Here is a 115,343-nt window from a genome sequence, read left to right as displayed (position 1 = left end):
GATTCATTAATTGATGTGTAAAACATACTCAAGTAATTTCTACTAAAAAGTTCAATTTTTTTCAACGAAAAATTACACATTAGTATGATTCGTCTTATTGCTTTATTTCGTTTCTTATTATCTGGCAATGAAAACTCTAGACGTTTAAATAGCAATTCATAATTTGAGTACAAAGCAAAACTATAGGAAAGTGGTAAGAAAATAATAGTCATAGTTATAGGTATACTAAAAGTTATAAGCAGTTCTATAAAATTTAGTTCTGAATAGCTTTGAATGGCACTTCTTCCTGCTAAAAATAACACTATTAATCCTATTGTACTTATTAAGAATGAGAGCAACTTTTCTGCTGGTTTGTAAGTCACATTTTGCTTACTAACGAAATATAGCAAAAATAATAAGGTACTTAAGGGAACAAGTATTAATTCTATAGATAGATTAAAAGTAAAAGTACCCACGATAAATTCTATTAAGACAGCGATTTTAAGACTATTTTTAATGGTATCAGAAAAATAATTTTTATCTTTACTGACGATTGCGTTAAAACAAAATGGTATTCCAATAAGTAAAACCCACAACAAAACATCCTTTAAATAAATCCAATCCCAAATAGATAGACCAGAAACTAAATATATCCATAAAATCGAGTAACTAAATGTAATAATTATAAAGACAAAAAGGTGTTTATTTATTATTGCGCTCAGAAGCTCATAAGTAGCCTTTCTAACATTAAGTTTATTAAAAGCTAAATAGATAATATAAATCAAAAATACTATAGTCCATATAGCTATCGATATTTCTCTAGTAGAAAATAAGTCTACATATTTCATTGATTCACCTCGATATTATAAATAACTTCATCATCAAATTGACAGTTTACAAGTGATTAATTACAGAATTACTCTATGTTTAAATATTATTAGTCCATTACTTTTTACCTTATCAACTATTCATATAAATAGATAGTATAGCATCTACTTTTTCCAGTTTTAGCATGAAATTAACTTTTCTCTTGTTATAATGGATATAGTGCTCGTGACTATATCCCGATAGGAGAGGAATACAATGTTAAACGAATCATATGCTTGGACGACTATTTACTCAGAGCTTGCGACGAAATTACTAGACTATAAGGATAATCGTACGGAATTGTTGCGTGTCTTACATACGGCCTTTGCTGACCTTAATCGCGCAAATCCTTTTATGGATAAAAGTACAGGAATTGATAAACCGTTAGATGATGTCGACCCTTTTACGGTATTAGGAACATTTAATAAAGGGATAACAGATAAAAATAGAATTACCATTCTAGCTAAAATGAAGGAAGTTTTTCGGCTGCAGTCAGAGGTTCCATCTTCATTTAATGGAGTGCCACTTTTACATAACATGGCACCATTGTTCTTTGGTAATCAGTCGGAGCGAAAACCGACAGACATTAGTAATCTATGGAGCTTTTATGAGGCTGCTATTCATTTAGCAGATCAGAAGGTTGGCGCGTCAACGGAAGATTTTGTCCGCCAGTTTGATCAGGTTACTCGCCAGCATCGCATTAAATTTAATATTACAATGGGGTTATTTTGGATACGCCCTTTTGCATATGTGAGCTTGGATCAAAAAAACCGAGAGTTCTTTAATAATCAAGCAGATATAAAGGAATTTGTTTTTTATGACTGTAACCCCTCTTATTTGCCGAATGGAGAAACGTATTTAACCATTTGTCGCCGTTTTAAATCGGCTTTTGAGCAACGATTGGGTGGGTTGACTAGCTTCCCAGAGCTATCCTATGGAGCTTGGATAGATACTCCTGTAGTGAATGAGACGGCTGCGAGTTATGAGGGACAAGATAAGACGGAGGGGCCGAATTACTGGCTTTACGCACCGGGTCGATCTTCTTTTAAATGGGAGGAGTTTTATCAAGATGGAATCATGGGGATTGGCTGGGAAGAGCTTGGTGATTTAACCGCCTATGATAGCAAAAACGAAATTAAGAAAGCGTTGCAGGCTAAATTTGATCCCGAACAAGACTATATGAATATTGGACATGGGCTTTGGCAGTTTGCTAATAAAGTGAAACCAGGAGACATTATTTTCGCCAAAAAAGGCACGAAATATATTATTGGTAGAGGGGTAGTTAGCTCGGGTTATATCTACGATGAGAAGCGAAAGGATTATAATCATACGCTGAAGGTCGATTGGACTCATGAGGGTACTTGGGAGCATCCTGATGGGAAAGCTGCAATGAAAACGTTGACGAATGTGACTGACTATACGGAGTATGTCGAAAAGTTGAATTTACTATTTGCGATTGAGGAAGAAGAGAATGGAGGAATTACTCCGCCACCTCAAGAACTTTACGGAAAAGAAGACTTTTTAGACGAGGTTTTCTTAAACGAAGCAGAGTACGATCGAGTTAAAAGGCTGTTAGAGATGAAGCAGAACCTCATTCTTCAAGGGGCTCCTGGAGTTGGTAAGACGTTTGCGGCGAAGAGGTTGGCCTACTCTATGATGGGCGTGAAGGATAAGAATCGTGTGCGAATGGTGCAATTCCATCAGAGCTACAGCTATGAGGACTTCATTATGGGGTATAAGCCATCGGAGAAGAGCTTCGAATTGCATTACGGGCCGTTTTATCATTTTTGTAAAGAGGCGGAGAAGGATAGCGACAACTCGTATTTCTTCATTATCGATGAGATAAACAGAGGGAATTTGAGCAAAATCTTTGGGGAGTTGCTCATGCTCGTTGAAAAGGATAAGAGGGGCGAGAAGATGCGTCTGTTATATGCCAATGAGCTGTTCCATGTCCCTCCGAACGTTTATATTATCGGGATGATGAATACAGCTGACCGAAGTCTAGCGATGATCGACTATGCGCTACGCAGAAGATTTGCTTTTTATGAGCTCACTCCGGCGTTTCAATCAGAGGGCTTCAAGCGCTATATGGAGGTTAAAAACGAAGAGAAGTTTGATGTGCTTGTCCAACATGTCGAAAAGTTGAATGAAGAGATCATAGAAGATGAGAGCCTTGGCAGAGGGTTTGTCGTTGGACATAGTTATTTGCATACGCTTGAGAAGGCGGATGAAAGCTTCCGTGAGGCAGTGGTGGAGTATGAACTGATTCCACTTCTTGAGGAATATTGGTTTGATGACTTGTCATTAGTAGAGAATTGGACGAAAAGACTTCGGAGTGCGGTGAGATGATTAAGCTTCAAAACATCTACTATATGATGGCGTATGCATTCCGCCTTTTAGATTCTAAAGGGCAGGCTAAAGTAGATCCTGATAAATTTGATGGAGCATTAGACTTATATGCTGCTATCTTGCACATGGAGGTCAGCAACCAAGTTAAAAAGGGCTTGGCGAAAGGGTATGTCGAGCTCACAGATACACTGCGATCTCCGCGTGGGAAAATGCACGTGAGTCAGTCCATTAAGCAAAATACGATTGTCTCAAAACAAATCGTATGTACCGTTGATGACTACATTGAGGACACAGAGGTCAATCGAATTTTAAAGGCCACGATGCGTCAGTTAGTTCGCTCTCAAGACGTGAAGAAGGATCAAGTGCGTAAGCTTAAAAAGCTTCTCTTTTATTTTGACTACGTAGGAGAATGTTCATTGAAATCGGTGAAATGGCGATCCTTACACGTCCATCGTCATTTATCATCCTATCGTCCTTTGATGCAGCTATGTGAGCTGATTGTTGATAGCCTGCTGCTATCGGAAGACGAAGGAGTTAAAACAGCTCCGCATATTGTCGATGATCAAGCCTTACATCGACTCTATGAAAAGTTTGTTCTAGCTTATTATAAGAGGCATTATCCGGATTTTCGTCCACGAGCAAGTGCCATTGGCTGGGATGTAGCGGGTGAAGATACAGCCTTTTTGCCCAGCATGCAAACGGATATTGTCTTGCACCATAAGGGGAGAAGGCTCATCATCGATACGAAGTATTACACGCGTACCATGCAGACAAACTCCCTTTATAACAGCCGGTCACTTCACTCGTCTAACATGTATCAAATGTATACGTATGTGATGAATATGGGGTGTGGAAAACCAGGTGCAGTTGAGGGTATGTTGCTTTACGCGAAGACCGACGAGGCCATTACGCCTAATCAGAGTCACGAGATCAGTGGCTACCGCATAAGTGCGAAGACATTGGATTTAGATACGGACTTTGAAGAAATTCGCTCGCAACTGGATGAGATTGCGGAGGGGTTTATGGAGAGGGTTGTCTAGTTAAGAAGGTGAGATTAGTTATACCTAACCCAATCTTCTTACTTGTGGTCAAAAAGGCTCTCCATATATGAAGAGATTAATTACTGTTCGTATATGGTAAAGAGCTCTTCACAGACTGGTTAATTTCTTCGCAGCTGAAATTTATGCATTTACTTCTAAAGTTAAAGAATATTAAGTACTGAAAAAAGCATTGAAGACTATTTTAATACAGTATTAAAGATACTAAAGGGGTGTATGCATGTTAATTTTCACTACAATTATTACTATTGTCTCTTTTTTTCTGATATTAAGTTTTTGGCATGAAGATAGAAAAGCAGCTTATGTGTTTATAATGGCAACTGTTTTTCTTTTGTTTTTAGATGTCTGTATGATTCTAATTTAAATAGCAGGCTACCAATCATCTCGTTGGAGCAATGAACTGGGAGGCTTTTATTTGATACTATATAAAACTCGGGAGTGTTAATAGTTATGTGTAAATGATAATTGCCTTCTGTAAAATTTGTTTAACTCCAGATCAATATCTAGAACAATTCATATAGTTCCAAGTCGATTTATTGGAAATTGAATGAGGTGAGGCATACTAATAACTAAATTAGTAGTATATCAATATGTGAGGTGTAAGAATGGAAATCAGTACAATACTTCAAGTGTATCTGGCTCTACCATTTTTGGTTTTAGGGTGTCTGATTGGACTATATAGATATGTGATTCGTCCAAAGATCTTCGCTGGCAAAACCGATGCAATAGTAGAGCGTTATGGAAGAATTCACTATAATCATGCAATAGTATTTATCCAATATACAGTTAATAACGATCAAGTTGAGAAGAAAATAACATGTGGAACAACATTTGTTCGAAATCCCAAGAAAAGAATCAATCAAATAAACCCATTAATGAAAATTGGGGACACGTTTCCGATTCGATATAAAGTGAACGATCCAAAAAAGATATATCTAGTAAAGCAACGGTTGCAGTTTTTACCTGTTTTAATGTATACGTCTTTTGGTTTATCTATTTTTCTCTTCTTTATAGGTCAGATACTCCCTAGTTAAATTTACATACAGCTGATTGTGGGGGGAGCAGTCAAGATAACCCCAGTAACCAGAGTGACACGGTAAACTGCATGCAGAACAATGAATGTTAGACTTTTTATAATTTCACAGAGGTTAAATAGAGATGAGGCATGGCAGCAAAATACTAAATGATTTGATGAGAAGAGAAGGATTTCTTTAAGAGAGAAATATTTGATAGTGGAGAGTTTCTTTACTTTTGGGGTGAAAGAATAAGAAATGGGTTAGAGAAGTTTAGAAAAGAAAGAGGTATAGGACAAGAGGAATTAGCTACTGCTCTAAGAGTTTCACGGCAAACGATTAGCTCTTTAGAAAACGGTAGGTACAACCCTTCCATCATTCTGGCTTTTAGACTATCTAGATACTTTGGGTTAAGTGTAGAAGATATTTTTATCTATGAGGAGGAAGAGAATGACTAAAAAGAGTTACGTTACTGTCGGTATAGGAATATGTTTGATTTTAGCTAGTGTTCTTATTGCTATCGGTGATTTTACTGTGATTAACAATATGCAAAGGCCTGACTTAGTTTCTATTGGAGTAGCCTTTTTAGGTGTGTCGATCTCAACGTTAGCTTTAATCAAAATAGCTGAAGAAAAGAGTAAGTCTGAAAAGCAAAGAATCGAGGAGGAAGATGAGAGGAATGTCATGATTAATAATATGGCAAAGTCTAAGGCATTTGATTTGATGATCATTACCTTTCCAATCTTCTTATTAACGTTAACGGTTATGGGATATATGTCCAGTGTTGCGTTCTTCAGTTTCGTTATGTTGTTTTTAGTCTATTTCTTTTACAGTACATACCGATTATTTATACTTAAAAGTAGCTTCTAAAATATAGATTGCTATGCTACTGATAAGAGCATAACTACTTCATTTAACTATTAATCTAGTTATAATTATTTCAATATCATAAAAACCTCTTCTATGATTACGAAGTAAGCGCGGATTTTTTCGATATCAGCTTAATAAGCAGTTTATAGATCGAAAACCTTTAAAAGTGAACAGTATTATCTAATAAAGGAGGCTTATTTTCATGTTAGATGGCGTTTGGATAGACAATGAATCTCCCATTCTGGAGCAAGTATCAAAAGAATTTAACTCAGCGGCATTTTTGTTTCACCCTTTTGTACAAATGCCGAATGGTTGGACAGCATCTAAAAAACAACACTCCTATCAGCACATATATCCAAATGATGAAGAAATTCTTCATCTAGGAAAGCCAGTCACGTGGAATCACATGCTTGATAAAAGCGGGCTCTCTTCCAGAAAGGAATTAGCTTTGGCCTTAATGACATCTATAGGTGCCCTAATGGGTAAGTATGCTAAGGATGATCTAGCAGAAATGCTTCGTAAGAGTATTGAAACGGACTTGTACTATCCAGGTGAGGATCGCGCAACAGTATTTATGCTTAGTAGCTTTTTAAACGTTCTAGCATTTATTGGCTCAAAGAAGGTTTATATCATCGACCAATTCCTTGGAGAGAACACGAAGGTAAATATAGAAGAGACAACTCCATTAGAGATAAGTAGTTCGCTACCATTTGCATCTATTCTCACTGACGAAAATGAACAATACGCCTTTATGAGCATGTATGATTCCTTCACAACGTTGTTCTTATCCACAGAGAAGGATATCAATCATCTCGTTCAAGCAATGAACTGGGAGGCTTTTATATGTGATAAGAATACTCACGTCGGTTGGTTTTTACGAGATGAATAACATAAAAAAGGCCCCATACGGGTCTTTTTTGCATATTACCATCTCGATAACCTTCCTCCTTCATAATACTGATGAAAGGCCATCTATTTTCTAACAATCACCAACTCCCCTCCCTTATTATGGTATATTAAAGGAAAAAGAAAACCAATTTGAGGGAGTTCTTAGATGTATAGACGATTCTTTATTTCTTACATTTTTAATATTAAATGGTATGAATAGTGTGGTAACTATCTTCTATAAAGTGAAGCTATCTCAATAGATAAGAAATGCTATTGCATTCCTGAATATTGTATTTATATTGACACTGGATTTATATCATAAAATAAATCATAGCTAGGAGATATGTATGCTTAATAAATTGGAGAAAAAGAGATTTAGATTGTATCAAACAGAAAATAGTAAATATAAGTCTTCTCTTTTTGATTTAATTGGTGGAGATCTTGAAACGAAACAAACGAAGGGATTAGCATATTTATTAAATTTATCCTCTGAGTTTTTAGAAGGGTTTATTCGTATGAACGTTATAAATAACAATATGAAGGACCGTCTTTCTGAAGCGGGGTATAAAGCATTATTAAATAGTGATTTTTTATCCATTGACGCAGAAATGGTGAGTTTAGAAAAAGAAAAAGTCAGGCGAGATATCACACTTTCATTTTTTTATAAGAGTAAAAAATGCTTTGTATTAGTCCTTGAAGCTAAAAACATCAGAGCAGGTAAGGTCTATAATCTTGAAAAGCAACTTGAAAAATATATTGATAATAAGTACTTTCCACATGACGGGAATGTACCCAAACTTGCTGTAGCATTAACAAAGTATAAGCAATCATTTAGAAGTAATAAATTTATATCGTTAACATGGGTCGAAATAATCCAAGTGCTTCATCAGACTCTCCAATTGAATTTAGAATCAACAAAATATGAAGTTTTAAAGGATTACTATAATTTTATTACGGGAGTTGATAAAGGTATGAATTATTATGAGAAAGAAGTTTTATCTGTTCCGGCTGGAAAAACTTTTGAAGAAATAACTAATTATCATATACACGCATGTCCTGATAGGAGTCCATATAACTATCGTGATCCTCTTTTCATAGCTTTTCGTCAAAAGAATGGAGGTGTTATGGATAAACTTTATAAAATTGAAGATATTTTAATATTGCCACCTAAAAATCAATCTGTCTTAAAAGATATATCGGATGGCAGTCTCTCTTATAAGCAAAGGTTATTAACTTATATTGATGAGCGAAACAAAGGCCATGGATTTAAGAAACATGATATATACAGGTTCTATATTCTCTCAGAAAGAGAACATATCTCATTGCAACATTGTCCTAAACCAGAGAAAAATAATTCTGGAGGGTGGTATTACACTCTTTCCGAAGTTCTAAGTGGTAGAAAAGTAATATATACTGATTCTAAATAGAAATTTTGCATAGTTTATAACTCCTATCTCACGAAAACTGCTTCCTTCTATTATCCAATTGATTAGAAACTGGCGCAACCAAATAATTACAGGTTTGTCTACTGTATTTTCTGTCACTCGAAAGTAGGGTATTGCTTAACATGGAGCTACCACGAGAAGAGATGGGAGGAGTAGTGATGGACAAGATGTATTTGTGTGAGGAGATTAAGGCGGTCATTCGTAATCTTGGCGGCGAGGCGCATTTGGAGGAGATCTTTGAGCATCTGGTGCGCCGTGGCAACGAGGAGCTTTTAGAGTATAAGGATCCGCCGGCGGTAGTGAGGAAGACGATTTATATGTATGCAAGTGAGTGCCAGTCCTTTGAGGGTGAGGCGGGGGATGAGCACGATGTGTTTTGTGCGGTGAAAGGGAAGAAGCGCGGCGTGTGGGGATTGAGGAAGTCGTAGGTGGTTGGTAGTAAAGATAACTAAAGGAGTTAGCAACTATTCGGAAAAACCGAATAGTTCAAACTGAAGGTAAACGTAAAGTGTCATTTTATAACTCTGAAATGATTTTTGCCTTCAGTTACCGTGGCTACAGAGCGTTTTAAATGAGTATCCGGTTAAAGGTTTTACAATAGCCCTACATAATAGTTACTTCTATAACTTGTCCGTACGCTAATTTAATACTAATTGCTACACTAATGGATAATAGTGATGTTATCCTATACTTCTTAAACGCCTAACATTACTTCTATTAAGAAAACTGAGTTGCTCTCTTTAGTTCCTAAAAAACGATGCAACGTATTGTCGCTTCGTGCTCTTAAAGCAACTAAGGAAGCGTGGGGTTTACTAAGTAGTATACCGTCAACCAAGGTGTCCTGAAACTACACGTACGTCTGTTTAGGTTTAACAATATGAAGATGGAGGTGGTACGGTGTCTTTTGCTCTACTCGCGATTATATTACTATCACTGTGGTCTCTCACAAAAACAATTGAAAAAAGCAGAGACAAGATTTTAGAGGAAGAGCGTGAACAGACGAAGCTACTTAAGGAAATTAGAGACAAGTTAAACTAAGTGAGCGTTATTTATTTTGAGTGGTATACAAGTCCTCTAAGGTAGTTTCCAAACAAGGTGCATGAATACATAAGGTGATGTTGTTAAAAAGAAGCCCTCATTCGCTAGATGTAGTTGAATGAGGGCTTTTTAGCTTTTATATTATAAGGTATAACGTTTTAAATAGACTGTTATTAAGGTGTCCCGAAGCGGCGGGAGCGGACTCCTAGAGGAGTCTTTCGCGTAGGTGAAAATCCTTTCAGACGGCCTCTGGACGGCTGAAATAGTTGAACTAGCGCCTCAGGAAAGACGCTCCCAGAGCGCAGGGACACCGAAGGTGGACGCCCTTGACCTACCTCACTTGACTTAACGCCCTTGACCTCCATTATTCTAACAAGCTACCCCCACACCTTCACAAAGTTACTCCCAGCCTTCAAAGAAGCAAGCGGACCAACAACACTCTCTCCCGCCTTCTTTTCTCCCAAATAATCCGTATCTAAAACGAGATCGCTCCCGTCAGCATTATCGAATTCAGCGTCGACGAGACGAGCGCGGCCGAGCGTGTGCGTGCCGTGGACCTCACCTGTGAGTGACGTGAAGTTCTCTGGAAGTTCGATTGATAGATAGACGCCATCCTCTTGTTCGACGATGGAAATCGCCGGATTGACGTCAGCTTCGACATGATTTTCTGTCTCGTGGTCGAAGGCTTGTGCGCCGTTGTAATAGGCGTTGCGGTTAATGTACACCGGCTGCTCGATCTCGTGGAAGCGGCGGTGGTCGCCGTCCTCCTCGTTGACGACGTCGATATACCCGTCCAGGGAGGCGGTGTAGCCGTTGAAGTGCACCGTGCCGACGTAGTCGTTTGCGATCTCCTGTGGGATGGACGCGTTGTGACCGCCGGGCTCGAGGGACTCGTCGCCGATGAAAATATTGTTGTAATAGCGATCATCGCCACCGTAGACGGGTGCGAAGCCAGAGACCTCGGTGCTATGCGGCACATGGTATGGCGTCGCGCGGTCGAGCATCTTCTTTTGGACCATGCGCCCGCGGATCAGGTTATTAATATACGCGCCACCCTGCGCATGATTGTCGAGCGCATAGTCGGCGGTGAGGATATTGTGATCGACCACGTAAGGACCGCTACTCACCTCGACAAACAGGTCGCGGCTGTTCGCGTAAAACAGGTTGCTACTCACACGCGTGCCCTGCGTTTGCCAGTCGAGCCAGGCGCCTAGCGAGCAGTCGTGAATGCGGTTGTGATGAATGTGCACGTCGATCGCGGCGTGTAGCTTGATGCCAGCAATCTCATGGCCGAAAAATTCGCGCTTGATGGCAATATTGTAAATGTGATTATTATAAATCTCGCTAAATACGCAGCCGAGATGACCGACGATCGCATTTTGCCCACAGTCATATATCGAATTATGTCGAATAATGTGCGAACCGATTTTCTCGCCGTGCCAACCAATCTGGCGTGCTTTAAATACAGATTCAAGCTGATACTGATAGCCTGGCTTATCTTTACGGATGGAGCGATCGTTATGACCAGTTGATGCTTCTTTTCCAATGCTGATGGCGCTACACTTCGCATCGTGAATGCGGTTGTGCTCAATGATCCAGCCCTTACTCCAGTGAGGACCAATTAATCCAGGTTGATCAGCGGTTGGTGGCGTCCATGGCGTTGCGGCTTGAGCCATCTCAAAGCCTCGAACGGTAATGTAGTCCACGCCGATGCGGTCAGGGTAGAAGCACGCTTGACGCACATTGATCTCGACAAGCTCCTCATTCGGGTTGGCATCGTGGAAGTTCGCGTAGATCGTCGTGTTCTCCGCGTCTACTTCTGCGTACCATACGTACGTTGTTTGCTCCGGGTTTTTGACGGCGAAAACATTACGCGTCCAATGATCCGTGACCTCAGTGCGTTCCTGTGGCTGTTGCACCTCTTCAAGTGTTTCCGCCTCATAAAAGGACATGCCGTTTAAGTAGACGTCGCCTAGATGGCGGTTCTTATTTTCAACAATCCAGTCGCCAAAAAGCTTCACATTAAATGGATTAAACTCGCCGAAGAACGTGTTCGGAAGTTTCACCTTCCACACCGTGCCGTCCGTTTGCTCCCAGCCTGTGATGTGCTCGGAGCCTTTTATGATAACGCTCTCATTTTTAGCCGCTTCATACGTAATGCGACGGTGATGACTCGTGCCCGCAAACTGCGGTTTAACCCACTCGCGGTACTCCCCTTCATGGACAATAATCGTATCTCCTGGCTGTGCAATCCCTGCTGCTTTATTAATGGACAGAAACGGCTGTTGCTCCGTTCCCTCCGCTTGATCAGATCCTGTCTTTGCTACGTGGTACTTTACCATGTATCCTTCCTCCTTCAATGATGATGGCTTTATTATAGGAGCACACTCCCTATATTTACTATCCCATCTGTCGTATACTAGTAGACAATATTCGTGATATTGGAGGAGAGGCGAATGGTATTTTTCGAGCATCATGGGATGGAAAAACAGGAGTCATTTCGTGCCTTTACAATGACCACCCAACGCTTTCCGTTACACTTTCACCGCGCGTACGAGCTTTTGTTTGTCCACGATGGGGAGCTTCAGGTAACCATTGATCAAACCGTCTATGATTTAAACAAGCACGACATGGCGTTCATTTTCCCGAATCAAGTGCACGAGCTGAAGGCGAAGGACGGCTCGAACATTTCCATCGTCCTGTTTTCTCCAGAATTAATTGGAAGATTTTTTATGGATTATAAGGGCTTTGTCCCAACAAATAATGTGATCCATCTGGGCGAGACGCCGAATGTAGAGGGGCTAACCTCGATTTATCGCCAAAAAAGCTTTTTGTATGATGTCTGTGGGCGGCTGGTGGATCATACCGATTTTCGTCCCATCGAGCACTCGACGAAGACCGAGGCCTTCCACCAAATCCTGCTCTATGTGGACGCGCATTTTGGGGAGGACTGCACGCTCAAGGCCGTCGCAAAGGACGTGCAGTACGACTACGCGTATTTGTCGAAGCTCTTTATACACATGACCAACATGAGCTTTACGGAGTATGTGAATCACTATCGCGTCTCGCAGGCGTGCTACATGCTTAAGAACAGCCAGCGATCCATCGGCGAGATTGCGATTAGCTGCGGCTACACCAACCTGCGCTCGTTTAATCGGAATTTTAAGCGAATTGTGGGGGATTCGCCAAAGGTATTTAGGGAGCTTGGCGGTGGGGGAGACGAGGGGGGAGGTAACCGCGCAAGTTGAAGGGCGGATTGCGCGAGTTAGAGGGGGAACTGCGTAAGTTGGGCGGTCAACCGCGCGAAAAAGAGGGTAGAATGCGTACGCTGGAAAAAATCGCGCAAGTTAAAGGGCGGATTGCGCGAGTTAGAGGGGGAACTGCGTGAGTTGGGCGGTCAACCGCGCGAAAAAGGGGGTAGATTGCGTACGCTGGGAAAAACCGCGCAAGTTAAAGGGCGGATTGCGCGAGTTAAAGAGGGAACTGCGTGAGTTGGGCGGTCAACCGCGCGAAAAAGAGTGTAGATTGCGTACGCTAGAAAAAACCGCGCAAGTTGAAGGGAGAATTGCGCGAGTTAGAGAGGGAACTGCGTGAGTTGAGCAGGCAACCGCGCGAAAAACAGGGTGGACTGCGTAAGTTGGAAAAAATAGCGCAAGTTAAAGGGAGAATTGCGCGAGTTAGAGAGGGAACTGCGTAAGTTGGGCGGTCAACCGCGCGAAAAACAGGGTGGACTGCGTACGCTGGAAAAAATAGCGCAAGTTGAAGGGTGGATTGCGCGAGTTAGAGGGGGAACTACGTAAGTTGGGCAATCAACCGCGCGAAAAAGAGGGTGGACTGCGTACGCCAGGAAAAACCGCGCAAGTTGAAGGGTAAATTACGCGAATTAGAAGGAGAATCGCGTAAGTTGAGGGGTCAACCGCGCAAAAAAGAGGGTAGATTGCGTACGCTGAAAAAACCGTGCGAAAAGGAGACGCAAAATGAAGAATCAAACATGGATTTTAATAGTTGCAGGTGTGTTAATCATGTTGAACGGAGTGTATCTTGCTTTAGAGATGTATCGGGGACATGTACGAGAAGAATGGTCCAATAACGAGAACCTAGCAGGGGAAGCATTTAATCGACTAAGTAGTTTGGGCAACTGGACATCGGCAATAGAAGTAGCAGTTACCGCGATCGTGTTAGTAACAGCAGTTTGGATTCTTAAAAAGCGACAGAGTCTCTTACGAGCGTTTACCTATGCAAATATAGCTGTGCTAGTTGTGTTTTTATTAATAGGATTTTTAGTAGCTTCTATTTATCCTGTAGCAGTTGGGAACGCTGTCCAGCAATTGGTCGGGCCTGGGGTTATCGTGATGGGATTGGTCGTATATCAAATTGTTTACACTGTTCGCACCGCCACGAGATAAAGGCGGTGGTGTTTTAGTAGACTAGAAGAGTACGTTTAGTTCTTACAGATAAGTGGTATTTTTTACATAAAGAAGTATTTTCATTCCGGCTATAGAGAGGATCAACTAAATAACTAAGTTAGCCCTCCAACAGGATTCGATAATATTGATCTCCTTCAGTAGTCGACGCAATTAGTAAAAGTACGTTGCCTTTTCTAGAAGTTGAATATAATTCTGTGCCTCTCTCAAGGGTGGATGCGGATAGATCGTCAAATTGACTAGGGTCATTAGTTTGTTTTTTAACTTCTGCTACTAGCTCTACTTTCTCCATATCCTGATCTTGGTATCGGTCGGTTAGGTTGGAGAAGACTTGTCCCTCATATTGAAGGATGTCAGCTGAAGGGTTGTTCTCTAAAATATCTGTAGCAGTTGGTCCATTTGAATTGTTGTTACTACATCCGGCAAGCACTGACAAGAACACGATCATTAAGAGCTTATACATGGGGTTAGCCCTCCTTTGTTTGCATCGTTTCATCACACAAGAACGTTGGACCCGATTATATCATTCTATGAACTGGAGGTGACGTGAATGGCTAGATATCTTTTTCTCTGCATAATATTCACTCTCGCCTATGCCTTTTTGGTTTGGAGAATGGACGATTTCATCGGACCACTTGTCGTGATTCTAATACTAATAGCTGTAGGAAAACTAATAGAGATTGTGACGAAAAAGGCAGCTACAATGAGCCACAAAAAAGGTGAATAATGAGGTAATGAAACGACCTCCGCACTGGATAGGAATCATGGTGCGGAGGTCGTTACTCATTTTTCTCCCCAAAAAGGTAGCGTCGTTTTACGTTAAGTGCTTCACGGCCTCCCTCTTGCTAAGGGGCTTTAATTCATGGGTGTCTACGAATTTCTGTACAGAGGAAGGGTTCGTTCGCGCATACTGTCGTAGCGCCCATCCGATAGCTTTTTGGACGAAAAATTCGTCGCTTGATGCTTGCGTCAAAATGTAGCGATAGAGTCGAGCCTCATCGGATTTGGCCTTGTAGTTGAGCTGGTAAAGGATAGCGGACCGCTGAAGCCAAATATTCTCGTCCTTGATCCAGCTATCGGCGTGCGTCTCGAGCAGCTCTGGATGGGCGGTGAACAGATGGCCCATGAGGTGAGGAGACAGGACGTCGATTGTATCCCACCACGATTTGTGCACGATCAAGCTCGTCAGCCACGGCATATCCGCAGGTCCTAGCTGCTTCTTTGCCTGGTTCAACAGGTCGAGCGCCGCATACTGATACTCTCTTTCTGGTAGCTCCCACAGCGCCAAGACGACATCTTGGAGATGCTCTCTCGGCGGTAGACCGTGCTCCTTCATGAACTCCTTCATGATTTTACGGCGCACCGGCGTGCGAATCCCAATAAACGCAAACTGATCACGCATATACTTCTGCGACCAGCTGGCAAACTCCTCCTCGGCGTGCTGCGCATACAGCGCCTGTAACTCTCGGACGTAGGTCTCTTCAAATGATGCTGTCATAGGTGCCTCCTGTGAGAAAATATAGTGGTAGTGGTTTAATAGTTCTATTATTTCATAATTAGTTGCGCTGTGGGAGGAGGGTTCAACCTATAAAGAAAAACAAGCTGACTCCTAGTTGGAATCAGCTCGTTAGGATGGTTAAAGCTTTGGTTTCAGGCTTTGCGTAAATGGTTAGTCGACAAGCGACTCTCCGGTATCCTTCCAGACCCAGTTTTCGATCATGTTGTCTAATAGGTCTTTCCATTGATCTTCATCCTCTAACCTAAATGATCCATGTATATAAAATATCTTATCATCACGCTGTCCGATGATAATTTCATTTATAAGTTCAGTTGGAGCAGGGGTTCTCTCTTCTGGTAAAACCCAATATCTAAAAGAGTGAAGGAACCAAGGATTAGTAGATCTATCAAAGTACTCCGCATTCTCGCTCTCTCTATTCAAATAATAAGAATAGTGTTGCTGAAGGGCCATTTGACTAATTTCGTCATGGTAATAAGCTATACTACCATTAATGGGTCCATAATCGTCATCACCAAACGTTTCAAATCCTACACTATCTACAGTTGACTCTTCGAAGTCGTCGTTACCTAGGATATTTAAATAACTTGGTAAATAAGTTAAAAAGGTCAGAGTGTCATAATCTACAAGTTCAAATTCAGCTAAATTACCTTCATCAGTCTCAACTTCAATAGTTGGTGGTAAGTCCCAACTATCTGTGATAAAAGATTCCTGAGCATGTTGGTTACTAGCCTCTGCGTCTCGTGTTGCCTCAGCAAGTGTTTGTTCAATACTGCCTTCATGTGCAAGACGTTCGCCCGAATCTCTCCATACCCAATTTTCTAAAATTGTTGATCGTGTTACCTCCCAAAAATCGCCCTGCGAATCAGTCATTGATCCAGTCAAGATAAAGGTGGCATCTCCTCTTTGTCCTGTTATTAGTTCAGTGATTTGTCCATAATCACTGTGAAAAAAACGATCAATAAGCCAAGAGTTATATGTTTTTGTTTCCACCTTAGTATAGTCTTCTAACTCCTCTAACAAGTAAGGTGGGACTTTTTCATAATAATAGTATATACCGGCACTAAGATAACTGGTCACGTCTTCTGGAAGATCATGAAAGAAGATCATTTCTGTGCGTTCATCTGTATTAGGATCTCTTAATATGTCCCTTCCCTCCGGAAAATACGTCACAAATGGAAGGTCTTCCTCATCATACAGCTCGAACCCTATCGGTCCATCAGCTCCCTCAACCTCAATTCGCTCCGGCAAACTCTCGATATCAACGATCTCGACGTCGTTCATTGGCTCGTCATTATTTTCGCCCGAATCGGCAGGGGGAGTGGTTGGCTGCAATCCATCACTTTGAGAGGACGTGTCGAAAAGGTCACTCCACTGGGTGGAGCTCATGAGGAGCACGCCACCAATCGCCGCAGCGGCAACAACGCCAAGGCCTGCCTGCATATAGCGACCGGCCGACCGTGGGCGCGTAGTGTGCTTTTGCCTCGACTCCTCGAGCCCTTGCCGCGCCTTCGCAAGATTTTGCTTTTTAAATTGCGGCGAGGCGGTGGCCTGTAGCTTCTCTAGCTCCTGCTTCGCGCGCTTATCGTTTGTGTCCATACTGCTCCCACCTTTCGTCTAATATCGAGACAAATTTTTTGGAGGCTCGTTTTTGCAGGGACTTAACCGCAAATACCGATTTGTCCATGATCTCCGCCGTCTCATTCAAGGAAAGATTTTGCACAAATCGTAGTAGTAGCACGTCCTGATAATCCTTTTTGAGATGCTTCAGCGCATCCAAGATCGGACTATGCTTTTGGAGAACCTCCTCCTCCGCCGAGCGCGAGGCAAACAGCCCATCGATGTGCACGTCCTCCGCTGACACGGACCTATCCTTCCTCTTCTTACGGTGAAAATCGAGTAACGTGTTGCGACAAATGGTATAGAGCCATGTCTTAAACGTCGATTTGTGGTCAAAGGAATGTAGTTTGGTTGCCATCTTGTAGAAGGAATCCTGAACGATCTCCTCCGTATCATGATGGTTTTTTGTTTGTACGTAAACGTATTGATAAATCATATCGACGTACCGATCATGTAAAATCGGCAGCGCCTCATCGTTGCCACTAAGGGCCTCTAAGACAAGCTCCTCATCCGTCATTCCATCACCTCTTCATGCTTCTAACACCTTAGACGTAAAAAAACGGTAAAAGGAGTCGGTTTTTGGGAATTTTGTTTGGGGGTCGGGGCGTGGGTTAAGGGACCGCGCAAGTTAAAGGGAGAATTGCGCGAGTTAGAAAGAGAATCGCGTAAGTTGAGGGGTCAACCGCGCGAAAAAGAGGTTGGACTGCGTACGTTGTAAAAAACCGCGCAAGTTAAAGGGAGAATTGCGCGAGTTAGAGGGTGAATCGCGTAAGTTGAGGGGTCAATCGCGCAAAAAAGAGGGTGGACTGCGTACGTTGTAAAAAACCGCGCAAGTTAAAGGGAGAATTGCGCGAGTTAGAGGGTGAATCGCGTAAGTTGAGGGGTCAATCGCGCAAAAAAGAGTGTGGACTGCGTACGTTGTAAAAAACCGCGCAAGTTAAAGGGAGAATTGCGCGAGTTAGAGGGTGAATCGCGTAAGTTGAGGGGTCAATCGCGCAAAAAAGAGTGTGGACTGCGTACGTTGTAAAAAACCGCGCAAGTTAAAGGGAGAATTGCGCGAGTTAGAAGGAGAATCGCGTAAGTTGAGGGGTCAACCGCGCGAAAATCAGCGAGGACTGCGTATGTTAGGAAAAACCGCGCAAGTTGAAGGGAGAATTGCGCGAGTTAGAAGGAGAATCGCGTAGGTTGAGGGGGCAACTGCGCGAAAAAGAGTGTGGACTGCGTACGTTGTAAAAAACCGCGCAAGTTGAAGTGCGAACTGCGCGAGTTAGAAGGAGAATCGCGTAAGTTGAGGGGGCAACCGCGCGAAAAAGAGGGTGGACTGCGTACGCTGAAAAAAACCGCGCAAGTTGAAGTGCGAACTGCGCGAGATGGAAGGTGAACTGCGTAAGTTGAGGGGTTAACCGCGCGAAAATCAAAATTTCCATCCACTTACCTAATGATCTTCTATAAAGAAGCATTTCTCATTAATTCAAACAACGTTGCTTTATCCTCTGCTAAGTAGTTGATTACAACGAGGTTAATAATGATAAAAATGATAGTACTTGGAATGATAAGTAGAGTGACAGAGGTAGTAAGCAAAATAATAGTTCCTGCTATAAAGCTCGCAGCAATTAAACTGATCAGTGCTAATGCAGCACTTAACCAAAAGAACAAAAGTGAGACTCCTGAGTAGTACTCAAGCTTATGTAAGGCAAATATTCTTGGAAATATAGCAAGTGTTAGCGCATAGAAAATGGCAATAAGTGGTGCGAAATTAACTAAATAGTCGATCAAGCTATTCATTAAACAAAACTCCTTTATTTGTATATCTGGCTATTATGACACACATTGGAAGGTTATTTAAATGGCTACAAACAAAATAACCGACCCCATAGGAGTCGGTCCAACCATATCCATCTCTATTTCATCGCTTATGCATGAACGGGCATTTGCCTTGAATGGGTTCGGCATCGTCGCCGATAAAGGATTGCTTCCACTCGTTGTGCGTTGGGTCGCCGTAGTGCCCGATGTCGGGGTGCTTCGGCAGCTGATCCCACTCCTCTACGCGCTTGCGCACCTTCTCGCGTGACATGATGCCGCCCTTTTCTGTGCCTTCTAAGCCTTCGAAAATTTTGCGAGGTTGGAATCCTAAGACCATGCAGTTACCAAGATTGCGCGTCTTTCGTTGCTTGTAGGCTGGGGCATTACCGAAGACGAAGATCGGTTCACCCTTGAACTGAAAGTCCCAAAGGTAATGCTCGGGATCACGCGGGCTGTCTTTATCCCACTCTACGTCATCTGACTCATGTAAGTACTGTAAGATCTCCCAGAACTGATCGCGGTAGTCCTCGATCGTCCCCTCTTCCTCAAAGGGCTCGACAAATAAGAATAGGCCATGTCTCTTATAGTCTGGTTGCTTAAATAGCTCGAGGAATTCCTCGACCGCTATTGGCATGTTGCTCCAATCTTTTTGACTGATGTATGCATAGCGTAGCTCGCCCTTTAATTCTCCGCTCATGCCAAAAAAGCATGGGAACGTTTTATCCGTTACTGTCTTGTGAAACGTTTGGTACTCTCTATATAACCATGAAGGTAAATCAGTACGATTGTGAAAATCTTCTTTCTTTAACAATGCTCGTTGCTTTGTAATCATGCTATACTCTCCACCTTTTTTATAAGAATGATGTAGCAATACCTCTGAATTACCCTTGCTGGATATTGCTGAAACATTATACAGATATAGGTATATCAGTTTTGGATTACACGAAAGAGGGAATAGGACTTTTATTAATTATTCACTTTGGAGGGCTTTCGATGATGAATAGAATTGAAGATAAGACACGAGTAAAGTGTGACAGTGAGTACGGTACGTTGAAAAAGGTCTTCTTATGTGAACCACAGTACATGGAAATTCAAGAGGCTATTAATGATACACAAAAACAATATATGAAGGAAAACATCAATCAATCACTTGCAATGGAGCAGCACCAAGCATTCGAAAAGGCTCTTATAGACGCTGGTGTTGAGGTGATTAAGCTGACGCCTAAAGAGGATCTCCCTGAGCAGGTGTTTACAAGAGACATTGGGTTTGTGCTTGGAGGTACGGCGTTTGTTTCGGCCATGGCAGAAAAGGTTAGGCAAGGCGAGGAGGACGTGCTGTCCCGGTGGATGGAGCAGCGAGACGTGGCGTACAAGCGGATCTCGATGGGCTCAATCGAGGGTGGCGACGTGATCATCGACGGGAAGCGAGTGTTTGTCGGCGTGAGTGATCGCACGAGGTTAGATACGATCCGAGCGCTTGCTGCGGAATTGCCGGAGGCGGAGGTTATTCCGGTGCCATTCAACCCAAACTATCTGCACTTAGACTGTACGTTTAATATTTTGTCTGAGACGGAGGCGCTCGTGTTCCCTGAGGCGTTTGAGCCGGAGGTTGTCGAGCAATTGGCGAAGATGTACAAGCTGATTGAGGTGAGTTCGGAGGAGCAGTTTACGATGGGGACGAATGTGCTCTCGATTGGTGGCGGTCGCGTGCTTAGTTTGCCGGTGAATCGGGACGTCAACTATCAGCTGAGACAGCGTGGGTATGATGTGATGGAAATTGATTTTTCGGAGATTATTAAGTCTGGTGGGTCGTTCCGTTGTTGTTCGATGCCGCTTGTTAGGGAATAGCCTGATTTAGCTCTTCGAGCTTTATGTGATGGGAAAGATGTCAGCTTTTCGTGAAGAGTAAGAGATTAGTTGCTTAAGTGCCAGCAATTCTAGGGCAGCTTTTCGAGCTAATAAGATAGTAGTAAGAGGTGTCAGGTCTCCGGACATTCTACGACATTAGTAGGGTCTGAAGCTGAGCCTCCTCGTCTGGCAGGAGTCGACTGTCGTCTCCTCCTAAACGCCTTCCTGCGGGGTCTCATCTCCAGCCTATTCCTACTAATTGTCTCCGAATGTCCTCCCGACCTGCCACCTTTTGAGCTTCTATAGGTTAAGTCGAGAGCTGGGGATTAAAGTTTGGTTAAGTTCAGTTCTGTAACGGAAAATATAGTTGCCTTCCTTACTCCATTTTAATGAGTAGGGAAGGCTTTTGTTGTTGTTTAAAAGTGATTGATAAGATTCTTGCCGCTTTTATACGCTTTGTTAAAGGGATTTGTTGCTGAAGTGCTTGCTGTGAAGGGCAAGGCTTGTTTTTTTATGGTTTTAGGGTCTTGGTGGCTGGCATTTAGGTAAATAGATCATTGGTTTTAGCTGATTTTATAATGACTGAGATAAGAATGAACGGTTTATGAGACTTTATGAACCGTGTTTGGAGAAAATGAACCGTATACGGGACTTTATGAACCGTATTTGGAAAGAATGAACGGTATGCGGAACTTTATGAACCGTAGCGGTATTCTTATATGTTAGTCCACTTCAATCTCATGCGGCTCTGCCTTCCGGTTTTTGAACGTATATACATAATCAAATCCTACCTGCTTCAGCATCTCCATTGTTTCTCCCATATACTCGCCGGTACGGACGGTGCTGTGTGAGTCGGATCCGTAGGTGATGATGATGCCGCCGAGGCTATGATAGAGCTCAAGGATGGCGCGTGCGGGCATTGGTTCGCCGAGCTTTTCGATGGTGGAGGTGTTAACTTCGAGTCCGATTCCGCGCCGGATGGCTGTTTGGAGAATGGCGGTGATGATATCGGCGTGGAGGGCGAAGTCATCCTTTGAAAAAGCCTCGTTTTGGTAACGTTTGATTAGGTCAAGGTGCGCGATGACGTCAATATCCGCTTCTGTGACCATGGTGAGCAGTCGCTCGAAATAGAGGCGGTAGGCGTCGTTTTTGCCGTGCGCCGCGAGGACTTTGCGAAGCTTGACGTCGTCTACGTTATGGACGGATCCGAGTATGTAGTCGATGTTTTTGTGACGAAATAAGTCTTCGTAGCGTTCTTTAAATAAGTTCGGTTCGCAGAGTTCGATGCCCTTCCGAATTTCAAGCTTTCCTTTATAAAGCTCCTGAACGTTGGCGATATCGGCCTCATAGGCTTCCCAATCCATATGTCCGTAGGTTGGAACGTTTGGATTGAAGGTGAAATGCTCGGTGAAGCAGATGACGTCGAGCTTTAACTCTGCAGCTTTTTCGCAGACGTTTACCATTGTTTCCCTCGAATCGAACGAGTGGTTGGTGTGGTGATGATAATCGAATCGGTGCATGGCGATCAGCTCCTTTGTGTCTTTAAACTAGTATCTCATAGAAATCGAGCTCCTGAGAAGTGGGGTGCGGAAGTTGTGCTTTACGTGAATGGCGATGTCCAGGGCTCATTCTACGATATTAAAGAGGGCAACAATAATAAAAGAAGGAGAGAAAATCTCTCCTTCCTTACAGATTACCTACTTTTCTTTAATAGACACCCAGATCTCACTCTTATTATCCTGGCTCGAGAGAATCTCAGGTCCCTCTGCTAACTCATAGGACGAGGATGGGAGCCACTCTGTGTAGATGCGCTGCCATTGCTCTTCGACAGCTGCCCATTCTCCTTCTACCTCAAAGACGACCCATAGATGTTTAGGAACTTCTAACGTGGCGTAAGATGAGACGTCGCCAACCTTTGTTGCTGCGCCGATATATTGGTCGAACGTCGCTTGGCCATCCGCGCCTTCCTGATAATTAGCGGTAGCGTGGACCACGCCGTGAGGAGCCTGAGTGGATAGCGATGCTAATTCGTTCATCGTCTCCTCGCTAATATCCGTCAACATCTTTTCGTAGCTAGGCGTAAGCTCGTCGCCATTCATCTTCACCTCATAGTTAACCCCAATGACTTGAAATGCTTCCTTCTCTACGATTCGGTAATTCATTTCTATTCCTCCTTCGATAGATAGTTGGAAGGACATTCTTGGATATGCTTTTAGGCTTTGCTCGGTCTCTCTTGCTACTGTCGGAGTGACGCCATGGTAGCTTTGAAAAGCTCTTGAGAATGCATCCGGTGATTGATATCCGTATTTTACTGCCACATCAATGACCTTTACGTGAGGATTCTTTAATTCTAGTGCGGCTACCGTTAGTCGCCTTCTGCGAATGTACTCGGAAATCGTGATCCCTGATAATAGAGAAAACATTCGCGTGAAGTGATACTCCGAAAACATCCCGATCTTGGCAACCTCTTTTAGCTCAATGTGGTTACTTAAGTTTTGTTCAATATACGCTAATGCATCGTTCATTCCTTTTAGCATATCCAATAAACACTCCCTTCTCTGATCCCATCTTATCGAATGGTTTGGGCATAAACCCGACAATTCCTGCCCGATTTAGTCGGCACGTATTATAAACCTTCATCTACTATATACCTTTGTGGTCAGAAAATGCTGGTGGATAGGTTTCAAGTCTTATAGGATTACTGGTAAAATTGTGTGATAATTGGATTTATAGATTAGCTTTACATACAAAAATGAATGGAATAGGAGCAACTTTATGTCATTTACGAATACAGAAGAATACGATAATCCAGAGCTTTATGATAAGGAAAACGATGCGTATACGCCTGAGTTTGCGCTGTTGCAAAAATGGGCGGAGCGTTGCGAGGGTCCGATTGTGGATCTTGCCTGCGGTACTGGGAGGTTGACATTGCCGCTTGCGAAGCGTGGTTACGACATTATAGGTGTCGATAGTCATGCTAGGATGCTTGATGCGGCGCGGAAGAAGGCTGAGGCGCTTGGTGTTGAGGTGGATTGGCAGGAGCAGGATGCGACGAAATTACGGCTTGGTTCGAAGAGTTCGTTCATTTACTGCGTGGGGAATTCGTTCCAGCATTTCCTCACCAATGAGGATCAGGATGGCTTGCTCTTCTCTGTACATACGCATTTAGAGGCGGGCGGCGTGTTTGTGTTTGGCACGCGATTCCCGAGCGCGGAGGAGCTGTTGCAACCGCCGGTGGAGGAGTACTGGCGCAGCTATTCGGACGGCAATTTGGAGGTCGATCTGTCGACCGTGAGCCGCTACGATGCGCTAGATCAACTTCAACATTATACGACGATAAGAAAATACAAGAACACAGATGGCCAGGTTGTCGACGAGAAAACAACCAATATACAGCTCCGCTATGTTTTCCCCAAAGAAATGGAGAGATTGCTTGAAGGCCATGGATTTGAGATCGAGGCGGTCTATGGAGATTGGCAGGAGACGCCGGCTACGGGTGAGAGTGCGGAGATGGTGTATCTGTGTCGGAGAGGAGAGAGTTGATGGTGACGAGAACGGTGGAGAAGGTGTTGCTAAGCATCGCGATTGCGTTGTTGGGATTGGTTGTGGTGCTTGGATCAGTCGGGATTATTTTAGTCAGTGTGTTTGTTCCGGAGCAACTGCCAGAAGGCGCTGAATTTTGGTATGGAGTGGCGGTGCTAGCTGTGCACGCTATTGGGATGGTCGTTGGTATATCGGCATTTAGGAGGATGCAGACTGAGCCAAAGAAAGCTGGAATATCTCTCATTGTGATGAGTGTGGTGATGATGGTTACGACATTAGGAACAACCATTATACAATCAGGCCTTATGGTCGGGGCGGGAATCTTGAGCGTGAAGAAGCGGAAGAGTGCGACTGATGTGACGAGAGGCGCTTGAAAGAATGGCACTGAAAATCAAAAGATTTTCAGTGCCATTCTTTTTACTAGGTTTTGTTTCTACTAGGATTTACTTTACCATAAAACAATTTATAAATGAATCCTGCAGCAAGTGCTGCAGCTACAACTAATATTGCAAGTCTTAATGGGTCTGATAGATCAGGAAACCCATAACTTAATATTAGTGAAACAGAGCCCAAGATAATACCTATTAATAATGCTGACTTCCATTTTTTAGACATGTATTATCACCTCTTAACTCATTCTCGATATTTTGAAGTTTACTAGTCTCTCTTTGATCAAGAGTTATGCTAATTTCCTTACCTTTAAGATATCTCATTCATTAATTATTTGCTCTACACACAAATGAAAAAGACAAATGATATTTCACCTATGAATTAGAGCTACAATTATAAGATTAATCCTAGAATAATGATTAGAAATGCATAGCTCTTTATTGCATTATAGTTAATCAATACCTGTGGGTCGCACTTCATAAACGTATTTTTGTAAAATATAATATAAAAAAGTAAATATTTTTAAGGTTAGCTTTGTGTAGTGTTGTTGGAATAAGAAATACGTGCGGTTTGTCAAAATAACAGACGATCAGAATAAAGCCCTTCACTCGCTAAATGTCGCTCCCTATCATATACTTAGATCACTTGATAATGTGAAAGCGCTCTTATATAGGGTGCGAAGGAGGGTCTACATATGAAGAAGGTTGTTGTTACTGGTGGTAGTGGATTGCTTGGTCCGGATGTGATTCGGGAGTTTTTAGATCATAACTATGAGGTAGTTAATGCGGATACAAAGCATCCTAAGGAAGCACTGTGTCGAACGGTGATCACGGATTTAACGAATTTAGGTGAGGTCTACGGCGTGCTTGCCGGCGCGGATGCGGTGGTGCACTTGGCTGCGATTCCGGTTGCTTATTCGCATGCAAACGAGGTGACGTTCCAAAATAACGTCATGTCTACCTATAACGTGTTGGAGGCAGCGGGGACGTTAGGCATTAAAAAAGCAGTGATTTCATCCAGTGAGTCGAGTTACGGCATTGTTTTCTCCCAAAAAGGTCTGACGCCAAAGTATGTGCCGGTGGATGAGGAGCATCCGCAGTTGCCGGAGGAGAGCTATGGCTTGTCGAAAATTGTCAACGAGCAGACAGCGGACATGATCAATCGCCGCACGGGCATGCAGGTAGTGTCGTTCCGCCTCGGCAATGTGATCGCGCCGCACATGTACGCGAACTTCCCCGGCTTCATTCACGAGCCGGAGGAGCGCAAGACGATCATGTGGAGCTACATCGACACGCGCGACGCGGCAACGGCCTATCGCCTGGCCGTTGAGACGGACGGGCTCGGCTCTGTCGCGGTAAATATCGGCGCCGACGACACGAGCATGGACATCGAGAGCAAGTCGCTCATGGAGCAAATTTACCCGACCGTTACTGATATGCGAGGAAACATCGACGGCTACACCGCACTCTTTAGCAACAAAAAAGCAAAGGAGCTATTGGGGTGGCAGCCGGTTTACAAGTGGAGAGAAGAAGTAGGGAAATAGGTAAGGGGAGACCGCCAGCGGAGGGAAGACTGCTGGTGGTTTTTTATATAATAATAGAATGTGCTTTTATAAGTTGGGATTAATCGTTTATTTACTGAAGGGGGTTCTCCTAGGTATGTACGCAAAATTTGCGAGTGTAGGCATCCTTGTTTTCGTATATGGGTTTACTGTCGTAGCAGTATTGCAAGCTTTGAATTTACACATGTATGTACAAGAAGAATGGCAACTATTGGCCATCTATTTCTTTTTGTTGTTTGTGATTCCTGGATTTTTTCTGAAGAACGTGAAGTTTGATCGGACTTAAACAGCCTGGCCTTCTAGTTGATTGTAAAGTGGAGTGGCAGGCTTACACGTGTTCTTTTCCTGATCCACGTACGCAATCACGAATTCACAACCTCCCAACAAAGACGCTACCCTCAAACCTGCTGCAATTTCCCTTATTTTCCTGTACAATTAGGCCAATAGTTGGGAGGCGAATGGCAGATGACGGAGCGATTGATTGTTAACAATGGAACGGAGACATTACTGAAAGAGCTGACAAATTCGCTAAACACGTGCGACAGCTTCTACTTTGGCGTAGCATTCGTAAACTTTAGCGGCGTGCAGCTGCTACTTGATGCGCTACAGAAGGCGATTGAAAAAGGGAAGCGCGGACAGATCATGACGTCTACATACTTAAACTTCACCGACCCGAAGGCTCTGCGCAGGCTACAGGAGTTTACGGACCTCGACGTGAAAGTATTTATTACCGAGCAGCAGCGCGGTTTTCATACGAAAACATACATATTTGAATACGAAGATAGCTACAAAATTATCATAGGGTCGTCCAATGTAACGCATACGGCGCTTAAATCGAACGTGGAGTGGAATGTCGAAATTATTTCTAAAAAAGAGATGCCATTTACAGACAAGGTGCTCCGTGAATACGGCTTGCTCTGGGAGGAAAGCACCCCACTCTCCGAAGCCTTTCTCCAAGACTACGAGAAGCAATATGCGGAGGTGCGTGGCGCGACCGCCACTCAGGTGCCGTTACTGCAGCGTAGTAGCGCGTACGTCACGCCAAACCGCATGCAGCGCCGCGCGATGGAGAATTTAAATCGACTTCGTGCGCTTGGAGAAACGAAGAGCCTCGTCATTGCAGCAACTGGTACGGGGAAAACCTTCATGGCGGCGTTTGATGTGTTACACGTGAAACCAAAACGACTGCTCTTCCTCGTTCACCGTGAGGATATTTTACGTAAGGCAAAGGAGACATTTGAGTTCCTTCTCGGAGGGGAGTCCCAGTCAGATCTCATCACGTTCGGCATGCTGACAGGGTCACAAAAGGATACGCACGTGGACTACCTCTTTGCTAACATTCGCTCGATGGCGAACGTGTACCGCGAGTTTCGCCCAGACGAATTTGACTATATCGTCTACGATGAGGCGCACCACGCCGCGGCGCCACAGTATCAGGAGGTCATGGCGTACTTCACTCCAGACTTTATGCTAGGTATGACGGCGACACCGGAGCGGAGCGATCAACTGTCCGTGTTTGAACTGTTTGATCACAACGTTGCGATTGAGGTGCGTCTGCACGAGGCGCTGGAGGACGGGCTCGTCGTTCCGTTTCACTACTTTGGCATCACCGACGTCGATGGCATTGACCTTAGCGACCTTAGCGCCCACGATCAACAAGAGATGGCGCGTCGCCTGCAGGTGCACACTCGCGTTGAGCACGTGCTGAACTACATGGATTTTTACGGCTATCAAGGCACGTCGCGCAAGGCGCTCGGCTTTTGCGTGACCGTCGAGCATGCGACATACATGGCCAACGAATTCACGCGCCGCGGTATCCCAAGCCTTGCGCTCACGGGCGATGATTCGGCGGATGTACGTGAGCAAGCCATTGCTCGTTTAGAAAATCCAGCCGATCCCTTAGAATGCTTATTTACCGTTGATATTTTTAACGAAGGTGTCGATATTCCAAGTGTTAATCTGGTCTTAATGTTACGACCAACAGAATCGCCAATAGTGTTTATCCAGCAGTTAGGTCGTGGTCTACGTAAGCACCCGGAAAAAGATTTTTTAACGGTACTCGATTTTATCGGTAACCATAGTCGAGCCTACCTCGTGGCGCTCGCGTTAAACGGACAACGTTACTACGATAAAGAGAGTCTCAAGGTTGCTGTAGCAACGGATTTTGCCCATATACCAGGACCCGTTCACATTCAAATGGACGAGATCTCTAAGGAGCAGATTTTACGTCAGCTTGATCAGGAATCGTTTTTTAGCATGAAGCACGTGAAAGAAACGTACGAAGAATTTAAACGTGTCCGTCATGGCAGAACGCCGTATTACCTCATGGATTACCATACGTACGATGGCGCTCCCGATCCTGTCGTGTTCATTCAAAAGAAAAAGAGTTATCTCGATTTTCTCCAGCAGATTGAGAAGGAGGATTTTTTGCAGGAGCTCGTGGCGGATAAGGTGTGGATGAAGGTGTACCGGGTGTTGTCGAGTATGCTGCCGCTAAAACGTCCGCACGAAGCGGCGATTCTCGTTGCACTGTTGGAAAAGTCAGAGGTGCGTGTTGCAGAGGCAAGGGATGCGGTGGCGCACTGGCTCACGGCGCCGCTTGAGTCGAGTGTGCAGCATGCGATGCAGACGCTGGCGCAGGCATATGCCGATTCGGGTGAGCGCACAAGGCAGCCGGCGTTAGTTACGTGGGAAGAGGGCCGCTTGAAGCGAATGCCGCTGATGGACGAGCTCGTGTCAGACGAGCGATATCGTACGTGGATGAAGGATGTGCTTGAGTACGGGCTACATCGGTTTGCGAATGAGTTTGGTTCCATGCAGGACCAGGTGCCGTTTTTGCAACGCGAGGCAGCGTATCAGATGCGCGATATGGCGCTTTTGTCCAACTTTGACAAGAGTCACTCGTCGTTCCGTGGGTCGGGCTTGATCTCGAATGGGCATGACTACTTCTTGTTCGTCGATCTGCAAAAGGACGCGGACATCGAGGAACGGCTTAACTACAAGGACTCCTTTGAGGATCCGCACACGTTTTTATGGGAGAGCCCAAATAACATGGCGCAGGCCTCCTCCCGCGGTCAAAACCTTTTGGAGCACAAAGTGAGAGGCAATCGACTTCATTTGCTAGTGAGAAAATATCGGGAGCTCGAAGGCATGGTACAACCCTTCATCTATTTAGGGCAGCTCGAGGTCGAGCATGCAGAAGGTGATAAGCCGGTTGCATTTCGAATGAAGCTCGAGCACCCGGTGTCACCTACGCTGTACAGGGAGTTAACAGAGGTCGTGGAGATTGATGGTAGGAATGAGAGTCCAGGTGTATCTGATAGTACGTCGAATTCAGAGAACGGCCGCCTTCACTAAGGACTCTACTGCTGGCACATCTGCCGGTGCCCACTGCAAGGATTCGAGCTGTCTTTTTGGCAACCACAGTAATTTGGCATGCTCGGAGGCAGTGGGTTCCCCTTTTGTGATCGTCGCATGCAGACAGTGCAGCGTGACGATCACTTTTTCGTATTCGTGCGTATTCGTATGTATGACGTCACCAGCTTGAATCAAGCAGCCAAGCTCTTCTTCGATTTCTCGCTCTAAAGCAGCCTGCAAGTCCTCTCCTTGCTCCACCTTTCCACCAGCAAACTCCCATACATTCGGCAGTGACATCTCATGACTTCGTAAAGCACAAAGCACTTCGTTTTGCTCGTTTTCAATAACAGCGGCAACAACGTTAACGTGTTTTTTCATTGGGTCGGACCTCCTTTTTGGTATTACTATACCACCTTTTCAAGTAGATTTCTTCGCCCTACTATATCTCTTCCTCTGATACGCCTCTGATATTTGATTTGTATAGTGAAAACAAAAAGAGAGAGTGACGTAGATGAAGAATAAAACATTGCCAACCCTTTGGAACAACAAGCCTTTTCTAAGAATTTTTAGCTCCTACACTGTATCCATGTTTGGTAGATGGTTCGACATGGTTGCAATCATGATTTTATTTTCGTTTGTATGGCAGTTAGATCCATTATATGTAGCGCTAATTCCAGTAGCGTATGCATTACCACATGCGCTATTAAGTCAATTTGTAGGGCAATTTGTTGATCGATTTAATAACATCACATTAATGGCATACGCGGATATATGTACGGCAATTCTAACTATATTTTTGATCTTTGCGCCTAATCACTTGGTAGCTCTGCCACTTATATTGATGAGAGCTGCGGTAACAGTGATTCACTTCCCAGCCCAACAATCGTTAATAAAACATATTGTACAAGAGCAACACATTGTAAAAGCAGTTACCTGGAACGGAACAGTCAATGAGCTTTCAAAAGTATTAGGCCCCTTTATTGGTGGTATATTAGCAGGCTATTTTTCTCCTGGACTTTGTATTTTTATTGGTGCTTGCGCCTACTTCTTCTCCGCTCTCATTATTATTCAGTTAAGGAAAAGAAGTGAATTCCAGAAGCCTGATGCAGCTAGCCACCCACATAGCAACGTGTCTTTCTGGAAGTCATGGAAAGATGGGTGGGTAGCTGTTTTACGTAACTATAAATTAAAATGGTTCTTCGGGATTTCGCTTGTAGGATTGATGGCTATTCAGATGATGGATGTTCAAGTAACGGTTTTATTAAGGAGTGTAGCGCCCGATCGTCCTGAGTTGATAGGTTGGGTGATGTCTGGCTCAGGGTTCGGAGCGCTCAGTGCAATAATTATTATCAACCAAATGAACACGGTGCGTTTTTATGGCGTTCTACTAGGAATTAGCTATGTTTTACTAGGAGCTGGGTTTATAGGCTTTGGGTGGTTATATCTTGGGGTTCCTACCTACATACCAGTCCTATTTGGTATCATTGCGGGGGGGGGAATAGGACTATTTACTATCGCTATTAGCGTTACTATACAACGAGAGACTTCGAAAGAAAATATAGGTAGAATTTCTGGTATATACAATTCAATTAGCAATACTGTCGTTGTGACTGCTCCATTAATAGGGGGCCTTATAGTGAGTGTTTGGAGTGCAAATGTAATTTATCTTAATATAGGAATGTTTTTACTTATAGGAGGTTTTTTTGCCATGCTATTCCTTATTAAGATTGAAAAACAAGACACTATATCTAATTAAAATCAACTAATACAAATTGTTGGTGCAAAAAAATATCAAAGACATTTACACCAAAGACATGTGCGTTAATGTATATGTCTTTGGTGCTTTTAGCTTTTTAAAGCGTTGCGCAAATGTTCTTCCACATGATGCTTTAGCTTAGGAAGCTTATATTCATTGCATAAAAGCTTCCATTCTTTATTAACGAATGAAACGGAGGCGGGGTCAAGTACTTCTTCGTTTAGTAAAAATAAACACATATCGACTGCTAAAAGTATATTTAAACTAAATTGAGTTTGTCTAGATATCAAAATACCACTTCTAATTAGTTCTCTACCTTTGTTTTTATCTATGTATTTTAGTTGAAAGATGCCCTCTAAAATGCGTAAAAAGCCAACTTCACGACTATAGGATCTCTCTGTTAAAAACTTGTCCATATTGTGAATAAGTGCCTTCGCTGTGTTCTTATTATTCTGACATATAGCAATGATAATACTAATTAATTGAAGAAAGGCATAAAGTCCGTGGCTAGGTGAATCAATGATATCTTTTGCTATTTCTACCCTTTGTTGAGCTGTCGTATAGTCTTTCGCATAAATAGCAAAAAAGATTGGTGTTAATAATGCTGCTTCGTTATCTATGTCATTAGAAAAAAACTGTTTTTTAGAAGCTACACGATAAAAGTGAAAACTAGCTTGGTTTTTACCATTTATCCAAACATGTAAAAATAGTAGTATAAGCACGTTCTCAGACGGATGAAGGTTGGCACTCTTGAGCAAATTGTAAAAGTCACCTTTTACAATGGAGTATGTAAAATGAGTTGATGTATGTTCGACACCAAACGCTTTTTGCTGTGAGAGTAATTTAATAGCTTCCCCTTGACCATACTGTTGATATTTCTCAATAAGCCTGGTAGTTAGTTGCTGAAACTCTTTATCGTCTAGGAGAGGAGAAATAAATGCTGAGGTATCTTCTAAAACTAACTGATATCCCAGCCCCTTAATTGTATTAATATGAACAGGATAGTGTAATGCATGAATCTTTTTTCTTACTCGATAAATATGGTCATCTACTGTCCTATCTACTGGTGATTCCATATGCCATAAAGCATCCAATAAATCGTTTCTAGTAAATGTTTTATTGGGGTTCTTGTACAAATAATAGAGTAGTTCAAATTCTTTTTTCAAAAAGGACGTTTGTACTCCATTATACGAAACAGAGTAAACATTTTTGTCGAATAAGAGATGCATATTCCATTCACCTATTTTCGTAGTTTGAAGTTAGTCTATATGACTACTAGCAGCTGTTAGTAACAAAAACATCTGTTAGGAGCGAAAAAATAAGGCGACTAGCTTATTATAAATCAGTCTATTATCTATTCAATATAACCTAGTTTAATCCATTTTTAAAATGTAAATAGAGAATCTAATAGCTGGGATTATAAATAAAATCTACTACTAATCCAGAAAATTAATTATTGTAGACCATATACAATTTGACAAAATTTACATACTACTCTACTATTAATAAAAACGACCGGTCGTTTATTTTATGAGGAGGGATCAACATGGCACCAAAACTATCTGAAAATAAGAAAGAAGAAAACAAAGAACTTCTTGCAGCAAAAGCCTTACAGGTGTTTAAAAGCTATGGATATCATGAAACGTCGATGAGCCTAATTGCAAAAGAAGCGGGGTTTAGTAAAGGTGGCATCTATGCTTACTTTGATAGTAAAGAGGATCTTTTTTTACACATGTTAAAGACGATCTTAGATCAAAAGCATGGTGTACTGGATGAATCATTTAGTGAGGCAACTTATTACGAGCAATTGCTTACACAGTGGTCTAGAATTTTCATGTCCTGGAGCGAATTAGATCGTAATCATTTAAAGCTTGTTTTTGAGTTTTGGCTACAAGCGAGTGATAATCCGCTCTATAGAGAGAAGCTCTTAGAAAATTATTATGTAAGTGAAGAGTACTTCATAAAATTATTAAATCGTGGCAAGGAAAAAGGAGAACTTAATTCGCTAGTGAATCCTGCACTTATGAGTCAATTATTTTGGTCGCTTATAGATGGGCAGGTTCATTTTTGGATTGTGAGGGATAAACAGCCGAGTAAACAAGAACTAGATGAGCTTTATGAGCAACTTCGATTGTTACTTAAAGGATTGAAGAAACCCTAATGGCACATAATGTTGCACTGTTTGCCGTGATCAAAGAAAAACGATTTCGTCATTTTTGGTTCACGCAGCTATTCATCCTAATAGCCATCCAGTTTTATTTCATTTCCCTCTCTTGGATGACGTTAGAAATTACAGGTTCAACGGTATTATTAGGAACTCTATTAACCATTACGGCTTTGCCGAGACTTATCATTATGCCCATAGGGGGAGCCTTAACAGACCTTATGAATCCTAAGTTACTCCTGAGAATTACAATAGGAATATTGCTTATAAGTAGCTTAGTCTTTACGATTCTTTTATACCAACAGGCTGTTAATGAAATAACCTTGATGATTTTTGCAGGTCTTTTTGGCATCTCTACCGCTCTCTTTCTACCTGTCTCATTTTCAATGATTCCAAAACTTGTAGATGAATCAAAACTTCAGTCGGCTAACTCCCTTTCTCAATTGAGCCTTCAAATGTCCACTACAGTTGGACCGGCCATAGCGGGAATTATTATAGCCTATTATGGATTGCCGGCTGTTTATGTAGTATTAAGTTTGTTTCTAGTTTGCTCCTATATAGTTAGCCTTTTTATAGGTACTATGGAGCAAAAGTGTAAGCAACAGACTAGATTTTCTCTCATTGATCTCTTTAAAGATATAGCAGAAGGTATAAGGATTGTGAGGAGTATCTCTCTTCTCGCCTCATTAGTGCTCATATCCGCGCTATTAAATATAAGCATTATTGGCCCACAACAAATTGGATTACCATTTATCGCAAGTTCAACCCTTGACGGAGGAGCAGAAAATCTTGGCTTCATTCTGTCCGCATTAGGTGCAGGAACACTTATAGGATCATTAGTTATTGGATTGATGAAAGAGATAAAATCAGTGGTCGTAGTCGCATTTTCAATGGCCATCTTACTGGGGATAAGCTGGTCTTTTGTTGGATTTTTATCAGAAAGCTTATTCATGATTTCTTCTATCTTGTTTATTAGTGGACTATCCATTGGAGTCTTAAATGTTCTTATTTTGACATTAATTCAAAAGAAATCGCCGTCTCATGCAGTTGGAAGAGTAATGAGTTTGCAACTCCTAGGTTCAACTGGCATCCAGCCATTGTCTTTCTTACTTGTTGGATGGCTGTTAGATATCATTAGTGTTGAGATGCTTTTTCTACTAGGTGGAGGTTTAATTGCAGGGACAGCGATAGTAAGCTTAAGTAATAAAAATATTAGAAGGGTCTAGCAATAGTTTAAATTCACCCACGACCTTCCCTCACACTTACATAAACCCCGAACATGAGTGGCATGAGCAGCATGTAGCCAATACTTATAAAGCGTATGAGCGTGATGTCCCAAATGAGTATGTTCGGTACGGAAAATGCTACGAGTATGACGCCGAGTAGGACCCAAAACTTCCAGTACTTCTTTAAATAAGTTGTTCTCATGCTATATTTTTCGTCCATATGAAGAGCCTCCTTGCGTTTTTTCTGTCGGAAAAAAGGGTTTGTGGTAATATTTAGTTTATATGGAATTTATCTAACTTACAAGGAGCGTGCATGCATGAGATACATACAGTCGGCCGAGGGGATCACGGCGCAGATGCTAGAGGGATTTTTTGATGGATGGCCAAATCCGCCATCGGAAGAAACACACATAAAGCTACTTACAAATAGCAGTCATGTCGTCCTCGCCATGGACGAATCGACGGAGCGGGTCATCGGGTTTATTACCGCAATAAGCGACGGCGTGCTATCGGCATACATTCCATTTTTGGAGGTGCTACCCGAGTATAAAAGCCAAGGCATCGGCAAAGAGCTCGTGACGCGCATGTTAAAGCAGCTTGAACACGTATACATGATCGATCTTTGCTGTGACAACGACCTCGTTCCTTATTATGAAAAGCTAGGAATGACGCGAGTAAATGGAATGGTCGTGCGGAATTATGAGAGGCAGTCGGGTGCGGGTGCAGAATAAAGGGGAGAGGCTCTGGTTTATGGAGCCTCTTTTTTATTTTCGGTGGAGCTGAAGCACATTGCGTCTCTCCATCTAATTCACTTTGTAGGTTGTAGAAGGACCTTTTCCCTGACGAGTTATTCGTCCTTCTTGAAGTAAATCACTTATTATTTTTCTAGTACTGGCTTTACTTTTATCTAAAAACGTTTCTAACTCCCGAGAAGTAAATGTCGGATGATTCTTTAACCATTCCGTTACTTGTAAGTCATCTCTTAACTCCGCATCTGGTAGCGCGTTAGGTAAAGTGACCACAAAAGCATTAGGCCCTACCTTCCACGAAGGTTTTACAGAGCTAGATTTGTAGCTTTCGAGCATGCGTTGTAAGCCAGTTCCGTAACTTTCGATCCACTTTAATCGATAGAGAACAGCCGCAAGTTTTGGATTGCGACTTTGAGAAATTCCTAGCTCAATATCCGTGACCGTCAGCCCCTTTACTAATCCACCGACTGAAACAATTTCGATGCGGTCTTGGAATAAGTGAATTAAAATACTTGAGCTGAAACTATAATCACGGTGTGTGACGGCATTTATCAACGCTTCTCTGAGTGCATAAGATGGGTAGCTTTCTTTTTCGATGCGCTTCAAACCCTCAAAGTGAGAGGTCTTCCTGTTATACAAATCCATATACGCAAATGCTGCTTCTACTTGAGTTAGAAGTGATCCGTTAAATTCTTTTCTGTCCTGAAAATCGAGTTTATCATTGCCAGCGTAACGCGCACATTTAATGGTGTGTTCACATTGATCAGAAAAAAGTAAGCCTAAATTAGTGAAATAATCATCTGTGGTTCTTAATCCTAACGTACGCTGATGTTCCGTGTTAAAAGGTATATTCAACTCCTTAAAGAAAGAAGTCGTTTGGTCGAACGTTAAATCTTGTTTCAAGCTACGAGTATTTTCAAAGCTTGTCCCGTCAGATTCTATGAGCATTTAGAGAATCACCTCCTTGTCAACACTCTCTCAAAGCATGTACTAATTATAGCAATTAATTATTGATCTATTCTTAATGTCGTATTTTACAGAATTGTATTTAGGAAAATTTTTATGTGTATTACATTTTACCAACCAGTCTCCATTCTATCGATTATTTTCAATCCCTTTTAAGTAATCGATTATAATCGATTATTCGATAAACTATTTTGTCACTTATCGATCTCCTTAAGAGCTCACATTCCTAATCTGCGAGGGTGTCTTTACAAACGTTTCCTCCGAAATATCATGTTGATTTGGGAGGGATCTGGTGGTCGTGTCGATGAGCCAGAAGATGCCTACGCCGAGGACGATCGCGCCGCTTGCTGCGATGATCGGTGTTGGGCCGAGTAGTGCGCCTGTGCTACCGCCGATGAGCGAGCCGAGTGGCATGGCGATGCCGCTGACACTCATGGATGCGGCGAAAACGCGGCCTAGGAGGTGCTTTGGGATGCCTTTTTGGATGGCGGTGTTGATGAGTATGTTGGTGACGCCGCCAGGGAACCAGGCGAGACCGTAAATGACGATCATAAGCCATGTTGTCGGGATGAATATGGATGTGGCCCACAGCGTGCCGCTTATTAAAAAGGCGATGGCATATACACGTCCGATGCCGATGTTCTCTAGTCGTAAATAAGGTGCGAGTAGGGCTCCAGCTAAGCTTCCGATTGCTTGTGCCATGAGGAGAAACCCGAAAATCTCTGCACCACCGCGTTGTTCGCTAAAAGCTGGGAGGACGACGAAGGTGGCGCCTCCGACGAAGTTAATGACAAGAACGCCGAGCAGAAGTCGGGAGAAGGTGTTACTAAATAGGATAGAGATGCCTTCTGTGAGTTCTCGTTTGTATGTAGATAGCGTGCTTTTAATAGAGGTTGCTGTCTTTGGCGTTGCTACTTGTTTAGGTAATCGGATAAAAGAAAAGAGAAGTGCGCCAAGCATAAACATGACGGAATCTAAGAGGTAGATGGATATGGCGCCAATAGTAACGATGAGGACGCCAGCAAGTGCATTGCAGGCAATCTCAATGCCTTGATATGCCACTGCAAAAAGAGAGTTTGCTTGAGAAAGGTCTTTGTTGTTAACGAGCTTTGGTAAGGCTGCGATCTGGGCAGGATACACGAGCATATTGAGCGTCGTGAGAATTGGCGAGATGATCAGTACGAGTCCGACTGTTAAATATCCAGCGTATGCGGCGAGTGGGATAAGCAGTAAAAGTGCCGCCTGAAGAAGCTGTGTGGTCAGTAAGAGTTTGCGAATTGATATTCGATCAAGGAGCGGTCCGGATAGGAACTGGATCAGACGCGGAAAGAGTGTGAGGAATCCAGCTAACCCCGTAAAAAACGTCGATCCACCAAGGTCATATACGAGCCACATCGCGGCAACGGTGTAAAGGCTATCCCCAATATTCGTCGTGATCCGTCCCAAAAACATATAGAGAAAGTTTTTATTTTTTAGGATACTCATGGCTTTTCCTTCGGTTCCGTCGAGACCACCTTCACCCCGATACTAAACTCCTGATTTGCCTCATCAATATCGGCTTTTTTCACCCATCCTTCCAGAAAATCACGGAACCCTTCTTCTAATTCTGTGCGCTGCTCAGGGGAGAGGTGTAGACGGATACTGAGTGCTGTTGACTGCTTTGCTTCAAAGGAGTCACTCAAGACGTGATCGATCGTGCCATCGTGGTCGGTATTGAACCATTTGGATGTCGATTTATAGTATTTTTCGGTGAGTCCGCGCACCTTTTTTTCTTCCACGAGTTCGAGCAGTCCGCCTTCATGGAGACGTTTGATGTGATAGTGTACGTTGCCCGGCGATTGATTGAGCTCTGTGGCAACCTGTCTAGAGGTTTTTGGCTCGTCCACGAGCACACTGACAATCTTCATTCTGAGCGCGCTACTCAAGAGCTTTGCTTGTTTTAGTGAAAAATTAGAGGGGCTGGTCATAGTGATAGGCTCCTTATTGGTTTATTAGACTAAGTTTTTAGATTAGTAATCTATAAATATAGATTATCATGTAGTGTAAATTATTTCAAGTTGGAATAACCCAAGTGTAAGGAGGCGCAAACAAAGTCCAAGGGAGTGCAAACCAAGTGCCAGCAGGCGCAAACGAAGCGGTGGGAGGGTCAAACAGGGTACGAGAACGAGCAAACAAAATTCACGTCAACCCACAAAAAAAGAAAAGCCCCGCAAGGCTTTTCTCCAAATTAAACCGTAAATTCTTTTTGCAATTCAAAACCGTGCTCTTCTTTGAACTCATCTAAGATGGCGCGGACTTCGTCTGTTGTGTTTGTCTCCATGAGGCGGTTGCGAAGCTCGCCTGCACCGCGGAAGCCGCGGACATAAATTTTAAAGAAGCGGCGCAGTGGTTTAAAGAGGCGCGGCTCTAGTTCTTTGTCATATTTATCGTGGAGGTCTAGCTGTAAACGAAGCAGGTCGAGCAGTTCTTCGCTAGTGTGCTCCTTCTTTTCTGTCTCGAATGCAAATGGGTTGTGGAAGACGCCGCGGCCGATCATGACGCCGTCGATGCCGTACTTCTCTGCAAGCTCAAGGCCCATTTGACGATCCTCAATGTCTCCGTTGATCGTGAGCAGCGTGTCAGGTGCGATCTCGTCGCGTAGCTGCTTAATCTCAGGGATAAGCTCCCAGTGAGCTGGGACGGCGCTCATCTCCTTTTTCGTACGGAGGTGAATCGACAGGTTGGCGATATCCTGCTTAAGCACGTGTGTAAGCCAGTCGCGCCACTCGTGAAGATACGTGTAGCCGAGGCGGGTTTTGACACTTACGGGTAGACCGCCAGCTTTAGCAGCTTGGATCAGCTCGGCCGCAAGCTCTGGGTTACGGATCAGTCCAGAACCTCGTCCATTTGCAGCGACGTTATGCACGGGACAGCCCATATTTAGATCAATGCCTTTAAATCCAAGCTCTGCCATGCCGATACTCATTTGGCGGAAGTAATCGGGCTTATCGCCCCAAATATGCGCAACGATCGGCTGCTCATCCTCGGTAAATGTTAAACGACCACGCACGCTCTCCTTGCCGCGTGGGTGACAATAGCTCTCTGAATTCGTGAATTCGGTGAAAAAAACGTCGGGACTCGCCGCTTCTGCGATTACGTGGCGGAACACGACATCTGTTACTGCCTCCATCGGTGCTAATACAAAAAAGGGACGGGGCAGCTCTTTCCAAAAGTTTTCCTTCATGATGAAACCATTTCCTTTCTATATAAGGGCGCTTTTGCCCAGGGTGAAAAGGGAGTCTTGCTCCCTGTAAACATCTCTAAACGACAGGTCAGCTAGAATATACTTTAATGGTAGTAGGCGAAAAGTGCAAGTGGGAGAAGCATGATATTGACAACGGAGCTCGCATTCTTTATTATTATCAATAATGATAATGATGAGGGGTGGACGAAGTTGGATAAACAAGAGCTAGACTTCCTTTTACATCCAATACGCATGCGCATTATTCAGCATCTAACTAGGCGTCCTGCGACTGTGCAGCAGTTAAAAGAGTGGATGGCGGATATTCCACAGGCTACTCTTTATCGTCATGTCAATGCATTAAAGGATAAAGCCATGATCGTTGTGACCGAAAGCCATCAAAAGCGCGGTACAACAGAAAAAACGTATGCGCTACATAAACCAGTGATGACGCAGGAAGAAGTGGAGAAACTAACTGGTGAGGAACATCTGCAGCTTCTTCTACCTTTCCTATCTAATGTCACAGGTCAGGCTAGCGAGTATTTGCTAAGTAATCCGACTGTAGCAAAGGATTATTTCGGATACAGCCAGGTTGATTTACATGTAACGAAAGACGAATTTCAGGAATTGCAGGTCAAGATGAACGACCTTCTTCAGCCACTTGTTGCAAACGAGCCTTCTGATGATAGAAAAAAAATAACGCTCGTGCAAGTCGTCTTACCTGAACCTAAAAAAAATTAAAGGACGTGTTGGAACGTGATACGTAAACGTATATATAACTCGATTTTTAAACTGAATGGACATCCAATTATCGCGAAGCCACTGAAAAAATTTGCGGAATCAAAAGTGAGTAAGCCTCTCGTGGGGTCTTTCGCCAACGTATATAAGCTAGACATGGACGAAGCAGATAGGCAGCTTGCGGACTATCAGAGTCTCCACCACCTTTTTACCAGAAGATTGAAAGAGGGAGTAAGGGAAGTTGCGGCCGCGGAGGATGCGTTCGTGAGTCCGTGCGATGGCGTGTTATCCACCGTGGATGACCTGACGATGGAGAGTACGTTTGTCGTGAAGGGCCAGACGTATACGGTTGAGGAGCTGCTTGGATCGAAGCAAGAGGCGGAGAAGTACGCTGGCGGGCAGGTGCTGATTTTTTACTTGAGCCCAGTTAACTATCACCGCGTGCACGTGTCTGTGGATGCGGACGTGCGTCGCGTGTACGCGATCGGCAGAGATGCGGCGCCGGTAAACGACCTAGGATTGACGTATTCGCTGCGCCCATTAACACGCAACTATCGATTGATCGCTGACTTTGAGGCGGGCGGCCATTCGTTTGCGCAGGTGATGGTCGGTGCGCTTAACGTGAATACAATCGAGCGAACAAATATGAATGATTCGGTTAAAAAGGGCGAGGAGTTCGGCTACTTTTCGTTCGGATCTACCGTTGTGACGTGTGTGCCGAAGGGGGCGCTTACGTTTAATGGGAAAATCGGGCCGGTCAAAATGGGAGAACAAGTGGGAACGTGGCGGTGACGCTGCGTTTTTTTTGTTGCTCGTTTTCGGTTTTTAGGCGTTGTGGTTGATTTGGTGGGTGCGGTGATGAATTTAGCGGGTGTGGTGCTAAAATGGCGGCAGATGGTGCAAAAAGTAAGGCGTTTTGTGCCAAAACGAGAAGACTTTGTGCAAAAAAGGGAGTTAAATGGATACTATAAGCTCATAATTGCGGTTTATAACACCATAATATGTAAGTATAATAGAGATTAGTTAATCAAAACGCACTAGACTGGTACGCAAGATCACCACGCCAAACGTGATTGAAGGGGGTCAGCAACATGATAGATGAAAAACGCGCAATTAAAAAACGACGAATAGTACTTTTACTGATGGTACTGGCGTTAGCCGTGTCGATTGGCTTTTTTACCTTTGGGCTCACGGGGTATGGCAGCATCCAAGCCAAGCGCTCTCTAGGACCGTTTTACTTCATGTTCTTGGCTCCTTTAGTTGTCACGACATTTGTTGCGTATGTGCTACCGCTTGAGATGAAACGCGTATGGGGGAGCCTCATTGTGGGATTTATCATTATATTTAGTTGGCTTAACTATCATTTTGTTTACAATCCATTCATGGAGATTGCGGTCACTGGCCCGGCCGTTCAGGAAGAGCTGGAAACCAGACTGGCGGAGGAATATCCTGATCGGACGTGGAGCTATGAGGATGGGTTTGAGCATATGTTCCGAGCAACGCAATTTGCCGTTGTGTTTGATGATGAACCAGACACGATCTACCAAATGACCGTGCGTGACGACGAAATTTATATCATTAGCAGATTTGAATAGATAAACCCTAGCCCCTATTCTTCGACCTGTGCATTTAGGGCATGCTATAGTCAAAAGAAAACGGGGAGGACTATTACTACTATGAAGCAGCTCGTACTAGCAGGCGGCGGGCACGTTCACCTGCATGTCATCAAGCAATTTATGAAGCATCCGCCAAAAGATATACGAATTACACTTATCTCTCCGAGTCCGTATCAGTATTACTCTGGCATGTTTTCTGGATTTGCGGAGGGAATTTACGATGTCGATGACATTCGCGTTGATTTGCCGAGGCTTGCTCAAAAGGCGAACGTGACTTTTGTTCAAGATGCGGTTACAAAGGTGAATCCGGACGAGCGGACTGTTATGACGAAAGGCGGAGAGACGATCTCTTATGATGCAGTGTCCTTTGATGTCGGCTCGATCACAGCTAGTGCGAATCGGCCGGATGTGCAGGCGCATGCCGACGTGATGAAGCCTAACCCCCATTTTCCTCAAACGATCGAGAAGGTTCGGGCAGCAGAGAGACCGGTGATTGTTGGGGGTGGTGCGGCAGGGACGGAGGTGGCGCTGTCAATGCAGATTTGGCGGGAGGCGCGCGGGATCAGCGGGCCTTTGACGCTCGTATCGGCGTCGGAGTTGCTTGCTGGGCAAGGCGCGAAGGCGTCGAAGCGCATGACGCGGATCGTGGAGCGAACGCGAATCAAGCTTTTGACGGGGGCATCGGTGACGAAAATCGATGATGCGCAGATCCATACCGATCAAGGCGCGATCGACTACGACGCGATTTTATGGCTGACGGGGCCAGCGGCGTTACCGATTTTTACGGACAGTGGACTTGCGACAGATGAGCGCGGATTTTTATCGGTGACCCGGACGCTCCAGTCGACGCAGCACGAGAGCATCTTTGCGGCCGGCGATTGCGCATCGCTCGTGGACTACCCGGAACTGCCTAAGAACGGCGTCTACGCGATCCGTCAGGCGCCCGTGCTCTATCAAAACCTACTTCACTACTTGTCGGGGGAAACATTAGACGAGTTCTCCCCGCAAAAAAAGTATTTATCTGTTGTTTCTATAGGTAAAAAACGCGGCGTGCTTTTATATGGAAAAAGGGTTGTGGTCGGTAAAATTCCGTGGCAGATCAAGCATGGGATCGATGTTCGGTATATGAAGAGTTTTGAGTGAGGGACGGATGATGGAGTAAGGCTAGCGCATATGGTGCTAGTCTTTTTTGTGGGATTATTATGAAATAAAACACAGTATTATTCAAATAAATGGTTAATATGTGCGCGAGATATGGTAAAGTTGAAAGGAGGTACTAGTTCAATAGTTGGGGTGATGAGATGGCAATTGTACTAAAGCGAGATACGATAAATGAGAAGCGTCGCAAGCAGGCGGAGTGGAAGAAAAAGCGATTGAACGAGGAGCGCACGCGTGTGATCGCAGAGAATAAGGATCAGATTATGCAGTCATCGTTAATCTGGTCGATTTTGGGCGGATTTGTACTCTTTTTTGTCTTTCCGTTTGGGTTTATAGCAGGCTGGTTTTTTGGTCGTGAGCGAGTGTTAAAGCAAAAGTGTCGTGGTCTTCGTGAGCGAATGGCGGACTTAAATGAGATAGTGAAGGTCCAGCCTGGTGAAGAAGGTGAGCGTAAGGTAACGGATCGGGTTGAGAAGGAGCTACCAGAGGATTATTTGTTATTAAATGATGTGGTCATTCCAAATCGGCGATCTGGCACACAGTTAGACCACATTGTAATTGGTCCTACTGGTGTTTTTGCGATTGAGACAAAAGATATAACGGGACGTTTTTACCCTCATGGTCCAAGGAAATGGCAGTGGTTTCCTCACTGGTCAAAAGGGCACGTATCTAAGCGAACAGTCGTCGATAGCCCGGTATCACAGTCGATTTACCATGCAAAATATTTGCGATTGGCAACGAAGGCGGCCGGATTTGATGTGCCAGTTTACGCCATTGTCGTGATGACGAACGACCGCGGTAACTGGCACGGCGATCAGGACGATGAGTGCCCGGTTTTGCGATTGTCGACGTTTGTACAAGCGATGCAGGAGATGCCGGCGATATTGCCCGCGAAAACAGAGCGCTATAAACTTGCGAAGCACTTGCTGAAGCTGAATGAAGAGTGCGAGCAGGAATTTTACGATGGGATTCGGGCGAAAGAGGCGTGAGTGCCCAGGTTATTAGCGAGCGGTGAATGGGTGAATCGCGCGAAAAAGAGGATCGACGGCATAGGGAGAGAACAACCGCGCAAGTTGGAGGTAGAACCGCGCGAGTTGAAGGTTCGATCGCGCGAAAGTCGGGGTGAATCGCGCGAAAAAGAGGATCGACTGCGTAGGAAGAAAAAAACCGCGCAAGTTGAAGGAAGAACTGCGCGAGTTGAAGGTGGTATTGCGCGAAAGTCAGGGAGAATCGCGTGAAAAAGAGGATCGACTGCGTAAGAAGGAAAAAACCGCGCAAGTTGGAGGTAGAACCGCGCGAGTTAAAGGTACGATTGCGCGAAAGTCGGGGTGAATCGCGCGAAAAAGAGGATCGACTGCGTAGGAAGAAAAAAACCGCGCAAGTTGAAGGAAGAACTGCGCGAGTTAAAGGTGCGATTACGCGAAAGTAGGGGTGAATCGCGTGAAAAAGAGGAACGACTGCGTAAGAAGGAAAAAACCGCGCAAGTTGGAGGTAGAACCGCGCGAGTTGAAGGTTCGATCGCGCGAAAGTCGGGGTGAATCGCGCGAAAAAGAGGATCGACTGCGTAGGAAGAAAAAAACCGCGCAAGTTGAAGGAAGAACTGCGCGAGTTAAAGGTGCGATTGCGCGAAAGTAGGAGTGAATCGCGTGAAAAAGAGGAACGACTGCGTAAGAAGGAAAAAACCGCGCAAGTTGGAGGTAGAACCGCGCGAGTTGGAGTCGCGATCGCGCGAAAGCCAAGGTGAAATCGTTACCTTAGCAACTCCGGCAGAGCTCTCCTCTCTTACCCAATCAAAATAACCGATCAACAATATTACTTGATGCAATAGAAGCAGTAACCAGAATAACAATAAATCCGATTACACTCACTAATATACTTAGTGCTCGATAATCAAAAAGAAGATCTAATAATTGAGTTAAAAGAAATGCTAGAGTTGCAAAAATAAGTAGAAATGTGATAATTCGTACTAAGGTTCGCTTCATAATGGACTTCCTCCAATCGGTAATATTAAAAATATTTATGATAATACGCTAGCACAAACATGCACATCATACAAATTTTTGAAATAAACTATTCCTTCAACTTTATTCGAAGGAAACTGCTAAAAAGCCTCATTAAAACTGCGCGTGTATTATGAATGAACGCGGAGCAAAAGCAAAATACATATGAACAAAATAACCTTTTCATAATAAAAACCAAACCGTTAAAACGGTTTGGTTAAGTTGTATAAGGCCCCTCTTTTTCACCTCGCAAAAATACACTTAAGTCATAAATTCTCAACCTTGGTGTACCACTTTGGGGAAGTTCCAGAGATTTTAATATTCTATATGATATATCGCGTGATTCGATGTTAAGAAATGACCGTAACTGTTTATTCGTAATGTCCTTATTTATTAGCAAGGCGTAGTGATAAATAGCATCAAGATGCGCATCGGTACTTGTGTTTGTACACTCGATATTAATACACTTCCACAGTTTTTTATTCGCTATGTACGCCATCCTCTCACTGCCACAAGTTTTACATATAACTCCTTTTTTCATTTTAGAAACATAGTAATCCATTTTCATATAATCAGGAATCCAACACTGATAGGAATTAGTCAATAATGTTGCCGTGCGAACAACTTCTGAGAATGGGATACTATTGGACCGATTTTCGCTTTCCCACATTTCAATTTTGTCGATTAGTGCGCTTGGCCTACAGTACTTAGATGTGATAACTTCTAAATCGCTATGTACAGTAAATGATGAATTTTTATTTGTAAAAACAACTTGATGATATGCTGGCAAGCGTCCCAGAGCCTTACACCCATTTTCAGAAAACCAATTAGAAAGCTTACGAGAAGCAATTTTTACTTGCTCTAGAGGATCATCAAATGTCTGGTCGCCAGTCTTGTAAGAACAAATCAATTGCTGAGATTTTGGAAACACTGTAACGGATCCGGAATAGTTTTTGGACTCAATCACAAGCCAAAAGCTCCTTGCTAAAATTAGCGTATCAATTTGAAAAAAATCTTCTTCATTTGGTAAACGCACATCGTGCATAATGACTAACTCTTCATGATTTAATAGCTTTAAAAAGTAATCTATAGATGTTTCGCCTCTGTAGCCAGACTTATAAGATAGATACTTCAAATTAAGTGGCTCAAATTCTTCTTTATCAAGTCTCTCTTTCAAAGCAATATACTGATGATACCTAGTTGGTGGTGTTTTGCGATCAATTATCATATTAACTCCTCCTTATTTATAAGTAGGTTCATTACTAAATCAGTAAGGAGTCAATTACGAACATAAGTTCCTTTATTGTACTCTCTTTTATCCAATTAATCCAGTTTTTACTTTATAATTTTGGTGAATTTTTAGAGTATATGGTTGTAGCTTTTTAAACCGCGCAAGTTGGAAGGAGAACCGCGCGAGTTGAAGTTGCGATTGCGCGAAAATCGGGGTGAATCGCGTGAAAAAGAGCATGGACTGCGTAGAAAGAAAAAAACCGCGCAAGTTGGAAGGAGAACTGCGCGAGTTGAAGTTGCGATTGCGCGAAAATCGGGGTGAATCGCGTGAAAAAGAGCATGGACTGCGTAGAAAGAAAAAAACCGCGCAAGTTGGAGGGAGAACTGCGCGAGTTGAAGTTGCGATCGCGCGAAAGCAACTCCTGATCAACTGCATATGTATAAAAGCCAGCCGCCTCTAAACCGCCACATAATTACTCTAAATTAAATTAATCTCACCTCTTGACAATATACCTGATGGGGTATACTATGAAGAATGTAATCAGCTATCAACCAAGCACTCATCTTGACTTCGTTTATACCTATATGGGTATACTAGAAGCAGACAATCACATAGGATCGAACAGACCAAAAAAATTTTCTATAAAAACATACCTTAGGGGGTACTAAAGATGATTCAAGCAAATCACCAGTTAGATGCAAAAGGATTGGCGTGTCCGATGCCGATCGTGCGAACGAAGAAGGCGATGGCGGATGTACAGGAGGGCGAGGTGCTCGAGGTGCTCGCAACAGATAAGGGTTCGAAGGCAGACATCGCGGCATGGTCGCGGTCGGCGGGCCATCAATATTTAGGAACAACAGAAGAGGGAGAGACGCTCGCGCACTATATTCGCAAGGGGACGAATGAGCCGGAAGTAGAAAAGTCATTTGAGCAGACGGTCGACTTAGCCGAGGTAGCGAAGACCGATCGACAAGGTATTTTGCTTGATGTGAGAGAAAATGCGGAGTACGCATTTGGGCACATCGAAGGCGCAATCTCGATTCCACTTGGCGAATTAGAAGAGCGACTTAGCGAACTTAATAAAGAGGAAAAAACGTACGTGGTTTGCCGAACTGGCAAGCGTTCGGATTTAGCAGCACAGCTCTTAGCAGATAAAGGATTTACAGATGTATACAACGTATTACCGGGGATGACCTCGTATGACGGACCAACAAAAACGAACCTATAGGAGGACGTATAAATGTCTAATAAAGTAGCGATTATTGCAGCAAATGGTGGCATGTTTGATGCCTATAAAGTATTTAATATTGCAACGGCGGCAGCCGCATCTGATAAAGAGGTACAAATTTTCTTTACGTTTGAAGGGCTAAACTTAATTCACAAACAAGCGATGCACAATTTAGAGATGCCTGCAGGTAAAGAGCATATGGCAGAAGGGTTTGCGAAGGCGAATGTACCTTCTATTCCAGAGCTTTTAGAAATGGCGCAGGAGCTAGGAGTGACGTTCATTGCGTGTCAAATGACGATGGACGTGATGGATTTAACGAAAGAAGATTTTGTAGACGGAATTGATGTTGGTGGAGCTGTGACATTCTTGGAATACGCGAAGGATGCAGCACCAACACTAACGTTTTAATTTAGATGAGAAAAGACAAAAACCCATTTACCTGAGGAGGTATATAGAATGACAGTACACACATGGAAAGCAGAAGATATTGCAAAAAAGGTAATTAACCGTGAGGATCTATTTATTTTAGACGTACGAAATGAAGATGCATTCGCCGATTGGAAAATCGAAGGGCACAACTTTAGCTATATGAACGTCCCTTACTTTGATCTGCTTGATGGCGTAGAGGAAATCCTTAAAGACATTCCAGAAGACAAAGAAGTTCTTGTTGTTTGTGCAAAGGAAGGGTCGTCGATCATGGTAGCGGAGATGCTATCGGACGAAGGGCGCGACGCGGCGTATCTAGAGGGTGGCATGAAGTCTTGGAGTAGCTATCTTGAGCCAATTAAAGTATCGGACTTAACAAACGGAGGCGAGCTTTATCAGTTTGTTCGTTTAGGTAAAGGCTGTCTCTCTTATATGGTGATTTCTGAAGGGGAAGCGGCGGTGATTGATGCGGTTCGATTTGCAGACGTCTACACAAGTTTCGCCGACAAAAAAGGTGTAACGATTACGCACGTGTTTGATACACACTTACACGCCGACCACATCTCTGGTGGACGCGACATTGCTGAGGCAACTGGGGCGACGTATCACCTGCCGCCGAAGGATGCGGAGGAAGTTATCTTTGAGTACGAGCCGCTAACGGACGAGACGCATGTGACGATCGGTGCTTCTAACATTGACGTAAACGCACTTTACTCACCAGGTCACACGATCGGCTCCACGTCATTTGTGATCGACAATCAGTACTTGCTCACAGGCGATATTCTCTTTATCGACTCCATCGGACGCCCGGATCTGGCTGGTCTTGCCGAGGATTGGGTTGGTGATCTACGTGAGACTCTCTACACACGCTACCGCGATTTAGCAGAGGATTTAATCGTGCTACCAGCTCACTTTATGATTATCGAGGAGCTTAATGAGGATGGCACAGTTGCCAAGCGTTTAGGCGATCTTTTTGCCGAAAATCATGGGCTTAATATCGAAGACGAAGCAGAATTCCGTAGCATGGTAACAGACAATTTACCACCACAGCCAAATGCGTATGAGCAAATTCGTCACGTAAATATGGGGAAGCTGTCTCCAGATCACGAGGAGCAAACAGAAATGGAAATTGGACCAAACCGCTGTGCGGTGAGATAAGTGCGAGGGGAGGCTACTCCCCTTTTTTGGTTTGTTATCGACTGTAGAAAGAAGGATGTTAGATGGATATCGTATTGATTCTTGTACTATTTGCCATCGGATTTATTGGTTCATTTTTATCAGGAATGCTCGGTGTTGGAGGATCGATTATTAAATATCCCATGCTTCTTTACATTCCTCCTTTATTTGGACTCGTAGCCTTTACTGCGCACGAGGTGTCGGGTATTAGTGCCGTGCAGGTTCTCGTTGCATCACTTGCGGGAGTATGGGCGTATCGTAAAGGTGGGTATTTGAATAAGGAGCTTATTTTGTACATGGGTATCGCCATTTTAGCGGGTAGCTTGCTCGGTAGCTTCGGGTCCGATCTTATGTCCGAAGCAGGAGTTAATATCGTTTATGGGACGCTCGCGGTGATCGCGGCAATTATGATGTTTCTCCCCAAAGGGGTTGAGAGAGAGGGATCACTTATCACGTTTAATCGTCCGCTTGCAGCTGGATTGGCGCTCCTTGTTGGAATTGCGTCAGGTATCGTCGGTGCGGCTGGCGGATTTTTACTTGTGCCACTGATGATCACGGTGCTCAAGATCCCGACGCGCATGACGATTGCGACGAGCCTTGCGATCACGTTTATCTCGTCGGTCGGAGCGAGCGTTGGTAAAATCGCAACGGGGCAGGTCGAATATGGTTCTGCGGCTATCATGATCGTGGCGAGTATCCTGGCTGCGCCGCTCGGAGCCAAGCTCGGCAAGCGCTTGCCGGCGCGAGTGCTACAGCTCTTGCTCGCGGTGTTGATCACGGCCACGGCGATAAAGATTTGGACGGATATCTTATTCTAGGCCAGAAAATAGGGTAGAGGAGAATGAAGGATATGGAATGGATACTAGTAGGGGTAGTGGTGGCGTTTGCTGTGTGGAAGTTCATGCCCGTAAAAGGGATTGAGCAACTGGACGTGGAGGGTGCGAAGGCAAAGTTTAAGGATCGGAACGTACAGTTCATCGACGTTCGCACACCTGGTGAATACCGCGCGAACCATCGTAAACCGTTTGTAAATATGCCACTTTCGGAGATTGGTAAAAAAGCAGGTACGTTAAAGAAGGATCAGGATGTCGTGGTGATTTGTCAGAGCGGTATGCGCAGCACAAGTGCGTCTAAAGCTTTGAAAAAGCAAGGATTTACGAGAATCTACAATGTAAAAGGCGGTATGAACGCTTGGAGATAGTGAGTTTGATTGGATAGAGGGAGAGCCTTCGCACACGGTGCGAGGGCTTTTGTTTGTGGCTTTGGAGGAGGAACATAAAACCGGAATAGGGAACATAACTTTTAAATGCGGCACATAAAACCCAAACAGGGAACATAACCTCATGCCAAAAGGGAACAAAGTCCATAACTTTCAAACGGGGAACATAAAGTTAGAATCAGGAACATAACTTGCAAATACGGCACATAAAATCTAAATAGGGAACATAACACCCCCATTAACCTTAAAGAAAAACCCAAAACTATTTGAATCAACTGCCAGCCTATCAGCCCCTATTGCAAAAACATCTCTTTAAAAGCTTTTAAGGAGTTACGAAGCGGTGGCTGGAACTTAATCAACTCGGGTTTTTCTCTATACATAAAGCCAAATTACAAACAAAAAAGACAGCCTCTCCGGCTGCCTTTTTACTCATTTATTAAGACTCCCACCCACGTGCATCCTGTGGAATGTCTTCAAGCTCGACCTCATCAAAAGAGGTAACGTGTCCGTCATCATCGACATACAGCATGAGGTAAGCTCCTTCTCGTAGCTCGCGTGTTGCAGAGTAACGAACGTCTAGCGGGGACCCGTTCTCTTCGAAAGCGGTCTCCTCATACCAATACGTATAAACGATCTCTCCAGAGTCTAAGGTCATTTCATCTATCTCAACAGGTGCTTCGATTTGGGTGAATACATTCTCTTTTCCTAGTCGGTTAAAGTCGACCGTTGCTAGGATAACAATCCCGGCAAGGAGTAAGATTAGGGCTCCTGTAAGAATGATACCAACTTTTTTCATCATGAATTCCTCCTAATTTGATTTAAAACAAGGCGCTTGTAAGCCTTTATTGTCATAACGTAGTACATCCCATAAACAAGCGAATATAACAGCATCCAAATGAGTACTGGGACGACCAGGTTTAGCCCAAGTAGGGTAGAGAATGCGTACAGAGCAACGGCACTATGCATAACCGCAACGAGTAGTGGAGCAACAAAAATCATGCCAACCTGATGACGGATACTACGAATGAGCTCGTTATGAGGAGCGCCGAGCTTATCTAACATGGCAAAGCTCTCCGCGTCTTCTTCTGCTTCTGTTAAGACTTTGAAGAAGATCATACTGCCGGTCGCGGCTAAAAAGACAAGACCAAGGAAGCTTCCTACAAACAACAAGGCTCCGTTGGCTTCAAGATTATCCTGGTAATCCTGCGTAGCACTAGAAAACTGCTCAGCTTCTAAAGCAAGCTCTTGCGAGAGTGCGAGCTGATTTTGATAGTCACTGACGGTTACTGCTCGATACACCTGTTCGTCAGCGGCATAGGCGGTGTAGTCCTCATCAGATACCACGAGTGCAAGTCCTCCGAGTGTTTCGACGTTATAGACGGCTTCTGTTACCACCTCATCGATTGCAATCGTGTCGTCTTCGACGATCACTGTCTCTGGAACGGTGGAAAGACCAACATTAAAGTACGGATTAACGAGATGAGCCGTTCCGCTTTCTGGAGGAATTAAAGTTTGTGCATCTAATCTATTTGCGAGCGCCTCATAGGTGCTAAAGGGAAGAACGCTGTATGAAAACTCTAATCCAGTGTCTTCTTCGACTCGAACATTCTTAGCAGGAATACGCGCTTCAAACTCGACGATTGACGGATCTATTTCCTGTGCTTCCCCTTCCCACATGAAGGTGAAGGGGGCAAAATTGGATACGTCTCGTTCAATGTTATAGTAGGTTCCAAATACTGCTCCGCCTGCCGTCATCGTGGCAGCGCTCAAGGTTGCAATGATTGTGAGCGTTCGTGCATTTGCACGAATACGAGAGAGTAATTGCGACATCGTCCATGAATGCAATCCTTTCCACGCAAAGCTGCGCTTCTTTTTAAGCTGGTGTAGCACGGTGATGAACACGTACTGAAAAACGAAAAACGTGCCGATAACGGTTAACCCGATAATGAGAAGCGGAGTCGCTATTCCAAAGTATCGCCATATGTCTGAGGTTGCTAAATCTTCTAGAGCGATCCAATAGCCGGCGCCAAGTAAGACGAAGCCAAACAACGTTAAAATAATACGCGATTTTGGTAGCGCCTCGCCCTTCTTTTCTGCGTGAAATAGTTCGAGTAAGGATACGCGATAAATGAGGGAGTATCCTTGAACTGACGTCACAAAAAAGATGATGGAAAAGACGAGTGCAGTATGAATGACTGCCTGCAAAGAAAGTTCTACAGCGCCAAGTGCGCCTAGGTCTAACCCCATTAGCTGAAGCAGTAGCAGGATAAAAACTTGAGAAAAAAGAAACCCAAACCCGATTCCGATCATGAGGGAAAGGAGTCCGATCACCATATTTTCCACAAAAAGCATGAGGCCAATGGTTGGTTTACGCACGCCGAGTAAGGAGTAGAGTGCGATCTCCTTTTTACGCTTTTTTGTAAAGAAGGCGTTGGAATAGAGAATAAAGACGGCGACAAAAATGAGTAAGACAAAGGACGCGGCGTTCATTAATCCGCTTATTTGCGAGGAAACCTCCGAAAGGGAGAGGATCTCGTCGCTGTAGCGGAGGGCGACGAACGTAAAGTAAATACTGATCGCAAAGACAGTAGAGCCGATGTAAAGTCCGTAGCTTTTTAAGTTGCGTCGTAGGTTGCGATAGGCAAGCTTAGTAATGGTCATCAGATCCACCACCTGTTTGAGCAAGCTCTGCTAAGATTTGTTGGAAAAATTCGTTACGCGTTTTCGTACCACGATACAGCTCTCTCGATACCTGACCGTCCTGAATAAAGAGAATACGGCGGCAAAAGCTTGCCGCGTAGGCATCGTGCGTCACCATCATGATGAGCGTTTCCTCTGTCTCGTTGAGCTTTTGCATACGACTCAGTAAGTCCGTTGCTGATTTTGAATCGAGTGCACCCGTTGGCTCATCCGCTAAGATTAGCTTTGGATTCGTAATGATGGCGCGACTTGCGGCAGTACGCTGCTTTTGACCGCCTGACAGCTGGTACGGATACTTGTTTAATAGGTCGTCTATGTGGAAGGCTTCTGTAATTGCCTGTAAACGTTCGTCAATCTCGTTAACGGAGCTCTTTGCTAGAGCTAAAGGTAGAATAATATTTTCTCTCACCGTAAGAGAGTCTAAGAGATGATAATCTTGAAAGATAAAGCCGAGATGACGCCTTCTGAAGTCAGCGAGCTGTTTATCCTCTAAGCTTGCGATTTGTTGCCCGTCGATCGTAATGTCACCGGACGTTGGGGCATCGATTGTGGCGAGCACGTTTAGGAGCGTTGATTTACCGGACCCGGATGGTCCCATGATCCCTAGAAACTCACCGTGCTCGATCGTAAAGGAGATATCCTTTAAGGCGTGCGTTGCCTGCTCACCTTTGCCGTATTGTTTATGGACGTTCGTTACCTGTACAAATGCTGTCATTTGTAGCACCTCTTTCGTCTGTTCGTTTGTATACTCCTACTTTATCCACTAGCTCTTAACGGAGCCTCACGTCAACCTTAAAAAATCCTTACATCCCTGGTATTTGCTTAAGAGCCTGTTATGATGGAAGAAACAAGGATAACGGCTAGGAAGGATGACGAGTATGAGTAAGCCTCGTATTTTAGTAGTAGATGATGAGCAGGATTTATGTACGCTGATTACGAAAGCGTTAGAGAAGGAAGGCTTAACAGAGGTGCAAACAGCAGGAACCGTTGCGGATGGATTCGAAGCGTTTCGGTCCTTTCAACCAGATATTGCGATTTTGGATATTATGCTTCCAGATGGACAGGGCTTTGACTTGTGCAGTCAAATACGCGAAGAATCACGAATTCCGATCTTGTTTTTGTCCGCAAAAACGGATGAGGTTGATAAGATTTTAGGGCTTGCGATCGGCGGAGATGACTACATCACGAAGCCGTTTAGCCCGAAGGAAGTGGCGTATCGGGTCAAGGCGCAGCTTAGACGCGCAGGTGTGTATGCAGCGACACCGAGTGTGGAGCTGGAGGAGACGAAGCGAACGGTCGGACGATTTACGATTGACGCTTCGGAGACAGAGGTTACGAAGGACGGGAAGCGGCTTGACCTTACGGCGAAGGAGGTTGGGCTCATGGCCTGCTTTATGCGCAATCCAAATCGCATTTTAAGTAAGGAGACGCTTTTTGAAGCGGTGTGGGGCGAGGACTTTTTTGGAGCCGATAACACACTGATGGTGCACATAAGGCGCTTAAGAGAAAAAATCGAGGATACGCCATCAGAGCCTACGTGCATTCGCACAGTGAAAGGCCTTGGCTATCGATTCCAGGATAAGTAGGGGATACACATGAAGTGGAAGCTAACTGGACGCTACCTGTTTTCGGTTGTGACAATCGTCTTGATCGTAGTTGTAGCAAATATGTTTATTATTGCTGCATTTATTCTTTATCAAAATGATTCGGGAGCAGGGGAAGTAGGTAGTGATTCTGCAGAAGAATTCACACGTCAATTTAGTCAATATATGGAGCTGGAGGACGGGGATCCTGTTGTGAATACAGAGGGGACCGAGGCGCTTCAGGAGTACGACGCATGGCTACAGATTTTAGACAGTGACGGCGATGTGGTTACGTCTTACTTTGCTCCAGATACAGTGCTCGATTCTTACAGCCCCATTGAGCTCGTGCATAACTATAAATATATGGACGATGAATTTAACACGTACTTTTTAGGTGCGTTTGAGGACTATAGCTATATTGTGGGGATTCCGTATTCGGAGGAAGCTCGCTACGTGCTCATGCTCAATGCTGGCTCCTTTTTTGAAGTTGCCTCTCGTGCAGTGGTCATCATGCTGGCGGTCAATATCATCATTGCGGCAATCGTCGGCCTGCTATTTAGTACAGGCTTAACGCGTCCTGTAAACGCCATGATCGATCGCATCTCGCAGTTAAAAAAGCAGAATTTTGATAACGTGAAGGTGCGCCGCCCCGGTATTTTCCGTCCGGTATTCGCGAATTTGCAGGAGGTTGCCACGACCTTGCGCGAGCACGAGGAGGAGCGCGCCAAGCTTGAGAAGATGCGCGAGGAGTGGATCGGCAACGTCTCCCACGACGTCAAAACGCCTCTCTCCTCTGTCCAAGGCTACGCAGAGCTCCTCATGGACGACGAGGTGAGCCCGGCCGAACGCAAGGAGTACGCCGAGGTCATCCGCCGCCAGTCCGTTTACATGAAGGACTTGCTAGATGACCTAAGCCTCACCATGCGTTTAAGAAACAACGAGCTCCCTCTGCAGCTGACAGAAAATCGCGTCGAACCTTTCGTGAAGGAAATTGTAATTGGACTTTTAAATGATAAAGCGTTCGAGCATCGCTTCATTTCCTTTGTGGGAGAAGCACCTGGAGTGATTGTCCGCTTTGACGCCCATTTAATGAAGCGAGCTATTTTAAACTTTATCCATAATGCGCTCCTGCATAACGAAGACGACGTAGAAGTAGAAGTGACGGTAACAGATCGCTTCATCCGCATATCCGACAACGGTAAAGGCATGGACGACGATCCGGAGCAAGTCTTCGAACGCTACTACCGCGGCACGAATACAGCCAACACTACCGGCACAGGCCTCGGCATGGCCATCGCCCGCGACATCATCGTCGCGCACGATGCACGCGTCGAGCTCACGTCAGAGCTAGGCAAAGGAACGACGGTTGTGATTTGGTTTGGAGAGGGGATGCATACCACCTAGCGCGTTGCCACTATTATAGGAGGTTCATCAATGAAGCATTTATTCTTATTTGGAGGGGGACCTCCTTTTACACATAAGCTTGCACAGCTATTTACGAAAGTCCGAAAATCAGAGTCTCCTGTCATTTTTCTCGTCCTCGAAAGAGAAGTATGGGCAGACTTCATTCCTTACTATGCTGACTTACTAAAAGCGAACCGTGTGCAGGAATGTCGCTTCTTACCTCTTCCAACGACAGACATAGACGAGGCGGTTGCAGCTATTGAGCAGAGCTCCGGCATCGTGATAGGCGGTGGCGATACGAATCGATACGCGGACTCCATCGTAGATACACCAATTAATAAAGCTATCCATGCACATTATCAGGCTGGTCATCCCGTCGCTGGATTTTCTGCCGACGCATTAATTACTCCCGAGAGATGCGTAATCTCGGCCAAGGATAATGACGAGCGGGAGCTACAGTCGCGGCCCGGACTTGGATTGTTTGGCGATATGCTCATCGCCCTCCATTATTCCGAGTGGGACGAAGAGATGCATGTAAGAAAATCGGTGCAAACCTACTCTCCTCAGCAAAACCTTGCATTAGACGAGCAGACTGGCGCGTACTTTAGAAACGGCGAGCTAGTGGAAGTAGATGGAGCTGGTGGCGTGTATACGTTAGAAGAGGGGGAGATCCATCGTGTCGAATAGATTCAAACACATAAGCCTCACCATTATCAGGTATCTATTAAACACCATAACTGGAACCGTCGTTTTATTCATGTCTCTGTGGATGAGTGGACCTGGAATAGCGGAGACAGATGAACCTACGTACAGATTGTATTTCATGCTAGGATTTGTACTGTGGGCCATAGGGGCATTCCTACAAATAAAGCCATCAATGCGCAAGGTGGGCGTTATCTTGACGCTGATTCCGTTTCTCTTTTGGGTAGTTTTCATGGCGATGGCTGTATATTCATAAAATAGGTTGAGAGAACAACGATATGTAGCCTTCTTTTAATACATGAGTGTCTAAGAGCAATAAACAAAAGGAGTCCGATCTCTACCTTCTATCAGAGAGACCGAACTCTTTTTTTTATTCCAGATCAAATCGCTTCCTCCGACTAACACGATAGCGAACCGCACTATAACAAACAAAAAACACCAACGCCGTCAGTAAAATCGGGACAAAGTTTGCCACTCCAACACTAATACTAAAGCCATCAACGGAGTGTCGCTCCAAAAACAAACTCCCAAAATACATCGTATAGTACCCAGCCTCCTGATAGAGAAATGTCATCGCCAACAGCGCGACCACTACACAGGAAATCACCACAACAATCGTTTCTGCAAAGCTATTCCAAATGATGTGTCTCCCACTACTCATAGCACGAATCCTCCTTGTTTAGGCTGAGGTAATCAAGCCCATGATAAAGCTCAGCATCGAAAACGCAAACAGCACACACAAAATCAATAACGGCACATTAAACTCACGGCGAATGAGCGTCAGCAAACTAAAAATACCGAGTGCTACCACGGTCGCACCACTCAAAACTGTCTCAAACATACTCGGCAACGCAATATTAAATAGGTTGAGGCCAATAGACAGGTAGATGAGCGCAGCTGCAATCGTAAACGCAAAAATCTTCGTTTGAGATGTCACGTAATCGATTAGCTGGTTCGACTTCACCCGAAACGATCCAAGCACATCGCGCTGCTTAATCTTCGTGAGCTCTCCGTTCAACCGCGGATAAATCGGCTGCATATAAGGCGCCTTGCCATCCAAACTCTCCTGCCCCCAAGGGAATTCCTCGCCACCGACAGGGAACGTCATCGAAGCAGTCGGGTCCTCCCGATCGATATAAGCTGGCGTCAGCTCACGCTCGGGATCAATCGAAAACACCACACGACCAGACTCAATCTCTCCAAAGTAGCGGGCGCGGTTCCGAAACGCTCCCCACCTTACAATCGAACCAATGTTACGCAAAGGATGCCGGAAAAACGTATACATCGAAACACTCACATCAAGCGGCATCCAACCCTCCTCCTCGATATAGACTTCGTTCCACGCATGCGGCTGGAACGACCCCTTAAACGCACCAACCATCACCCGGGCGGGAATACCGAGCGACCGACAGTACGACGCGATCATCGCCGACAGCTCCCCGCAGTCACCTTTACCGGTGTTGAGCGTAATCCCCGTACCGCGCCCCTTAATCTGCGAGGAATACCTAAAGCTCTCTTTTACGTGAGAAAATATGGCGAACACTTTCTCCTTTACAGTAGATGCGTCGATTGTGATCTGTTCGGCCTTCTGTTTTGTCCCTTCATCCACAGGAACGAGCGCACTGTTTCGCAGGAAGTACTGGCGCGCTTCCTCCGTCAGCGCGGACGCACGAGGCGATGAATAATTCGCCTCGTAGCGCAGGCTCTCCTTCGCGTCGAGCCTAAAATAAAACAGCTCCCCCAGAAAAGGATGCGCCTCCTCATGAGACGGCTCCACATGTGTAAACTGTATATCCGTCGTGCCAGGAGCTGCAGAAAGCCACAGCTCCATCGGCGCATCGCTCCGATTTTCATACGTATACGTGATTCTTGATGAGTCCATCCGTGTCACTCCTTCAAGCTTATTGGTTATTATACGGAGTAACTGCAAGAGTGGTTTCAAGTAAATGGGAAATTTAGTGGTTTGTTGTGGGGGAGCAGTTTAAACCATTGAACAGTGCGATAGATGCGTAACCGCGCAAGTTGAGGCGGGAACTGCGTAAGTTAAAAGGTCAACTGCGCGAAAATCAGAGCGGATCGCGCGAAAAAAGTGTGCGACCGCGTAAGGAGAAAAAAACCGCGCAAGTTGAGGCGGGAACTGCGTAAGTTGAAGGGTCAACTGCGCGAAAATCAGAGCGGATCGCGCGAAAAAAGTGTACGACTGCGTAAGGAGAAAAAAACCGCGCAAGTTGAGGCGGGAACTGCGTAAGTTAAAGGGTCAACTGCGCGAAAATCAGCATGAATCGCGCGAAAAAAGCGGCTTAAACAGAGTCAAACCACTTTGCCTAAGCCACGCCCGTATCTAAACTACCTAAATCCAGTCTAAAAACCTCTTTATTTCCTTATCCCAGAAGTTCCATTCGTGTCCGCCTGGTCCGTCTGAATAAGTTAGCGCAACTCCAGAGTCTTCAGCAACTTTCTTAAATGTCAGGTTATCCTCATACAAAAAGTCTTCCGTCCCGCATGACTGATACAGTCGCGGTAGCGACGCGGCTTTATTTTCACGAAGAAGGTGAAGGAGATCATTGTTGGTTCCAGTGATATCTGTATTTTCTCCAAACGCGACAGTGAAGGGATTCTCCATCTGCAGTCGCGAGGCCATGTCTAGCGCGCCGGAGAAGGAGCCGGCTGCGGCGAAGCGGTCCGGGTGGTTGAGCGCAAATCGGAAGGCACCGTAACCGCCCATCGATAGACCTGCGATAAAACGATCTTTTGGCTCGGTGGAAACCGGGAAGACGCTCTCGATAAAGCTCGGAAGCTCCTCCCCTATGTACGTGCCATAAGCATTGCCGTGCGCCATATCGACATACGCGCTGAAATCGGCATTAGGCATGACCACCGCGATCCCCTTTTCCTCCGCGTAGCGCTCAATCGAGGATAAACGTAGCCAACAGGAATGATCGTCCGTAGCACCGTGAAGCAGGTAGAGAACCGGGAATGTTTTTCGTTCGTAGGTCACATTCTGAGCGGTTGTAGGATCGAGTGCATTCATACCAACAGGAAGCAGAATATTAACAGACGTCTGCATCATCAAAGCCTTTGATTTAAAGCTAGTTTGAAAAAGTGCCATAGAAGAATTCCGCCTTTCGAATAGGTAAAGTAAATTAAGTATAGCGTGAAAGAAGCTGATCTGTATAATTTAACAAATGAATCAGTGATGGACGCTTGGGAATGCAGGTTTGCTGTATAAAGTGGAAGAGCAAACGAAGCCCGAGTAGGAATAAACAGAGGCCGCCGAGGCGCAAGGAGAGCAGTAGAAAGTGCAAACAAGGTTGACAGGGGCACAAAGAGATACCGAAGGCACATACTAAAGACAAAAAAATCTAACAATTCCCACAAATTAGTTGCCATCCTCTTCCATCTATGATAATCTGTAAAAACAGATAGACAATCTGCATTTGCAGATCATCTTAGAAGGAGGGATTACATTGAGTAAAGATCCGCTCAATATTACCGTCAAACAGGCTAAACTTCTTGGAAGCGCCCTCCGCGTCAAAATCATGAAGCAGCTCTTTGAAGAGCCAAAAACGGCAAAGCAGGTGGCTACAGAGCTTGATCATACTCCTGGCAACGTTCATTATCACATCAAAAAGCTTCTCGAAGGAGAGCTTCTAACACTTGTGGAGGAGCGCAAGGTTGGCGGCGTGATGGAGAAGTACTACCAGTCTGTAGCGGGGACTTTCTACGCACCAGATGAAGCAAGAGATCCTGTTTTAAGAGAGAGCTTTGATTCTGATCATACAACCTCTCTTATGACGAGAGTAGAGCTTACCACTAGTGAGAGAGATCAGATGCAGGAGGAGTTCGCTGATTTTCTCGAAAAATGGGTGGAACGAAGTACGAAGGCAGTCGGAGAGGCACGTCAGGAGTACAGCGTAGGTATCAATATCGTGAGCACAAAACCTAAATACGAAACGAATGGAGAGGATGACTAACATGATCACATTTCCAGGACATACGTTAGAACAGTTTTTCAATACATATACGATTACAAACTTTACGGTAGCGGCGGACGAGTCACGTATTCTTTTTTCAACGAATTTAAATGGCAAGATGAATATTTGGTCGATGGACGGACAGGGTGGCTATCCATCCCTGTTTACGCAAACAGAGCAGGACTGCTCGGCTTTAAAAGAGGATCCAGAAAAGCGTTTTGTCATCGGCGGATTCGATCACGACGGAGATGAAAATCATCACCTCTATGCCATGCCTTATCAAGGTGGCAAAAAGCAAAAGCTTGTGGAAGGAGAGGAAAGTGACAAGTTTTTCTTCTCGCAGCTAAATAAGCATGGTAATCGGATGTATTACAGCACAAGCCAAGGCAATCCAAGCTTTTTAACTGGCTACAGACTAGACCTAGAGTCTGGCGAAAAGACACACCTTTACGACGGAGAGGGCGGCGCAACAACAATTGCCGCAGTTTCACCGGATGAAAAATGGATCGTCACTCAAAAGCTATTAGCTAACACATACATTAAAGCCGAACTGATTCACACGGATACTGGCGAAAAGCGTGATCTGAGCGGGAATCCAGAAGATGTACATGTTATCGGAGACGCCGTATTCGCAGATGACAGCACGCTCTATTTACTCACAAACGAGCAGTCTGAGTACGATTACGTCGTTAAATATGATCTCGCAACGGGAGAGCGCCAACCATTTTTCTCCCTAGACAAAGAGAGCGTCCAACACATTCACTGGCATAACGAATTCAACAGCCTTTTTGCTACGACTGAAAAAGGGGTAGAAGACAGTCTTTATCGCGTACATACAGACGGTTCGCATCAAAAGTTAGACTGTCCAGTGAAAGCGATCGATCAGGTGAGTATCGCAAAAAGCGGGAACATCTATGTACTCGGTACGTCGGCAACAGATCCCAAAAACCTTTACGTGCATAAGGATAGTACGTGGACAAAGCTAACGCGCAACCAAGTACCTGGTGTCACAGAGAGTGAGATGGTGGATCCGGATGTAGTAACATACGAGTCCTATGATGGGAAGCAAATCGAAGCGCTCTGGTTTGAGGCCAAGGAAGAAAATAATAATGGTCACGTCATCTTTTGGCCGCACGGTGGTCCACAGGCGTCGGAACGAAAAACGTTCCGCGCGATGTTTCAGGTGATTCTGCAAGAGGGCTACTCTATCTTTGCTCCGAACTTCCGTGGAAGCACAGGCTATGGCGCAACCTTTACGAAGCTCGTGGAAGGTGATTGGGGAGAAGGACCGCGCCTCGACTGCGTAGCAGGAATCGAGTGGTTATTCGAGACAGGGAAGTGCGACCGTGATCGTCTATTCTTGATGGGTGGAAGCTACGGAGGCTACATGGCACTCCTTTTACACGGTAGACATACGGATTATTTCCGTGCTGTCATCGACATATTTGGCGTATCGAATCTATTTACCTTCATCAACTCTGTCCCAGATCACTGGAAGCCAGTCATGGCTCGTTGGGTCGGAGACCCTGAAAAGGACAAAGATCGTTTAGAAAAAGATTCTCCTATCACGTATTTATCAACGATGACGCGCCCTATGCTCGTTATTCAAGGAACGAACGATCCACGTGTCGTCAAAGAGGAGAGCGATCAAATCGTGGAAGCCTTACAGAAACAGGGCACAGACGTTGACTATATGGTACTAAAAGACGAAGGCCACGGATTTTCGAAAAAAGCAAATGAGATCCGCGTCTATAAAGAGATTTTAGGATTTTTAGCAAAGCATCGAGCTTAGCATGAACAGACGGAGGTGAGTATGGTGCGAATCATTACGGACGACGTAACACATGTAGCTGTAATCGAGCTTTTAGAGGATCACATTCGTAGCATGCAGGCGCATTCTCCCCCTGAAAGTAAACATGCGCTCGACCTAGAAGGATTGCGCGCATCGGAAATCACCTTTTGGACGATGTGGGATGGAGAGGAATTGCTTGGCTGTGGCGCACTGCGAGAATTAGATGCAAAGCATGGCGAGATCAAGTCGATGAAAACATCGTCTGCTCACCTCCGCAAAGGAGTAGCAAAGCGCATGCTCCTTCACATCTTGAAAGAGGCGAAAGCGCGTGGGTATGAGCGAGTGAGTTTGGAAACAGGATCTATGGCAGTATTTCAGCCTGCATGTAGATTGTACGAAAGAGAAGGCTTCGTTCAGACAGGTCCATTTGCTTCGTATAAAGAGGATCCTAACAGTTTGTTTTTTACGAAGGAATTGTAGAAGGTAAGGGAGAGTTCATTTCGATCTACGCTTTTAAGGAACTTTTAACCCGTTGGTTCGTATATGTAAGTAGGAGACTTACTACTTTCTAGAGGAGGAATTTTCAGTGTAAAAGGACACTTCAGACAAAAGGTTAGCAGTAAGCACATTTGCAGGCTGGGTAGTTGATTCGGTTGTATATATTCCTAAGTTAGTATTGGCGATCCTTCGGGGTGCGTAAGTTAGGATGTTGCCATACGCGTAGGAAGGGATGGAGAGGGATAACCTCTTCGTCCCTTTTTTTTGATGTGTATGACTCCATTCAAATAAATGGGTAAAAACCCCTTTTGAAATCATTTAACATCCATTAAAATGGATAATTTGCACAACCTGCGCTCGTTTTGGCACAACATCCCTTCATTTTTGCACAAAGCACCGCCAATTTAGCACCACCCACTCGCATTTCAGCACTACCCCACTTCACCTCGCCAGCCCAAATCTACCCCCCCTCACCCATTCACATCCCATTCATAATCTTTACCTTCCCACAATTCATCAACAATATGAAAAAATGTAAAGACTACTCAAACCCATTCAGAACAGTTGTTCAGCGAATTTGTTATATGTCTACTGTCAAAACATGCTAGTAAAATCTCTGTAAACATCCTGTAAATCGTCCCATACGTGCACGCATATCTATTAGACTTGTGGACGTAAAGATAACTCTAGGAGGTTGAGCATGAAAAGAAAAGTAGCGTTAGCAGGTTTAGCAGGAGTAGTGTTAACACCATCCATTGTGGCACCGGTAGCAGCAGAAGAGGCACCGCATGACCAGGAGAACGGCATGGATACGCCTGAGTCTGGTGAAGAAGGGGCAGAAGAGCCAGACGGAGATTCTCAAGGTGACGATGAAAACGACTCGCAGGAAGACCAAAACGAAGAAGCTATGCAAGATGAGGCAACTGACATCGTTCAGATCCCTGACGAAACATTAAAAGCAGAGTTACTCGATTTACTTAACCTTTCCCCGGAAGACGAGATCACGGCTGAAGTAGCGGCAACTTTCACAGACCGCATTCGTATTCGCGGAGCAGGTATTCGTGACCTAACAGGTATCGAAGCATTCACAAGTGTTACGGAAATGGACTTTCGAAATAACGATATCGAAGACATCGTGCCGCTTGCAACTCTTATTCAGCTTGAATCACTTAGTCTACGTGGCAACAACGTTATTGACATTAGCGCACTATCTGAGCTCCTATCATTAAAGGATCTGGAATTGCGTGAAAATGCTATAACTGATATCACAGCTTTAATGCAGATGACTGAACTAACAGAACTTGATGCTCGTGATAACAACATTACCAGTATCGACTCACTCGCAGACCTTACAAAGCTCACAGTATTAAGCCTCCGTAACAACAACATCACGGACATTGGCGCCCTTTCCGAGCTTACCAATTTAACAGAGCTCAACCTCCGCAATAACGTGATCTATGACATTACCGCTCTATCTGGCATGACAGAGCTAACCGAGCTAGACTTGCGTTCAAACGATATTACCACTATAGACGCGCTTCAAAACCTTACAAAGCTTGTGGACTTGAGCCTTCGTGAGAACAGCGTGTCCGATATTTCACCACTCGCGAATCTTACAGCGCTGACGGACCTTCAGCTACGTGAGAATAATATCGTCGACCTTACGCCGCTCTCTACGTTAACGAATTTAGAAGATCTTAACCTACACACAAACCAAGTGGTAGACCTAGCTCCACTTACTACTTTAGAAAATTTAGAAGCACTTAACCTAAGACGTAATAACATTACTAATCTAGAACCACTAAGCCAGCTACGTGGTATTCGTGACCTTGTTTTACGAGATAACAACATAACGGATCTATCACCAATTGCAGAATTAGACTTAAGAGATGCTTTAGAGTTAGATGGTAACTCTAACTTACGTGATCTGACTCCGATTGCACCAAAATACGATTCCATCGACTACGTTGACTTTGTGCTAGAAAAGAATCGACTAGCGGTGGATATTGACGCCGACATTGTTACAGGAACAGAACGTGAAGCGTCCCTTCTTGAGACCATTTATGAGGCGAATGCCTACATTCCAAATGCTACGATTCGTGAAAGCAAGTTCCGCGGTATGGCAAATGGTGCATTCCCATTCCTACGTGGAACAACAAATATCTATTTTTCTGACGTACAATCAGGAAATGTTTGGATTCCGGAAGCATGGAAGCAGCAGGACGGCCTAAACACGTGGATCACAGCGGACTTCCACATCGAAAATGTTGGATTCTTTGGCAATCGTCAAGGTTCTGTCTATGATTTAAATGACTTTGATGAGTCTGGGATTGCTCCGTTCTACTATGACCTGACTCGTTTTGCAACAAGTATGTATCTCATGAATGACGCTGCAAAGGGCCTCCAACTTACTAGAGAAGAGATCCAAGATTCGGTCGAGGTCTTTGCGAATTCCTACAAGGAGGCTATTGCACAAGTCGAAAGTGGTGCTGTTGACGTTGATACAATCGCCAAAACGAGTGCCAACCTGACAGGATTTGTTGCAGAAACCGCTGAAGAAGTTGAAGGCGAAGAGACAGCACTAGTCCTCAACCGTTGGACAACGCGTGACGCGGACGGTAATCGTATCTTTGATCCAAATTACGGACGTACGTCACCGGTAACCGCACAGGAGCGTCAAGCTATCCAAAACAACTGGAATGACTATATCGATAGCCTTCCAGCTGAGATTTTAGAAGAAAAGGGTCGCGACTACTTCCAGTTTAAAGATATCGTGCGCCGTGACAATGCTGGGCTAGGCTCCCTTGGTGTTGACCGCTACTACGTACTCATCGAAGGTGATACGGATGCAACGGGCGACGATATTGTACTGGATGTCAAAGAGCAACTATCCTCTGTTCTTGAGGAAACAGGGATCACATCCTTCGATGAAGGAACGTTTGCTACTGATGCAGACCGTACACTAACTGGAATGTCTCTTATGCACAATCAGCCAGACATTCATTGGGGAAAGATGAACGCTTCAGGCAAGTCCTTCTTAGTAAAAGAACGTTCGCCATTTAAAGATGAGTTCGACGTGTCTTCCTTCTGGTCGAAGCAAGAGTTTGATGACTATTTAACAGATACAGCTACCGTGTTAGCTTACGGACACGCTCGATCTACAGAAGGATTCGCCTCTGCCGCAAACGCAGCTTTTGAAGAGCTAACGACCTTCAATGACGACCTGATTCGCTCTGCAGAAAGCTACTATAAACAAACTGTTTACGATCATGACTTCTTCCAAGCAGCATTAGACAATGGCGATGTATCCTTTGCAAACCCATCGCAAGGAACGCCAGTTGTCCCTGGTCCAACTCCGCAGCCAGAGCCGGAGCCAACACCTGAGCTTGATCTAGACCAAGCGGAGGAAGAAGCAGTTAACGGTATCTTTACGGTTGATGCAACAGACGAAGAGAGTGTGACAGTAGAAATTCCATTAAGCTTCACAGAGTCTACCATCATTGACGAAATCCATGTGGAAGCAGCAACAGGTAGCTATGCGTTGCCACTTGATGTGCTAGCCGATTACGGAGTAGAGGGCACAATCGACATAAGTATCGACAAGCAAGAGATGACACCAACTCTCACTGATTTGTTTGAAAATGAAGACGTGGAATTACTATCTGCACCTGTAAAGTTCTCTGTTTTTGTTACTGTTGATGGCGAGCGTGAGGAAGTGAAGAGCTTCGGTTCTCGTTATGTAAAGCGTTCGATCCAAACGGATGTAGACGTAAGCGAGGTACGCTATGCTACTGCGATTACCATTACAGAGGATGAGGAGTTACAGTTTGTACCTAACGTCGTCCAAGCTCCTACATCAGTCGATATTTATCGCAATCAAAACAGTGTGTATGCTGTGGTTGCTACCGAAAAATCATTTGAGGATGTAGCGGAGCACTGGGCCAAGGAGCCTGTATCAAAGCTTGCTTCCCAATTCGTCGTGTTTGGTAAGACGGAGTCGGAATTTGCGCCGAATGACAACTTAACTCGCGCTGAGGCGGTGACGTTGTTGACGCGTGCACTTGGCTTAACGAACGTTGATGGATTTGAGGCGTCTTACTCAGACGTAGCTGATGATGCGTGGTACGCTGATGCAATTGCGGTTGCTTCAGAGTTTGAGCTTGTTATTGGTAATCCAGACGGTGCGTTCCGTCCTAGTGATAACGTGACGCGTGAGGAGCTTGCAGTGATGATCCAGCGCGCGGTATCATTCCTGCACGGTGAGCTTGCTGGCGATCGTACGCTGACATTCGCGGATGCGGATCAGATTGGTCCATGGGCAACGGAAGCTGTGGATCTCATGGTTGCGCTGGAGATTATGCAGGGCAAGGGTCAAGGCATCTTTGATCCAAAAGGTCACACGACACGAGCGGAAGCAGCTCAAGTGACGAATCAATTTTTACAGCTTTTAAGATAAGAAAATGAGGTAACAGAAGAGGGGCACTGCCTGCGGAAGTTCGAATTCCGCAGGTGGTGTTTTTTTGGTTTTCATTTCTTTTTATCATAGTTTAAATACATTAAAATGGATAATTTGCACAACCTTCCCTCGTTTTGGCACAATATCCTGTTATTTTTGCACGACATCGACCCGATTTAGCACTACTCTCCGCCAATTTAGCACACCATAAAAAGTTGCCCAACATATTGCTGCCAAAATCCAAAACCCAAGCAATTCCAAACCAAAAGGGCCCAGCGCTCCTGCGCCGGGCCCTTTTCCATCTATCAATACTTCGTCTTTTTATGCTGCTGAGTAACCTTCTTCCACTTATCTCGTGCGGCTTTCTCTAACACTTTATTGCCTTTACGCTCCATAAAAGCAAGCTCTCGCAAGAGTTTCTGATATGACGCAAAGCGCGCCTCGTCAAGCTCTCCGCCCTCGATCGCCGCCTGCACCGCACAGCCGGGCTCGCTCTGATGCGAGCAGTCATTAAATCGACATGTCCGTGCTAACGCCTCAATATCCGGGAAGCCATGATCATTCGACTCGGACGCCTCCCAAAGCTGGAGCTCACGCATCCCAGGCGTATCAATTAACAGCGCGCCACTTGGAAGCGGAAATAGCTCGCGATGCGTGGTCGTATGCCGCCCGCGGTCATCATCCTCGCGCACGTGACTCACCACCTGCACCTCCGCGCCGAGCAACACATTCGTTAATGTCGACTTACCAGCACCCGACGATCCAAGTAGCACAACCGTCTTACCAGCACCCAAATACGGTGCAAGCTCCTCAATACCGGACTGCTCAAACGCGCTCACAACATGCACAGGCACGCCAAACGCAATCTCCTCCACCTGACGCTTCTTATCCGCCGCATCCTCACTCAAATCCGCCTTCGTCAGCACAAACACCGGATTCGCGCCACTCTCATACGCCATCACCAAATAGCGCTCCATCCGCCGTAAATTAAAATCCCGATTCAACGCACTCACTAAAAACACCGTATCAATATTCGACGCAATAATCTGTTGCTCTGGCACCGTCCCAGCACTCTTTCGGGAGAAAAAGGAGGAACGAGGCAAAACCGCATGGATCGTTGCCTTTCCTTCTTCGGGGCGAGCATCGACCAGTACCCAGTCTCCTACAGCCGGTAAATCAATTCTACTAAGAGCTTCGAAGCGAAGCTTGCCAGACAGTTCCCCATGTAGCTCGCCAGATTCAGAAGCAAGCCTGTAAGCATTTTTTTGTTCAACCAGCACTCTCGCAGGCACGAAGCCTTCATGCTGGAAGCTTTCCTTCGCTGCTGCAAACGTGTCATTCCAACCGTAATCTCGTATATTCAATGTGATTCCTCCTGATTTTTGGGTACAAAAAAAGACCGTACGAAACGGTCCTCTTATCCCATATGAAATAATAGTAGTCCGATCCTAAACGTAGGTCGGCACATCTCATTCGTCAGGAGTTACATTTATCCTTAAAAACCCGTACTCTCGGAACGAGGATGTGCCGCATATGCAATTAATGGTGTTGTAGCAGTAGTATATACACGCATAAAACATCCCTCGCTTTCCGTAATTTGTATATTCATCGTAGCATAGAAGGAAGAAGGTTGTACAGAGTAAATGTAAAACAAATGAACTAGCCTTGCTATCCCTAGGCCCTTCGCTTATCCTAAAAGGCAAAGAGGTATTTTTTGTTAAGGGGTGGCTGATGAATGAAGCCTAAAATAGAAGATGTGGCAAAGCTCGCTGGAGTTTCTCCCACAACTGTTTCACGTGTGTTAAATAATCGAGGCTATATTGGAGAAAAAACGAGACAAAAAGTTGACGAAGCAATTAAGGAATTAAACTATTATCCGAACGAGGTAGCACGATCATTGTTTGGAAAAAAAACGAATCTTTTAGGAGTCATTTTTCCTACCACAAGCAATCCCTTCTATGGACAGCTGATTTTCCATTTAGAAACATTAGCTTCAAGCCTTGGATACAAAGTATTGTTGTGCAATAGCCAAGGACGAGAGGATAAAGAAATCGAGTATTTAGAGATGCTCCAAAGACATCAAGTGGATGGTATTATTGCAGGAGCACATAATGAAGGAATTGAAGCTTACTCCATACCTGGACTACCAGTGGTTGGTGTAGACCGCTATTTCTCTGATACGATTCCGGTTGTATCTAGTGATAACTACGAAGGTGGTAGACTTGCAACAGAGCTCCTTATAAAGAGAGGTTGCTCTACCATCATTCACATTAACGGACCAATATCACTTAAAACCCCAGCTAACTTAAGACGCAAAGCGTATGAAGACGTTATGAAGGAACATGAACTTCCGCACCTCACCTATGAAATGGAGAGCGAAGAGACAGAGGAACGCGTGCTACAACAGCTATTTGATGCAAACCCTAAAGTAGACGGGATATTTGCAAGTGATGATATCATAGCTTCTAAAGTACTTCGCGTCGCTAAAACAAAAGGCATTCACATACCTAATCAAGTAAAACTAATAGGCTATGATGGAACTGAAACGCAACAACTCATGCTTCCAGAGCTCAGCACCATTTTACAGCCGATCAAGCTAATTGCAGAAAAGGCGTTAGACCTACTAATTAAACAAATTGAAGGTGGTAAGGAAGAAATACCATATGAGGTAGTGCTTCCTATTACGTTGCTAGAAAGCGAAACGACAAGATGATGTACGAATCTTGTCGTTTTTTTTATTTGTGTATTTTAATAAAATGTAGTCATAAATACATATTATACCCATGATACTTACTTCTCAAACGTTAAATATAGGCTATAATGAGTGTATATTAATCATAATAGTTCGCTACATAGAACGTAGATGGCTAATATCACAGGATATAAGACTTATAAAATACCGCTATATAACCTCCAACATATTTCAATATCCTGGATACTTTCTAGACAAAAAGGGGACGGTCTTGATGAACGCACTAACATCCATCTTTAAAAAGTCTATTCACTCCCAGCTTATTTTCTATTTCCTATTGGTCGGAATAGTACCGATGATTATTACATCTGTTTTGGTCTATCAATCCAGTAGTGAAGCCATTGTAGATAAAGAGCAGGAGCTTATGGAAACACAGACAGTCAATACGGTCTATTCCATGGAACAATGGCTAGAAAAACGTTTAGATGAAGTCAAAATTGTTGCAAGCTCGGAGGCTATTCAATCTGGAACGCTTGAAAGTCAGCTTCAGCTAATGAATGTGGTTCAAAGCCAAGATGATACATATGAAACGGTCGTGTTCACAGCACTTGATGGTATCGTAGCAGCTCATACAAACGAGGCCCAGATAGGAGTCTTAGACCTATCTGACCGTGATTATTTCCAAAACGGACTTAACGGCGAGGACACGATCTCAAGTGTCTTAACCTCAAACGCGACAGGGAATCGCATTGTGGTGGTGGCAACTCCCGTCGAATCAGCGACAGGTACGATTATCGGCGTCATGTCCGCTTCCGTTAACTTTGAGCAGTTGGTGGAGCAGTATTTACAGCCAGACGAAACCTCTCAAACAGATAGTGCGCTTATTTTTATTGATGACCAGGATATCATTCAGGCACATCCTGATCCTGAGTTAATCGGCGTTTCTTTAACAGAAGCAAATGTAAATGGAGAGCTTCTCACCATTTTCGAGCAGGGCAAGATCGAGACTGGCACGGAGCAAGTGGAGATTAATGGTGAGGATACGCTCATGAGTTATGCGCCGATCGAGCGCGCCGGCTATGGGATTTACATGATCACGCCGCTCGCGTCGATTCTCACTGTCGTCAATGCAATTCGCCTTGAGACGATCGTGATCATGGCAATCTCAGCCGTTGTCATTACCCTCCTTGCGATCTTTATTGCGAGAAACATGAGTCGACCTATTCGTACGATTACAGAGCAGGTGAAACGCATTGCTGCTAGTGATTTGACTGGAGACGATTTACGTATAAATAAACAGGATGAAATTGGCGTACTTGCGAGGAATATAAACGTTATGTCTCATAGTTTAAAAGAGATGGTGGATCATGTTAGTGACAGTGCAGAGCGCGTTGCGGCCTCCTCAGAGGAGCTGTCAGCAAGCTCGGATGAAGTGAGCCGATCGACAGAGCAGGTTACGTACTCCATTCAGCACGTTGCAAGTGGGGCTGAAACGCAATCTAATGGTATCAATGATAGCTCCCGAGCTATTGATGATGTGAACGAACGTATTCAGGCTATCGTCACCTCTGCTACATCGGTTTCGGGCGCTGCAGAGAATACGATTCACAAGGCAAAAGAAGGCGGCGAATCAGTTAGAAATAATGTCGTTAAGATGAATAAAATCAACGACTCCGTTACATCATCTGTTGTGATTACGAAAACGCTGGTTGATCGATCTAATGAAATATCGAGCATTTTAGAAGTTATTACTTCGATTGCGGAACAGACAAATTTGCTTGCGTTAAACGCAGCGATTGAAGCAGCAAGAGCTGGCGAACACGGCAAAGGGTTCGCTGTAGTAGCAGACGAAGTGCGAAAACTAGCCGAAAGCTCGCAGCAGTCCTCCGGTCAAATTTCGGAGATCATTGCAGAAATTCAACGAGAAATGAACCAAACGAATCAGGCGATGAACGGTGTAATGACGGAGGTAAAGGAAGGTCTCGTCATCGCAAACGAGACAGAAAATCACTTCCAAGAAATCATCAGCTCAACGAACGAAGTAGCGTCGCAAATTACAAGCATGGCAAGTACAACTATGCAAATATCTGATGAGGTGGAACGCGTTTCCTCTGCTTTCGCTGATATTTCGGCTGTAACCGAAAGCACCACAGCCAACGCAGAAGAAGTAGCCGCAGCATCGGAAGAGCAACTCGCAGCCATGGAGGAAGTAACCTCCTCTGCGCAATATTTAAGCCAGCTAGCTACAGAGTTAAAGGACGTCATTAGTAAATTTAAAGTGTAACAAAAGAAGCACCCCTTCCGAATTCGGCAGGGGTGCTTCTTTCTATGGTGTTGATAGTTGGTGGGGGTGATTACATGGGTGTTGGTTTCCTTTTGAATTTAATCGTGTCCATTTTTATGGATAATTTGCACAAAGTGCATTTGTTTTGGCACAAAACCGCCTGAATTGAGCACCACGGTCCACCGTTTAAGCACCACTCCCCAGCAATTTGGCACAGCCACGCCTCTCCGCGCAAACTCAACCTACCTTAGTCGACCAAACTCCTTCATCGCCTTAGCCATAAACACCGCCAATCCATCCCCGTATGCATCAATATTCTTCGTGAACCGCTCATCGGCAACGTACATCTCCCCAAGGCCAGCAAATGCCGCTTTTGAATACGTCCCAAAGTTAGCATTCAAATAGTGGAACCACTCCGCAATCGCCTCCTGCGAACGCGCAGATTCCGGCGACTCCGTCTGCATCACTTCAGCAAGCTTGCGATAAATCCGCTCCCACTCCTCGCCAAGCGCCTGTTGCTCAGCGTCCGACAGGGACTCCACACGCCGCTTCGACTCCTCAATCGGCGCATCGCCCCAACGCTCGCGGGCCTCCTGCTCGTACGTGTCATCCTTAAACGCCATGCCCTTAAATCGCTCCTCATTCGACATCGCAAACTCTCCCTTCTTCGACCTAATCGTCTTATCAATCGTCTCAATCATCTCGTTCAGCTGAGCCCGCCGCTCCATCAGCATCGAACGCTGCACGTCTAGCGCCTCAAGCGTCGAGTAATCCGGACTCGCTAAAATGCGCTTAATTTCCTTCAGCGGAAAATCGAGAGCACGGAAAAACAAAATCTGCTGAAGCTTTGCAATATCGGCGTCCGCATACAGTCGATAGCCAGCATCTGTCGTCGTACTCGGCACGAGTAAGCCAATATGATCATAGTGATGCAACGTCCGCACACTTATGCCTGTGAGATTCGCAAGCTCCTTTACCTGAAGACCCATTCACTCACCTCCATATCAACACTGTAAGCTATGACGTAACGTTAGAGTAAAGAGAGAAAACGTATTTATTTTGAGCGATTTATAAAATGAGAAATGATACCTGTAAGTACCATGGAAATACCTGCAATAATAGTTGAAGCGTACAAAAGCAGAGCGGGAAAAAGAAATATACTTTGAAGAAAGAACTCTAACCAGATCCTTGTAGTAACTTCAAAGAGAAGAAATGGTACAACGATACTAATAACGAGCCCCCAGCTAATAAGACGGCTCGGTGTGAGAGTTGCCGCTACTTTTCTAGATAAGAAAAGGTAAAGAATGAGGGGGATTAAAAGAATACTAGCTAGTAAAACATAACTAATCATAGACTTCAGGCTCCTTTGCTAGAAGTAGTATAGCATTTGGAAGTAAAAAGGATACGTGTTTTTCACAAAAAAGTCGCATGAATCCTCGCTTTACCATAGTAATTGAGCCCAGTATTAGATACGATAGAGATATAAATAAAGCGTTTACTAGATTTCGTGTAAATAGGGGTCGAATGATGAAGCAGGATCTGATGAAAGTACTAGAAGTGGTGAAACTTGGAGAAAAGTTAAAGCAGGAGTTACGTCACAGTTTCCTTTCCAATGGTCGGCAGGAGAGTGTGGCAGAGCATACGTGGAGAGTGGGGCTTATGGCGGTGCTGCTGACGCCGTATGTGCAAAAGGAAGTAGATGTTGCGAAGCTGTTAAAGATGATTGTCATTCATGATTTGGTCGAAGCATTTGCAGGCGATGTGCCGGCGTTTGACACCATGCATGATGCAGCAGCGAAAGAGCAAAAGATCGAGCGTGAAATGGCGTCGATTGATCGCATTCGGGATATGCTCGGTGGGGCTTTAGGAGAGGAAGTACGTGCACTCTGGCTAGAGTTTGAGCATAAGGAGACAACAGAGGCGAAGGTTGGTCATGCGTTAGATAAGCTGGAGGCGCAGATTCAGCATAACGAAGCAGATATAGAGACATGGTTACCGATTGAGCACGAAATGAGCTTTCGCATGCAGCCGCATGTGGAGTTTGATGAGACGCTCACGTTATTTAAAGAGTTGATTGAAGAGGAAGCAGAGCAAAAGCTGACAGCAGCGGGTATTGATACGGAGCCACTGAAGCAGAGAGCGAAGCGATGAACGCTATACATCTTAGAGGAGGACAACTATGATTACATTAATGGCAGATTCAACGTGTGACTTATCAGACGAGGTACTTGCGGAGCACGATATTAAAACGGCGGCACTGTCGATTCACATTGGGGACAAGGAGTATCAGGATCGCATCGACATTCAGCCGGACGAATTTTACGAGATGATGGGGTCGCTAGAGGAGTTTCCCACTACAGGGATGCCAAGTCCCGCGACATTTATCTCTATTTTTGAGGGTGCGATTGCTAAGGGGAGCAAAGAGATTTTGTGTATCTGCATGTCTAGTGGCACGAGTGGGTCCTATCAGTCTGCAGCGCTTGCCAAGCGTCAGTTTGAGGAAGACAACCCTGAGTCAGACGTCCAGATTCATATTGCAGATTCACGGTGCATGAGTCACGGGAGCGGCTGGTTACTCATCAAGTGTGCGCGTATGCGAGCTGCCGGAGCAACGTACGACGAGCTAGTGACCTTTGTGGAGGAAAATAAGACGAAGGTGAAGCACTATTTATCCGTTGATGATTTAAATCACTTGATTAAAAGCGGACGTATCTCTAATGCAGGTGCCTTTATCGGCAAAATGCTGATGCTTAAGCCAGTCATGTCCATGAAGGATGGGAAAGGTGCGATCGTCGCAAAGGAGCGCGGTCAAAAGCGTGTGTTAAAGCACTACGTTGAGCAATTTGTTGCGCGTCAAAACCCCGAGATGACGGACTTTATCATTATTGGCTATACGTCTGAGAAGCTTGTAGCAGAGACCCTTCATGCGAAGATCTTGAAGGAAACAGACTTTAAGGGTGATATATATGTGATGCAAATGGGCGTTTCCGTAGGTACACATGTAGGCCCAGGCGCAATCTCGATGTTTTTCATGGAGAAATAGAGAGTTTTAGTTAAATGGGAAGGGCCGACCTATTATAGGGCGACCCTTTTTTGTTTTGTTTAATAGGCAAATTTTGTTTGAGAAGAGTATTTCCGCCGACCTCTCCACGTAACAATCAAATACGCTGTAGCGGCAACCGCCAGCATGGTTAATAAGATAGCTTCTGTTCCTACTAGAACAGTTCCTATCACAATAGCAATGAATGCCCACATAATAGTTGCGAAATACGTGATGTTTCTAGGCATTTCTCTCAGAAGGGCCGATGATGTGAGCGTTGCACCTACTAAGATGAGTGCTTGCCAAGCAATACCGAGCACACCGTCGTTTGGTAAGCCATAATAATGTAGAGCTGAAGCTGTGTTGGCAAAGATCGCTACAGTCGTCCAGCCGTAATAGCAGGAAAAACTAAAGCGTACGATGCCCTTTTCAAGCTTAGATAAAGGCTCCTGTTTAAGCTTAAGCGAAATGGTTCGCAACACGACACCCATTGCGATGAAAATAAGTACGGTAGCGGCTAACCATTCGTTCGAAGCTGACCAAATCCATAAGGCAAACCCACTAAATACGGCAATAGCAGGTAAAGCGATGTCATCATAAATATTTTTTGAGTACGTACGGGGAAGTAACTGATAGATGCCATAGGCGATTGTCCCTAAAACGATTAAAGACCAAATCGAAAAGGCGTAGCCGGCAGGGATGATAAAAGGGTCCGTGCCTTCTCCACTAAAAAGCTCATTGCCTCCGCGCTCGACTAAAATAACCGAAACAGGCTGAAAAATTGCTAGCAGTAATACAGCTAGGCGTTTCCACTTTTTACGAAGCCACTGGATGATCCTCATCTCTTTTCCCCTCCAATCTTCTTACCTTTCCTATACCCATTAGTAAAGATGAGAAATCGAATTTAAAAAACCTCTTGCTCTCCTCAAAACTTAAGCGTATACTAACATTTGTAAAAGAGAATGATAATCATTATCAATAATAGAGGTGGGATAGATCGTGAAAAAGTCAGGTTTATTTGGAGTGGTTATAGCAGGTTTATTGTTAGCCGGATGTGGAGCGGATGCGTCGGGAGATAACGGCGAAGCCTCTGAGATGCGTACATATGATTCCGAGGTTGGCGAGGTTGAAGTGCCAGCGGATCCACAGCGTATTGTCGCGTTAACAAATGCACCAAACGTGCTTGCGTTAGAGGGAAATATCGTAGGTGTTGATGAATGGACAGGCAACAATCCCCTATTTTCTGAAAAGCTAGAGGGTATTGAGCGAGTATCGGAGACAAACGTTGAAGCGATTTTAGAGCTGGAGCCTGACCTGATTATCGCTGGAAGTCATATGCAAAATCTTGACATGCTTGAAGAGGTTGCTCCTACAGTTGTCTACACATGGGGCCAGCTAGACTACCTAGATCAGCAGGTTGAAATCGGCAAGCTACTGAATAAAGAGCAGGAAGCGATGGACTGGCGCGAGGACTTTGAGACGCGTGCGCAAGAAGTAGGCGAGCAGATCAAAGCCGAGATCGGGGAGGACACGACGGTATCCGTAATCGAGAATGGCGACAAAGAAATGTACGTATTTGGAGACAACTATGCGCGTGGAACAGAGATCCTGTATCAAGCGATGGGCCTTGCTATGCCTGAGAAGGTCGAAGAATTAGCGCTAGAATCCGGCATTCATGTCTTCTCTCAGGAGACATTGCCAGAGGTAGCCGGCGACTATATCGTCCTAAGCCTACCATCTTCCGTTGATAACAGCTTTACCGAGACAGAAACATGGAATTCGATCCCGGCAGTTCAAAACGCTCAGGTTATTGAGATTGCGACAGAGGCATCAACGTACAGTGATCCAATTACACTTGATCATTTGTTAGAAACGTTTGAAGAAGGCTTCTTACATTAAGGAGAACAGAGGGGAAGCCAGTGCGATATGTGCTGTGCTTCCTTTTTTAATTGTCGTTTAGGACATGACGACATAACAAGACGCTAATCTAATGTTGATCTAGTGTACATTGCATCAACTAGGCGGGTGTATGCATCAAGTGAATGCTCTGTTGCAACTTTCTATCTCGCTATAGGTGAATAGTAGTGATTAGGGTTCATAGTAGAGTAAAACAGAAGCTAAAGGAACAACCATAGGTAAAAAATAAGTGGATAAAGAGCCGGTTGTCTAAGACCATCCCGTGACGGTCCTTGTTTAATTGGAACCCACTTAGCAAACGGATAACGGAGCACGATTACCGGAAAATCAACATGGAGAAACGGATAACTAAACACAATAAGCTCCCCCCCACCCTCAACTAAATGAAAACAATTCTCAATTAAACCTTGCAATTCTCCTACTCATTGTATACACTCATAAATGGGAATGAAAATCATTCTCACTGAGAATAGGTGGCCAACCATTTTTCTACATACAAAAAATATAAGAAGATATAGGAGAATGAACATGAAAAAATCACTTAGTTTATTACTATTAGCGGCGTCTGCAGCAACATTAGCAGCATGTGGTAACTCAGAGGACAATGCTTCGGCAAATGAAAGTACAACAAACACAAACAACGCAGCGGAAGAACAGCCTGCTAATAATGAGAATAACGCAGCAAACAACGGCGCGGAAGAAACAAACGAAACAAACGAAACAAACACAGCCGACGAAGCTGGGGCTCGCGAAATCACACACGCAATGGGAACAACGACAATCGAAGGCACGCCAGAGCGCGTCGTAACGCTTTACCAAGGGGCGTCTGACACGATCTTAGAATTCGACGTGACACCTGTAGGAGCGGTAGAATCTTGGGCGGAGATGCCAATGTATGAGTACATCAGCGAGGAGTATGCAGATGCAACGTTCGTTGGAGACGAGACGCAACCAAACCTAGAAGAAATAGCAGCGCTTGAACCAGATCTAATCGTTGCCACACACATCCGTCACGAAGAGATCTACGATCAGCTTGCAGAGATCGCACCAACGGTTGTCAGCGACATGATCTATGACTTCAAAGAAACAACAACACTACTTGGCGAAGCGCTGGGCCAAGAAGACCAAGCTGACGCACTTCTTGCTGATTGGGATGAGCGCGTTGCAGACTTCCAGTCTAAAACAGATGAAATCGAAAACTGGCCAATGAGTGCAGCTGTTTTAAACTACCGAGAAGACCACGCTCGCATTTATGTAACGGGTTATGCAGGATCTATTCTTCAAGAGCTTGGCTTTGAAGAGCCACGTGACTTAGAAGGGGAAGACCATGAGATCGTGATGCTTCAGGATATGGAAAGTATTCCGCAAATGAATGCAGATATTATTTTTGAATTCATGGAGGACACGCCAACTGTGGCTGAAACACACACAAACTGGACAAGCCATCCACTCTATCAAAACCTAGATGCTGTTCAAAACGACAACGTATACCAAGTAAACGATATTACGTGGAACTTATCTGGTGGACTTAAATCTGCTCATCTTATGCTCGATGATCTTTACGAGTATATGGGACTCGAAAAATAGCACAATCTGATAGGGGACAAAAGCTGTCCCCTTTTTGCTATGAAATATAGAAACACAAACACGGCAAGGAAGAGGCGTGACGCATGATACATACACAATCAGTCAAACGACTTGTTTTTATCGGCTTACTCATACTCACAGGCGGACTATTCTTAGCTAGTCTCTCTATCGGGCAAACGACGATCTCCTTTCGCTCAACGATTGATGCACTCTTAAACTATGACGCAACCAACACCGAGCACATCATCGTTACAACCTCGAGGCTAACAAGATCCGTTATCGCACTCTTAGTCGGAATGAATCTTGCTATTGCAGGCGTATTCATTCAGGCGTTAACGAGAAATCCGCTCGCAGCACCAGATTTACTTGGTATCAACTCCGGAGCGATCTTTTTTATCGTGTTTGCCATTACGTATTTAGAGCTAACATCGTTATCCTCCTATATGTGGTTTGCTTTCCTTGGTGCAGCAGTAGCTGGTGTAACCGTCTTTTTCCTCGGTAGCATCGGTCGCGATGGGTTAACGCCGATAAAGGTTATTCTCGCTGGTGTCGCCCTATCTGCCCTCTTTGTTTCCTTCACCCAAGGGATGCTTGTCATGGATGAGCAGTCGATGCAGACGGTACTCTTCTGGATCTCGGGTTCGGTTGCAGGTAGGAGTATGGATATGCTTCTCTCCGTCATGCCGTATCTAGTCGGAGCGCTCGTCATTAGTCTTTTTATGAGCCGTGCGATGGGAGTATTTGCGACAGGGGACGATGTGGCGAAAAGTCTTGGTCAGCGCGTCGGCCTCACAAAAGCAATCATGGGTCTGCTCATCATCGTACTTGCAGGCGGATCCGTTGCAATCGTAGGATCTGTTGGTTTCATTGGACTCATTGTGCCTCACATGGCTAAAAAGCTCGTTGGGCCTGATTATCGCTGGGTGATCCCATATAGCGCACTACTCGGTGCCTCTGTCCTTCTTGCTGCAGATATCGTGGCACGAACGATCCTTGCACCTCAAGAGGTACCGATCGGTGTCATGACAGCGCTCATCGGTGGCCCGTTCTTCTTATATCTTGCGAGAAAAGGGGTGAAGTCCACATGAAATCATGGACGATTCGACTCTTTCAAGACCGCATCTCCTTTGAGTTATCCTTACGCTATCTCGTAACGGCATTAGCTTGGCTAGCAATCGCACTTATCTTATTTACAGTAAGCCTTTCAGCCGGTAGCAACTGGATCCCTGTCTCTGAGGTCTTTCAGCAACTAACTGGACGCATCGATACACACACGTTCGTCGTCGAATCACTCCGGCTACCGCGTGCCCTTCTTGCGGCACTTGTCGGAGCGGCGCTTGGAGTCGCTGGACTTATTCTTCAAAGCCTTGTGCGAAACCCGTTAGCATCTCCTGATATTATTGGGATCACAAGTGGGGCATCGCTTGGAGCAGTGACGTGTATTACGTTTGCAACAGGAGTTATTAGCATGCAGTTTCTCCCTCTAGCAGCGATCGCAGGTGGGTTTGGTGCTGCGCTATTGATCTACTTACTCTCGTGGAACGGTGGAGTGACCCCAGTAAGGCTGGTCCTTATTGGAATCGGTGTAGCTGCAATTATGAAAGCGTGTGTGACGTTTATGCTTGTGACAAGTGAAGCCGCTGTTACGACCAAGTCGTACATCTGGCTCACAGGAAGTGTCTACGCGACAACGATGAGTGACGTCACCTCCATGCTTGTATGGATGGCAATCCCAATCCCGTTCCTTCTATTATTAGGTAGAGGCCTCAATGTTTCCGAATTAGGAGAAGAGGTCTCGGTCAGTATGGGAATTCGAGTAGAGCTACAGCGACTCATCTTTTTAGTGTGTAGCGTAATTTTTGCAGGTACGGCTGCAGCATTTGCAGGTGGAATTGAGTTCGTTGGACTCATGGCACCGCATATTGCGAGGCGCTTTGTCGGACGATCGTTTTACGGCACTGCGGTCATTACAGCCCTTATCGGAGCGAGTATCGTTCTATTGGCAGACCTTGTTGCTCGCACCGCATTTTTACCGCAGGATATCCCTGGAGGTGTCTTTACCGCAGCAATTGGCGCACCGTTCTTTATCTATTTGCTCTTTCACTCTAAAAACCGCTAGGAGGCGACAGAATGTTAGGACTACAAACAGAGAATCTAACGTTAGGCTATGGGGAACATACGATTATTCGTGACTTGAGCTTTAGCATTCCAGAAGGGGAGATTACCGTATTAGTTGGTGCCAACGGAAGTGGGAAATCAACGCTATTACGGTCGCTCGCTCGTCTATTAAAACCACATTCCGGTCAAATTGTCCTTGATGGCGATCACCTTTCCCATATGGCGACGAGAGAGATTGCTAAAAAGCTTTCTATCCTACCGCAGGGCCCGGTCGCTCCTGAGGGGATTACGGTGCATCAGCTTATTAAACAAGGGCGCTATCCGCACCAGTGCTGGTTTAAGCAGTGGTCCAAAAAGGATGAGGAGCTTGTGGAGAATGCGATTAAAGCGACACAGCTCGGAGAATTCCGTGATCGTGCAGTAGATGCCCTTTCTGGCGGACAAAAGCAGCGTGCTTGGATTGCCATGACCTTAGCACAAGAAACACCGGTGATACTCTTAGACGAACCGACGACATATCTCGATATGGCGCACCAGGTTGACGTGTTAGACTTTTTGTTTGAGCTAAATCGCACGCAGTCACGTACGATTGTGATGGTATTACACGATTTAAACCTAGCCTGTCGCTACGCAGATCACCTAGTAGCCATTCGTAATCATACAATTGCTGCACAGGGTGCTCCTGAGGATATTATCTCAGAAGCCCTGGTTAAAGACGTCTTTGGTATGGAGGTAGCAATCTCGGAGGATCCATTCTTCGGCACGCCGCTTTGTATTCCAAAAGGACGTGGACGAGACATTCGTAAAAAGAGTCGAGAATTAGCTAACATGCTGTAAAGGAATGCCTCTCTGGATCTCGGAGGGGCATTTTTACGTCTACCCTATTTCTTCCTTTATCATTAGTGTGAAATAGTTTATAATTATCTGATAACGTATATTTGTGCGAAAGTTTTCACAAAGAGTAAATAAGGCGCAAAGCGTTCCAAAAAAGATCGTCGTACTTTATCGATGCGTCTTTCTTTTTTGCAAATTCAGTGAAGTAAGGAAGGGTATCATGAGCAGCGTTCAAACAAAATCAGATGTTATTTTAATTGGTGCGGGTATCATGAGTGCGACGATGGGTTCGCTACTGAAGGAGCTAGCGCCAGAGTGGAAGATAAAAGTATTTGAGAAATTAAATAGTGCAGGGAAAGAAAGCTCAAACGAGTGGAATAATGCAGGTACTGGGCACGCAGCCTTATGCGAGCTTAACTATACAACCGAAAAGCCAGACGGTACGATTGACTGTACGAAAGCAATCAATGTAAATGAGCAGTTCCAAGTATCGAAGCAATACTGGTCGTATTTGGTGGAACAAAAACGTATTAGCAATGCAGGCGATTTTATTATGCCAATCCCACATATGAGCATGGTTCAAGGGGAGAAAAACGTCGATTTTTTAAAGAAACGTTTGGAAGCGTTATCAACGAATCCACTCTTCCAAGGGATGGCGTTCTCTGATGATCCGGACGTTTTACGTCAATGGATGCCCCTTATGATGGAGGGTCGTGACAGAAACGAAGCTATTGCTGCATCAAAAATTGACGGAGGAACAGATGTCAATTTTGGAGCATTAACGCGCATGCTTTTCAATCATTTAACGGGTCAAAAAGGTGTCCAAATCAACTATCGTCATAGCGTAGAAGATTTTACGCGCACAAAGGATGGACTATGGGAAGTAAAGGTCCGTAACGAAGAGCGCAACACCATTGAGTATCATCAAGCAAAGTTTGTGTTTATAGGCGGTGGCGGCGGAAGCCTGCCCCTATTACAAAAGACAGGTATTAAAGAATCAAAGAATATCGGAGGCTTCCCTGTTAGTGGGTTGTTCCTCTCGTGTAAAAATAAAGAAGTAGTCGAACGTCATCATGCAAAGGTGTATGGTAAAGCAAAAGTAGGAGCACCTCCTATGTCGGTGCCTCACTTAGACACACGTTATATGAATGGCGAGAAAGCTCTTCTCTTTGGTCCGTTCGCCGGATTTTCCCCCAAATTTTTAAAGGCGGGGTCGAATTTAGATTTAATGGGGTCGGTAAAGCCAAGCAACGTCTTTACGATGCTTGCGGCCGGTGCTAAGGAGATCCCACTGACGAAGTACTTGATCTCGCAGGTGATGCTCTCTCACGAAAAGCGGATGAACGACTTACGCGAGTTTGTACCAACCGCAAAGAGTGAGGATTGGGAGGTTGTCGTTGCTGGCCAACGCGTCCAGGTCATTAAGGATACAGAGATGGGCGGTAAGGGAACGCTTCAATTTGGTACGGAAGTAGTAACGGCGGAGGACGGATCCATCGCAGCACTTCTCGGAGCTTCGCCAGGTGCTTCGACTGCTGTCCAGGTCATGATTGAAATCTTTAAGCGTTGCTTCCCAGAGCAAATTGCAGATTGGGAACCAAAGCTAAAAGAAATGGTGCCATCCTATGGCCTGATGCTGTCAGACCATCCAGAACTATTTGATGAGATTAAGGAGAAGACCGATCGTGTATTGGGTTTAACTGTGGCAGAGCAAAATCAAGCTGTACAGTAACAAAGAGAAATGAGAAGACAGGCTGAAAAGGGCTATAAATAGTGAACGATGGGAGGCGCATTATTTTGCGCCTCTTTTTTGTGTGTGTACGGAGAAGCGCGCTGAGGAAAAGAATGCAGATGGAGCGTGTAGTAATGCAGACGGAAGGGGATGAAATGCAGACCGGCGAAGTGAAAATGCACACAGCGGAGTGAGAAATGCACGTGGCAGAAAAACATGCACATAACGAGTAGCAACATGCATTCTAAACAGCAGAAAATAAGCATCACTAACCTCGTGATGCTTAGCATCGAGCTTCAATGAAAAGAACCTTACTTTCCGAAGGTCATTAGAAAAAGTTTCTTTCGACCTATACTCATATCTGCAGCATCCGATCGATCCCCACGCTCATCCCCATACAAGGACAAGACGTCTGTGTAGTCAACGAATTTGATGGAATCACTGTAGGCATCTAGCTCATCTTGTATATTTCTTTCAATTTGCATAACTAATTCATAAACGTCTTTAGGCGTTCGATTAAATTTTTCCGCGGCAAGCTCAATCGGAGACTGGTGGCGTAACAGCTGTAAAAAATGATCGCTTGTTACGGCGACGTCCGCGGCTTCAAGCTCTAGCTCATCAACAAACTCATAAATTGCTCTATCTATAGAAGGAAGGGAATGTATATATAACGTGCGTGCAAACATCATACGGTTTTGGTTGTGTTCCATAGCAAGCGCCCCTTTAAAGCGTAATTATTACGATTTAAAACTATTTAATCATACTTTGTTTTATGTGTAAAGGATTTGACAGGCGAAAATAGAGAGGGTATAGTAGAACAAGTTACAAATCGTAACACTTACGATTTAATATTTAAGGAGGAACGAACATGGCTAAAAAATCAATGGTTGCTCGTCAAAAAAAGCGTGAGCAGCTTGTTCAAAAATATGCAGAAAAGCGTCGTGAATTAAAAGCAAAGGGTGACTACGCAGCACTTGCGAAGCTACCGCGCAATTCATCGCCAACACGTTTAAACAGTCGCTGTGAAGTTACAGGTCGTCCAAGAGGCTATATGCGTAAATTTAAGCTATCTCGTATTAAATTTAGAGATCTTGCACACAAAGGTCAATTACCGGGTGTTAAAAAAGCAAGCTGGTAAGCAAGCGATCATGCGACACCTTTGAAATCGACAGTTATTCTTGTTACCATATAACTAACAGTTATATGGAGGGATTCGGTGACCGAGCAAACGGCTGTGACAACGATTGATGAAGTAAATCAGACAATCGAAGCAACATACGAGGCGTGTACGAGAAAAACAAAGCTAGAGCTGAAGGCATGGAAACAGGAGGCTGAAGAGCGTCATGACGATAACAAGGACCCACGTCCATTTATGGCGTTTGCAAACTCTATGTCAGACGAAGAGCTTCTTCGTCTCGTAAAAGAAGAAAAGCTCGACTGTAAGGATTTGGGTGGGAAAGAGAAAACAGTTCGTTATTTATTACTCCGCCTAAACCTGTAAATAAAGTCTATGCGCCAAGGATGCGTATAGGCTTTTTTATGTGACTTTATACATTATTTTTAACATCCAATTTACTAGATTTTCCTAATCAAAAAAGGGGTATAGCGCCTTTAGGAAGGTCTAGGAGGTACATGATGATACAAATGATCTTAGAATTTTTACGGGAGCTCGGATTAGTTGGGTTGTTTATTGGAATTGGTGTGGAGGCATTGTCGATCCCATTCCCAGCTGCGATTATCTTTTTATTATATGGGTATTTGATCAACCCTACAGGAATGGAGCTTGTATGGATTAGTCTGCTATCTGCGTTGATTTATACAGCCGTATCCTACATACCATATGCATTTGCGCTAAAATATCAGGATGCTGTGACTAAAAGAATGGGCTCTAAGCGAGTCAAAAAAATGATTGCTCGGGCAGAAAAATATCGGGAATGGACGATAGCAATTGGAAGAGTACTTGGTATGGGGTATATTGTTTACGTTGCGACCTTTTGTAAAATGAGTCCAACGAGATATGGTATTTTTACGTTTATCGGAGTGCTTCCAGTAGCGTTTGCTATGCTTTATTTAGGTGGTTTAGGTAACGTTGGCGAGGTGTATGAAATCTTCCAACAGGTGCAATATGTTGTGATGGCAGTGATCGTTGGATTAATAGTTTTATACGTCTTGTATAGAGTGAGATTAAAACAAAAGCAGGTTGTAAAAGACGCCAAATAACTAGAACTACAGGTCGATTTGATCTGTAGTTTTTTGTTATGACTCGATTACTAAAAAAATTATGAAATAATCAACAAAATTCGACTTCTCTATTCCATTTTATGTAATGATCATATATAATTATATCAATTTAGAGACGCTGATTTTAGTTCTTTACTCATAGCTAAGTGGTGCCGGCCGTGATTTAGAGTACAAGTCAAATTGTCACTTGTCAAAGTGAGATATCACTCTAATGAGGAAAGAGGGAGAAACTATGAGTATGGGTACAGCAGTAAACGTTAGTAGGGACGTATCGGTTTCAGAGGTATTTGACATGATGGTTGTAAGCAGTATGAGAGCTAGGGTGAGTTTTACCTTTGTAGTTGTCCAATTGAACGTGACGATCGATGAACAAATGAATGAGGAAGAGATGAAGCACACCACCATCTACGTAAAAGAGATTTGTCGAAAATCTGACTTACTTTTTCCTCTTGAAGGAGGGCAAGGATTTGTACTTCTACTTGCCAATACTGGAGAAGATGAAGCGCAGGCATTTTTAAAGCGAGTTTTTAGTGGATTAGAAAAACTGGAAGTCGGGTCAATTTCTAAAATGCGAGCAGTCATTTTAGAAATAGGTGATCCAACGACAAGCTTTGATGTCGCCTACCATACTGGATTAAGCTCATTAGAAGATGCAACTTATAGTGGTAATCTACCTATTTTTGTGAACAGATCATTTTCTGAAAAACCGCTTCAAAAGATGAAAGCAAGTATTATTGAAGATGATCCTATCCTAAAGCAAGTTTTACGTGCCGCACTAAACCGAGCGGTGGTTGGTCATGTTGAGCTACATGCGCAAGAATTTGAGGATGGTGATGATTTTCTTTCGTCGGACTGGTATCGTTCTGGAGAACCTCACATCATTATCATGAATGACTTGCTAAAAAAACGTAATGGGAAAGAAGTGCTCCATCATCTAAGAGCGTTACCTAATGATGAAAAATTCATTATTGTGATGCTCTCAAAGCGTCATATAGAGTCTGAAATGCTTTACTACTATGAGCAAGGGGTAGATGAGTACTTCGTTAAACCATTAAATGTCCGTCTATTAGAAGCAAAGCTCACTCGATTAGTAAAGGGGGCACGACGATGACTACCATCATCCTAATTATGTCAGTTGGGATTGGTGCTCTTCTTTTAATACTATTTGGGTTCGTGGCGTACCTCTCTTTTAAACGTATTCAACAGAATAGAGAAGAAGAAAAAGTTGCGCATTACATGGAGACATACGCAAAAGATTGGGAAGACTTCTTGATTAATGGTAGTAATGACGGACAGTTCTTAGTTCCAAAAACAAAGGTAGCTCACCGAGCAGTGGAGAAGCTATTACTAACGTACAAGCAAAATATATACTCTGAGAATACAGAGGACGCCATTTACCTTTTTGCAGATAAACACCTGCAAGATAGATATCGAAAGCTACTGTACTCATCGAAATGGAGTGAACGGGTCAATACATTGTATCGAATCATGGATTTCCGTATGGAAAGTTTACTTCCCGACATTCGCGCTTTACTTGTCTCGGAACGAGCCTTGTCACGAGTAGAAATTGTTCAAATGTATAAACTTCTTGCTTTCTTTGAACAAGAGGATGTAATTGGTTTAATGAACGACCCTGAAGTTCCCCTCCATGAGCATGATATTCATGGAATTATTTACGTGATGAACGAAGAATTAGTACAAAAATGCATACAGGCAAAGACAGATTTAACACGCCCATTCACTTTAGCTCTCCTCGATATGGTCGGTCAGAGACGTAATACAGACTACCTATTTTTCCTTGAGAGTTATTTGGAGTCTACTGATTTAGAAATACGAATTCGGGCGTTAAAAGCACTCTATACGATAGGATTTATTTATAATAAACAAATTATCATAGATAGTGCTAATTCTGATCACTGGGAAGAGCGTCTTATGGCAGCTAAACTAATACGAATTGCTGGAGATGACACCTTTTTACCGATCCTCCGCAAGCTTATGGAAGATACAAGCTGGCACGTTCGAAGAGAAGCGGCTGTTACCATTTCTAAGCAACAGGGTGGACGAGATATTTTAGAAGGAATTATCTCAAGTTCTAAAGATCCTTTCGCTGTAGATATGGCGACGGAAATGGTAGAGAGGGGGTCGGCATCATGACACAATTTATTGTCTTCTTTTTCTTCTACGTCATCTTAATTTACACATTAGTGGTTATTGGATCCTATTTATTTATGTTAATTGCCTCTTTGATAAAAGTTCGTAAAGAACACAAGCTAGATAAGGGGATAGCGGACAAATCAAGTATGGAGGATGCTTACACAAAGCCTGTATCAATTTTAGTTCCTGCGCATAATGAGGAAAAAGGTATTATCGAAAGTATCCATTCTTTGTTAAACTTGGAATATCCCCAATACGAAATTATTATTATCAATGATGGATCAACAGATGAAACGCTTCAAACAGTTATTACTCATTTTGATATGCAGCCACGTAACAGAGTTATTCCTAAAGCATTACAGTCTGAAACCATTCATGCGGTGTACGAGTCGGCTATCCACCCGAATGTCTTAGTTATTGATAAAGATAAGGGAGGAAAGGCAGATGCATTAAATGCAGGGATTAATGTTTCCTCCTATCCGTATTTCTGTTCGATAGATGGTGACTCGATCCTTGATCGAACATCTCTTCTTCGAGTGATGCAACCGATCATTACGTCAAATGGAGATGTGATTGCAGCAGGAGGAAGTGTGCGTATTGCTAATGGATCAGATATCCAGCTTGGGTCCGTTTTAAAGGTTGGCTTGTCCTCTATTCCTCTCGTTATGATGCAAGTAATCGAGTATTTTAGAGCATTTTTAATGGGACGTGTTGCACTTAGTGAGTTTAATTTAGTTCTCATTATATCAGGAGCATTTAGCGTTTTTTCGAAATCATGGGTTGTACGTGCAGGAGGGTATGCAACAGGAGTTGTTGGAGAGGACATGGAGCTCGTCGTTCGTTTACACCGTTTTATGCGTGATAACGATGTAAAGAAGCGAATTGAATTTGTTCCAGATCCTGTTTGTTGGACGGAAGCACCGGAGACATTTGGAGCGCTACGCAAACAACGTAGACGCTGGCATCAAGGCTTAATGGAGAGCTTATGGCGTCATAAAAAAATGACCTTTAACCCTAAATACGGTGGTGTAGGTACAGTGTCAATGCCATTTTTTTGGGTAGTGGAGGGTCTTGGACCAGTCGTTGAGTTTGCTGGGTATATGTTTATCATTTGGGCACTGCTTACTGGTAGCGTTTATATAGAATTTGCGGTCGTTTTGGCACTTTTATTCGTGTTATACGGTTCCGTATTCTCCATGATGTCTGTACTATTTATTTCTTGGAACTTAGATACGTACCCAAAAGTATCTGACGTTCTTAAATTAACGTTCCTTTCACTAACTGAAGTGTTTTGGTATCGCCCATTATCCGTTATTTGGCGATTGGAAGGTATGATTCGATTTATCTTTAAACGAAGTGATTGGGGACATTTAGATCGCAAGGGTCTTGCGAAAGAGGAGGTGCCTGCTAAGTGAAGCTAGCGATGGGCCTTATAGGCACAATCGCTGCTATTATAGCGGCAGTGGTTATAGGTTGGTTTATTGAAGAAGAAAAAACGTTAGATGTAGCTATTATTGATAAGACAGTATCAGACGAAACGTATCGAGAGCACCTTGGACTTACATGGGTATTAAATCACTACCGGTACGTGCAAAGTGATGGAGAACAGTACGATGCTTCATCAGACTATTATGGATTTGTTGTAGATGAAGAGGCAGAGACGCATGAGGTGCGTCCTCTGCCTGAGTCCTATGATGGTGTCGAACTCATTTACATTGCCGATACGTACGGTGTATATGAAGAGGATCTGCCTTGGATAAATGCAGATGCTGAAAGAGAAGGCTCCCGATCAGAACAGCTTTACGGTGGGATGGAGGAAAGCGAATGGTCTGCCATTGTTGATCGTTTAAATCAGTCAGAACCAAGCACGCTGATTGTAGAATTTAACTCGTTTGCCTCACCAACACAGCAGAATGTCCAAGACAGTATGACCCAGTATCTTGGTGTCGACTGGTCAGGGTGGGTTGGTCGATATTTTAATGAGCTAGATTACGAGATTAATAATGAAATCCCTCAGTGGGTTGTAGAGGAGCATGGTGCTGATTGGAACTACGAAGGACCAGGGTTTCTTCTAGTTAATGATGTGACAAGTGACTTTGTGGTCTTAACCCGTGATCATGTAACAAGCGACGGTATTGAAGTAGCCCTAACTGAGCTTGGGGAAGAGGTCTTGCCAGATACGAGATCCTCTACGTATGAGTACTGGTTCGATATCGTTGTTCCAGAAGGAAATGCACAGGCTTTAGCAACCTATTCATGGGAGCTTACAGAAGCAGGCGAGTCTCTTTTAGAAGAGCAGGGCATCCCAACAGAGTTTGCGAGTATTGTACAAAATACGCATGGGAACTCAGGTAGCTATTACTTCGCAGGTGACTTTAACGATGTAGCTAACGTACCGTCTTTTGAGAGAGTAAGAGGGCTACCGACGATGTATCGGTTAGGATCAGCATTCTCTGATAATGCTTTTTATTGGAATGTGTATGTCCCAACCATGCGTTCGATATTAGCTCAGCAAGATCAAGACATGATCGCTTCTTCAGACGAACAAGCAGATGAGAATCGTTTTGCAAATGCAGAGGGAATATCTCATATCTCCCGCGTGAACGATCAGACCTTTGAAGTGTTAAAGGACGATCAGTGGGAAGAGATGACAATTAAAGGTGTTAACATCGGGAAAGCGAAGCCTGGTACATTCCCAGGAGAAGCAGGAATCTCTGAGGAAGAGTATTACCAATGGTTTGAGATGATCGGCGAGATGGAAGCAAACAGCATTCGGGTCTACACGCTTCATCCACCTGGTTTTTATCGCGCATTAAAGCAATATAACGATGAGCATGAAGACAACATCTATGTTTTCCACGGAATATGGGTAAATGAAGAGATTTTAGAAGAAGATCTAGACGCGTTCCACGAAGAAAACACGGAGGAATTCCAGCAGGAGATGGAGGATATCGTGAATGTTATTCATGGAAATGCTATCATTCCACCACGCGTGGGACATGCATCTGGTACGTATCAAGCGGATATATCGGAATACGTAGCAGGCTGGATTATTGGAATTGAGTGGTATCCATTTATGGTGGATAACACGAATCAGGAACACGCAGGTATGGGAGATTACGACGGTAACTTTGTCTATACGGAGAATGCCGAGCCGTTTGAATATTGGCTTGCTGAGCAAATGGACTTTATTGCATCCTTCGAACATGATAACTATGGATGGGTTCGCCCACTAAGCTTTACAAACTGGGTGACGACGGATATTTTAGATCATCCATCGGAGCCGAATGAACAAGAAGATATGGCGAGTGTGGACCCTAACGTGATTCATGTAAAAGGTGACTATGAGCTGACTAATCAGTTTGCCTCGTATCACGTTTATCCGTACTATCCGGACTTCTTTAACTTCGAAGAGGAGTATTTGGAGTTTATTGATCACCGTGGAGAACCAAATAGCTATGCTGGCTATCTGCGTGACCTACATGAAGTGCACGATATGCCAGTTTTAGTAGCCGAGTTTGGCATTCCGGCGTCTAGAGGACGTACGCACGAAAACCCTCAAGGGAAGCATCAAGGCTTTATTTCAGAAGAAGAGCAAGGAGAGTTAGTTGCCAACCTGTATGAAGATATCATTGCAGAAGGAATGCTTGGTGGAATGGTATTCTCTTGGCAGGATGAATGGTTTAAACGTACGTGGAACACGATGGACTATGATAATCCAGACAGACGCCCGTTTTGGTCGAATACACAAACGAATGAGCAACGCTTTGGTCTTTTAGCCTTTGATCGAGATAAGGTCATTGTAAATGGTGAGGACGAGGAGTGGCCTGAAGCAACGCAAATCGCTACTGGTGATAACACGTTAAACTCGCTTGAACTAGATTATGACGAAACCTTCCTATATGCACGTATTAATAGAGATGAACTTGCTGACGGTGACGCGTATCTTTTATTCGATACAGTCCCAGATCAGGGGAATACGACATCAACTGACTTCCCAAATCTCGACTTTGATCGAGGCGTGGAATTTATTGCTCAAATTAGTCAGGATGAGCAGGAATCGCGCATCTGGGTGGATCAATATTATGATTATCTAGCTTTCCTATACGAAGATCAATTGGATTTGATCGAAATTTATGGGGAGACTCCGGATAGTAACTCTGGAAACTTTGAGACGATTGATTATGTACTAAATCGAGAGCTCTTAATTCCAAGTACACAGGAGTTAATACCGTTCGATACGTATGAAACGGGTAAGCTCCGACGCGGTAATGCCGATCCTGAATCAGAAGACTATGATTCGCTCGCTGACTATCAAATTAGTGAAGACAATGGGATCATCGAAATTCGAATTCCTTGGCTCTTACTACACTTTACCGACCCGAGTCAGCGCGAGGTGCTAGGTGACTTCTTCGGTGAAGGAGAGCAGGTGATGCGTGATGTTGACGAGATTCACGTAGCTGTCATGCAGGCGGATGCGAATGGCGAGATTGTCGATACGCTGCCACAAGCTAGCGGCAATACGATTTCCTTCGAGCCTTACACGTGGGAAACATGGGACTTGCCTCAGTACGAACCGAGATTAAAGAAATCCTACGACATCATTCGCGAAGCGTTTTCTCAAGAGAACGATGAATTAATAGGTAATTAGAAAGTAAATAGAAGAGAGCGGGATGCCATTATGTTGGCATCCCGCTCTCTTTATTTTATCCACTTTGTCTATCGGGGGAGATGGGACAAAGAAGAAGATACCCTACTATGCTTCTTACACGCGCGCTAACACTTGCTCTTTTTGTTTGACGAGCGGGATTACCTCCTCGCCAAAGCGTTGCAGGTCCGTTTCATAGTGGAAGTGCCCTGTGAGTACTAAATCAACGCCAATTGCTTTTAACTCTAGGATACGCTCCGATACTTCCTCGGCAGTACCAATAAGTCCAGTTTTAAAGCCATCATTATACTGGACTAGGTCTTCATAGGACGAGTTTGCCCACATTCCTTGACCGTCAGAAGCAGATTGACCAGCGTGCTTAACAGCTTCTCGGAAGCCTTTCACAGCCTCGTCATCCGCGTTTGCGACGATATCGCGCAGAAGCCCAACCGCCTCCTCTTTTGTATCTCTCACGATGGCAAAGCCATTTACGGCAAACTTTATTTTATCCTCACGTCCATACTTTTTCGCTCTTGCACGTACGTCCTCGATCTGTTCTTTAAAGCCTTCAAGTGTATTTCCATTCATAAAGTACCAGTCGGAATGCTCGGCCGCCATTTCGCGAGCTGCACTTGAATTACCACCTTGGAATACAGGAGGCTGACCATTTACTGGTTTTGGCTTTAACGGAGCCTGATTGATTCGATAGAAGTCACCTTGGAACGTTGCTTCTTCCTTTGTCCAGAGCTCACGTAATACTTGAATAAATTCAGAAGAGCGACGGTAGCGTTCATCATGATCAAGCCAGTGCTCCCCGTAACCGATAAACTCCTGTTTAAACCATCCACTAACAACGTTTAATGCGGCACGCCCATTGCTAATATTATCAAGTGTTGCGACCATCTTCGCGTATACACCAGGATGCCAAAGACCCGGATGGACAGCTGCAATAAGGTTAATCTTACTTGTTACGCTTGCTAAAGCAGAGGCAAGGGTGATGGCTTCTAACTGATTCTCCGCTCCATAGCTTGCAAACCAACGCGTTTGGAACAGTGCATAATCATAATTAACCTCTTCAGCTAGCTGTATGTAGCGCTTATTTGACTCAACATCCCACCCTGTTTGCTGAGGGAGCTTTGACACGACTAATCCACCACTAACATTAGGAACCCAATACGCAAATTGTACATTCGACATTTCTATTCCTCCTTGTTTATGCATCCTCTTATCACGATAAAAAGCCCTCTTTAAGGTGAAGAAAAGAGGGCTTGAAGTCACATCAACATGTGGCTATCCGTCTAATCTCATCTTCGGATCTATTATAGATCCTCTGAACTTGGCACCGTGCAATAGCCGGTTGCCGAGGCTTCGTAGGGTCAGTCCCTCCACCTCTCGTGATAAGAAAATGATTAAGTTAGGCTTTATTCTAGCAGGTCTACTAAAAAGGTCAAGAAGTTTTTAGAATTATTTGAACGAACAGATAATTTTACATGATTGATTGAACAAGCTTCGTTATATATTTTTCAGGCCAGTCATGAAGTCGTCCAAATAAGGCTGACTGATGAAGTCCTAACGTTCGAATTTTGTTTGACGGGTTTCCTTTTAACGCTTGTACGAGCTGATAAGACGAAATCTCCATAGGCTCCATGCTAACAAGCTGTTGAATCGATTCTACTTCCACTCGCGTAATAGAGAAGCCTTTTCGGCTAAATAAAATATCATCCGGCTTTGGTCTGTTCGCTTCGACGCTTTTGCGTAGAGTATCCTCGACTTGCTCTAGCTCCTCTAAAAGCGTGCGCTCGTCCAGTGTCAGCCAGGTCGACACCTTTTTAAGCACCGCTACATCTGGTAAATAGACGTGTTGCAGGCTCACAAGCGTAGGTTCAATTTCCTCATTGGGCAATCGAATGCTATCAATCGCTTGGTATGCAACAACTGCCGGATGATCGCTGTTTGTGTTTGCCTCCTGCTGGAGTGTTAAGATCGTGACCAGCTTCTCTTCGTATGGCTTAAGGAAATCGTGTAATTCTCTGAGCTCCCGAAGTGCGGTTATCACTTTGGGACTTTGTTCCGCGATCGTATTGAACTGACGTTCAATGGTGGCAATACGTTTGATTGCCTGTGGCATATCAACTTCAAAAGGCAGATAGACCCGATTTTCGTCCAAATCATACGTAATCCCATAGTCACACTCGTAGCATGTGCAGACTAGAGTCTCGTTGTCAGTTGCGAGCTCCTTGTCATGCTCGCACATCGTGTACCGCCACTCGGGTGTGATATGTCGATACGGGCGCATCACGACGCCAACGCGGTGGCGCCAGTACGAGATGTCCTCTGGATAATTAAGAACACCAAGTAAAGAAGATTTATTTAACGCTTCAACAGCGTGTACAATTGGTCGTTTTGCTTGAGCAAGCTGGATAAACGGATGCTGATCAAATGCTTCACGCATTTGTTCAAGCCATGTCTCGCGAGACTGCTTGCTGAGCTTTGCGCAAAAGATAAAGTCTTTTACGACGCTTTTTACGTGTGATGCAAGCTGGATAGCCGATAGTTTGGCATATTCCTTTGGATAAAACGAGTCCTGCACAATAGGGATCGGCGCAGACATTTCCTCCCATAAAAATTGCTCTGGGCGGACAAGAGTTGGGAACGCCTCATCGTTACCGAGTACTGGCACAGGAAGTCTTAGTTCATCCGTTTTAAGAAAAGACGTCAAGAGCTCGATTTCATCAGCTGTTAATTCATTAAATGCTTGAGTGGCAGCATGCTGTAAACGAGTCACATTTGCTTGATCCTCCTTCGATCCAATTGATCGAAAGCCATGTCGCTTCGCTCCTACTGGCACAAAAACAAGTGATGGGTAAGCTTCAATAATGTAGCCAAGCTGATACGTAGTCATGTACAACAGCTCCTTCAACGGGTGATACCTTTATTATACTTCTGATAGGGGGGATTAGACAAAGAAGACGACGAGGAGAAGCTTCTGCCTTGGGTTTCATCAGAGCAGATTGCAAAGCTTAAACACTTTACTCCAACCACCTCCAAAACATTTCTCTTATCAGCAAAAAAACAGGTTCAAGATTGTAAATAAAGAGGTATGATAGTCTTAGGTATATACAACAGAAGGAGGGAATATATGTATTGTTCGACGTGCGGAAATCAGATGCAAAGGCGAGGCAAATACTGTTCATCCTGTGGGAATAGAAGAAAGCGCTCATTTTTAGTTACGTTTGTTGTACTAATGTTCTTAGCTGTTAACGGTACGTTAGCTTATGTAGTACTAGATCCATTAGCATATTTTTTGCCAGATCAACAGGAGCAGACAGAAGCTACTTCATCGCCTGAAGAGAGAGTTGCCCTTGTGTCGGACACGGAAGAACAATTAAACATAAAGCAACCGCAGGCTATCCGTAACATCGTAAGCCCTGACGAAGAAAGCGAGAGCGCGCGTAATCTTACCAAGATTATTGCAGACGCACAGCAACACGTGTATACGATCTACACACCAGCCGGACAAGGGTCAGGCTTTTTGTATAACGGGGGTGGTGTCGTAGTCACAAACGCCCACGTGGTGGAAGGATTTACAGATGTGACTCTAACAACTTTGGCAGGCACAGAGCACAGCGGCCAAGTAATTGGGTACTCAAACGAGATTGATGTAGCGATTGTGTACGTTGCAGACTTTGTGGGCAGGACTCCCTCTAGCATTGCCCATGAGAAAAAAATAGATGTGGGAGAGAGTGTGCTTGCTCTAGGTACTCCACTAGGCTACGAGAATTCAGTTGCGATGGGCTACGTCACTGGCGCTGGACGAGACTTTGTTATTGATAACTTTACCTATTCAGATGTCTACCAAATCTCTGCTCCAATTGAGCCTGGTAATAGTGGCGGTCCACTGATGACGATTGAGACAGAAGAAATCTTTGCGATCAATTCTGCTAAAAGAAATGACGCTTCGTTGATTGCATTTAGTATTCCTATCTATACCGTTTATGATCTGATTGAAGGCTGGATTACCAATCCTTTAAGTCGTGACCAAGTGAATGAGCTTTTCTACAACAGCTTCGGGGAGTTTTACTATAGTGACGGCTGGCTTGACGGAGATTTTTATGGTGGAGATTATTCGGCGGACGCCGATTATTATGAGTACTGGGAGTGGGACGACGAGTTTTGGGAAGATTACTATAGCAACTATGATTATTATTACGATGATGACTATTACTACGAGGAAGATTACTACTATGAAGAAGACTACAACGAAGGCGAGTTTTATTATAATGATGAGCTTTATTATGAAGATGAGGATTATTATTATGAGGACGATGAGTACTACTACGAAGAAGATGAAGACTATTACTATGAGGATGACGAGTATTACTATGAAGAGAACGAATTTAATTCATCCGGTTTAGACACGTTTGATGGAGAGCCTTACTTCGACGGAGAATTTTATTATTACGATGATGGAGTCGAGGATCTTTACGGCAACTTCTGGACCTATGAGGAGTTTTTTGAGTAAGTGTCCTAATAAAAAGAAGCCTCGCACGAGCACGGTCGCTCGCACGGGGCTTCTTTCAATCTTTTCTCTCCAAAAACCTCTTACAAGTCAACTCCCCGAAGTCTCATGAGCAGGATAGCCAGCTCCGCTCGTGTAACAGGCCTATTCGGCTCGAAGCGGTCAACTGCAACGCCGGCAACAACTCCAGATTGATAAAGTGTATCAATGTAAGATTCATAAGGACTGCCATACACATCTGTAAATAGATGGTTACGAATGTTGCTGTCACCTTCCTCACCATCAGCCTCCACCTCATACCCACGCACAAGCATAGCTGCAAGCTCACCACGCGTCACAGATGTCTGAGGTAAAAAGTCACCGTTTGTCGTGCCGCGCACAATCCCCGCATCATAGAAAGCCTGCACCTGACTCGCATAAGGATGATCCTCACTAATATCACGAAACAAGCTCATCGCAACTAACGAATCAACATCCAACTGAAGCTCCCGAGCAAGCATTAACCCAGCGTGTAAACGTGATACGGATGCAGCAGGCTGAAACGATCCATCAACAAATCCTGTAATGACTCTATCCTGAGCCAGTTGCATAATTGCTTCATAGCCAATGGTATCACCGTCAACATCGTTGAATGAAATCACTTCTTCACCACCATCATTCGCAGGTTCACCAAACATCGCTAATGACGAGAGAGCTTCTCCGTTAAAATCAAACAATGCTTGATTTTCCCACGCGTTCCCTTCGCCATCACGCCAGCCGGCATTCTCAGATGGAATCCAAGTGGGTTCCCAGTAGAAGAAGCCTCTACCACGATCGTTTGGGACGGATTGAATAACTGCTTCTAAGTCACGTACAAAAGCAAGCTGTCCTTCCGGGCTCACTGGATAGCCAGCTATTTCTGCATCCTCTGCAGAAAAGATATTCTCATGTCCATCACCATCGTCTAATGTAAACCCATACGCGGTTTCTACCACTAAAACGTCACGGTCGTAGCGCTCGCTAATGTCATGCAGGTTCGTGCGCAAATCCTCCAACGAGCCATGCCAGTAAGGGTAGTAGGAGAGACCGATGATATCGAAATCAGCCAGACCACGGGAGGTTACTTCGTCGAACCACCATTGGTACAGACCGTTATCGCCACCGTCAGCTAGATGAAGCATGATCTCTGGATCAGCACCAGCGGGAGTTGCATCATGAATCGCGTCAATGCCAGCCTGTAAAAGGGTCACAATGTTATCAAATCCACCGTAATCCTCTCCAAGCACATCACCATACGCCTTCCCATCCGGCCAGAGGAGACCGCCTTGAATTTCATTCCCGACCTGAATCATTTCGGGAAAAGCATCGACCTCCTCTAACGCCGTCAATGTTTCATACGTATGGTCATACACCGCCTGCGTCAGCTCATCAAAGGAGAGATCCTCCCAAGCTTTTGGCTTGTCCTGTCTGCCTGGATCCGCCCAAAAGTCAGAGTAGTGAAAGTTTAACAGGAGCTTCATATCTGTCTCGCGGACACGCTCCGCCATCGCGACGGTCTCCTCTAAATCATTTGCGCCACCGACATTAATTGGATCCTTCCAAATTTTTAAGCGGATGTAGTCGGCACCGTGATACTCTAGAATCTCAAGCGCGTCTGAAGGCTGTCCGTCTACTGTAAACACCCCTCCGCCTCTCTCTACTTTAGGCAGTAGCGACGTGTCTGCGCCTCGAATAAATTCCTTCTCTGCTCCCTCTTCTGCAAAAACGGGCGTGCTCGCGCCAATCAGTAACGACGATCCTACAGCAAATGCGAGTAATCTCTTCATCCTTGCCCTCCTTTTAGTGGTGTAACTTCACTCGACACTTTCACTGACACCTTCTCCACAACCGCTTCATAGCCCTTAAGCACAACCGTCCGGTCAAGCTCTGGCACAAATCCAAGCTCCTGCGGTTCCTCCGTCAGATTCATCACAAACACATAATCGTGCACTCCATCACTTCTCTTTTGGACAGAAACACCGGAAGGAATCGCCACAGAGATAGCGGCCTTCACCTCAGCTTCCTCTAGCACCACATCATAGAGCTTTCGTAACAGGTCCATCTCAGGTCGGGCTGCTACATAAAATGCCGTACCATGCTCATACGAATGCTTCGTAAAGGCTGGGTGACCTGCATAAAAGTCTTCCTCATACGTAGCGAGGACGTCTGCCCCCGTAGTTGAAGCGATTTCGCAAAGGTGCTTGACAGCGCCCTCCACAGCACTGCCTTCTCTACCAGAAATCAGATTGCGCTCCTCCTCATATAGCCCGTCAATCTCCTCAGGGAAGACGCCAATTGCTCGTGTAAAAGCTTTCGCACGACCTCCAAGGTACGTTAAGTCACGTTCATCAACGACACCTGACCAATAGGTGGTAACGAGCGTGCCACCTTGCTTTACGTACTGCTCAAGTGCGCTTGCAGTTTGCTCCGTCATCATGTAGAGCATGGGCACAATGACAAGATCATACGAGTGTAGCGCGTGCTTTGGTGAGATAACGTCAGTTGGAATACCACGCTCCCATAGTATTTGATAGTGCTCGCGAACGGTTTCTTCATAGTACATGCCTTGATTTCTTGGACCTTGTGACTCCTTAATCGCCCATCTGTTATCCCAATCAAACATAATCGCAGCTTTCGCTGGAACCGTTGTACCGACGACGTCGTCAAGCTCTGTCAGTCTACTGCCAAGCCTTGCGACATCCTGGAAGACTCTCGTTTTATTCGTTCCTTCATGGCTTATTACAGCGCCGTGGAATTTCTCACTAGAACCGCGGCTTTGGCGCCATTGGAAATATTGGACTGTATCGGATCCGTGCGCGATCGCCTGTAGGGAAGACAGCTCGTGCATACCTGGTTTTTTAAGCTTACTGACCGGCTGCCAGTTCGTTTGGGCTGGTGTGCTCTCCATTAGCATGAAGGGTTGACCGCCCTTTAACGAGCGCATGAGATCATGATTAAATGCGGTCCACACGGCTGTTTCCAGTGCTTTTCCTGGCGTGTGCCAAGTTGGATAGCTATCCCATGAGATCACGTCAACATACTTGGCAAACTGCCAATAGTCTAGCCCTTCAAACGCCTCCATGAAGTTCGTCGTCACAAGTAGGTCAGATCCTGCCTGCCTGATCGACGCGACTTCATGCAAATAAAAATCGATCGTTTGCGACGTGACGAATCGCTTCCAGTCGAGGGCGAGTCCATGCACCGACTTTTCGCCATGCGGAGCAGGGGATTCGATCTGCTCCCAGTCTGTATACGTGTGGCTCCAAAACGTTGTCCACCAAGCATGATTCAGTGCCTCAAGCGTCTTATATTTATCTTTCAAAAACTCGCGAAAAGCTGTTTGGCAATTATCGCAGTGACAATCGCCGCCGTACTCATTGGAAATGTGCCAGCCGATCAAAGCTGGATGATCCTTGTAACGCTCGGTTAAGAGCGTATTGATTAACGCTGTCTTTTCCCGATAGACGGGTGAGGTCATACAGTGATTATGACGCTCCCCATGTAGGTTACGCTGTCTCGCAGCTGTCACGCGAAGCACCTCAGGATATTTTTGCGACATCCAAGCAGGGCGTGCGCCTGTTGGTGTAGCTAGGAAGGCGGAGATCCCCTCTGTAGCTAAACGATCCATAACGGTATCAAGCCATTCAAACGTGAATGTACCTTCTTCGGGTTCTAAGGTGACCCAAGAAAAAATGCCAATAGACACAACGTTTATATGTGCCTCTTTCATGAGAGCGAGATCCTGCTCAAAGATAGCAGGGTTATGAAGCCACTGCTCGGGATTGTAGTCTGCGCCATGAAGCATATGGGGGACGCGCTCTGAGATTGGTTTAAAACGTTTTGTCATTGTATATCACCCTTTAATCAAGTTGTTCGCGATGCCTAGCCCTTCGTACCTCCAGCGGTTAGTCCGGAGATTAAGTATCTCTGAAGGAATAGAAATACTGCTGCAATAGGAATGGCGACTAGAATCGCACCTGCTGCAAATCGCGTAAAGTTATTGTCGAATTCGTTGCTAACAAAATTAAATAATCCTAGTGCAAGTGTAAAGTTTTCCTCACTACGCAAGATGATTCTCGGTAGGAGGAAGTCCATGAATGGAGTCATAAATTGAAATAGTGCTACAACCGCTAAGATTGGTTTAGCAAGAGGAAGCATAATGGTAAAGAAGATACGTAATGGGCCTGCTCCGTCAATACGAGCAGCTTCGTCTAACTCTCGTGGAATCGTATCAAAGTAGCCCTTTACAAGGAAGGTCATCATTGGAATACTTGATCCAACGTAAATAATGATGAGTCCCCACAAGTTATCGATCAATCCAATCATACTTAATAGTAAATAAATAGCGACCATTGCCATTAAAATCGGGAACATTTGCAAGACGAGTAAAATGTACAGCCCATTCTTACGCCCTTTAAACGTAAATCTCGAGAAGGCATACGCCGTTAACGCGGCTACGATAACGGAGAAAAGAGACGTTAAACTAGCGACAAACAGACTGTTTTGATACCACATCAGGTATCGTCCTCTTGGATCATCAAAAAAGAGCCATCTGTAATGCTCGAAGCTCCAGCTCTCAGGAAACATAGAAGCTGCAAATAAACTCCTGCCAGGGTTCACAGACATTCCAATCGTCCACAGCAGAGGATAGGCAATGATGATAAACATGATGACAAACACAGCGTAAATAGCGGCGACTTCTAGCTTACTTTTCGTTCGGCGTGTCAATAGATTTCCCCCTCCTCTTTAAAGGTACGTGTACGTCGGAACTGCAGAAAGGCAAAGGAGGCGACAATTAGTCCAATAATCATCGAAATAGCTGCTGCCATGCTGTAGTTTTGCTGGCTAAATGTTAAGTTGTACACCCATGAAATCAGGATATCGGTCCCGCCGGCGTTCTGGCCTCTAACAGCAGGTCCTCCTTCGTTAAACAAATAAATAATATTAAAGTTATTGAAGTTAAACGTATACTGCATAATCATAAGCGGAGCTGTTGCAAACATGACGTGTGGAAAAGTGATTGATCGAAACTTTTGCCAGCGTGAAGCCCCGTCTACGTCTGCGGCTTCATACCATTCGTTTGAGACACTTTGTAAGACCCCTGTGAATAAGGCAAATACAAAAGGAAAGCCTAGCCAAACTTGAATGGCTATAATGGCAACTCGGGTCCAAAAGACATCGGTTAACCATGGAATGCTCATAGAGAATAACGGCTCCATAATTTGACGGTTAATCGCACCAAATCCATCATTAAACATCGCTGCAAAAATTAAAATAGAGACAAAACCGGGAACTGCCCAAGGTAAGATGAGCATCGTACGAATTGTTCTCTTAAACTTTATTCGCTTGTCATTTACGAGTACGGCAAGAAAAAGAGCGAGAATAATTTGAAGCGTTGTAGCTACTAACGTCCAAATAATCGTCCAACTGAATACAGATACGAATGTATTTTGCCACATCGGGACAGTGATGAGTTGCACAAAATTTTCGATCCCAACCCAGTCAAGTAAAGCCGCAGGGGGAGAATTGCGCAGGCGATAGTTGACGAATGCTAGAGAGAGCATAAAGGCGAGTGGGAGGATGATCGAAAATACGACGAGAAATAGTCCAGGCCCTATTAAAAAATAAGGAAAGGACTTCTCATAAGAATGGTGAAAGGCCTCTCGTAAGGTTGGCACATGGAAGCCTTGTGCAAGCTTTGTCGCATCACGGTGCGCATCCTTTATATTAAAGATGTAAAATCCGATAGCCATTGTAAGCAAAACGATCGTCACTAGCCCTTGAATAAGTAAAATGAGAGAATGATCGCGTCCGATGATTGTTCCTAATGTCACGATTCCCCATAAACCCATATCGATGAAATCCATGAATGCTATAAAAAATGCGAAAGCAAAAATGAGAAAGATAGAACCTTTAACAAAACGGCGGTTATACAGCTGTCCTACTCCAGGAATGATGGAAAGAAGCGCTGCTTTTTTAGGAGAGTGTGAACGCTCCTTTATCTCTGTTGTCATACATATTAGCCTCCTTCTGTGCGGCTCATGACAAGAATAGATCTGATTAGAGGAGGACGTGGGGTTACTCCACGCCCGTCTAATCTGTTTAGCTGAGCCGAATACATGCAGCTTTCTATTCCATCATCATGATGTAGTCGCGAATCTCTTCCACTGCTTCCTCTAATACTTCAGCTGGCTCTTCTCCATCCGCAATGTATTGTAAGGAATCCTCCATAGGTGCCCACACTTGACCCATCTCCGGAATGTTAGGCATTGGAATAGCAGTTTGAGACTGCTCTAAAAAGGCTTCTGCAAATTCGCTCGTCACTTCTGCATCTGGTCTAGCAGGGATTTCTCCCGTTTCGTCATAATAGTAGGACTGCGCGTCAGCGGTAGTTAAGTGCAACGCGAGCTGAGAAGCCCAATAGGTACTATCCGAATAGTTTGAGACTAGCCATCCCTTTACTCCCGCAAAAGGCGTTGGTTCCTCTCCGCTTGAGAGCGTTGGAATCGTCGTCACGCCTAGGGAATCACCGAGAGCATCCGAGAAGTTAGCAAGCGCCCAAGGCCCAGAGACAACCATCCCAACTTTCCCATCTGTGAAAAGCCCATTTATGACATCCTCATCAACTGTTCTTGGAATGATGCCGCGGTCAAACAAGGATTGGACCTCTTCGTACGCAGTCACTGCTCCTTCGCTTGCTAAGCCGATATCATCGGTGTCATAGTTACCATCGGCGTCCTGACTAAAGACATATCCACCGTGACCACCGATCCAAGGGAAAACGTGGTAAAAGTTGAGTGCCTCAAATAAAAAACCATAATCATCATTCGCTGCGTCCGTCATCTCCTCGGCAAGCGCATAGACCTCTTCCATCGTCTCTGGCACTTCCTCGACTAAATCACGATTATAGTAAAGTGCGGTATTTTCGATGACAAGGGGAACTCCGTAAACTTCTCCGTCTAATGTGAACGATTGTACTGCTTCTTCCGTATATTCGCTTAGTGCATCCTCTGAGACTTCAAGTGGAGCTAGTAGGTTTTGGCTCGTCAGCTCTCCTAATCGATCGTGCGGCTGAAAAATTAGATCTGGTCCAATTCCGGATGGACCGTCTAAAGCGAAAGCCTCATCTTGGTCCGCCATTAAATAAGGCGTTACAACAACGTCAATGCCTGTTTCTTCGGTAAACTGAGACGCAAGCTCTTCAATAGCCGCAAACTGATATTCATCATCGTTCGCCCAGATTTCCAGTGACTCCGGCATTTCCGGTTCATCAGCTGAATCTGACGTGTCATCCGTATTTTCATTGACCGGTGTGTTTGTGGCGCCCTCATTTTGAGTGAACTCTTCATTGTCAGGTCCGCAGGCTGTCAATACAACAACGCTTGATAGTAATACGGTTAAAGCATATCGCTTCATTTCCCCATCCCCTTTAGAAAATAGTGTGTGGAAATAGTCACATAAAGTATAATAATATCTTTTTGTGGCTACTTTCAGTTTATAAACTTAAATACTTGATATACAAACATTATAAGCGCTTTCAAAAAGTTCCTGATATAAAATAATTCGCTACTAATATAAGAATATGAAACAAAAACACGATGTCTATGTAAGGGACATCGTGCCTAATGGTGGAGAATACGGTACTGCTTTGGGGTGATTTGTTCGCGGCGTCGAAAGGTTGCGACGAAGTGGCTAACATCCTTAAATCCTGTCAGACTTGCCACTTGATTTAAGGGAAGATCGGGGCTTGCAACAAGAAGTTCCTTTGCTTTTCGAATGCGTAGTTGGACAAGAAAAGAGTAAGGACTCGACGAAAATGTTTCTTGAAAAAGCCGATTTAAGTACTGAGGACTCACATTCGCGTGTTTTGCAATATCTGCAAGGCCGATGTCTTCTGCAAATGAAATTTCGAGCCAGTCGACGATGGGACGTACTTTTTCATAGAAATGAGAGAGAGAGTGAGAGTTATTCGCCCTCGCGTGCTGTTTGAGCTGAATCAAAAAGTCATAGAGATAGCGTGACAGTTGTAAAGAGGAGAACTCAATGTTTGTTTGCACTTCCTCCATCATTTTGTAAATGATCTGTGTGAGTGGTTCGTCCCGTGGCTCTTCGTAAACAGCCGATCCGTTTAACTCGAGAGCCGTCAAAATCGAAGAGACGGATGCTCCGCCAAACGTGATGTAGGCTGTAGACCACGGACGCTTCACTGTGTGATAGGCATGAGGCGTGTATGGGTTAATGAAGATGCCTCGACCTTTCGGCAAGGGATAGCTCTGTCCTTGGAACGTAAATAATCCTTCGCCATCTGTCGTTTGTAGCCAGTGGTAATGCGGATAGCCTTCTGGGCGGTTGAAGTCTAATTCTTGCGGATTATATCCGACACTCTCTACAAAAAGAGGTAGCGAGGACCCTGTTTGTGAGAACGTATAGCGCTTTTTAGAAAAGTACATCTGATCACCTCTTTAGGTAAACTCTTTGTTTATAAGAGTCACATGAAACCGTTAGAAAGAAAAGTGCTTTTTTCATAATAAATAAGGGAATAGGTAAAAAGGAAGCTAATTGTAAGGGCTTTAGTAACAGGATATATGGTATACTATTAGAAAATTCAAACAAAAAAGGAGATGGTAGCGATGGGGTTAAATGCGGGTCCAATTTACAGCGCGTTGATCATTGCTATCATTCTTTTTGTTTATTCCCGTGGAGGGCAAGGCATAGATACCCTTCAAAATAAATTGTTTCGCTCAACGCTTGTCGTAACAATTCTCTCGATGCTAGCACTTTTAATGACTGTCTATATAGAGAGCAACGCAGATCAAATGTCGACTACAGTTCAACATGCTAATAATATCTTTACCAGGCTACTCATGATTGGTGTCTTTCCTCTTATTTTTTATTATTCGACTTCGATCATTTGGAAGGCACCTAAACACGTCTATCAGTGGATAAAAACAACCAGTTTTATCTACCTTCTTTTTGCTGTTCTCGTTATGATTTCCCCGTTTACTGGACTGATTTATCAACTGGAGGAGGGCGTCGCAACGACTCCAGGGCCACTCTATCTTGCTATGTATATTGTCCCCATCTTTTACTTGTCGTTGATCGTCCTAGTTGTCTATAGAATGCGCAACAAACTCCCGCTCAACCTGCGTCTTGTTTTACTATCCTACCCGCTACTAGGTCTCGCGCTTGCAGGCGTAGAATTCATTTTCCCTGAGCTGCTAATCTCTAGCACAGCCGTAACAGCGGGCCTAACCATTACCTACCTCTATGTGCAAAACAAAAAAATACTGGAGGACGATCTCACAGGCGTGTTAAATCGTCGAGCATTTACTCAAATCCTCAAGATGCGTCTAGAAAATCGAGAGGATACGTTAATTACACTAGTCAGCCTACACGATTTTAAGTCGATCAACGATCAATATGGAGAAGAAATCGGAGACCAAGCACTTCATGCATTTGCTAAATACCTTTCTACACTTAGTAAAGAGGGACGAGTGTGTCGGTTCTCAGGTGATGAATTCGCTATTGTATCGAGTTATACAGCAGAGGCTGATTGCATGCAAGCCATTCATACAAGGCTACAGGATACATGGGATGTGAACGGTATTGTCGTAAAACTACGAGCGACGATTGTCACCATTCCTATTCCAAAAGTGACGGGCACGATTGAGGACACTGTAGCAGTATTAGAAAGGCAAGTTAAAATGAATAAAAAAGCAGGCATAGAAGTCGATACGATTACGACGCATGCGCTTGTTTTTTTCAAAAGAAGACAAACGATCGAAGAGATCTTAAAGAAAGCCATTCATTTACGAAATGTGGATGTGTATTTTCAGCCAATCTACTGTGTAAAGACAGGTGAGTTTCGTTCGCTAGAAGCTTTAGCTAGGCTCCACTCGGCGGAGCTTGGATTCATCTCACCCGGAGAATTTATCCCGATTGCAGAAGAGAAGGGGCTGATTCAGGAGTTAGGAGAAGTACTTTTAGAGGTAGTCTGCCAAGCTAAAAAGCGTCTTCGTATAGAAGGGATTTCGATTGATCAAATTAACGTCAATATCTCTCCTATTCAAATCTTTCATGATCGTTTGATGGAACGCGTCCTCGATGTTTCCACTAGAGAACAAGTAGACTGTGGATTTTTGCACTTTGAGCTAACGGAAAGTGTGGTACTCGACAACATGGATAAGATGAAAGTAGCGATGGAGGAGTTTGAGGCACTAGGCATTGGATTTAGTCTAGATGACTATGGGACAGGGTATACAAATATATCAAATGTGATTCAATTCCCGTTCTCCTGCATTAAACTAGATAAGACGCTATTGTATGAGGCTGAGCGAAATGAAGATAATTTTATTGTGATTCAAGCACTTGCACAGTCGTTTAGGCAGATTGGAAAGCACGTGGTTGTGGAGGGCGTAGAGACACAGGAGCAGCTCGAGCTTGCCTATCGGATGGGAAGTAACTTTGTACAAGGTTATTATTTTGCACGTCCGATGCCACTTCGAGAACTAGTACGCTTTTATAAAGATAATCGCGTTCGAACGTTTTAAAGGAGAGTATGCGGCACATGGATCAAGCGACGTTTTTACTTCAAAGGGCAGTGCGTATGCAAGCGACTTATATGGAGTCAGGAGAACTGGTGGAGCGAAGTACACCAGTTCTTTGGTATGGACAAACAGGAGCGGAGCTAGTAACTGTAGGGGTGAATCCTTCTAAAGGGGAGTTTTTGTTGCGGAGCGGTTGCGTGAGACCTCTTGAACAACGTAAGTTTTTTACGCGCGATAAAGAAGGTAGCTTACAGGAATTTCATGATGATGAGATCATGCTTCGGAAGTCGATTAGCTATTTTCAAAAGTACTTTGCGAACGAATCGATCTCGAGACCTTGGTTTGGGCAAGAGGGAGGAGCTAAGTTAGAAGGTTTTTTGCAGGGGATGGGAGCTTCGTTTTATCGAGCAATGAACGAATCCATGCGTGCCATTCATGTCGATTATTTTCCATTTGCAACTATAAGGCAGATGGGAAAGATTCCAGAGCGAGAGACATGGTTTGAGGATGCTTCAGTGCATGAGTTGTTTAAAGAACGTGTCTTGTATTTAAAGCCGAAGAGGCTGTTGTCTCTCGGTGCTACAGTAACAGAGCAACTGTGTGCGTTAGGTGCCGTTTTAGGAGAGAAGCAAACTGTAGAGGGGTATCCATCTGCGATGTATCAAACAGGAACGTTTTTTGGCATTCCGATGGTCGTTCTTCATTTCCGGCCGTCCGAGCAATTTGTTGGTCTTGGAAGCAAGGTCGATTCATTGGGGCGGCATCACGGATCGTATACAAAAAAAGAAGTGCTAGCTGAGATAGGGAGATTGATAGGGGAGGGAGCCGATTGGTAGTTGGTAGTAGATCAGCGCGCGTAGAGAACCGTGCGGTTAATAACAGTGGCGGTGCGGTCAATAGCGTTGCACGAGCGGTCAATAACGAGAGTGTGATGGTCAATAGAGATTGTAGCGTTCAATGGTGGTGGCAGTTCAATCAAGAAATCGATTGGAACCCTTTATTACATCACATTTTTGTACGTTAATGTGGCTTGGTGCAAACGGAGGGCTATTTGACGCAATCGCCACCCTAATCGACGCATTCACCTACCAACTTGGTGCAAACGAATCTTACTTTGACGCATAGCTATTTGAACAGATGCAAAAGAAGCCCCGATTGACGCACCTTGAACACTATTTGCTGCAACCGAGCTTTAAACTGATGCAAGCGCTCTTTCAACTGACCCAACGGATGTCGAGTTTGATGCAAACGACAGCTAAAGTGATGCATACGGACTTCTACTTGACGCAAACCCCTCCATCCCCCAAAAAAACAAAAAAGCCCTCCCACCATTATTGGTAAGAGGGCTTTACCTACTAATCTACTTACTGCATGCGTAAGACAAAAATAGCTAATTCCGCTCGTGTAACAGGGCGGTTTGGTTCATACGCATTTGCACTCGTACCAGCTGTTAAACCAGCCTGATAAAGAGCGGAGATATACGGCTCATATGGGCTGCCAACAGCATCTGTAAATGGATGTGCTACTCCACTTGCTGCAGGTGCTACGTCATAGGCACGAACGAGCATTGCTGCAAGCTCTCCACGAGTAATAGCAGCTTGAGGCATGAAGCGACCGTCAGACGTTCCTTGTACAACACCGGCAGAGTAAAGGGCATTTACTTCTGCTAGATAGCGATAATCACTAGGAATATCGGAGAAACTACTTGAAGAAGTTGCAGCAAGGTTTAGTTCGCGCGCCAGCATCAAGCCAGTGTGTAGGCGAGTGATCGAGGCGCTAGGCTTAAACGTGCCGTCTTCAAATCCTGTGATCGTTCCAGCTTGTGCTAATCGCATAATGGCTTCATAGCCATTTGTTGCAGGAGTTACGTCAGGGAATGTTACCGGAGTACCAGGCTCTTCAGGCGTTCCTGGCTCTTCGGACTCCCCACGATCTGCAATTGCCCAGTAGCTTGGCTTCACGCGATAGTTGACGTCGAAGACGAACGGAGCGTCCTTACCAATTCCATCGTTGTATTCTTCTGCGCGATCGTCTAACCATGTATGGTTATCGCTAATTCCCCAGAAGGTAACGCTACTAATATTGTCTGATTGACGCTCATAAAGCTCAAAAATATCATTATAGCGATCTGCTTGTCTTTCAAACTCAAACATTGGAATCTCGTCGTAGCTTGGGTAAGCCGGGCGAGGTGGCCATCCGTATAAACTCACATCAAGCTCTGTAATTTGATTATCTAATCCAAGACCGGCAAACATTTCAATAGAGTCTTCCATCTCTTCTAATGACGGCCAGCCAATTTGAATGTGTCCTTGATGTCCCATACCATCAATTGGAACGCCATCTTCCACAAGCTCTTCTACTAAATTAAAGATAGCAGAGCGCTTCGGTTCAACCTCCGTATTGTAATCGTTGATAAATAGCTTAGCATCCTCATGCTTATACTCGGCAGCGGTCTCGAAGGCTACTCGAATGTAATCTGTGCCAGTAATTAAGTACCAAGGTGACTCACGAAGTCCACCATTATCATCCACCACTTCGTTTACGACATCCCACGAATCAACATCGTCTTTATAGCGTTCAACAATTGTTCTTACGTGTGTCTCAAGACGCTCTAGAAGGAGCACTTTATTTGCTTCTCTAGCGACTGGATCTGTCGCGTCTACCATTGGATTTCCAGCTTCGTCGAGGAAAAACCAGTCAGGTACTTGGCTGTGCCAAATTAGTGTATGAAAGCGAAGCGACATATCGTTCTCACGTGCAAATTCAACGAGCTTGTCTGCTTCTGTGAAGTCAAATTCTCCTTCAACTGGCTGAATGGAGATAGGCTTCATCACATTTTCGGCCACTAAGCTATTGTAATGGTGACGGAGCACATCGCCCGTCTCTCCTAATAGCTGGTGAGGCTCTACGGCCGCTCCGATATCAAAAATATCTGAGTAAATCTCGTGTAAAGGTGTCACATCAAGCGCGTGTGGTTCCTCCGCAAACGGGGAAGCACCAGCTGTAGTCGGTAATAAGAGTGCGAGCGATAAACCTGTAGCAACGGACAATTTTGTCTTGCGTGTAATCATCAAATCTCTCCCTTATCAATGTGATGTGTATGTGGGTCTTGCACGACATACCTAATTTAAAGCTACTTGATAGGTGTGAGCTCTTTTGTTGTGATTAGCGTCGTGATGCAAGCAAGTAGCGAGATGCCCCAAAAGAATCCGAGCATTGGAAGGAAATAATAGAGTGCTAGTAGAAGCAGGATGCCACCTAAAAAGATGAGCATGCTCTTCATATGTCGGAAAGGTAAAAATAGAGAAAGCGCTATCATTTTGAAGAAGGATAAATCGGGTCTAGATACGTAAACCGGAAAGAAGAAGCTTACGATAATGGCAAAGAAAAAGACGCTGATACCCATCCCTGTCATCATGAAGAATAGAAGCTCGTCAGGGAAAACAGTCATAATGTTAAAGTTGACAAAAAACAAGCCGAAAGCTAAAAAGAATACTAGTGCATATTTATTAGAGCGGATAAACTCTTGTTTCCAAATAGCAAAGAAGGTTGGGAGTATCTCGTAGGTCGACTCGCCCCGGGCGAGCCTCCCTACAAGTGTGTGTAGCGCAACCGTTGCTGGGAATAGTCCAGCGACAAAGCCACCTAAGGCAGTGAAGATGACCCACAAAAAGTGCATATAGGCGAGTTTAACAAGCCAATCACAGGCAACGTATAACGGGTTATTCATCCAGCGAACGGTAATCATGTACTACTCACTCCTCTTCGTACGTAAAGTAATCAAAATCTGCGTGCAGGCGCTGACCGCTGTAGTCCTGGCAGGCCATGCCGACAAACGTGCCGGTAAAACGAACTTGGGCTGCGGAATCATCGGACATGTGGGTTGTGTCTAGCTCGATTGAGACCTTCTCCCAGTCTGTGCGATTCTCGTCCTTAAAGAATAACTGTAGTTTATCGTAGCGAATCTCGCCGCGAAGCTTCACAGGTCCAGATTGCGCAATGCGAAGCGGTGGTGCTAGAAGCTCCTCATATTCATTTGCTTTCGTGCGAATAATTTGTAGAACGCGTCCTTTATCCGGGTGATGTGTCACGTGCAGATACACATGGTCCTCTGTATCGTAATACATGACAAGACCAGCTTTTTGCTGATAGTGTGTTGGGTCAAACGCGACCTCTGTCTCAATATTGCATGTAAAGGACGTTTGTCTTCTTGCCACAAGGCTTTGCTGGTGCACAGAAGATAAGGATTCACGTCCAAACAATCGTAAATGACCAGGACGTTCCGTTAGTGACACCCAGCTCTCGTCCATAGGAACTCGTAGGGAGTTCCATGCGCCACTTAGCGCATCAGTATCGAAGTTATCTGTTGCAGGTTCTTTTTCAAATGGGTGCTCTGGTAAGTTTGGTGCTTCCGTTGTATCCTGCGGGAACGAACCTAATCCATGAGCGAGACGAAGCCAGCCATCCTCCGTCCATTCCACTTTTTGAATCGATGTTTCCCGACCGAGCGTACAGTATTTGCCGTTTAGCGGACGACCGCATAAATGCGCAAAGTACCACTCGCCGTTCGGTGTGTCGACCAAACTTCCGTGCCCAGCCTTTTGAATCGGTAGATCACGGTGGTTATACGAGCTAATTAACGGATAGTTTGGATCCGTCTCATATGGTCCTTCAAGGTTTTTGGAACGAGCAACCGTCTCCGCATGCTCATACTCCGTACCACCCTCTGCTACTAATAAGTAGTAGTAGTCATCTTTTTTATAAATGTGTGGACCTTCCGTAAGCTTGATATCTGTTCCGTCGTAGATCTTTTTAGCTGGTCCAACAAGCTTTTGCTCTTCGACTGAATACTCCTGTAGAACGATGCCGGCAAAGGAATGATTCGCCGTGCGATAATCCCACACCATATTCACTAACCACTTACGCCCATCTTCATCGTGGAAAAGAGAGGGATCGAAGCCACTGCTATTTAAGAAAATGGGTTCCGACCATGGACCTTCAATAGATGGAGCCGTGACAAGGTAGTTGTGTGCATCCTTATAAGCGCCGTGCCACTGCTTGACATCGGTATAAATTAAGTAAAATGTGCCATCACTATAGCTTAAGCAAGGAGCCCATACGCCACCTGAGTTCATATTGCCTTTCATGTCGAGCTGTGACTTTCTCGTTAATGGATTCGATACGTGTCTCCAGTTCTTTAAGTCCTTTGAGTGGTGAATGCGTACTCCAGGGAACCATTCAAACGTCGAAGTGGCGATATAAAAATCGTCGCCAACTCGCATGATGGATGGATCTGCATGGAAGCCGGGTAGAATAGGGTTTTGAATTGTAGACATGTTATCTCTCCTAAGCAATGATTTTTGTTGTGAGTTTTAGCCTTTTACAGAGCCTGCTGTCATACCTTCCACAATACGATTACTTAAAAGAAGGAAGGCGATAAGGATAGGAAGCATACTAATGACAAGCGTTGCTCCAATTGCACCCCAGTCGGTAGAATATTGACCGATGAAGTTTTGAATACCAACTGTAAGCGTTTTGTTACGGTCTGAGCTTAAGAAGGTATTTACAAAGATAAATTCGTTCCAATTGTAAATCATGTTAATAATCGCAGTTGTAGCAACAACTGGCGCTGTGATCGGTAAAATGATACGGAAGAACATACGGTGCACGGAGCAGCCGTCCATAATTGCTGCTTCCTCAAGCTCCCTCGGTATTGTGTAATAGAAGCCGAGTAGGATCATCATCGTGAGAGGCAGGTTAAATGCCGTATACGTTAAGATAATAGAAAGGTGCGTATCCATTAATCCGACGCTTGAGAAGAAACTAAATAATGGAATGATCGTAGAATGAACTGGAATCATTAAGCCAACCATAAATAGTCCGAGTACAAGCTTATTTAATTTCCACTTCATTCGTGTAATCGCAAATGTGACAAAGCTTGCTAAGAGCACGGTTAAAATGACCGCAGAGCCCGTAACTAAGACACTGTTAAAGAAGTAGAGGCCAATATTTCCCTCTGTCCATACACGAGCGTAGTTACCCCACTGTGGATCGCCAGGGAGTGCTAATGGAGGAAGGTTAAATACCTCTTGGTTATCCTTTAACGAGAATAAAAACAGCCATACTAAAGGTAATATTTGAATAACGGCAACGAGTGATAACGCAATGTATAACAAAAGATTTAAGGGCTTAAAGCGGAATGGTCCGAGCTTCAGTCCTTCTGAAGTTGTAGCTGTTGCTGTGCTTGAAGACATGTACATTCCCTCCCTTAATATTGGACCTGATCTTCTTTCGATGCTGTTGCGCGTCGAATGAGATACGTCACAATTAAAATTAATACGAGTAAGAAGAACCCTACTGCACTTCCGTAACCAAAGTCATTGGTTCTAAAAGCAAGCTTATACATATAGGACGCCATTACTTCACTGGCACCACTTGGTCCTCCATCCGTCATTACGTAGATTAAGTCAAAGTACTTTAAAGATCCGATAACAGCTAACACAACGGTTACCTTCATCACACCAGCAATTAAAGGTAGCTTGATTTTATAGGCGATTTGAAAAGGCGTAGCACCATCAATTTTTGCAGCTTCCTCAAGCTCGGCCGGAATATTTTTAAGCGCTGCATAGTAAATGATGATGTAAAATCCTGCATACTGCCAAATGATCGGGATGAAGATAGCAAACAAGACAATGCTTGTATCTGATAGCCAAAGCGGCGGATTTTCAATACCAACAGACGTTAAAAATCGATTCATTACTCCATTTGTAGGATGGTAAATACGTAGCCATAGCTGCGCAATAGCAACGGAGGAAAGAAGCATAGGGATTAGGTAAATCTTTCTGAATAGGTTTGCTCCTTTTACATTACTTGCAAGTATTAAGGAAATAGCTAAGTAGAGCACTAAGCTTCCAACCGAAAAGAGTGCTAGAAGTAGTGAGTGGTAGGCACTTCGCCAAAACATTCCATCAGAGAGTAAAGCAGTATAATTTTCAAGACCTACAAATGTCATTGCACCAATTCCGTCCCAATCCATCAGACCGTAATAAGCAGTCAGCACAATCGGAACGTATATGAGAACGAGCAGAATCAGAAGTGCAGGTAGTGTATACAAGGCAATAACACGTTTATCGGACATAATATGATTCACTTAAGATCACTCCATTCGGATAAAAGAAAAATGTCCCATATATTCACGAGGAACATATGGGACGATTAGGGGGCTTATTCGTCGGCTTGTAGCGCGTTCTCGTGTTCTTCAGCGAATTCTTCAGGTGTTACGGCTTCGCCAAATAGAGATTGAATCATATTAAGATGCGTTTCAGCTACGGAAGAGCTCATTTGAACATCCGCGAATAGCGTGATGCTTGAAGCGTTGTTAAGCTCATCTAGTACACTGATAAATAGGTCTGGAAGGTCTACTTCGTCCGTATTTACTTGTGTACCAGGGATAACTCCAGC

At 44.5% G+C, this 115,343-nt stretch carries 105 protein-coding genes and 1 riboswitch (2 of these 106 running past the window's edge); of the genes, 61 read left to right on the top strand and 44 right to left on the bottom strand.

Going from position 1 to position 115,343, the window contains the following annotated elements:
• On the bottom strand, positions 1–827 hold the 5' portion of the coding sequence (locus FLK61_RS19645; RefSeq protein ID WP_176011029.1) for a hypothetical protein. The gene continues 340 nt to the left of window position 1, outside the view; 827 of the gene's 1,167 nt are visible here — the first part of the coding sequence; it begins with the start codon at positions 825–827; its stop codon lies beyond the left edge, outside the window.
• A 235-nt stretch (positions 828–1,062) separates the two neighbouring features.
• On the opposite strand from FLK61_RS19645, the gene FLK61_RS19640 reads away from it, so the two are divergent.
• The 9 genes from FLK61_RS19640 (at position 1,063) to FLK61_RS19600 (ending at position 9,507) form a co-directional block, all read left to right on the top strand.
• Positions 1,063–3,195: an AAA family ATPase gene (locus FLK61_RS19640; protein WP_176011028.1), complete on the top strand. Its 2,133-nt coding sequence runs from the start codon at positions 1,063–1,065 to the stop codon at positions 3,193–3,195.
• Positions 3,192–4,235, top strand: coding sequence for a 5-methylcytosine restriction system specificity protein McrC (locus FLK61_RS19635; protein WP_176011027.1), 1,044 nt, complete (start codon positions 3,192–3,194; stop codon positions 4,233–4,235). Before FLK61_RS19640 ends, FLK61_RS19635 begins: the two co-directional genes overlap by 4 nt.
• Positions 4,236–4,858: 623 nt before the next feature.
• Positions 4,859–5,287: a hypothetical protein gene (locus FLK61_RS19630; RefSeq protein ID WP_176011026.1), complete on the top strand. Its 429-nt coding sequence runs from the start codon at positions 4,859–4,861 to the stop codon at positions 5,285–5,287.
• Positions 5,288–5,475: 188 nt separating this feature from the next.
• Entirely contained in the window at positions 5,476–5,724 is a 249-nt protein-coding gene (locus tag FLK61_RS19625; protein ID WP_430708829.1) for a helix-turn-helix transcriptional regulator, read from the top strand.
• Entirely contained in the window at positions 5,717–6,136 is a 420-nt protein-coding gene (locus FLK61_RS19620) for a DUF2178 domain-containing protein (RefSeq protein ID WP_176011025.1), read from the top strand. Before FLK61_RS19625 ends, FLK61_RS19620 begins: the two co-directional genes overlap by 8 nt.
• Positions 6,137–6,338: 202 nt before the next feature.
• Complete coding sequence (locus FLK61_RS19615) at positions 6,339–7,025, top strand: DUF2711 family protein (protein ID WP_176011024.1); 687 nt, start codon at positions 6,339–6,341, stop codon at positions 7,023–7,025.
• A gap of 346 nt (positions 7,026–7,371) precedes the next feature.
• Complete coding sequence (locus FLK61_RS19610) at positions 7,372–8,451, top strand: hypothetical protein (RefSeq protein ID WP_176011023.1); 1,080 nt, start codon at positions 7,372–7,374, stop codon at positions 8,449–8,451.
• Positions 8,452–8,627: 176 nt separating this feature from the next.
• Positions 8,628–8,897, top strand: coding sequence for a hypothetical protein (locus FLK61_RS19605; protein ID WP_176011022.1), 270 nt, complete (start codon positions 8,628–8,630; stop codon positions 8,895–8,897).
• 469 nt (positions 8,898–9,366) lie between these two features.
• The gene (locus FLK61_RS19600) at positions 9,367–9,507 is read left to right on the top strand and encodes a hypothetical protein (RefSeq protein ID WP_176011021.1); all 141 of its coding nucleotides are present in this window, start codon (positions 9,367–9,369) and stop codon (positions 9,505–9,507) included.
• Between the two features lie 377 nt (positions 9,508–9,884).
• Here the strand turns inward: FLK61_RS19600 and FLK61_RS19595 are convergent, their stop codons facing one another.
• Positions 9,885–11,981: a right-handed parallel beta-helix repeat-containing protein gene (locus tag FLK61_RS19595; RefSeq protein ID WP_347338974.1), complete on the bottom strand. Its 2,097-nt coding sequence runs from the start codon at positions 11,979–11,981 to the stop codon at positions 9,885–9,887.
• On the opposite strand from FLK61_RS19595, the gene FLK61_RS19590 reads away from it, so the two are divergent.
• Positions 11,964–12,755 (top strand): helix-turn-helix transcriptional regulator, encoded by a 792-nt coding sequence (locus tag FLK61_RS19590; RefSeq protein WP_176011020.1) that lies wholly within the window; start codon positions 11,964–11,966, stop codon positions 12,753–12,755. The two genes, FLK61_RS19595 and FLK61_RS19590, sit on opposite strands and share 18 nt — an antisense overlap.
• Before the next feature lie 729 nt (positions 12,756–13,484).
• Positions 13,485–13,913 carry a hypothetical protein gene (locus tag FLK61_RS19585; RefSeq protein WP_176011019.1) on the top strand — a complete coding sequence of 143 codons (429 nt, stop codon included), beginning with the start codon at positions 13,485–13,487 and terminating at the stop codon, positions 13,911–13,913.
• 118 nt (positions 13,914–14,031) lie between these two features.
• On the opposite strand, the gene FLK61_RS19580 is transcribed toward FLK61_RS19585, so the two are convergent.
• The 6 genes from FLK61_RS19580 to FLK61_RS19555 form a co-directional block, all read right to left on the bottom strand.
• Positions 14,032–14,394, bottom strand: a complete 363-nt coding sequence (locus FLK61_RS19580; RefSeq protein WP_176011018.1) for a hypothetical protein — start codon at positions 14,392–14,394, stop codon at positions 14,032–14,034.
• A 351-nt stretch (positions 14,395–14,745) separates the two neighbouring features.
• Positions 14,746–15,429: a DNA alkylation repair protein gene (locus tag FLK61_RS19575; RefSeq protein ID WP_176011017.1), complete on the bottom strand. Its 684-nt coding sequence runs from the start codon at positions 15,427–15,429 to the stop codon at positions 14,746–14,748.
• Positions 15,430–15,600: 171 nt separating this feature from the next.
• Positions 15,601–17,046 carry a hypothetical protein gene (locus FLK61_RS19570; protein WP_176011016.1) on the bottom strand — a complete coding sequence of 482 codons (1,446 nt, stop codon included), beginning with the start codon at positions 17,044–17,046 and terminating at the stop codon, positions 15,601–15,603.
• Positions 17,030–17,584: an RNA polymerase sigma factor gene (locus tag FLK61_RS19565; RefSeq protein WP_176011015.1), complete on the bottom strand. Its 555-nt coding sequence runs from the start codon at positions 17,582–17,584 to the stop codon at positions 17,030–17,032. The genes FLK61_RS19570 and FLK61_RS19565 overlap by 17 nt, the downstream gene beginning before the upstream one ends.
• Before the next feature lie 929 nt (positions 17,585–18,513).
• Entirely contained in the window at positions 18,514–18,852 is a 339-nt protein-coding gene (locus FLK61_RS19560) for a hypothetical protein (protein WP_176011014.1), read from the bottom strand.
• A gap of 121 nt (positions 18,853–18,973) precedes the next feature.
• On the bottom strand, positions 18,974–19,702 hold the full coding sequence (locus tag FLK61_RS19555; RefSeq protein ID WP_176011013.1) for a YqcI/YcgG family protein: 729 nt from the start codon (positions 19,700–19,702) through the stop codon (positions 18,974–18,976).
• 161 nt (positions 19,703–19,863) lie between these two features.
• On the opposite strand from FLK61_RS19555, the gene FLK61_RS19550 reads away from it, so the two are divergent.
• Positions 19,864–20,718, top strand: coding sequence for a dimethylarginine dimethylaminohydrolase family protein (locus FLK61_RS19550; RefSeq protein WP_176011012.1), 855 nt, complete (start codon positions 19,864–19,866; stop codon positions 20,716–20,718).
• A gap of 722 nt (positions 20,719–21,440) precedes the next feature.
• Here the strand turns inward: FLK61_RS19550 and FLK61_RS19545 are convergent.
• Positions 21,441–22,238 (bottom strand): histidinol-phosphatase HisJ family protein, encoded by a 798-nt coding sequence (locus tag FLK61_RS19545; RefSeq protein WP_176011011.1) that lies wholly within the window; start codon positions 22,236–22,238, stop codon positions 21,441–21,443.
• A 177-nt stretch (positions 22,239–22,415) separates the two neighbouring features.
• On the bottom strand, positions 22,416–23,261 hold the full coding sequence (locus FLK61_RS19540) for an AraC family transcriptional regulator (protein ID WP_176011010.1): 846 nt from the start codon (positions 23,259–23,261) through the stop codon (positions 22,416–22,418).
• 232 nt (positions 23,262–23,493) lie between these two features.
• Here FLK61_RS19540 and FLK61_RS19535 point away from each other — a divergent pair, with 232 nt between their 5' ends.
• Positions 23,494–24,261: a class I SAM-dependent methyltransferase gene (locus tag FLK61_RS19535; protein WP_176011009.1), complete on the top strand. Its 768-nt coding sequence runs from the start codon at positions 23,494–23,496 to the stop codon at positions 24,259–24,261.
• Positions 24,261–24,635: a hypothetical protein gene (locus FLK61_RS19530; RefSeq protein WP_176011008.1), complete on the top strand. Its 375-nt coding sequence runs from the start codon at positions 24,261–24,263 to the stop codon at positions 24,633–24,635. The genes FLK61_RS19535 and FLK61_RS19530 overlap by 1 nt, the downstream gene beginning before the upstream one ends.
• A gap of 46 nt (positions 24,636–24,681) precedes the next feature.
• On the opposite strand, the gene FLK61_RS19525 is transcribed toward FLK61_RS19530, so the two are convergent.
• On the bottom strand, positions 24,682–24,876 hold the full coding sequence (locus FLK61_RS19525; RefSeq protein WP_176011007.1) for a hypothetical protein: 195 nt from the start codon (positions 24,874–24,876) through the stop codon (positions 24,682–24,684).
• Positions 24,877–25,345: 469 nt separating this feature from the next.
• On the opposite strand from FLK61_RS19525, the gene FLK61_RS19520 reads away from it, so the two are divergent.
• The 3 genes from FLK61_RS19520 (at position 25,346) to FLK61_RS19510 (ending at position 29,569) form a co-directional block, all read left to right on the top strand.
• Positions 25,346–26,194: an NAD-dependent epimerase/dehydratase family protein gene (locus tag FLK61_RS19520; RefSeq protein WP_176011006.1), complete on the top strand. Its 849-nt coding sequence runs from the start codon at positions 25,346–25,348 to the stop codon at positions 26,192–26,194.
• 115 nt (positions 26,195–26,309) lie between these two features.
• A complete protein-coding gene (locus tag FLK61_RS19515; RefSeq protein WP_176011005.1) occupies positions 26,310–26,498 on the top strand; it encodes a hypothetical protein in 189 nt (62 codons plus the stop codon).
• Between the two features lie 179 nt (positions 26,499–26,677).
• Entirely contained in the window at positions 26,678–29,569 is a 2,892-nt protein-coding gene (locus FLK61_RS19510; RefSeq protein WP_176011004.1) for a DEAD/DEAH box helicase, read from the top strand.
• On the opposite strand, the gene FLK61_RS19505 is transcribed toward FLK61_RS19510, so the two are convergent.
• Positions 29,546–29,947 carry a (deoxy)nucleoside triphosphate pyrophosphohydrolase gene (locus FLK61_RS19505; RefSeq protein WP_176011003.1) on the bottom strand — a complete coding sequence of 134 codons (402 nt, stop codon included), beginning with the start codon at positions 29,945–29,947 and terminating at the stop codon, positions 29,546–29,548. The genes FLK61_RS19510 and FLK61_RS19505 overlap by 24 nt on opposite strands.
• Before the next feature lie 133 nt (positions 29,948–30,080).
• Between FLK61_RS19505 and FLK61_RS19500 the strand changes: the two genes are divergently transcribed.
• Positions 30,081–31,325 (top strand): MFS transporter, encoded by a 1,245-nt coding sequence (locus FLK61_RS19500; RefSeq protein ID WP_176011002.1) that lies wholly within the window; start codon positions 30,081–30,083, stop codon positions 31,323–31,325.
• 89 nt (positions 31,326–31,414) lie between these two features.
• Here the strand turns inward: FLK61_RS19500 and FLK61_RS19495 are convergent, their stop codons facing one another.
• On the bottom strand, positions 31,415–32,491 hold the full coding sequence (locus FLK61_RS19495; RefSeq protein ID WP_176011001.1) for a winged helix-turn-helix domain-containing protein: 1,077 nt from the start codon (positions 32,489–32,491) through the stop codon (positions 31,415–31,417).
• Positions 32,492–32,871: 380 nt separating this feature from the next.
• Between FLK61_RS19495 and FLK61_RS19490 the strand changes: the two genes are divergently transcribed.
• Together FLK61_RS19490 and FLK61_RS19485 are read left to right on the top strand one after the other, a co-directional pair.
• Positions 32,872–33,486: a TetR/AcrR family transcriptional regulator gene (locus tag FLK61_RS19490; RefSeq protein ID WP_176011000.1), complete on the top strand. Its 615-nt coding sequence runs from the start codon at positions 32,872–32,874 to the stop codon at positions 33,484–33,486.
• Positions 33,486–34,715 (top strand): MFS transporter, encoded by a 1,230-nt coding sequence (locus FLK61_RS19485; protein ID WP_176010999.1) that lies wholly within the window; start codon positions 33,486–33,488, stop codon positions 34,713–34,715. Before FLK61_RS19490 ends, FLK61_RS19485 begins: the two co-directional genes overlap by 1 nt.
• Positions 34,716–34,728: 13 nt before the next feature.
• Here the strand turns inward: FLK61_RS19485 and FLK61_RS19480 are convergent, their stop codons facing one another.
• Positions 34,729–34,935: a hypothetical protein gene (locus FLK61_RS19480; protein ID WP_176010998.1), complete on the bottom strand. Its 207-nt coding sequence runs from the start codon at positions 34,933–34,935 to the stop codon at positions 34,729–34,731.
• A 97-nt stretch (positions 34,936–35,032) separates the two neighbouring features.
• Here FLK61_RS19480 and FLK61_RS19475 point away from each other — a divergent pair, with 97 nt between their 5' ends.
• The gene (locus tag FLK61_RS19475) at positions 35,033–35,446 is read left to right on the top strand and encodes a GNAT family N-acetyltransferase (protein ID WP_176010997.1); all 414 of its coding nucleotides are present in this window, start codon (positions 35,033–35,035) and stop codon (positions 35,444–35,446) included.
• A 72-nt stretch (positions 35,447–35,518) separates the two neighbouring features.
• On the opposite strand, the gene FLK61_RS19470 is transcribed toward FLK61_RS19475, so the two are convergent.
• The 4 genes from FLK61_RS19470 to FLK61_RS19455 all read right to left on the bottom strand — a co-directional run bounded on the left by FLK61_RS19470 (position 35,519) and on the right by FLK61_RS19455 (position 39,653).
• Entirely contained in the window at positions 35,519–36,412 is an 894-nt protein-coding gene (locus tag FLK61_RS19470; RefSeq protein WP_176010996.1) for an ATP-binding protein, read from the bottom strand.
• A 228-nt stretch (positions 36,413–36,640) separates the two neighbouring features.
• On the bottom strand, positions 36,641–37,915 hold the full coding sequence (locus FLK61_RS19465) for an MFS transporter (RefSeq protein WP_176010995.1): 1,275 nt from the start codon (positions 37,913–37,915) through the stop codon (positions 36,641–36,643).
• Positions 37,912–38,397: an ArsR/SmtB family transcription factor gene (locus tag FLK61_RS19460; protein WP_176010994.1), complete on the bottom strand. Its 486-nt coding sequence runs from the start codon at positions 38,395–38,397 to the stop codon at positions 37,912–37,914. The genes FLK61_RS19465 and FLK61_RS19460 overlap by 4 nt, the downstream gene beginning before the upstream one ends.
• Before the next feature lie 260 nt (positions 38,398–38,657).
• Positions 38,658–39,653, bottom strand: coding sequence for a tRNA dihydrouridine synthase (locus FLK61_RS19455; RefSeq protein ID WP_176010993.1), 996 nt, complete (start codon positions 39,651–39,653; stop codon positions 38,658–38,660).
• A gap of 141 nt (positions 39,654–39,794) precedes the next feature.
• On the opposite strand from FLK61_RS19455, the gene FLK61_RS19450 reads away from it, so the two are divergent.
• The 5 genes from FLK61_RS19450 (at position 39,795) to FLK61_RS19430 (ending at position 44,151) form a co-directional block, all read left to right on the top strand.
• Positions 39,795–40,391: a helix-turn-helix domain-containing protein gene (locus FLK61_RS19450; RefSeq protein ID WP_176010992.1), complete on the top strand. Its 597-nt coding sequence runs from the start codon at positions 39,795–39,797 to the stop codon at positions 40,389–40,391.
• A 15-nt stretch (positions 40,392–40,406) separates the two neighbouring features.
• Positions 40,407–41,180, top strand: a complete 774-nt coding sequence (locus FLK61_RS19445; RefSeq protein ID WP_176010991.1) for a phosphatidylserine decarboxylase — start codon at positions 40,407–40,409, stop codon at positions 41,178–41,180.
• 299 nt (positions 41,181–41,479) lie between these two features.
• Positions 41,480–41,983 carry a hypothetical protein gene (locus FLK61_RS19440; protein WP_176010990.1) on the top strand — a complete coding sequence of 168 codons (504 nt, stop codon included), beginning with the start codon at positions 41,480–41,482 and terminating at the stop codon, positions 41,981–41,983.
• An 81-nt stretch (positions 41,984–42,064) separates the two neighbouring features.
• Complete coding sequence (locus FLK61_RS19435) at positions 42,065–43,147, top strand: NAD(P)/FAD-dependent oxidoreductase (RefSeq protein ID WP_176010989.1); 1,083 nt, start codon at positions 42,065–42,067, stop codon at positions 43,145–43,147.
• A 158-nt stretch (positions 43,148–43,305) separates the two neighbouring features.
• On the top strand, positions 43,306–44,151 hold the full coding sequence (locus tag FLK61_RS19430) for a nuclease-related domain-containing protein (protein WP_176010988.1): 846 nt from the start codon (positions 43,306–43,308) through the stop codon (positions 44,149–44,151).
• 801 nt (positions 44,152–44,952) lie between these two features.
• Here the strand turns inward: FLK61_RS19430 and FLK61_RS19425 are convergent.
• Together FLK61_RS19425 and FLK61_RS19420 are read right to left on the bottom strand one after the other, a co-directional pair.
• On the bottom strand, positions 44,953–45,144 hold the full coding sequence (locus tag FLK61_RS19425; protein ID WP_176010987.1) for a hypothetical protein: 192 nt from the start codon (positions 45,142–45,144) through the stop codon (positions 44,953–44,955).
• 235 nt (positions 45,145–45,379) lie between these two features.
• Positions 45,380–46,390 carry a nuclease-related domain-containing protein gene (locus tag FLK61_RS19420; protein WP_176010986.1) on the bottom strand — a complete coding sequence of 337 codons (1,011 nt, stop codon included), beginning with the start codon at positions 46,388–46,390 and terminating at the stop codon, positions 45,380–45,382.
• Between the two features lie 226 nt (positions 46,391–46,616).
• Between FLK61_RS19420 and FLK61_RS19415 the strand changes: the two genes are divergently transcribed.
• From FLK61_RS19415 to FLK61_RS19390, 6 genes are all read left to right on the top strand, one after another.
• Positions 46,617–46,853, top strand: a complete 237-nt coding sequence (locus FLK61_RS19415) for a hypothetical protein (protein WP_176010985.1) — start codon at positions 46,617–46,619, stop codon at positions 46,851–46,853.
• Between the two features lie 210 nt (positions 46,854–47,063).
• A complete protein-coding gene (locus FLK61_RS19410) occupies positions 47,064–47,621 on the top strand; it encodes a sulfurtransferase TusA family protein (protein WP_176010984.1) in 558 nt (185 codons plus the stop codon).
• Between the two features lie 12 nt (positions 47,622–47,633).
• Positions 47,634–48,029: a DsrE/DsrF/DrsH-like family protein gene (locus FLK61_RS19405; RefSeq protein WP_176010983.1), complete on the top strand. Its 396-nt coding sequence runs from the start codon at positions 47,634–47,636 to the stop codon at positions 48,027–48,029.
• Positions 48,030–48,077: 48 nt separating this feature from the next.
• Complete coding sequence (locus FLK61_RS19400; protein ID WP_176010982.1) at positions 48,078–49,205, top strand: MBL fold metallo-hydrolase; 1,128 nt, start codon at positions 48,078–48,080, stop codon at positions 49,203–49,205.
• A gap of 62 nt (positions 49,206–49,267) precedes the next feature.
• Positions 49,268–50,041, top strand: coding sequence for a sulfite exporter TauE/SafE family protein (locus tag FLK61_RS19395; protein ID WP_176010981.1), 774 nt, complete (start codon positions 49,268–49,270; stop codon positions 50,039–50,041).
• A 23-nt stretch (positions 50,042–50,064) separates the two neighbouring features.
• Positions 50,065–50,424 carry a rhodanese-like domain-containing protein gene (locus FLK61_RS19390; RefSeq protein ID WP_176010980.1) on the top strand — a complete coding sequence of 120 codons (360 nt, stop codon included), beginning with the start codon at positions 50,065–50,067 and terminating at the stop codon, positions 50,422–50,424.
• Positions 50,425–50,878: 454 nt separating this feature from the next.
• Here FLK61_RS19390 and FLK61_RS19385 read toward each other — a convergent pair whose 3' ends face one another.
• From FLK61_RS19385 to FLK61_RS19375, 3 genes are read right to left on the bottom strand one after another with little or no spacing between them, the layout of a single operon-like run.
• Positions 50,879–51,241: a YxeA family protein gene (locus FLK61_RS19385; RefSeq protein WP_176010979.1), complete on the bottom strand. Its 363-nt coding sequence runs from the start codon at positions 51,239–51,241 to the stop codon at positions 50,879–50,881.
• Positions 51,238–53,103, bottom strand: coding sequence for an FtsX-like permease family protein (locus tag FLK61_RS19380; RefSeq protein ID WP_176010978.1), 1,866 nt, complete (start codon positions 53,101–53,103; stop codon positions 51,238–51,240). Before FLK61_RS19380 ends, FLK61_RS19385 begins: the two co-directional genes overlap by 4 nt.
• Positions 53,090–53,857, bottom strand: a complete 768-nt coding sequence (locus tag FLK61_RS19375; protein ID WP_176010977.1) for an ABC transporter ATP-binding protein — start codon at positions 53,855–53,857, stop codon at positions 53,090–53,092. The genes FLK61_RS19380 and FLK61_RS19375 overlap by 14 nt, the downstream gene beginning before the upstream one ends.
• A 163-nt stretch (positions 53,858–54,020) precedes the next feature.
• On the opposite strand from FLK61_RS19375, the gene FLK61_RS19370 reads away from it, so the two are divergent.
• Genes FLK61_RS19370 through FLK61_RS19355 form a run of 4 tightly spaced genes read left to right on the top strand, consistent with a single transcriptional unit; the run spans position 54,021 to position 57,087 of the window.
• Positions 54,021–54,728 carry a response regulator transcription factor gene (locus FLK61_RS19370; RefSeq protein ID WP_176010976.1) on the top strand — a complete coding sequence of 236 codons (708 nt, stop codon included), beginning with the start codon at positions 54,021–54,023 and terminating at the stop codon, positions 54,726–54,728.
• A 9-nt stretch (positions 54,729–54,737) separates the two neighbouring features.
• On the top strand, positions 54,738–56,129 hold the full coding sequence (locus tag FLK61_RS19365) for a HAMP domain-containing sensor histidine kinase (protein WP_176010975.1): 1,392 nt from the start codon (positions 54,738–54,740) through the stop codon (positions 56,127–56,129).
• Between the two features lie 30 nt (positions 56,130–56,159).
• Entirely contained in the window at positions 56,160–56,816 is a 657-nt protein-coding gene (locus FLK61_RS19360; protein WP_176010974.1) for a Type 1 glutamine amidotransferase-like domain-containing protein, read from the top strand.
• Positions 56,806–57,087: a hypothetical protein gene (locus tag FLK61_RS19355; RefSeq protein WP_249777648.1), complete on the top strand. Its 282-nt coding sequence runs from the start codon at positions 56,806–56,808 to the stop codon at positions 57,085–57,087. The genes FLK61_RS19360 and FLK61_RS19355 overlap by 11 nt, the downstream gene beginning before the upstream one ends.
• Positions 57,088–57,201: 114 nt before the next feature.
• Here FLK61_RS19355 and FLK61_RS19350 read toward each other — a convergent pair whose 3' ends face one another.
• The 3 genes from FLK61_RS19350 to FLK61_RS19340 all read right to left on the bottom strand — a co-directional run bounded on the left by FLK61_RS19350 (position 57,202) and on the right by FLK61_RS19340 (position 59,940).
• Positions 57,202–57,492: a hypothetical protein gene (locus FLK61_RS19350; RefSeq protein WP_176010973.1), complete on the bottom strand. Its 291-nt coding sequence runs from the start codon at positions 57,490–57,492 to the stop codon at positions 57,202–57,204.
• Positions 57,493–57,510: 18 nt separating this feature from the next.
• Positions 57,511–58,713: a transglutaminase-like domain-containing protein gene (locus FLK61_RS19345; RefSeq protein WP_176010972.1), complete on the bottom strand. Its 1,203-nt coding sequence runs from the start codon at positions 58,711–58,713 to the stop codon at positions 57,511–57,513.
• 468 nt (positions 58,714–59,181) lie between these two features.
• Positions 59,182–59,940: an alpha/beta hydrolase gene (locus FLK61_RS19340; protein ID WP_176010971.1), complete on the bottom strand. Its 759-nt coding sequence runs from the start codon at positions 59,938–59,940 to the stop codon at positions 59,182–59,184.
• Between the two features lie 358 nt (positions 59,941–60,298).
• On the opposite strand from FLK61_RS19340, the gene FLK61_RS19335 reads away from it, so the two are divergent.
• From FLK61_RS19335 to FLK61_RS19320, 4 genes are all read left to right on the top strand, one after another.
• On the top strand, positions 60,299–60,805 hold the full coding sequence (locus tag FLK61_RS19335; protein ID WP_249777647.1) for an ArsR/SmtB family transcription factor: 507 nt from the start codon (positions 60,299–60,301) through the stop codon (positions 60,803–60,805).
• A gap of 1 nt (position 60,806) precedes the next feature.
• Positions 60,807–62,597: an alpha/beta hydrolase family protein gene (locus tag FLK61_RS19330; protein ID WP_176010970.1), complete on the top strand. Its 1,791-nt coding sequence runs from the start codon at positions 60,807–60,809 to the stop codon at positions 62,595–62,597.
• 24 nt (positions 62,598–62,621) lie between these two features.
• A complete protein-coding gene (locus FLK61_RS19325) occupies positions 62,622–63,077 on the top strand; it encodes a GNAT family N-acetyltransferase (RefSeq protein WP_176011319.1) in 456 nt (151 codons plus the stop codon).
• A 718-nt stretch (positions 63,078–63,795) separates the two neighbouring features.
• The gene (locus tag FLK61_RS19320; RefSeq protein WP_176010969.1) at positions 63,796–67,551 is read left to right on the top strand and encodes a DUF2252 family protein; all 3,756 of its coding nucleotides are present in this window, start codon (positions 63,796–63,798) and stop codon (positions 67,549–67,551) included.
• Between the two features lie 305 nt (positions 67,552–67,856).
• Here the strand turns inward: FLK61_RS19320 and rsgA are convergent, their stop codons facing one another.
• Positions 67,857–68,915, bottom strand: coding sequence for a ribosome small subunit-dependent GTPase A (gene rsgA / locus FLK61_RS19315; RefSeq protein WP_430708777.1), 1,059 nt, complete (start codon positions 68,913–68,915; stop codon positions 67,857–67,859).
• 371 nt (positions 68,916–69,286) lie between these two features.
• Between rsgA and FLK61_RS19310 the strand changes: the two genes are divergently transcribed.
• Complete coding sequence (locus FLK61_RS19310) at positions 69,287–70,264, top strand: LacI family DNA-binding transcriptional regulator (RefSeq protein ID WP_176010968.1); 978 nt, start codon at positions 69,287–69,289, stop codon at positions 70,262–70,264.
• Between the two features lie 253 nt (positions 70,265–70,517).
• Positions 70,518–72,527 (top strand): methyl-accepting chemotaxis protein, encoded by a 2,010-nt coding sequence (locus FLK61_RS19305; RefSeq protein ID WP_176010967.1) that lies wholly within the window; start codon positions 70,518–70,520, stop codon positions 72,525–72,527.
• Positions 72,528–72,769: 242 nt separating this feature from the next.
• On the opposite strand, the gene FLK61_RS19300 is transcribed toward FLK61_RS19305, so the two are convergent.
• A complete protein-coding gene (locus FLK61_RS19300) occupies positions 72,770–73,516 on the bottom strand; it encodes a MerR family transcriptional regulator (protein WP_176010966.1) in 747 nt (248 codons plus the stop codon).
• A gap of 538 nt (positions 73,517–74,054) precedes the next feature.
• Between FLK61_RS19300 and FLK61_RS19295 the strand changes: the two genes are divergently transcribed.
• On the top strand, positions 74,055–74,678 hold the full coding sequence (locus FLK61_RS19295) for an HD domain-containing protein (RefSeq protein ID WP_430708828.1): 624 nt from the start codon (positions 74,055–74,057) through the stop codon (positions 74,676–74,678).
• A 28-nt stretch (positions 74,679–74,706) separates the two neighbouring features.
• Entirely contained in the window at positions 74,707–75,570 is an 864-nt protein-coding gene (locus FLK61_RS19290; RefSeq protein ID WP_176010965.1) for a DegV family protein, read from the top strand.
• Between the two features lie 59 nt (positions 75,571–75,629).
• On the opposite strand, the gene FLK61_RS19285 is transcribed toward FLK61_RS19290, so the two are convergent.
• Positions 75,630–76,409, bottom strand: coding sequence for a hypothetical protein (locus FLK61_RS19285; protein ID WP_176010964.1), 780 nt, complete (start codon positions 76,407–76,409; stop codon positions 75,630–75,632).
• Between the two features lie 157 nt (positions 76,410–76,566).
• Here FLK61_RS19285 and FLK61_RS19280 point away from each other — a divergent pair, with 157 nt between their 5' ends.
• The 6 genes from FLK61_RS19280 (at position 76,567) to mqo (ending at position 83,755) form a co-directional block, all read left to right on the top strand.
• Positions 76,567–77,466 carry an iron-hydroxamate ABC transporter substrate-binding protein gene (locus FLK61_RS19280; RefSeq protein WP_249777646.1) on the top strand — a complete coding sequence of 300 codons (900 nt, stop codon included), beginning with the start codon at positions 76,567–76,569 and terminating at the stop codon, positions 77,464–77,466.
• Positions 77,467–78,012: 546 nt separating this feature from the next.
• A complete protein-coding gene (locus FLK61_RS19275) occupies positions 78,013–79,071 on the top strand; it encodes an ABC transporter substrate-binding protein (protein ID WP_176010963.1) in 1,059 nt (352 codons plus the stop codon).
• A gap of 83 nt (positions 79,072–79,154) precedes the next feature.
• A complete protein-coding gene (locus FLK61_RS19270; protein ID WP_176010962.1) occupies positions 79,155–80,159 on the top strand; it encodes a FecCD family ABC transporter permease in 1,005 nt (334 codons plus the stop codon).
• The gene (locus FLK61_RS19265; RefSeq protein ID WP_176010961.1) at positions 80,156–81,190 is read left to right on the top strand and encodes a FecCD family ABC transporter permease; all 1,035 of its coding nucleotides are present in this window, start codon (positions 80,156–80,158) and stop codon (positions 81,188–81,190) included. Before FLK61_RS19270 ends, FLK61_RS19265 begins: the two co-directional genes overlap by 4 nt.
• An 11-nt stretch (positions 81,191–81,201) precedes the next feature.
• Positions 81,202–82,026: an ABC transporter ATP-binding protein gene (locus tag FLK61_RS19260; RefSeq protein ID WP_176010960.1), complete on the top strand. Its 825-nt coding sequence runs from the start codon at positions 81,202–81,204 to the stop codon at positions 82,024–82,026.
• Positions 82,027–82,129: 103 nt separating this feature from the next.
• Positions 82,130–83,755, top strand: a complete 1,626-nt coding sequence (gene mqo, locus FLK61_RS19255) for a malate dehydrogenase (quinone) (RefSeq protein WP_283811871.1) — start codon at positions 82,130–82,132, stop codon at positions 83,753–83,755.
• A 311-nt stretch (positions 83,756–84,066) separates the two neighbouring features.
• Here mqo and FLK61_RS19250 read toward each other — a convergent pair whose 3' ends face one another.
• Positions 84,067–84,465, bottom strand: coding sequence for a hypothetical protein (locus FLK61_RS19250; RefSeq protein ID WP_176010958.1), 399 nt, complete (start codon positions 84,463–84,465; stop codon positions 84,067–84,069).
• A gap of 158 nt (positions 84,466–84,623) precedes the next feature.
• On the opposite strand from FLK61_RS19250, the gene rpsN reads away from it, so the two are divergent.
• The 7 genes from rpsN to FLK61_RS19215 all read left to right on the top strand — a co-directional run bounded on the left by rpsN (position 84,624) and on the right by FLK61_RS19215 (position 92,801).
• The gene (gene rpsN / locus FLK61_RS19245; protein ID WP_176010957.1) at positions 84,624–84,893 is read left to right on the top strand and encodes a 30S ribosomal protein S14; all 270 of its coding nucleotides are present in this window, start codon (positions 84,624–84,626) and stop codon (positions 84,891–84,893) included.
• A 78-nt stretch (positions 84,894–84,971) separates the two neighbouring features.
• Complete coding sequence (locus FLK61_RS19240) at positions 84,972–85,256, top strand: hypothetical protein (protein ID WP_176010956.1); 285 nt, start codon at positions 84,972–84,974, stop codon at positions 85,254–85,256.
• Between the two features lie 131 nt (positions 85,257–85,387).
• The gene (locus FLK61_RS19235) at positions 85,388–85,975 is read left to right on the top strand and encodes a DedA family protein (protein WP_176010955.1); all 588 of its coding nucleotides are present in this window, start codon (positions 85,388–85,390) and stop codon (positions 85,973–85,975) included.
• A 253-nt stretch (positions 85,976–86,228) separates the two neighbouring features.
• Positions 86,229–87,107, top strand: coding sequence for a response regulator (locus tag FLK61_RS19230; protein ID WP_176010954.1), 879 nt, complete (start codon positions 86,229–86,231; stop codon positions 87,105–87,107).
• Positions 87,104–88,150, top strand: a complete 1,047-nt coding sequence (locus FLK61_RS19225; protein WP_176010953.1) for a HEAT repeat domain-containing protein — start codon at positions 87,104–87,106, stop codon at positions 88,148–88,150. Before FLK61_RS19230 ends, FLK61_RS19225 begins: the two co-directional genes overlap by 4 nt.
• On the top strand, positions 88,147–89,565 hold the full coding sequence (locus FLK61_RS19220; RefSeq protein ID WP_176010952.1) for a glycosyltransferase family 2 protein: 1,419 nt from the start codon (positions 88,147–88,149) through the stop codon (positions 89,563–89,565). Before FLK61_RS19225 ends, FLK61_RS19220 begins: the two co-directional genes overlap by 4 nt.
• Positions 89,562–92,801 (top strand): hypothetical protein, encoded by a 3,240-nt coding sequence (locus tag FLK61_RS19215; protein WP_249777645.1) that lies wholly within the window; start codon positions 89,562–89,564, stop codon positions 92,799–92,801. The genes FLK61_RS19220 and FLK61_RS19215 overlap by 4 nt, the downstream gene beginning before the upstream one ends.
• Positions 92,802–92,915: 114 nt before the next feature.
• Here the strand turns inward: FLK61_RS19215 and sfnG are convergent, their stop codons facing one another.
• Together sfnG and FLK61_RS19205 are read right to left on the bottom strand one after the other, a co-directional pair.
• Entirely contained in the window at positions 92,916–93,995 is a 1,080-nt protein-coding gene (gene sfnG, locus FLK61_RS19210) for a dimethylsulfone monooxygenase SfnG (RefSeq protein WP_176010951.1), read from the bottom strand.
• Between the two features lie 104 nt (positions 93,996–94,099).
• Positions 94,100–94,202: riboswitch (SAM riboswitch) on the bottom strand.
• A gap of 82 nt (positions 94,203–94,284) precedes the next feature.
• Positions 94,285–95,700, bottom strand: coding sequence for an RQC-minor-2 family DNA-binding protein (locus FLK61_RS19205; RefSeq protein WP_176010950.1), 1,416 nt, complete (start codon positions 95,698–95,700; stop codon positions 94,285–94,287).
• Between the two features lie 237 nt (positions 95,701–95,937).
• Here FLK61_RS19205 and FLK61_RS19200 point away from each other — a divergent pair, with 237 nt between their 5' ends.
• Positions 95,938–97,320, top strand: a complete 1,383-nt coding sequence (locus FLK61_RS19200; protein WP_176010949.1) for a S1C family serine protease — start codon at positions 95,938–95,940, stop codon at positions 97,318–97,320.
• 80 nt (positions 97,321–97,400) lie between these two features.
• Here the strand turns inward: FLK61_RS19200 and FLK61_RS19195 are convergent, their stop codons facing one another.
• The 6 genes from FLK61_RS19195 to FLK61_RS19170 all read right to left on the bottom strand — a co-directional run bounded on the left by FLK61_RS19195 (position 97,401) and on the right by FLK61_RS19170 (position 105,785).
• Positions 97,401–99,122, bottom strand: a complete 1,722-nt coding sequence (locus tag FLK61_RS19195; protein WP_176010948.1) for a glycosyl hydrolase 53 family protein — start codon at positions 99,120–99,122, stop codon at positions 97,401–97,403.
• Positions 99,119–101,182, bottom strand: coding sequence for a beta-galactosidase (locus tag FLK61_RS19190; protein ID WP_283811870.1), 2,064 nt, complete (start codon positions 101,180–101,182; stop codon positions 99,119–99,121). Before FLK61_RS19190 ends, FLK61_RS19195 begins: the two co-directional genes overlap by 4 nt.
• Positions 101,183–101,217: 35 nt before the next feature.
• Complete coding sequence (locus tag FLK61_RS19185) at positions 101,218–102,063, bottom strand: sugar ABC transporter permease (protein ID WP_283811869.1); 846 nt, start codon at positions 102,061–102,063, stop codon at positions 101,218–101,220.
• A complete protein-coding gene (locus tag FLK61_RS19180) occupies positions 102,060–103,349 on the bottom strand; it encodes a carbohydrate ABC transporter permease (protein ID WP_176010947.1) in 1,290 nt (429 codons plus the stop codon). Before FLK61_RS19180 ends, FLK61_RS19185 begins: the two co-directional genes overlap by 4 nt.
• A gap of 115 nt (positions 103,350–103,464) precedes the next feature.
• Positions 103,465–104,751 carry an extracellular solute-binding protein gene (locus tag FLK61_RS19175; RefSeq protein WP_176010946.1) on the bottom strand — a complete coding sequence of 429 codons (1,287 nt, stop codon included), beginning with the start codon at positions 104,749–104,751 and terminating at the stop codon, positions 103,465–103,467.
• A gap of 206 nt (positions 104,752–104,957) precedes the next feature.
• Positions 104,958–105,785 (bottom strand): AraC family transcriptional regulator, encoded by an 828-nt coding sequence (locus tag FLK61_RS19170; protein WP_176010945.1) that lies wholly within the window; start codon positions 105,783–105,785, stop codon positions 104,958–104,960.
• Between the two features lie 180 nt (positions 105,786–105,965).
• Between FLK61_RS19170 and FLK61_RS19165 the strand changes: the two genes are divergently transcribed.
• Genes FLK61_RS19165 through FLK61_RS19155 form a run of 3 tightly spaced genes read left to right on the top strand, consistent with a single transcriptional unit; the run spans position 105,966 to position 108,906 of the window.
• Complete coding sequence (locus tag FLK61_RS19165; protein ID WP_176010944.1) at positions 105,966–107,885, top strand: putative bifunctional diguanylate cyclase/phosphodiesterase; 1,920 nt, start codon at positions 105,966–105,968, stop codon at positions 107,883–107,885.
• 17 nt (positions 107,886–107,902) lie between these two features.
• Positions 107,903–108,718 carry a hypothetical protein gene (locus FLK61_RS19160; RefSeq protein ID WP_176010943.1) on the top strand — a complete coding sequence of 272 codons (816 nt, stop codon included), beginning with the start codon at positions 107,903–107,905 and terminating at the stop codon, positions 108,716–108,718.
• On the top strand, positions 108,712–108,906 hold the full coding sequence (locus FLK61_RS19155; RefSeq protein WP_176010942.1) for a hypothetical protein: 195 nt from the start codon (positions 108,712–108,714) through the stop codon (positions 108,904–108,906). Before FLK61_RS19160 ends, FLK61_RS19155 begins: the two co-directional genes overlap by 7 nt.
• A 340-nt stretch (positions 108,907–109,246) precedes the next feature.
• Here the strand turns inward: FLK61_RS19155 and FLK61_RS19150 are convergent, their stop codons facing one another.
• The 6 genes from FLK61_RS19150 to FLK61_RS19125 all read right to left on the bottom strand — a co-directional run.
• On the bottom strand, positions 109,247–110,953 hold the full coding sequence (locus tag FLK61_RS19150; RefSeq protein ID WP_176010941.1) for an endo-1,4-beta-xylanase: 1,707 nt from the start codon (positions 110,951–110,953) through the stop codon (positions 109,247–109,249).
• Between the two features lie 62 nt (positions 110,954–111,015).
• Positions 111,016–111,630 carry a YesL family protein gene (locus tag FLK61_RS19145; RefSeq protein WP_176010940.1) on the bottom strand — a complete coding sequence of 205 codons (615 nt, stop codon included), beginning with the start codon at positions 111,628–111,630 and terminating at the stop codon, positions 111,016–111,018.
• A 7-nt stretch (positions 111,631–111,637) separates the two neighbouring features.
• Complete coding sequence (locus FLK61_RS19140; RefSeq protein WP_176010939.1) at positions 111,638–113,218, bottom strand: glycoside hydrolase family 43 protein; 1,581 nt, start codon at positions 113,216–113,218, stop codon at positions 111,638–111,640.
• A gap of 36 nt (positions 113,219–113,254) precedes the next feature.
• Positions 113,255–114,136, bottom strand: a complete 882-nt coding sequence (locus tag FLK61_RS19135) for a carbohydrate ABC transporter permease (protein WP_176010938.1) — start codon at positions 114,134–114,136, stop codon at positions 113,255–113,257.
• Positions 114,137–114,150: 14 nt separating this feature from the next.
• Positions 114,151–115,020 (bottom strand): carbohydrate ABC transporter permease, encoded by an 870-nt coding sequence (locus FLK61_RS19130; RefSeq protein ID WP_430708827.1) that lies wholly within the window; start codon positions 115,018–115,020, stop codon positions 114,151–114,153.
• 86 nt (positions 115,021–115,106) lie between these two features.
• Positions 115,107–115,343: the 3' portion of an extracellular solute-binding protein gene (locus FLK61_RS19125; protein WP_176010936.1), read on the bottom strand. Its footprint extends 1,095 nt past the window's final position; the window shows 237 of its 1,332 coding nt (coding positions 1,096–1,332); its start codon lies off the right edge, out of view; its stop codon occupies positions 115,107–115,109.

The organism is Paenalkalicoccus suaedae (assembly GCF_006965545.2).
GTDB lineage: Bacteria > Bacillota > Bacilli > Bacillales > Salisediminibacteriaceae > Paenalkalicoccus > Paenalkalicoccus suaedae.
This window is presented reverse-complemented; position numbering and strand designations above follow the sequence as displayed.

Coding starts and splice junctions, on each gene's coding strand:
- FLK61_RS19640 (WP_176011028.1), top strand. CDS start 1,063: ATGTTAAACGAATCATATGCTTGGACGACTATTTACTCAGAGCTTGCG.
- FLK61_RS19635 (WP_176011027.1), top strand. CDS start 3,192: ATGATTAAGCTTCAAAACATCTACTATATGATGGCGTATGCATTCCGC.
- FLK61_RS19630 (WP_176011026.1), top strand. CDS start 4,859: ATGGAAATCAGTACAATACTTCAAGTGTATCTGGCTCTACCATTTTTG.
- FLK61_RS19620 (WP_176011025.1), top strand. CDS start 5,717: ATGACTAAAAAGAGTTACGTTACTGTCGGTATAGGAATATGTTTGATT.
- FLK61_RS19615 (WP_176011024.1), top strand. CDS start 6,339: ATGTTAGATGGCGTTTGGATAGACAATGAATCTCCCATTCTGGAGCAA.
- FLK61_RS19610 (WP_176011023.1), top strand. CDS start 7,372: ATGCTTAATAAATTGGAGAAAAAGAGATTTAGATTGTATCAAACAGAA.
- FLK61_RS19605 (WP_176011022.1), top strand. CDS start 8,628: ATGGACAAGATGTATTTGTGTGAGGAGATTAAGGCGGTCATTCGTAAT.
- FLK61_RS19590 (WP_176011020.1), top strand. CDS start 11,964: ATGGTATTTTTCGAGCATCATGGGATGGAAAAACAGGAGTCATTTCGT.
- FLK61_RS19595 (WP_347338974.1), bottom strand. CDS start 11,981: ATGCTCGAAAAATACCATTCGCCTCTCCTCCAATATCACGAATATTGT.
- FLK61_RS19585 (WP_176011019.1), top strand. CDS start 13,485: ATGAAGAATCAAACATGGATTTTAATAGTTGCAGGTGTGTTAATCATG.
- FLK61_RS19580 (WP_176011018.1), bottom strand. CDS start 14,394: ATGTATAAGCTCTTAATGATCGTGTTCTTGTCAGTGCTTGCCGGATGT.
- FLK61_RS19575 (WP_176011017.1), bottom strand. CDS start 15,429: ATGACAGCATCATTTGAAGAGACCTACGTCCGAGAGTTACAGGCGCTG.
- FLK61_RS19570 (WP_176011016.1), bottom strand. CDS start 17,046: ATGGACACAAACGATAAGCGCGCGAAGCAGGAGCTAGAGAAGCTACAG.
- FLK61_RS19565 (WP_176011015.1), bottom strand. CDS start 17,584: ATGACGGATGAGGAGCTTGTCTTAGAGGCCCTTAGTGGCAACGATGAG.
- FLK61_RS19560 (WP_176011014.1), bottom strand. CDS start 18,852: ATGAATAGCTTGATCGACTATTTAGTTAATTTCGCACCACTTATTGCC.
- FLK61_RS19555 (WP_176011013.1), bottom strand. CDS start 19,702: ATGATTACAAAGCAACGAGCATTGTTAAAGAAAGAAGATTTTCACAAT.
- FLK61_RS19550 (WP_176011012.1), top strand. CDS start 19,864: ATGATGAATAGAATTGAAGATAAGACACGAGTAAAGTGTGACAGTGAG.
- FLK61_RS19545 (WP_176011011.1), bottom strand. CDS start 22,238: ATGCACCGATTCGATTATCATCACCACACCAACCACTCGTTCGATTCG.
- FLK61_RS19535 (WP_176011009.1), top strand. CDS start 23,494: ATGTCATTTACGAATACAGAAGAATACGATAATCCAGAGCTTTATGAT.
- FLK61_RS19530 (WP_176011008.1), top strand. CDS start 24,261: ATGGTGACGAGAACGGTGGAGAAGGTGTTGCTAAGCATCGCGATTGCG.
- FLK61_RS19525 (WP_176011007.1), bottom strand. CDS start 24,876: ATGTCTAAAAAATGGAAGTCAGCATTATTAATAGGTATTATCTTGGGC.
- FLK61_RS19520 (WP_176011006.1), top strand. CDS start 25,346: ATGAAGAAGGTTGTTGTTACTGGTGGTAGTGGATTGCTTGGTCCGGAT.
- FLK61_RS19515 (WP_176011005.1), top strand. CDS start 26,310: ATGTACGCAAAATTTGCGAGTGTAGGCATCCTTGTTTTCGTATATGGG.
- FLK61_RS19510 (WP_176011004.1), top strand. CDS start 26,678: ATGACGGAGCGATTGATTGTTAACAATGGAACGGAGACATTACTGAAA.
- FLK61_RS19505 (WP_176011003.1), bottom strand. CDS start 29,947: ATGAAAAAACACGTTAACGTTGTTGCCGCTGTTATTGAAAACGAGCAA.
- FLK61_RS19500 (WP_176011002.1), top strand. CDS start 30,081: ATGAAGAATAAAACATTGCCAACCCTTTGGAACAACAAGCCTTTTCTA.
- FLK61_RS19490 (WP_176011000.1), top strand. CDS start 32,872: ATGGCACCAAAACTATCTGAAAATAAGAAAGAAGAAAACAAAGAACTT.
- FLK61_RS19485 (WP_176010999.1), top strand. CDS start 33,486: ATGGCACATAATGTTGCACTGTTTGCCGTGATCAAAGAAAAACGATTT.
- FLK61_RS19480 (WP_176010998.1), bottom strand. CDS start 34,935: ATGGACGAAAAATATAGCATGAGAACAACTTATTTAAAGAAGTACTGG.
- FLK61_RS19475 (WP_176010997.1), top strand. CDS start 35,033: ATGAGATACATACAGTCGGCCGAGGGGATCACGGCGCAGATGCTAGAG.
- FLK61_RS19470 (WP_176010996.1), bottom strand. CDS start 36,412: ATGCTCATAGAATCTGACGGGACAAGCTTTGAAAATACTCGTAGCTTG.
- FLK61_RS19465 (WP_176010995.1), bottom strand. CDS start 37,915: ATGAGTATCCTAAAAAATAAAAACTTTCTCTATATGTTTTTGGGACGG.
- FLK61_RS19460 (WP_176010994.1), bottom strand. CDS start 38,397: ATGACCAGCCCCTCTAATTTTTCACTAAAACAAGCAAAGCTCTTGAGT.
- FLK61_RS19455 (WP_176010993.1), bottom strand. CDS start 39,653: ATGAAGGAAAACTTTTGGAAAGAGCTGCCCCGTCCCTTTTTTGTATTA.
- FLK61_RS19450 (WP_176010992.1), top strand. CDS start 39,795: ATGATATTGACAACGGAGCTCGCATTCTTTATTATTATCAATAATGAT.
- FLK61_RS19440 (WP_176010990.1), top strand. CDS start 41,480: ATGATAGATGAAAAACGCGCAATTAAAAAACGACGAATAGTACTTTTA.
- FLK61_RS19435 (WP_176010989.1), top strand. CDS start 42,065: ATGAAGCAGCTCGTACTAGCAGGCGGCGGGCACGTTCACCTGCATGTC.
- FLK61_RS19430 (WP_176010988.1), top strand. CDS start 43,306: ATGGCAATTGTACTAAAGCGAGATACGATAAATGAGAAGCGTCGCAAG.
- FLK61_RS19425 (WP_176010987.1), bottom strand. CDS start 45,144: ATGAAGCGAACCTTAGTACGAATTATCACATTTCTACTTATTTTTGCA.
- FLK61_RS19420 (WP_176010986.1), bottom strand. CDS start 46,390: ATGATAATTGATCGCAAAACACCACCAACTAGGTATCATCAGTATATT.
- FLK61_RS19410 (WP_176010984.1), top strand. CDS start 47,064: ATGATTCAAGCAAATCACCAGTTAGATGCAAAAGGATTGGCGTGTCCG.
- FLK61_RS19405 (WP_176010983.1), top strand. CDS start 47,634: ATGTCTAATAAAGTAGCGATTATTGCAGCAAATGGTGGCATGTTTGAT.
- FLK61_RS19400 (WP_176010982.1), top strand. CDS start 48,078: ATGACAGTACACACATGGAAAGCAGAAGATATTGCAAAAAAGGTAATT.
- FLK61_RS19395 (WP_176010981.1), top strand. CDS start 49,268: ATGGATATCGTATTGATTCTTGTACTATTTGCCATCGGATTTATTGGT.
- FLK61_RS19390 (WP_176010980.1), top strand. CDS start 50,065: ATGAAGGATATGGAATGGATACTAGTAGGGGTAGTGGTGGCGTTTGCT.
- FLK61_RS19385 (WP_176010979.1), bottom strand. CDS start 51,241: ATGATGAAAAAAGTTGGTATCATTCTTACAGGAGCCCTAATCTTACTC.
- FLK61_RS19380 (WP_176010978.1), bottom strand. CDS start 53,103: ATGACCATTACTAAGCTTGCCTATCGCAACCTACGACGCAACTTAAAA.
- FLK61_RS19375 (WP_176010977.1), bottom strand. CDS start 53,857: ATGACAGCATTTGTACAGGTAACGAACGTCCATAAACAATACGGCAAA.
- FLK61_RS19370 (WP_176010976.1), top strand. CDS start 54,021: ATGAGTAAGCCTCGTATTTTAGTAGTAGATGATGAGCAGGATTTATGT.
- FLK61_RS19365 (WP_176010975.1), top strand. CDS start 54,738: ATGAAGTGGAAGCTAACTGGACGCTACCTGTTTTCGGTTGTGACAATC.
- FLK61_RS19360 (WP_176010974.1), top strand. CDS start 56,160: ATGAAGCATTTATTCTTATTTGGAGGGGGACCTCCTTTTACACATAAG.
- FLK61_RS19350 (WP_176010973.1), bottom strand. CDS start 57,492: ATGAGTAGTGGGAGACACATCATTTGGAATAGCTTTGCAGAAACGATT.
- FLK61_RS19345 (WP_176010972.1), bottom strand. CDS start 58,713: ATGGACTCATCAAGAATCACGTATACGTATGAAAATCGGAGCGATGCG.
- FLK61_RS19340 (WP_176010971.1), bottom strand. CDS start 59,940: ATGGCACTTTTTCAAACTAGCTTTAAATCAAAGGCTTTGATGATGCAG.
- FLK61_RS19330 (WP_176010970.1), top strand. CDS start 60,807: ATGATCACATTTCCAGGACATACGTTAGAACAGTTTTTCAATACATAT.
- FLK61_RS19320 (WP_176010969.1), top strand. CDS start 63,796: ATGAAAAGAAAAGTAGCGTTAGCAGGTTTAGCAGGAGTAGTGTTAACA.
- FLK61_RS19310 (WP_176010968.1), top strand. CDS start 69,287: ATGAAGCCTAAAATAGAAGATGTGGCAAAGCTCGCTGGAGTTTCTCCC.
- FLK61_RS19305 (WP_176010967.1), top strand. CDS start 70,518: ATGAACGCACTAACATCCATCTTTAAAAAGTCTATTCACTCCCAGCTT.
- FLK61_RS19300 (WP_176010966.1), bottom strand. CDS start 73,516: ATGGGTCTTCAGGTAAAGGAGCTTGCGAATCTCACAGGCATAAGTGTG.
- FLK61_RS19295 (WP_430708828.1), top strand. CDS start 74,055: ATGAAGCAGGATCTGATGAAAGTACTAGAAGTGGTGAAACTTGGAGAA.
- FLK61_RS19290 (WP_176010965.1), top strand. CDS start 74,707: ATGATTACATTAATGGCAGATTCAACGTGTGACTTATCAGACGAGGTA.
- FLK61_RS19285 (WP_176010964.1), bottom strand. CDS start 76,409: ATGAGGATCATCCAGTGGCTTCGTAAAAAGTGGAAACGCCTAGCTGTA.
- FLK61_RS19275 (WP_176010963.1), top strand. CDS start 78,013: ATGAAAAAATCACTTAGTTTATTACTATTAGCGGCGTCTGCAGCAACA.
- FLK61_RS19270 (WP_176010962.1), top strand. CDS start 79,155: ATGATACATACACAATCAGTCAAACGACTTGTTTTTATCGGCTTACTC.
- FLK61_RS19265 (WP_176010961.1), top strand. CDS start 80,156: ATGAAATCATGGACGATTCGACTCTTTCAAGACCGCATCTCCTTTGAG.
- FLK61_RS19260 (WP_176010960.1), top strand. CDS start 81,202: ATGTTAGGACTACAAACAGAGAATCTAACGTTAGGCTATGGGGAACAT.
- FLK61_RS19250 (WP_176010958.1), bottom strand. CDS start 84,465: ATGGAACACAACCAAAACCGTATGATGTTTGCACGCACGTTATATATA.
- rpsN (WP_176010957.1), top strand. CDS start 84,624: ATGGCTAAAAAATCAATGGTTGCTCGTCAAAAAAAGCGTGAGCAGCTT.
- FLK61_RS19235 (WP_176010955.1), top strand. CDS start 85,388: ATGATGATACAAATGATCTTAGAATTTTTACGGGAGCTCGGATTAGTT.
- FLK61_RS19230 (WP_176010954.1), top strand. CDS start 86,229: ATGAGTATGGGTACAGCAGTAAACGTTAGTAGGGACGTATCGGTTTCA.
- FLK61_RS19225 (WP_176010953.1), top strand. CDS start 87,104: ATGACTACCATCATCCTAATTATGTCAGTTGGGATTGGTGCTCTTCTT.
- FLK61_RS19220 (WP_176010952.1), top strand. CDS start 88,147: ATGACACAATTTATTGTCTTCTTTTTCTTCTACGTCATCTTAATTTAC.
- sfnG (WP_176010951.1), bottom strand. CDS start 93,995: ATGTCGAATGTACAATTTGCGTATTGGGTTCCTAATGTTAGTGGTGGA.
- FLK61_RS19205 (WP_176010950.1), bottom strand. CDS start 95,700: ATGACTACGTATCAGCTTGGCTACATTATTGAAGCTTACCCATCACTT.
- FLK61_RS19200 (WP_176010949.1), top strand. CDS start 95,938: ATGTATTGTTCGACGTGCGGAAATCAGATGCAAAGGCGAGGCAAATAC.
- FLK61_RS19195 (WP_176010948.1), bottom strand. CDS start 99,122: ATGAAGAGATTACTCGCATTTGCTGTAGGATCGTCGTTACTGATTGGC.
- FLK61_RS19190 (WP_283811870.1), bottom strand. CDS start 101,182: ATGACAAAACGTTTTAAACCAATCTCAGAGCGCGTCCCCCATATGCTT.
- FLK61_RS19180 (WP_176010947.1), bottom strand. CDS start 103,349: ATGACAACAGAGATAAAGGAGCGTTCACACTCTCCTAAAAAAGCAGCG.
- FLK61_RS19175 (WP_176010946.1), bottom strand. CDS start 104,751: ATGAAGCGATATGCTTTAACCGTATTACTATCAAGCGTTGTTGTATTG.
- FLK61_RS19170 (WP_176010945.1), bottom strand. CDS start 105,785: ATGTACTTTTCTAAAAAGCGCTATACGTTCTCACAAACAGGGTCCTCG.
- FLK61_RS19165 (WP_176010944.1), top strand. CDS start 105,966: ATGGGGTTAAATGCGGGTCCAATTTACAGCGCGTTGATCATTGCTATC.
- FLK61_RS19160 (WP_176010943.1), top strand. CDS start 107,903: ATGGATCAAGCGACGTTTTTACTTCAAAGGGCAGTGCGTATGCAAGCG.
- FLK61_RS19150 (WP_176010941.1), bottom strand. CDS start 110,953: ATGATTACACGCAAGACAAAATTGTCCGTTGCTACAGGTTTATCGCTC.
- FLK61_RS19145 (WP_176010940.1), bottom strand. CDS start 111,630: ATGATTACCGTTCGCTGGATGAATAACCCGTTATACGTTGCCTGTGAT.
- FLK61_RS19140 (WP_176010939.1), bottom strand. CDS start 113,218: ATGTCTACAATTCAAAACCCTATTCTACCCGGCTTCCATGCAGATCCA.
- FLK61_RS19135 (WP_176010938.1), bottom strand. CDS start 114,136: ATGTCTTCAAGCACAGCAACAGCTACAACTTCAGAAGGACTGAAGCTC.
- FLK61_RS19130 (WP_430708827.1), bottom strand. CDS start 115,020: ATGTCCGATAAACGTGTTATTGCCTTGTATACACTACCTGCACTTCTG.